This is a genomic window from Methylobacterium platani (assembly GCF_001653715.1).
Classification (GTDB): domain Bacteria; phylum Pseudomonadota; class Alphaproteobacteria; order Rhizobiales; family Beijerinckiaceae; genus Methylobacterium; species Methylobacterium platani.
Genome location: NZ_LWHQ01000013.1, coordinates 55,548 through 166,779 on the forward strand (window position 1 = coordinate 55,548; position 111,232 = coordinate 166,779).

At 70.1% G+C, this 111,232-nt stretch carries 99 protein-coding genes, 4 tRNA genes and 1 pseudogene; 38 read left to right on the forward strand and 66 right to left on the reverse strand.

Features of this window, described 5'->3' with window-relative positions:
• Window positions 1-62: 62 nt before the first annotated feature.
• The 20 genes from A5481_RS06885 to A5481_RS06980 all read right to left on the reverse strand — a co-directional run bounded on the left by A5481_RS06885 (window position 63) and on the right by A5481_RS06980 (window position 19,824).
• Window positions 63-1,736 (reverse strand): ribonuclease J, encoded by a 1,674-nt coding sequence (locus tag A5481_RS06885; RefSeq protein WP_048432008.1) that lies wholly within the window; start codon window positions 1,734-1,736, stop codon window positions 63-65.
• A 200-nt stretch (window positions 1,737-1,936) separates the two neighbouring features.
• Window positions 1,937-2,737 carry a biotin--[acetyl-CoA-carboxylase] ligase gene (locus tag A5481_RS06890; protein ID WP_048431980.1) on the reverse strand — a complete coding sequence of 267 codons (801 nt, stop codon included), beginning with the start codon at window positions 2,735-2,737 and terminating at the stop codon, window positions 1,937-1,939.
• Window positions 2,738-2,741: 4 nt separating this feature from the next.
• Complete coding sequence (gene nuoN, locus A5481_RS06895) at window positions 2,742-4,187, reverse strand: NADH-quinone oxidoreductase subunit NuoN (protein WP_048431981.1); 1,446 nt, start codon at window positions 4,185-4,187, stop codon at window positions 2,742-2,744.
• Between the two features lie 10 nt (window positions 4,188-4,197).
• Window positions 4,198-5,718, reverse strand: coding sequence for an NADH-quinone oxidoreductase subunit M (locus A5481_RS06900; protein WP_048431982.1), 1,521 nt, complete (start codon window positions 5,716-5,718; stop codon window positions 4,198-4,200).
• A 22-nt stretch (window positions 5,719-5,740) separates the two neighbouring features.
• Window positions 5,741-7,876 carry an NADH-quinone oxidoreductase subunit L gene (gene nuoL / locus A5481_RS06905; RefSeq protein WP_048431983.1) on the reverse strand — a complete coding sequence of 712 codons (2,136 nt, stop codon included), beginning with the start codon at window positions 7,874-7,876 and terminating at the stop codon, window positions 5,741-5,743.
• A gap of 83 nt (window positions 7,877-7,959) precedes the next feature.
• A complete protein-coding gene (gene nuoK / locus A5481_RS06910; RefSeq protein ID WP_048425446.1) occupies window positions 7,960-8,265 on the reverse strand; it encodes an NADH-quinone oxidoreductase subunit NuoK in 306 nt (101 codons plus the stop codon).
• 139 nt (window positions 8,266-8,404) lie between these two features.
• Entirely contained in the window at window positions 8,405-9,025 is a 621-nt protein-coding gene (locus A5481_RS06915) for an NADH-quinone oxidoreductase subunit J (RefSeq protein ID WP_048431984.1), read from the reverse strand.
• Between the two features lie 161 nt (window positions 9,026-9,186).
• A complete protein-coding gene (nuoI, locus tag A5481_RS06920) occupies window positions 9,187-9,675 on the reverse strand; it encodes an NADH-quinone oxidoreductase subunit NuoI (RefSeq protein WP_048431985.1) in 489 nt (162 codons plus the stop codon).
• A gap of 24 nt (window positions 9,676-9,699) precedes the next feature.
• Window positions 9,700-10,722, reverse strand: coding sequence for an NADH-quinone oxidoreductase subunit NuoH (gene nuoH / locus A5481_RS06925; RefSeq protein WP_048431986.1), 1,023 nt, complete (start codon window positions 10,720-10,722; stop codon window positions 9,700-9,702).
• Window positions 10,723-10,735: 13 nt separating this feature from the next.
• A complete protein-coding gene (nuoG, locus tag A5481_RS06930; RefSeq protein WP_048431987.1) occupies window positions 10,736-12,817 on the reverse strand; it encodes an NADH-quinone oxidoreductase subunit NuoG in 2,082 nt (693 codons plus the stop codon).
• 99 nt (window positions 12,818-12,916) lie between these two features.
• Window positions 12,917-14,218: an NADH-quinone oxidoreductase subunit NuoF gene (nuoF, locus tag A5481_RS06935; protein WP_048431988.1), complete on the reverse strand. Its 1,302-nt coding sequence runs from the start codon at window positions 14,216-14,218 to the stop codon at window positions 12,917-12,919.
• Window positions 14,219-14,267: 49 nt separating this feature from the next.
• Complete coding sequence (nuoE, locus tag A5481_RS06940; protein WP_048431989.1) at window positions 14,268-15,374, reverse strand: NADH-quinone oxidoreductase subunit NuoE; 1,107 nt, start codon at window positions 15,372-15,374, stop codon at window positions 14,268-14,270.
• 59 nt (window positions 15,375-15,433) lie between these two features.
• Window positions 15,434-16,624, reverse strand: a complete 1,191-nt coding sequence (locus A5481_RS06945) for an NADH-quinone oxidoreductase subunit D (protein WP_048431990.1) — start codon at window positions 16,622-16,624, stop codon at window positions 15,434-15,436.
• Window positions 16,625-16,630: 6 nt separating this feature from the next.
• Complete coding sequence (locus tag A5481_RS06950) at window positions 16,631-17,293, reverse strand: NADH-quinone oxidoreductase subunit C (protein WP_048431991.1); 663 nt, start codon at window positions 17,291-17,293, stop codon at window positions 16,631-16,633.
• A gap of 9 nt (window positions 17,294-17,302) precedes the next feature.
• Entirely contained in the window at window positions 17,303-17,884 is a 582-nt protein-coding gene (locus A5481_RS06955) for a NuoB/complex I 20 kDa subunit family protein (protein WP_048431992.1), read from the reverse strand.
• Between the two features lie 53 nt (window positions 17,885-17,937).
• Window positions 17,938-18,303: an NADH-quinone oxidoreductase subunit A gene (locus tag A5481_RS06960; protein WP_048431993.1), complete on the reverse strand. Its 366-nt coding sequence runs from the start codon at window positions 18,301-18,303 to the stop codon at window positions 17,938-17,940.
• Window positions 18,304-18,629: 326 nt separating this feature from the next.
• The gene (locus A5481_RS06965) at window positions 18,630-19,184 is read right to left on the reverse strand and encodes a CAP domain-containing protein (protein WP_082984904.1); all 555 of its coding nucleotides are present in this window, start codon (window positions 19,182-19,184) and stop codon (window positions 18,630-18,632) included.
• 310 nt (window positions 19,185-19,494) lie between these two features.
• A tRNA-Asp gene (locus A5481_RS06970) sits at window positions 19,495-19,571 on the reverse strand.
• Between the two features lie 54 nt (window positions 19,572-19,625).
• Window positions 19,626-19,702 (reverse strand) — tRNA-Asp (locus A5481_RS06975).
• Window positions 19,703-19,747: 45 nt separating this feature from the next.
• Window positions 19,748-19,824, reverse strand: a tRNA-Asp gene (locus A5481_RS06980).
• 218 nt (window positions 19,825-20,042) lie between these two features.
• Between A5481_RS06980 and A5481_RS06985 the strand changes: the two genes are divergently transcribed.
• Window positions 20,043-20,118: transfer RNA gene (locus A5481_RS06985), tRNA-Val, on the forward strand.
• A gap of 394 nt (window positions 20,119-20,512) precedes the next feature.
• Window positions 20,513-21,529, forward strand: a complete 1,017-nt coding sequence (locus A5481_RS32190; RefSeq protein WP_167350024.1) for a glycosyltransferase family 61 protein — start codon at window positions 20,513-20,515, stop codon at window positions 21,527-21,529.
• A 95-nt stretch (window positions 21,530-21,624) separates the two neighbouring features.
• On the opposite strand, the pseudogene A5481_RS35135 reads toward A5481_RS32190, so the two are convergent.
• A pseudogene (locus A5481_RS35135) lies at window positions 21,625-22,000 on the reverse strand (IS66 family transposase); the annotation flags it as partial.
• Between the two features lie 292 nt (window positions 22,001-22,292).
• A complete protein-coding gene (tpiA, locus tag A5481_RS06995; protein WP_048431995.1) occupies window positions 22,293-23,054 on the reverse strand; it encodes a triose-phosphate isomerase in 762 nt (253 codons plus the stop codon).
• A gap of 182 nt (window positions 23,055-23,236) precedes the next feature.
• Here tpiA and A5481_RS07000 point away from each other — a divergent pair, with 182 nt between their 5' ends.
• The gene (locus tag A5481_RS07000; protein WP_048431996.1) at window positions 23,237-25,141 is read left to right on the forward strand and encodes a peptidylprolyl isomerase; all 1,905 of its coding nucleotides are present in this window, start codon (window positions 23,237-23,239) and stop codon (window positions 25,139-25,141) included.
• Entirely contained in the window at window positions 25,141-26,655 is a 1,515-nt protein-coding gene (gene trpE, locus A5481_RS07005) for an anthranilate synthase component I (protein ID WP_048431997.1), read from the forward strand. The genes A5481_RS07000 and trpE overlap by 1 nt, the downstream gene beginning before the upstream one ends.
• A 174-nt stretch (window positions 26,656-26,829) precedes the next feature.
• Here trpE and A5481_RS07010 read toward each other — a convergent pair whose 3' ends face one another.
• The 4 genes from A5481_RS07010 to A5481_RS07025 all read right to left on the reverse strand — a co-directional run bounded on the left by A5481_RS07010 (window position 26,830) and on the right by A5481_RS07025 (window position 32,690).
• Window positions 26,830-27,033: a hypothetical protein gene (locus A5481_RS07010; RefSeq protein ID WP_048431998.1), complete on the reverse strand. Its 204-nt coding sequence runs from the start codon at window positions 27,031-27,033 to the stop codon at window positions 26,830-26,832.
• Window positions 27,034-27,642: 609 nt separating this feature from the next.
• Window positions 27,643-30,741, reverse strand: a complete 3,099-nt coding sequence (locus A5481_RS07015; RefSeq protein WP_048431999.1) for an efflux RND transporter permease subunit — start codon at window positions 30,739-30,741, stop codon at window positions 27,643-27,645.
• Between the two features lie 45 nt (window positions 30,742-30,786).
• On the reverse strand, window positions 30,787-32,025 hold the full coding sequence (locus tag A5481_RS07020) for an efflux RND transporter periplasmic adaptor subunit (RefSeq protein ID WP_048432000.1): 1,239 nt from the start codon (window positions 32,023-32,025) through the stop codon (window positions 30,787-30,789).
• A complete protein-coding gene (locus tag A5481_RS07025) occupies window positions 32,022-32,690 on the reverse strand; it encodes a TetR/AcrR family transcriptional regulator (RefSeq protein ID WP_048432001.1) in 669 nt (222 codons plus the stop codon). The genes A5481_RS07020 and A5481_RS07025 overlap by 4 nt, the downstream gene beginning before the upstream one ends.
• 138 nt (window positions 32,691-32,828) lie before the next feature.
• On the opposite strand from A5481_RS07025, the gene A5481_RS07030 reads away from it, so the two are divergent.
• On the forward strand, window positions 32,829-33,008 hold the full coding sequence (locus tag A5481_RS07030; protein ID WP_048432002.1) for a hypothetical protein: 180 nt from the start codon (window positions 32,829-32,831) through the stop codon (window positions 33,006-33,008).
• Window positions 33,009-33,127: 119 nt separating this feature from the next.
• On the opposite strand, the gene efeB is transcribed toward A5481_RS07030, so the two are convergent.
• Genes efeB through efeU form a run of 3 tightly spaced genes read right to left on the reverse strand, consistent with a single transcriptional unit; the run spans window position 33,128 to window position 36,402 of the window.
• A complete protein-coding gene (gene efeB, locus A5481_RS07035) occupies window positions 33,128-34,399 on the reverse strand; it encodes an iron uptake transporter deferrochelatase/peroxidase subunit (RefSeq protein WP_048432003.1) in 1,272 nt (423 codons plus the stop codon).
• A 10-nt stretch (window positions 34,400-34,409) separates the two neighbouring features.
• On the reverse strand, window positions 34,410-35,522 hold the full coding sequence (gene efeO, locus A5481_RS07040) for an iron uptake system protein EfeO (RefSeq protein ID WP_048432010.1): 1,113 nt from the start codon (window positions 35,520-35,522) through the stop codon (window positions 34,410-34,412).
• Between the two features lie 40 nt (window positions 35,523-35,562).
• Entirely contained in the window at window positions 35,563-36,402 is an 840-nt protein-coding gene (efeU, locus tag A5481_RS07045; RefSeq protein ID WP_048432004.1) for an iron uptake transporter permease EfeU, read from the reverse strand.
• A 364-nt stretch (window positions 36,403-36,766) separates the two neighbouring features.
• On the opposite strand from efeU, the gene A5481_RS07050 reads away from it, so the two are divergent.
• The 3 genes from A5481_RS07050 to A5481_RS07060 all read left to right on the forward strand — a co-directional run bounded on the left by A5481_RS07050 (window position 36,767) and on the right by A5481_RS07060 (window position 40,056).
• Window positions 36,767-37,420, forward strand: coding sequence for an ABC transporter ATP-binding protein (locus A5481_RS07050; protein ID WP_064503843.1), 654 nt, complete (start codon window positions 36,767-36,769; stop codon window positions 37,418-37,420).
• Window positions 37,421-37,523: 103 nt separating this feature from the next.
• The gene (locus A5481_RS07055) at window positions 37,524-38,765 is read left to right on the forward strand and encodes a KpsE/RkpR family capsule polysaccharide export protein (RefSeq protein ID WP_048433065.1); all 1,242 of its coding nucleotides are present in this window, start codon (window positions 37,524-37,526) and stop codon (window positions 38,763-38,765) included.
• A gap of 64 nt (window positions 38,766-38,829) precedes the next feature.
• Window positions 38,830-40,056: an MFS transporter gene (locus A5481_RS07060; protein WP_048433066.1), complete on the forward strand. Its 1,227-nt coding sequence runs from the start codon at window positions 38,830-38,832 to the stop codon at window positions 40,054-40,056.
• Between the two features lie 25 nt (window positions 40,057-40,081).
• On the opposite strand, the gene A5481_RS07065 is transcribed toward A5481_RS07060, so the two are convergent.
• A complete protein-coding gene (locus A5481_RS07065; RefSeq protein WP_048433067.1) occupies window positions 40,082-41,503 on the reverse strand; it encodes a TAXI family TRAP transporter solute-binding subunit in 1,422 nt (473 codons plus the stop codon).
• A gap of 105 nt (window positions 41,504-41,608) precedes the next feature.
• On the opposite strand from A5481_RS07065, the gene A5481_RS07070 reads away from it, so the two are divergent.
• Together A5481_RS07070 and A5481_RS07075 are read left to right on the forward strand one after the other, a co-directional pair.
• Window positions 41,609-42,121 carry a regulatory protein RecX gene (locus A5481_RS07070; protein WP_082173019.1) on the forward strand — a complete coding sequence of 171 codons (513 nt, stop codon included), beginning with the start codon at window positions 41,609-41,611 and terminating at the stop codon, window positions 42,119-42,121.
• Between the two features lie 99 nt (window positions 42,122-42,220).
• Complete coding sequence (locus tag A5481_RS07075; protein WP_048433076.1) at window positions 42,221-42,646, forward strand: OsmC family protein; 426 nt, start codon at window positions 42,221-42,223, stop codon at window positions 42,644-42,646.
• 41 nt (window positions 42,647-42,687) lie between these two features.
• Here A5481_RS07075 and A5481_RS07080 read toward each other — a convergent pair whose 3' ends face one another.
• Window positions 42,688-43,689 carry a 2-hydroxyacid dehydrogenase gene (locus A5481_RS07080; RefSeq protein ID WP_048433068.1) on the reverse strand — a complete coding sequence of 334 codons (1,002 nt, stop codon included), beginning with the start codon at window positions 43,687-43,689 and terminating at the stop codon, window positions 42,688-42,690.
• Window positions 43,690-43,998: 309 nt separating this feature from the next.
• Between A5481_RS07080 and A5481_RS07085 the strand changes: the two genes are divergently transcribed.
• Window positions 43,999-44,571 (forward strand): SH3 domain-containing protein, encoded by a 573-nt coding sequence (locus tag A5481_RS07085; RefSeq protein WP_048433069.1) that lies wholly within the window; start codon window positions 43,999-44,001, stop codon window positions 44,569-44,571.
• Between the two features lie 64 nt (window positions 44,572-44,635).
• Here A5481_RS07085 and irrA read toward each other — a convergent pair whose 3' ends face one another.
• Complete coding sequence (gene irrA, locus A5481_RS07090) at window positions 44,636-45,136, reverse strand: iron response transcriptional regulator IrrA (RefSeq protein ID WP_048430708.1); 501 nt, start codon at window positions 45,134-45,136, stop codon at window positions 44,636-44,638.
• 247 nt (window positions 45,137-45,383) lie between these two features.
• Here irrA and fabA point away from each other — a divergent pair, with 247 nt between their 5' ends.
• The 3 genes from fabA (at window position 45,384) to fabI (ending at window position 48,350) form a co-directional block, all read left to right on the forward strand.
• Window positions 45,384-45,941: a 3-hydroxyacyl-[acyl-carrier-protein] dehydratase FabA gene (gene fabA / locus A5481_RS07095; protein WP_048433070.1), complete on the forward strand. Its 558-nt coding sequence runs from the start codon at window positions 45,384-45,386 to the stop codon at window positions 45,939-45,941.
• Window positions 45,942-46,116: 175 nt separating this feature from the next.
• A complete protein-coding gene (fabB, locus tag A5481_RS07100; protein ID WP_048433071.1) occupies window positions 46,117-47,343 on the forward strand; it encodes a beta-ketoacyl-ACP synthase I in 1,227 nt (408 codons plus the stop codon).
• Window positions 47,344-47,522: 179 nt separating this feature from the next.
• Window positions 47,523-48,350, forward strand: coding sequence for an enoyl-ACP reductase FabI (gene fabI, locus A5481_RS07105; protein ID WP_048433072.1), 828 nt, complete (start codon window positions 47,523-47,525; stop codon window positions 48,348-48,350).
• 81 nt (window positions 48,351-48,431) lie between these two features.
• Here the strand turns inward: fabI and A5481_RS07110 are convergent, their stop codons facing one another.
• From A5481_RS07110 to A5481_RS07145, 9 genes are all read right to left on the reverse strand, one after another.
• Window positions 48,432-49,388: an MBL fold metallo-hydrolase gene (locus A5481_RS07110; RefSeq protein WP_082173018.1), complete on the reverse strand. Its 957-nt coding sequence runs from the start codon at window positions 49,386-49,388 to the stop codon at window positions 48,432-48,434.
• 130 nt (window positions 49,389-49,518) lie between these two features.
• Window positions 49,519-51,516, reverse strand: a complete 1,998-nt coding sequence (locus A5481_RS07115) for a glycosyltransferase (protein WP_048433073.1) — start codon at window positions 51,514-51,516, stop codon at window positions 49,519-49,521.
• Complete coding sequence (locus A5481_RS07120) at window positions 51,498-52,733, reverse strand: HlyD family secretion protein (RefSeq protein ID WP_048433074.1); 1,236 nt, start codon at window positions 52,731-52,733, stop codon at window positions 51,498-51,500. The genes A5481_RS07115 and A5481_RS07120 overlap by 19 nt, the downstream gene beginning before the upstream one ends.
• 221 nt (window positions 52,734-52,954) lie before the next feature.
• Window positions 52,955-53,182, reverse strand: coding sequence for a hypothetical protein (locus A5481_RS33330; protein ID WP_156311781.1), 228 nt, complete (start codon window positions 53,180-53,182; stop codon window positions 52,955-52,957).
• A 65-nt stretch (window positions 53,183-53,247) separates the two neighbouring features.
• Complete coding sequence (locus A5481_RS07125; protein ID WP_064503844.1) at window positions 53,248-54,297, reverse strand: HD-GYP domain-containing protein; 1,050 nt, start codon at window positions 54,295-54,297, stop codon at window positions 53,248-53,250.
• Window positions 54,298-54,575: 278 nt separating this feature from the next.
• A complete protein-coding gene (locus A5481_RS07130; protein WP_064503851.1) occupies window positions 54,576-55,004 on the reverse strand; it encodes an RrF2 family transcriptional regulator in 429 nt (142 codons plus the stop codon).
• Window positions 55,005-55,105: 101 nt separating this feature from the next.
• Window positions 55,106-55,606, reverse strand: a complete 501-nt coding sequence (gene dut, locus A5481_RS07135; RefSeq protein WP_048437514.1) for a dUTP diphosphatase — start codon at window positions 55,604-55,606, stop codon at window positions 55,106-55,108.
• Between the two features lie 11 nt (window positions 55,607-55,617).
• Window positions 55,618-56,487, reverse strand: a complete 870-nt coding sequence (locus A5481_RS07140; RefSeq protein ID WP_048437515.1) for an aldolase/citrate lyase family protein — start codon at window positions 56,485-56,487, stop codon at window positions 55,618-55,620.
• 55 nt (window positions 56,488-56,542) lie between these two features.
• Window positions 56,543-57,157 (reverse strand): GntR family transcriptional regulator, encoded by a 615-nt coding sequence (locus tag A5481_RS07145; RefSeq protein WP_245239253.1) that lies wholly within the window; start codon window positions 57,155-57,157, stop codon window positions 56,543-56,545.
• A gap of 169 nt (window positions 57,158-57,326) precedes the next feature.
• On the opposite strand from A5481_RS07145, the gene A5481_RS07150 reads away from it, so the two are divergent.
• The 4 genes from A5481_RS07150 (at window position 57,327) to A5481_RS07165 (ending at window position 61,729) form a co-directional block, all read left to right on the forward strand.
• Window positions 57,327-58,661, forward strand: coding sequence for an MFS transporter (locus A5481_RS07150; RefSeq protein WP_048437516.1), 1,335 nt, complete (start codon window positions 57,327-57,329; stop codon window positions 58,659-58,661).
• Between the two features lie 254 nt (window positions 58,662-58,915).
• Entirely contained in the window at window positions 58,916-59,596 is a 681-nt protein-coding gene (locus A5481_RS07155; RefSeq protein WP_048437517.1) for a DUF2848 domain-containing protein, read from the forward strand.
• 7 nt (window positions 59,597-59,603) lie between these two features.
• On the forward strand, window positions 59,604-60,443 hold the full coding sequence (locus A5481_RS07160; RefSeq protein ID WP_048437518.1) for a hypothetical protein: 840 nt from the start codon (window positions 59,604-59,606) through the stop codon (window positions 60,441-60,443).
• A complete protein-coding gene (locus tag A5481_RS07165) occupies window positions 60,440-61,729 on the forward strand; it encodes an amidase (protein ID WP_048437519.1) in 1,290 nt (429 codons plus the stop codon). The genes A5481_RS07160 and A5481_RS07165 overlap by 4 nt, the downstream gene beginning before the upstream one ends.
• A 103-nt stretch (window positions 61,730-61,832) precedes the next feature.
• On the opposite strand, the gene A5481_RS07170 is transcribed toward A5481_RS07165, so the two are convergent.
• Window positions 61,833-62,018, reverse strand: coding sequence for a DUF3606 domain-containing protein (locus tag A5481_RS07170; RefSeq protein ID WP_048437520.1), 186 nt, complete (start codon window positions 62,016-62,018; stop codon window positions 61,833-61,835).
• 200 nt (window positions 62,019-62,218) lie between these two features.
• On the opposite strand from A5481_RS07170, the gene A5481_RS07175 reads away from it, so the two are divergent.
• The 4 genes from A5481_RS07175 (at window position 62,219) to A5481_RS07190 (ending at window position 66,226) form a co-directional block, all read left to right on the forward strand.
• Window positions 62,219-63,322 (forward strand): asparaginase, encoded by a 1,104-nt coding sequence (locus tag A5481_RS07175; protein ID WP_048437521.1) that lies wholly within the window; start codon window positions 62,219-62,221, stop codon window positions 63,320-63,322.
• Window positions 63,323-63,494: 172 nt separating this feature from the next.
• A complete protein-coding gene (locus A5481_RS07180; protein WP_048437522.1) occupies window positions 63,495-64,253 on the forward strand; it encodes an SDR family NAD(P)-dependent oxidoreductase in 759 nt (252 codons plus the stop codon).
• Window positions 64,254-64,265: 12 nt separating this feature from the next.
• The gene (locus A5481_RS07185) at window positions 64,266-65,144 is read left to right on the forward strand and encodes a beta-keto acid cleavage family enzyme (protein ID WP_048437523.1); all 879 of its coding nucleotides are present in this window, start codon (window positions 64,266-64,268) and stop codon (window positions 65,142-65,144) included.
• 293 nt (window positions 65,145-65,437) lie between these two features.
• Window positions 65,438-66,226 carry a lytic murein transglycosylase gene (locus A5481_RS07190; protein WP_048437524.1) on the forward strand — a complete coding sequence of 263 codons (789 nt, stop codon included), beginning with the start codon at window positions 65,438-65,440 and terminating at the stop codon, window positions 66,224-66,226.
• Between the two features lie 72 nt (window positions 66,227-66,298).
• On the opposite strand, the gene A5481_RS07195 is transcribed toward A5481_RS07190, so the two are convergent.
• From A5481_RS07195 to A5481_RS07210, 4 genes are all read right to left on the reverse strand, one after another.
• Window positions 66,299-67,435, reverse strand: a complete 1,137-nt coding sequence (locus A5481_RS07195) for a DUF2778 domain-containing protein (RefSeq protein WP_064503845.1) — start codon at window positions 67,433-67,435, stop codon at window positions 66,299-66,301.
• Between the two features lie 269 nt (window positions 67,436-67,704).
• Window positions 67,705-69,531 (reverse strand): glutamine--fructose-6-phosphate transaminase (isomerizing), encoded by a 1,827-nt coding sequence (gene glmS, locus A5481_RS07200; RefSeq protein ID WP_048436762.1) that lies wholly within the window; start codon window positions 69,529-69,531, stop codon window positions 67,705-67,707.
• 511 nt (window positions 69,532-70,042) lie between these two features.
• Window positions 70,043-71,305 (reverse strand): glycosyltransferase, encoded by a 1,263-nt coding sequence (locus A5481_RS07205; protein ID WP_048436763.1) that lies wholly within the window; start codon window positions 71,303-71,305, stop codon window positions 70,043-70,045.
• Between the two features lie 9 nt (window positions 71,306-71,314).
• Window positions 71,315-72,169, reverse strand: a complete 855-nt coding sequence (locus A5481_RS07210) for a glycosyltransferase family protein (protein WP_156312106.1) — start codon at window positions 72,167-72,169, stop codon at window positions 71,315-71,317.
• Between the two features lie 845 nt (window positions 72,170-73,014).
• Between A5481_RS07210 and A5481_RS32195 the strand changes: the two genes are divergently transcribed.
• On the forward strand, window positions 73,015-73,776 hold the full coding sequence (locus tag A5481_RS32195) for a TylF/MycF/NovP-related O-methyltransferase (RefSeq protein ID WP_082173527.1): 762 nt from the start codon (window positions 73,015-73,017) through the stop codon (window positions 73,774-73,776).
• Between the two features lie 208 nt (window positions 73,777-73,984).
• Here A5481_RS32195 and glmU read toward each other — a convergent pair whose 3' ends face one another.
• Window positions 73,985-75,328, reverse strand: coding sequence for a bifunctional UDP-N-acetylglucosamine diphosphorylase/glucosamine-1-phosphate N-acetyltransferase GlmU (gene glmU / locus A5481_RS07215; RefSeq protein ID WP_064503846.1), 1,344 nt, complete (start codon window positions 75,326-75,328; stop codon window positions 73,985-73,987).
• Window positions 75,329-75,533: 205 nt separating this feature from the next.
• Here glmU and A5481_RS07220 point away from each other — a divergent pair, with 205 nt between their 5' ends.
• Together A5481_RS07220 and mdoH are read left to right on the forward strand one after the other, a co-directional pair.
• The gene (locus tag A5481_RS07220) at window positions 75,534-77,117 is read left to right on the forward strand and encodes an OpgD/OpgG family glucan biosynthesis protein (protein WP_048436682.1); all 1,584 of its coding nucleotides are present in this window, start codon (window positions 75,534-75,536) and stop codon (window positions 77,115-77,117) included.
• On the forward strand, window positions 77,093-79,279 hold the full coding sequence (gene mdoH, locus A5481_RS07225; RefSeq protein ID WP_082173501.1) for a glucans biosynthesis glucosyltransferase MdoH: 2,187 nt from the start codon (window positions 77,093-77,095) through the stop codon (window positions 79,277-79,279). The genes A5481_RS07220 and mdoH overlap by 25 nt, the downstream gene beginning before the upstream one ends.
• Window positions 79,280-79,625: 346 nt before the next feature.
• On the opposite strand, the gene A5481_RS07230 is transcribed toward mdoH, so the two are convergent.
• Window positions 79,626-80,330: a class I SAM-dependent methyltransferase gene (locus A5481_RS07230; RefSeq protein ID WP_048436683.1), complete on the reverse strand. Its 705-nt coding sequence runs from the start codon at window positions 80,328-80,330 to the stop codon at window positions 79,626-79,628.
• A 101-nt stretch (window positions 80,331-80,431) separates the two neighbouring features.
• On the opposite strand from A5481_RS07230, the gene A5481_RS07235 reads away from it, so the two are divergent.
• From A5481_RS07235 to bioB, 3 genes are all read left to right on the forward strand, one after another.
• Complete coding sequence (locus A5481_RS07235) at window positions 80,432-81,079, forward strand: GntR family transcriptional regulator (protein ID WP_048436681.1); 648 nt, start codon at window positions 80,432-80,434, stop codon at window positions 81,077-81,079.
• A gap of 103 nt (window positions 81,080-81,182) precedes the next feature.
• Complete coding sequence (locus tag A5481_RS07240) at window positions 81,183-81,740, forward strand: biotin transporter BioY (RefSeq protein WP_048436680.1); 558 nt, start codon at window positions 81,183-81,185, stop codon at window positions 81,738-81,740.
• Entirely contained in the window at window positions 81,737-82,723 is a 987-nt protein-coding gene (bioB, locus tag A5481_RS07245) for a biotin synthase BioB (RefSeq protein WP_048436679.1), read from the forward strand. Before A5481_RS07240 ends, bioB begins: the two co-directional genes overlap by 4 nt.
• A gap of 267 nt (window positions 82,724-82,990) precedes the next feature.
• Here the strand turns inward: bioB and A5481_RS07250 are convergent, their stop codons facing one another.
• The 6 genes from A5481_RS07250 to A5481_RS07275 form a co-directional block, all read right to left on the reverse strand.
• Window positions 82,991-84,211, reverse strand: coding sequence for a DUF2336 domain-containing protein (locus A5481_RS07250; RefSeq protein WP_064503847.1), 1,221 nt, complete (start codon window positions 84,209-84,211; stop codon window positions 82,991-82,993).
• Window positions 84,212-84,248: 37 nt separating this feature from the next.
• Window positions 84,249-85,250 (reverse strand): transglycosylase SLT domain-containing protein, encoded by a 1,002-nt coding sequence (locus A5481_RS07255; protein WP_064503848.1) that lies wholly within the window; start codon window positions 85,248-85,250, stop codon window positions 84,249-84,251.
• A gap of 111 nt (window positions 85,251-85,361) precedes the next feature.
• On the reverse strand, window positions 85,362-85,697 hold the full coding sequence (locus tag A5481_RS07260) for a type II toxin-antitoxin system RelE/ParE family toxin (RefSeq protein ID WP_048435959.1): 336 nt from the start codon (window positions 85,695-85,697) through the stop codon (window positions 85,362-85,364).
• Window positions 85,690-85,983 carry a ribbon-helix-helix domain-containing protein gene (locus A5481_RS07265; RefSeq protein ID WP_048435960.1) on the reverse strand — a complete coding sequence of 98 codons (294 nt, stop codon included), beginning with the start codon at window positions 85,981-85,983 and terminating at the stop codon, window positions 85,690-85,692. The genes A5481_RS07260 and A5481_RS07265 overlap by 8 nt, the downstream gene beginning before the upstream one ends.
• A 125-nt stretch (window positions 85,984-86,108) precedes the next feature.
• Window positions 86,109-86,735, reverse strand: coding sequence for a flavin reductase family protein (locus A5481_RS07270; RefSeq protein WP_048435961.1), 627 nt, complete (start codon window positions 86,733-86,735; stop codon window positions 86,109-86,111).
• A 98-nt stretch (window positions 86,736-86,833) separates the two neighbouring features.
• Window positions 86,834-87,397 (reverse strand): nitroreductase family protein, encoded by a 564-nt coding sequence (locus A5481_RS07275; RefSeq protein WP_048435962.1) that lies wholly within the window; start codon window positions 87,395-87,397, stop codon window positions 86,834-86,836.
• A 181-nt stretch (window positions 87,398-87,578) separates the two neighbouring features.
• Between A5481_RS07275 and A5481_RS07280 the strand changes: the two genes are divergently transcribed.
• The 5 genes from A5481_RS07280 (at window position 87,579) to A5481_RS07300 (ending at window position 93,835) form a co-directional block, all read left to right on the forward strand.
• Window positions 87,579-90,011, forward strand: a complete 2,433-nt coding sequence (locus A5481_RS07280) for a glycosyltransferase family protein (RefSeq protein WP_048435963.1) — start codon at window positions 87,579-87,581, stop codon at window positions 90,009-90,011.
• Complete coding sequence (locus tag A5481_RS07285; RefSeq protein ID WP_048435964.1) at window positions 89,983-90,987, forward strand: hypothetical protein; 1,005 nt, start codon at window positions 89,983-89,985, stop codon at window positions 90,985-90,987. The genes A5481_RS07280 and A5481_RS07285 overlap by 29 nt, the downstream gene beginning before the upstream one ends.
• A gap of 153 nt (window positions 90,988-91,140) precedes the next feature.
• Window positions 91,141-91,689, forward strand: a complete 549-nt coding sequence (locus A5481_RS07290) for a TadE/TadG family type IV pilus assembly protein (RefSeq protein ID WP_048435965.1) — start codon at window positions 91,141-91,143, stop codon at window positions 91,687-91,689.
• Window positions 91,689-92,405 (forward strand): TadE/TadG family type IV pilus assembly protein, encoded by a 717-nt coding sequence (locus A5481_RS07295; RefSeq protein WP_048435966.1) that lies wholly within the window; start codon window positions 91,689-91,691, stop codon window positions 92,403-92,405. The genes A5481_RS07290 and A5481_RS07295 overlap by 1 nt, the downstream gene beginning before the upstream one ends.
• Complete coding sequence (locus tag A5481_RS07300; protein WP_064503850.1) at window positions 92,399-93,835, forward strand: pilus assembly protein TadG-related protein; 1,437 nt, start codon at window positions 92,399-92,401, stop codon at window positions 93,833-93,835. The genes A5481_RS07295 and A5481_RS07300 overlap by 7 nt, the downstream gene beginning before the upstream one ends.
• Here A5481_RS07300 and A5481_RS07305 read toward each other — a convergent pair.
• Window positions 93,825-94,508 (reverse strand): TetR/AcrR family transcriptional regulator, encoded by a 684-nt coding sequence (locus A5481_RS07305; protein WP_048433210.1) that lies wholly within the window; start codon window positions 94,506-94,508, stop codon window positions 93,825-93,827. The two genes, A5481_RS07300 and A5481_RS07305, sit on opposite strands and share 11 nt — an antisense overlap.
• A gap of 76 nt (window positions 94,509-94,584) precedes the next feature.
• On the opposite strand from A5481_RS07305, the gene A5481_RS07310 reads away from it, so the two are divergent.
• Entirely contained in the window at window positions 94,585-95,715 is a 1,131-nt protein-coding gene (locus A5481_RS07310; protein ID WP_048433211.1) for an HlyD family secretion protein, read from the forward strand.
• Window positions 95,712-97,271 (forward strand): DHA2 family efflux MFS transporter permease subunit, encoded by a 1,560-nt coding sequence (locus A5481_RS07315; protein WP_048433212.1) that lies wholly within the window; start codon window positions 95,712-95,714, stop codon window positions 97,269-97,271. The genes A5481_RS07310 and A5481_RS07315 overlap by 4 nt, the downstream gene beginning before the upstream one ends.
• A 342-nt stretch (window positions 97,272-97,613) precedes the next feature.
• On the opposite strand, the gene thrS is transcribed toward A5481_RS07315, so the two are convergent.
• The 3 genes from thrS to A5481_RS07330 all read right to left on the reverse strand — a co-directional run bounded on the left by thrS (window position 97,614) and on the right by A5481_RS07330 (window position 100,542).
• Entirely contained in the window at window positions 97,614-99,626 is a 2,013-nt protein-coding gene (thrS, locus tag A5481_RS07320; protein ID WP_048433213.1) for a threonine--tRNA ligase, read from the reverse strand.
• A gap of 140 nt (window positions 99,627-99,766) precedes the next feature.
• Window positions 99,767-100,084, reverse strand: a complete 318-nt coding sequence (gene yidD, locus A5481_RS07325; RefSeq protein ID WP_048433214.1) for a membrane protein insertion efficiency factor YidD — start codon at window positions 100,082-100,084, stop codon at window positions 99,767-99,769.
• The gene (locus A5481_RS07330; RefSeq protein ID WP_048433215.1) at window positions 100,081-100,542 is read right to left on the reverse strand and encodes an iron-sulfur cluster assembly scaffold protein; all 462 of its coding nucleotides are present in this window, start codon (window positions 100,540-100,542) and stop codon (window positions 100,081-100,083) included. Before A5481_RS07330 ends, yidD begins: the two co-directional genes overlap by 4 nt.
• Window positions 100,543-100,834: 292 nt before the next feature.
• On the opposite strand from A5481_RS07330, the gene folE reads away from it, so the two are divergent.
• Together folE and hisI are read left to right on the forward strand one after the other, a co-directional pair.
• Window positions 100,835-101,494 carry a GTP cyclohydrolase I FolE gene (gene folE / locus A5481_RS07335; protein WP_048433216.1) on the forward strand — a complete coding sequence of 220 codons (660 nt, stop codon included), beginning with the start codon at window positions 100,835-100,837 and terminating at the stop codon, window positions 101,492-101,494.
• Window positions 101,491-101,913 carry a phosphoribosyl-AMP cyclohydrolase gene (hisI, locus tag A5481_RS07340; RefSeq protein WP_048433217.1) on the forward strand — a complete coding sequence of 141 codons (423 nt, stop codon included), beginning with the start codon at window positions 101,491-101,493 and terminating at the stop codon, window positions 101,911-101,913. Before folE ends, hisI begins: the two co-directional genes overlap by 4 nt.
• A 282-nt stretch (window positions 101,914-102,195) precedes the next feature.
• Here hisI and A5481_RS07345 read toward each other — a convergent pair whose 3' ends face one another.
• The 5 genes from A5481_RS07345 to A5481_RS07365 all read right to left on the reverse strand — a co-directional run bounded on the left by A5481_RS07345 (window position 102,196) and on the right by A5481_RS07365 (window position 106,718).
• Window positions 102,196-102,612: a gamma-glutamylcyclotransferase family protein gene (locus A5481_RS07345; protein ID WP_048433218.1), complete on the reverse strand. Its 417-nt coding sequence runs from the start codon at window positions 102,610-102,612 to the stop codon at window positions 102,196-102,198.
• Between the two features lie 17 nt (window positions 102,613-102,629).
• Complete coding sequence (locus tag A5481_RS07350) at window positions 102,630-104,633, reverse strand: acetyl-CoA carboxylase biotin carboxylase subunit (protein WP_048433219.1); 2,004 nt, start codon at window positions 104,631-104,633, stop codon at window positions 102,630-102,632.
• Window positions 104,634-104,762: 129 nt separating this feature from the next.
• Window positions 104,763-105,212: a hypothetical protein gene (locus A5481_RS07355; protein ID WP_048433220.1), complete on the reverse strand. Its 450-nt coding sequence runs from the start codon at window positions 105,210-105,212 to the stop codon at window positions 104,763-104,765.
• A 265-nt stretch (window positions 105,213-105,477) separates the two neighbouring features.
• The gene (locus tag A5481_RS07360; RefSeq protein ID WP_048433221.1) at window positions 105,478-106,038 is read right to left on the reverse strand and encodes a DUF1993 domain-containing protein; all 561 of its coding nucleotides are present in this window, start codon (window positions 106,036-106,038) and stop codon (window positions 105,478-105,480) included.
• A gap of 80 nt (window positions 106,039-106,118) precedes the next feature.
• On the reverse strand, window positions 106,119-106,718 hold the full coding sequence (locus tag A5481_RS07365) for a L,D-transpeptidase (protein ID WP_048433222.1): 600 nt from the start codon (window positions 106,716-106,718) through the stop codon (window positions 106,119-106,121).
• A gap of 204 nt (window positions 106,719-106,922) precedes the next feature.
• Between A5481_RS07365 and A5481_RS07370 the strand changes: the two genes are divergently transcribed.
• On the forward strand, window positions 106,923-107,852 hold the full coding sequence (locus tag A5481_RS07370) for a histone deacetylase family protein (RefSeq protein ID WP_048433223.1): 930 nt from the start codon (window positions 106,923-106,925) through the stop codon (window positions 107,850-107,852).
• Window positions 107,853-107,960: 108 nt separating this feature from the next.
• On the opposite strand, the gene ribB is transcribed toward A5481_RS07370, so the two are convergent.
• The 3 genes from ribB to A5481_RS07385 form a co-directional block, all read right to left on the reverse strand.
• Complete coding sequence (gene ribB, locus A5481_RS07375) at window positions 107,961-109,262, reverse strand: 3,4-dihydroxy-2-butanone-4-phosphate synthase (RefSeq protein WP_425339729.1); 1,302 nt, start codon at window positions 109,260-109,262, stop codon at window positions 107,961-107,963.
• Between the two features lie 53 nt (window positions 109,263-109,315).
• Entirely contained in the window at window positions 109,316-110,431 is a 1,116-nt protein-coding gene (gene aroC / locus A5481_RS07380) for a chorismate synthase (RefSeq protein ID WP_048433224.1), read from the reverse strand.
• A gap of 238 nt (window positions 110,432-110,669) precedes the next feature.
• Entirely contained in the window at window positions 110,670-111,128 is a 459-nt protein-coding gene (locus A5481_RS07385) for a hypothetical protein (RefSeq protein WP_048437713.1), read from the reverse strand.
• Window positions 111,129-111,232 lie beyond the last annotated feature (104 nt).

The following is a 111,232-nucleotide window of genomic DNA, read 5'->3' on the forward strand; positions in this document are numbered from 1 at the left end:
CCCGCAGAGGGGGGAGGGTTTGGCGCCTCGCTAGGGGACGTCAATGAACGACGCCCCTGCCCTCAGACCTCCACCACCATCACGTGGCAGGCCGGCTTCTTGCCCCACACCTCGTTGACGGCGGAGCGGATCGACCGGTCGACGGCGTTCTCCACCGCCTCGGAATCCCGCCGCTTGACCCGCGACAGGCCGTTGATCGTCCGCTCGACCGCGTCGCCGATCACGTCGATGATGACCTCGCCCTTGCGGCCGTAGCTCGGCAGGCCCATCAGGTCGATCGAGGGCTCGCCCTTGACCTCGCCGTTCTTGTCGAGCGCGATCGCCACCGAGACGATGCCCGTGAAGGCGAGCTTGCGCCGCTCGGGGATGGCGCGGTCGTTCGAATCGACCAGGACGTTGCCGTCCTTGTAGATCCGGCCGCTCTTGACGTGGGTGACGATCTCCGGCTCGCCGGGAGCCAGGCGGATCAGGGTGCCGTTGCGGGCCTTGACCACCTGCTCGACGCCCTGCTTGCGGGCGAAGGTGGCGTGCTCGGCGAGGTGCAGCGCCTCGCCGTGGACCGGCACCGCGATCCTGGGCTTGGTCCAGCGGTACATCGCCGCCATCTCGTCCCGGCGCGGGTGGCCGGAGACGTGGACGAGCTCGGTCCGGTCGGTGATGACCTGGATGCCGGCCTCGATCAGGTCGTTGATGATCGCGCCGACCGCCCGCTCGTTGCCGGGGATCGCCCGCGAGGAGAAGATCACCCGGTCGCCGGGCGTCAGCGAGATCTCGGGATGCTCCTCGCGCGAGACCCGGGCCAAAGCCGCGCGCGCCTCGCCCTGCGAGCCGGTGAGGAGCGCCACCACCTTCTCGCGCGGCAGGTAGCCGTAGGCCTCCGCGCCGCGGATCTCCGGCAGCCCGTCGAGGTAGCCGCATTCGCGGGCGACGTCGATCACCCGGTCCATGGCGCGGCCGACCGCGACGACGTCGCGGCCGCAGGCCTGGGCGGCGAGGCAGACGGCGCGCATGCGCGCGACGTTCGACGCGAAGGTCGTCACCGCCACGCGGTGCGGGGAGTTGCGGATCAGCTCGGCGAGGTGGGCGGCAACCTCCGACTCGCTCGGCGAGCGGCCCTCGCGGGTGACGTTGGTCGAATCGCAGACGAGCGCGAGCACGCCTTCCTCGCCCAGCCGCGTGAAGGTCTCCTCGGAGGTCGAGTTGCCGGCCACCGGCGTGTCGTCGAGCTTCCAGTCGCCGGTATGCAGCACCATGCCCAGCGGGGTGCGGATGGCGAGCGCGTTGGCCTCGGGGATCGAGTGGGCGACAGGCACGTACTCGATCGAGAACGGCCCGAGCTCGAGGCGGCCGTCGGCCGGCACCTCGCGCATGTCGACCTTCGGTGCGCCCGGCTCGCCGAGGCGGCGCGCCTCGATCAGGTTCTTGGTGAAGCGCGTGGCGTAGATCGGCACCTTGAGCTTCGGCCACATCTCGCCGATCGCCCCGATATGGTCCTCGTGGCCGTGGGTGATCAGGATGCCGAGCAGGTTCTCGCGCTGCTCCTCGGCGAAGGTCAGGTCCGGGTACATCAGGTCGACGCCCGGCATGTGCTCCTCGCTGGCGAAGCCCATGCCGAGATCGACCATGATCCACTTGCGAGCTTTCGGCGGCCCGAAGCCGTAGAGACCCGCATTCATGCCGATCTCGCCGACGCCGCCGAGCGGCACGAAGATCAGCTCATCTCCCTTGTTCGACATCATGTCCATCGCTTCACGGACCGCCGTCGCGGTCCCACTCAAGGAACGGCCTCGTCTGCCGTCACGGTCACGGCGCCGTCATGTTCCGTCCGCGGCCCCGAACGACCGCGCGGCGGCGGCGCCTGAGGGCGCCCCGCCGGAAGACTTCGAACGTCTCGGGGAGAGCGTCGTCGCCGCGCGGGCGCCGGACCGCCTTCCCCTCAGGCCGCGCTCGCGGCCGCTCCGAAATGCACCTCGCCGGCGGAGACCGCGACCCGGCCCCCATCCGCCAGCCGGACGACCAGGCGGCCGCCCTCGTCGATCGTCTCGAACGTTCCGGACAGGTCGCGCGCCCCGGTGCGGGCGCGCACCGGCCCGTCCAGGCCCGCCGCCGCGGCGAGCCAGGCGTCGCGGATGCGCGCGAAGCCGCGGCCCTCGTCCCATTGGCGCTCGGCCTCGACCCAGGCCGCGCTGAGAAGGCGAAACAGCCCCGGCGCATCGACGGCGAAACCGGCCTCGGCGAGCGAGGTCGTCGCGTAGGGCAGTCCCTGGGGGGCGCCGGAAACGTTGATGCCGATGCCGACCGCCACGACCGGGCCGCGGCCCGGCAGGGTCTCCAGCTCGAGCAGGATGCCGCAGAGCTTGGCGCCGCCGAGCAGCACGTCGTTCGGCCATTTCAGCCGGAAATCGGGGATCGTCCCGTCGGCGCCCGGACCGCAGGCCCGGCGCAACGCCCGCTCGACCGCGAGGCCGGCGACGAAGCCGAGGGTCGCGACCCGGTCCGGCGCGAGGCCGGCCGGGACCGGCCAGAGCAGGCTCGCGGCGTGATTGCCCGGGATCCAGCTCCAGCCCTTGCCGCGGCGGCCGCGGCCGCCGGTCTGTTCGCGGGCGACGACCCAGAGCGGCCCGGGCTCGCCGGCCCGCGCGCGCTCGAGGGCCTGCGTGCTCGTCGAGCCGAGGCTGTCATGGACCTCGAGACGGTATCCCGCGGCCGTGGCCGCGGGGTCGAGCACGAACGTCATGCGGCTAGAACAGCGACTTGGCGGCGGTTCCGGCGAGGCCGACCAGCGGCGCGGGAACGAGCCAGAACAGCAGCACCACCACGCTCGACAGGCCGAGCACGATGCGAAGCCCGGGGCCCATCGGCTCGTAGGCCTCCGCCGGCTCGTCGAAGTACATCACCTTGACGAGGCGCAGGTAGTAGTAGGCGCCGACCACGCTGGTCACCACGCCGATGACCGCCAGGGTCACGAGGTTCGCCTTGATGGCCGCGGCGAAGACGTAGAACTTGGCGAAGAACCCGGCGAGCGGCGGGATGCCGGCGAGCGAGAACATCATCATGGCGAGCAGGAACGCGACCAGCGGGTGGGTGCGCGACAGGCCCGACAGGTCGTCGATGGTCTCGTACATCTTCCGGCCGCGGCGCAGCGACAGGATCACCGCGAAGGCGCCGAGCGTCATGGCGAGGTAGATCGCCATGTAGATCACCACGCCGCGCACCCCCTCCTGCGTGCCGGCGGCGAGCCCGATGAGCGCGTAGCCGACATTGGCGATCGAGGAATACGCCATCAGGCGCTTGAGGCTGCGCTGGCCGATCGCCGCGAAGGAGCCGAGCGCCATCGAGGCGATCGACACGAACACGATGATCTGCTGCCACTCGGGCGTGATGACCGGGAAGGCGCCGATGAAGACGCGCACGGCCATCGCCATCGCGGCCATCTTGGGAGCGGAGGCGAAGAAGGCGGTGACCGGGGTCGGCGCGCCCTCGTAGACGTCCGGCGTCCACATGTGGAACGGCACGGCGGCGAGCTTGAACGACACGCCGGCGGCGACGAACACCACGCCCAGCACCACGCCGAGGCCCGAGCCCTCGCGGAGCGCGGTGACGATGTGCGGGAACGACACCGTGCCGGTGAAGCCGTAGACCAGCGAGGCGCCGTAGAGCAGCATGCCGGAGGACAGCGCGCCGAGCACGAAGTACTTCAGGCCGGCCTCGGTCGAGCGCAGGTTGTCGCGGTGGAACGACGCGATGACGTAGGCCGCCAGGCTCTGCAGCTCGAGGCCCATGTAGAGCGCGATCAGATCGTTGGCCGAGGCCATGATCATCATGCCGATCGTCGAGAGGACGATCAGGATCGGGTACTCGAACCGGGCGATGCGCTCGCGCTCGAAATGCTCCTTGGCGAGGAGGATCGCGGCGGCCGAGCCGATGAGGGTCAGCGCCTTCATGATCCGGGCGAACCCGTCGACGATGAAGGAGCCGTTGAAGGTGGTGATCTTGGCGCCGAAGGGCTGGCTGACCACCGCGAACAGGGCGAGGATCAGGAGGATCAGGGCCCCGACGCTGACGCCCTCGGTGGAGCGCTCGCCCTTGAAGGCCCCGTAGAGGATCAGCACCAGGACGCCGACCGACAGGATCAGCTCCGGCAGGGCGGGCCCGATGGCGGGCATGACGATCTGAGCGGCGTTCATCGCGAAAAACTCAGTGCGGGACCGGCAGGGCCGCGGCAGCGGTCTGGGTCGTGGAAAGGGCGGCGCGCATGCCTTGCATCAGCGCGTCGGTCGAGGGCGCGAAGACGTCGAGGATCGGGCCGGGATGGACGCCGTAGTAGATCGTCAGCGCCACGAGCGGGGCGAGGATCAGCATCTCCCGGCGGTCGAGGTCGGTGATCGCCTGCAGGCTCGGCTTCTCGAGCTTGCCGTAGACCACGCGGGCGAACAGCCACAGGGCGTAGGCCGCCGACAGGATGATGCCGAAGACCGAGAAGAACGACACCATCGGGTTGGCCCGGAAGGCGCCCAGCATCGCCAGGAACTCGCCGACGAAGCCCGAGGTGCCCGGGAGACCGACATTGGCCATGGTGAACACCATCATGGCCACGGCGTAGAGCGGCATCCGCTTCACCAGGCCGCCATAGGCCGCGATCTCGCGGGTGTGCATCCGGTCGTAGATCACGCCGACGCAGAGGAACAGCGCGCCGGACACGATGCCGTGCGAGATCATCAGGAACAGCGCGCCCTGGATGCCCTGCTCGTTCATCGTGAACAGGCCGAGCGTGACGAAGCCCATATGCGCCACGGAGGAGTAGGCGATCAGCTTCTTGATGTCGGTCTGCACCAGCGCGACCAGCGAGGTGTAGATGATCGCTACCACCGACAGCGTGTAGACCATCGGCGCGAAGTAGTGGGAGGCGTCCGGGAACATCGGCAGCGAGACCCGGATGAAGCCGTAGCCGCCCATCTTCAGCAGGATGCCCGCCAGGATGACCGAGCCGGCGGTCGGCGCTTCGACGTGGGCGTCGGGGAGCCAGGTATGGACCGGCCACATCGGCATCTTCACCGCGAAGGAGGCGAAGAAGGCGAGCCAGAGCCAGATCTGCATGTTCGCCGGGAAGCGCGTCTGCAGCAGGGTCGGGATGTCGGTCGTGCCGGCCTGCCAGTACATCGCCATGATGGCGAGCAGCATCAGCACCGAGCCGAGCAGGGTGTAGAGGAAGAACTTGAACGACGCATAGATCCGGCGCTTGCCGCCCCAGATGCCGATGATCAGGAACATCGGGATCAGGCCGGCTTCGAAGAACAGGTAGAACAGCACCAGGTCGAGGGCGCAGAACACGCCGATCATCGTCGCCTCGAGGACCAGGAACGCGACGAAGTACTCCTTCGCCCGGTGCTCGATCGAGAGCCAGGAGGCGCCGATGCAGAACGGCATCAGGAAGGTGGTGAGCAGCACCAGCGGCATCGAGAAGCCGTCGACGCCGAGCTTGAACCGGATCGTCTCGGTCAGCCAGGCATGGGTCTCGACGAGCTGGAACTGGGCGGTGGTGGTGTCGTAGCGGCCCCAGGCGACCAGGGACAGCAGGAAGGTGGCGAGCGTGGCGATGAGCGCCGCCCAGCGGGCGTTGCGCCGGACCGACTCGTCGTCGCCGCGAAGCGTGAGGATGAACGCGGCGCCGACGAGCGGCAGGATGATGAGGCCGGAGAGGATCCCGAGGCCGAGCATGATTCTCTGTTCTCCGGTCAGATCAGTGGGTGGCCGCGGAGACGCCGGTAATCAGGTACCAGCTCACCAGGGCGGCGACGCCGACCAGCATCACGAAGGCGTAGTGGTAGACGTAGCCGGTCTGGAGACGGACCACGCCGCGGGTGACGTCGACGACCCGGGCGGCGATGCCGTTCGGGCCCATCCCGTCGATGATGCGGCCGTCGCCGACCTTCCACAGGAACTCGCCGAAGCCCTTGGCCGGGCGGACGAACAGCCGGTCGTAGATCTCGTCGAAGTACCACTTGTTGAGCAGGAAGCGGTACAGCAGCGGCTGGTTCTGGGCGAGCTGGTGCGGCAGCCCCGGGCGACGGATGTACATCCAGTAGGCGAGCACGAAGCCGAGCACGAGCATCACGAAGGGCGAGTGCTGCACCCAGGCCGGCGCGTTGTGGATGTCGTGCATGATGTGGTTGTCGGGGCCGTGCGCGAGCGCGCCCTTCCAGAACTCGTCCATGCCCTCGCCGATGAAGCGGTTCTTGAACACCATGCCGGCGAAGATCGCCCCGAGGGCGAGGATCGCCAGCGGGATCGTCATCACCTTCGGGCTCTCGTGCGGGGTGTGGGCGTGGTGATCGTGGTGCTCGATCGCCGAGTGCGAGGCCGGCTCGACGTCGTGGCCCTTGTCGTCGTGGGCGACGCCCTCGTGGTGGCCCGGCGCACCGTCGGCCTCGGCCGAGGCGTGCGCGACCGCGTGGTGGGCGTGCGCGTCGGCGTGATGGTCGTCATGCCCGTGCGCGTCATGGCCGTGCGCGTGGGCGTTCTGCCAGCGGGCCGGCCCCTCGAAGGTCATGAAGAACAGGCGCCAGGAATAGAACGAGGTGAAGAAGGCCGCGATGACGGTCGCCAGGAAGGCCAGCACGTGGCCCGGCCGGGTCGACATGTAGGCCGCCTCGATGATCGCATCCTTCGAGTAGAAGCCCGCGGTGAACGGGAACCCGATCAGCGCGAGGCTGCCGATCGCCATCATGGCGGTGGTGAAGGGGATGTAGCGGCGCAGGCCGCCCATGTTCCGCATGTCCTGCTCGTGGTGCATCGCGTGGATGACCGAGCCGGCACCGAGGAACAGCAGCGCCTTGAAGAAGGCGTGGGTGAAGAGGTGGAACACGCCCGCCGCGTAGGCGCCGACGCCGAGGGCGACGAACATGTAGCCGAGCTGCGAGCAGGTCGAGTAGGCGATGACGCGCTTGATGTCGTTCTGGACGAGGCCGATCGTGGCGGCGAAGAAGGCCGTGATGCCGCCGATCACCGTGACGACGATCAGCGCGTTGGGCGCCGCGTCGAACAGCGGCGACAGCCGGGCGACCATGAACACGCCGGCGGTGACCATCGTGGCGGCGTGGATCAGCGCCGAGACCGGGGTCGGGCCCTCCATCGCGTCCGGCAGCCAGGTGTGCAGCAGGAACTGCGCCGACTTGCCCATCGCGCCCATGAACAGCAGCAGGCAGCAGATGGTCAGCGCGTTCCAGTCGTAGCCGAGCAGGTGGAACGTCGCGTCCTTGAGCTCCGGCACCTTCGGGAAGATGGCGTCGAACGAGACCGCGCCGAACAGCACGAAGCAGAGGAAGATGCCGAGCGAGAAGCCGAAATCGCCGACGCGGTTGACGATGAAGGCCTTCATCGCCGCGGCGTTGGCCGAGGGCTTCTCGTACCAGAAGCCGATCAGCAGGTACGAGGCGAGGCCGACGCCCTCCCAGCCGAAGAACATCTGGACGAGGTTGTCCGACGTCACCAGCATCAGCATCGCGAAGGTGAACAGCGACAGGTAGGCGAAGAACCGCGGCCGGTGCGGGTCCTCGTGCATGTAGCCCATCGAGTAGAGGTGGACGAGCGCCGAGACGCTGTTGACCACGACCAGCATCACCGCGGTGAGCGTGTCGGCCCGGAACGCCCAGTCGACGGTGAGGCCGCCGGCGGTGAACCAGGTCGCGACATGGACCGTGGTGGCGCCGTGGCCGTGGCCGCCGGTCACCTCGAAGAAGGCGACCCAGGACAGCAGCGCCACGAAGACGAGGATGCCGGTGGTCACCGCCTCGCTGGCCCGCGGGCCGATGCGGCGCCCGAACAGGCCGGCGATGAGGAAGCCGATCAGGGGCAGGAAGACGATCGCGTGGTACATGCTCGGGGTCCGGCCTCGCGTGGCTCTTGCCGCTGCGGCACTGGGGTCAGGGAAAGGGCGTGAGGGCTCGTTCGGGAGCCGCCTCAGCCCTTCATCATGTTGACGTCCTCGACGGCGATCGACCCGCGGTTGCGGAAGAACACCACCAGGATGGCGAGGCCGATCGCGGCCTCCGCGGCGGCGACCGTCAGGACGAACAGGGCGAAGACCTGGCCGACGATGTCGCCGAGATGGGTCGAGAACGCCACCAGGTTGATGTTCACCGCGAGCAGGATCAGCTCGACCGACATCAGGATGACGATGATGTTCTTGCGGTTGATGAAGATGCCGAGCACCCCGAGGGTGAACAGGATCGCGGCGACCGTCAGGTAATGGCTCAAACCGATCATCGTGCCTCTCGGCCGCGGGCGGCCGCCTTCGTGTCGCGGGGCGCGGAGGGACCCCGCCGCTCATGTCATCAGCCTCGCGAGGCCTGGGGCCTCGCACGAACTCGTTTCAGGATCGAGGCCGATCGGGCCCCGACGCCGATCAGACCTCGACGCCCTGGCCCGTGGGCACCTGCCGGACCTCGACGGCGCTCGCCTGGGTGCGGGCGTTCTGGATCGCGATGTCCTGGCGCTTGACGCCGGGCCGGTCGCGCAGGGTGAGCACGATCGCGCCGATCATCGCGACGAGCAGGATCAGCCCGGCGACCTGGAAGAAGAAAAAGTAGTTGGTGTAGAGAACGAGACCGAGGGCCTGCGTGTTGGTGATCGTCTCGGTGCCCGGCGAGACCGCGAGCGGCCCGTGCACCAGCCCCGGATCGATCGCCCAGGAGCCGACGACGAGGAGCAGCTCGACCAGGAACACCGCTCCGATCAGGCCGCCGACCGGCAGGTAGTCCTGGAAGCCCTGGCGCAGCTCGGCGAAATCGACGTCGAGCATCATCACGACGAACAGGAACAGCACCGCGACGGCGCCGACATAGACCACGACCAGGAGCATGGCCAGGAACTCCGCCCCCATCAGCACGAACAGCCCGGCGGCGTTCACGAAGGCGAGGATGAGGAAGAGCACCGAGGTGACGGGGTTGCGCGAGGCGATCACCATGAAGCCGGAGGCGACGGTGATCGCGGCGAACAGATAGAAGAAGGCGGCGGCTGCGGTCATGCGCTGAATTCATGCCGCCTGGCGGCGGCCTCCTGCCCGACCCCCGGAGCGTGCCGGCGGCTCGTCTATAGAACCCGCTCCCGCGGCGCACAACCGGGGAGCGGCGAATGTCTCGGTGGTTTTGCACGGGAGGGCACGGGCGCCCTCCCCTCGCATGCAGCCTAGCGGTAGGGGGCGTCGGCCGCGATGTTGCGGGCGATCTCGCGTTCCCAGCGGTCGCCGTTCTCGAGCAGCTTGGCCTTGTCGTAGAGGAGCTCCTCGCGGGTCTCCACCGAGAACTCGAAGTTCGGTCCCTCGACGATGGCGTCCACCGGGCAGGCCTCCTGGCACATGCCGCAATAGATGCACTTCACCATGTCGATGTCGTAGCGCGTCGTACGGCGGGTGCCGTCGTTGCGGCGCGGACCGGCCTCGATGGTGATGGCCTGGGCCGGGCAAACTGCCTCGCACAGCTTGCAGGCGATGCAGCGCTCTTCCCCGTTGGGGTAGCGCCGCAGGGCGTGCTCGCCGCGGAAACGCGGGCCGCGATGGCCCATCTCGAAGGGGTAGTTGATCGTCGCCTTGGGCTTGAAGAAGTAGCGCATCGCCAGGGCGAACCCGGTGACGAACTCCTTCAACAGCAGGCCGCGGGCGACCTGGTCGAGCTTCATGGCTCGTTCTCCGACGGTTGGGTCTCAGGAGACCGGCGCGAGGCCGGTCAGCTTCAGGACGAAGGCAACGACGAAGACCATCACCAGCGAGAGCGGAAGGAACACCTTCCAGCCCAGCCGCATGAGCTGGTCGTAGCGGTAGCGCGGCACCATGGCCTTCACCATGGCGATCATGAAGAACAGGAAGCTGGCCTTCAGCGCGAACCAGATCAGGCCCGGCACCCAGGTGAAGGGTGCGAACGGAATCGGCGAGAGCCAGCCGCCGAGGAACAGGATCGTGCCGAGCGCGCACATCGTGACGATGGCGACGTACTCGCCGAGCATGAACAGCAGGTACGGGGTGGAGGAGTATTCCACCATGTAGCCGGCGACGAGCTCGGATTCGGCCTCCGGCAGGTCGAAGGGCGGGCGGTTCGTCTCGGCGAGCGCCGAGATGAAGAACACCACGAACATCGGGAACAGCCACAGCCAGTACCAGCCGAGGATGCCGAGCGAGGTGTCCTGCGCGCGCACGATCTGCGACAGGTTGAGCGAGCCGGCGCACATCAGCACCGTGACGATCACGAAGCCCAGCGAGACCTCGTAGGACACCATCTGAGCGGCCGAACGGAGCGCACCCAGGAAGGCGTATTTCGAGTTCGAGGCCCAACCGCCCATGATGACGCCGTAGACGCCGAGCGACGAGATCGCGAAGATGTAGATGATGCCGACGTTGATGTCGGCGATCGGCCAGCCTTCGGCGAGCGGGATCACCGCCCAGGCGGCGAGCGCCAGGGTGGCGAAGATCAGCGGCGCCAAGAGGAACAGGCTCTTGTTGGCGCCCGCCGGGATCACCGGCTCCTTCAGCACGAACTTCAGGAGATCGGCGAAGGATTGGAACAGGCCCCAGGGCCCGACCACGTTCGGGCCGCGGCGCAGCTGCACCGCCGCCCAGATCTTGCGGTCGGCGAGCAGCGCGTAGGCGATGAAGACGAGCAGCGCTACCAGCAGCGCCACGCTCTTCAGGGCCACGAGGAGGACGGTGCCCAGCACCTCCCAGACGGTCATCGGTCGGTGCTCCTCATTCCGCCGCTTCGAGGGCCCGCCCGCGGGCGAGACCCGAGCACTCGGCGAGCACCCGCGAGGCGCGGGCGATCGGGTTGGTGAGATAGAAATCGGCCACCGCCGGGCGGAACGGCTCGCGGCCGGGCTCGCCCGGGAGGCCGGCAAGCGTCGTCAGCACGGCCACGCCATCGCCCGGCGCGACCTGGTCGATGCCGGCGAAGTGCGGATGCGCGGTGTAGAGCGCCTTGCGGAGCGCGGTGAGCGAGTCGAACGGCAGGCGCTGACCGAGCACGTCCGAGAGCGCGCGCAGGATCGCCCAGTCCTCGCGGGCGTCGCCCGGCGGGAAGGCAGCGCGGTTGGCGAGCTGAACCCGGCCCTCGAGGTTGACGTAGGTCGCCGACTTCTCGGTATAGGCCGCGCCCGGCAGGATCACGTCGGCGCGGTGGGCGCCCTTGTCGCCGTGGGTGCCCTGGTAAACCACGAAGGCACCCGGGCCGACCTCGACCTCGTCGGCGCCGAGGTTGAACAGCACGTCGAGCGCGCCGGTCTGCACCATCCCGGCGAAGGTGAGACCGCCCTCCCCCGGCACGAAGCCGAGATCGAGAGCGCCGACGCGGGCGGCCGCGTTGTGCAGGATGCCCAGCCCGTTCCAGCCCTCGGCCTTTGCGCCGAGGCCCTGGACGAGCTTGGCGACCGCCGCGAGGAGCGCGGCCCCGTCCGGACGGGCGAGCGCCGCCTGGCCGACGATGACGAGCGGCCGCTCGGCGCCTTTCAGCGCCTCGGCGAAGCTGTGACGGCCGGAGGCCACCTCGGCCAGGGTCTCGGGACCGGCGCCGAGATAGGTGTGGGGATAGGTAAGGTCGGCGTCCTCGCCGATCACCCCGATCTGGATCGGGCTCATCCGCCAGCGCTTGCGGATGCGGGCGTTCAGCAGCGAGGCCTCGGTGCGCGGGTTCGCACCGACGATCAGGATCGCGTCCGCCTGCTCGATGCCGGCGATGCCCGGACCGAAGGTGTAGGCGGCCCGGCCCCAGGCCGGATCGATCGCCGCGCCGTCCTGGCGGCAATCGAGGTTCTGGACCTTCAGCGACGCCATCAGGGTCTTGAGAGCGAAGATCTCCTCGACGCCCGCGAGGTCACCGACGATCGCGCCGACGCGCTTCGGGTCGGCGCCCTTGAGCTTGGCGGCGACAGCCGCGAACGCCTCGGCCCAGGAGGCAGGCCGCAGGCGGCCGTTCTCGCGCAGGTACGGCCGGTCGAGGCGCTGCAGGCGCAGGCCGTCGACGACGTGGCGGGTCTTGTCGGAGATCCACTCCTCGTTGATCGCCTCGTTGACCCGAGGCTCGATCTGCATCACCTCGCGGCCGCGGGTGTCGACGCGGATCGCCGAGCCGACGGCATCCATCACGTCGACGGACTCGGTCTTGTTCAGCTCCCAGGGGCGGACGTTGTAGGATTGCGGCTTGTGGACCAGCGCCCCGACCGGGCACAGGTCTGCGACGTTGCCCTGCAGCTCCGATTCCATCGCCCGCTCGAGGTAGGAGGTGATCTCCATGTCCTCGCCGCGGCCGATGGCGCCGAGATCCGGCACGCCGGCCACTTCCGCCAGGAAGCGGACGCAGCGGGTGCAGTGGATGCAGCGGTTCATCGCGGTCCGCACCAGCGGGCCGATATACTTCTCCTCGACGGCGCGCTTGTTCTCGCCGTAGCGGGTCGAGTCGACGCCGTAGGCCATGGCCTGGTCTTGCAGGTCGCAATGGCCGCCCTGGTCGCAGATCGGGCAATCGAGCGGGTGGTTGATGAGGAGGAACTCCATCACCCCCTCGCGGGCCTTCTTGGTCAGGGCCGACTTGGTCGAGACCGCCGGCGGCTCGCCGTTCGGGCCGGGACGGCAATCGCGCACGGCCCAGGCGCAGGAGGCGACGGGCTTCGGCGCGCCCTTCAGCTCGACCAGGCACATCCGGCAATTGCCGGCGATCGACAGCCGCTCGTGGAAGCAGAAGCGCGGGATCTCGGCGCCCGCGACCTCGCAGGCCTGGAGCAGGGTGTAGTCGGGCGGGACATCGACCTCGATGCCGTCGACGAGGATCTTGGTCATGCGGTCAACTCTCGGGCGAGGTCCGCGGGGCGCGCGTCTCCGCGCGCAGGGCCGGCGAACCGGGAAGGCAGGTCATGACGGGCGAGACGCGGCACTTTCTCACTCCGCCGCCATCGGCACCGGGGTCGGGTGCGGGTTGGCGGTGTAGCGGTCGATGCGCTTCTCGATCTCGGGACGGAAGTGCCGGATCAGGCCCTGGATCGGCCAGGCAGCGGCGTCGCCGAGCGCGCAGATGGTGTGGCCCTCGATCTGCTTCGTCACGTCGAGCAGCATGTCGATCTCGCGCTTCTGCGCCCGGCCCTCGGCCATGCGCAGCATCACGCGCCACATCCAGCCGGTGCCTTCGCGGCACGGGGTGCACTGGCCGCAGGACTCGTGCTTGTAGAAGTACGCGATGCGGGCGATCGTCGCGACCATGTCGGTCGACTTGTCGAACACCATCACGGCGGCGGTGCCGAGGCCCGACTTCAGGTTCTTCAGCGTGTCGAAATCCATCGGCGCGTCGATGATCTCGGCCGCCGGCACCAACGGCACCGAGGAGCCGCCGGGGATTGAGCACAGGAGGTTGTCCCAGCCGCCGCGCATGCCGCCGCAATGCCGGTCGATCAGCTCGCGGAAGGTGATGCCGAGCTCTTCCTCGACGTTGCACGGCTTGTTGACGTGGCCGGAGATGCAGAACAGCTTCGTGCCGGTATTGCCCGGACGGCCGAGGCCCGCGAACCAGGCGCCGCCGCGGCGCAGGATGGTGCCGGCCACCGCGATCGACTCGACGTTGTTCACCGTCGTCGGGCAGCCGTAGAGGCCCATATTGGCCGGGAACGGCGGCTTCAACCGCGGCATCCCCTTCTTGCCTTCCAGGCTCTCGATCAGCGCCGTCTCCTCGCCGCAGATGTAGGCACCGGCGCCGTGATGGACGTAGATGTCGAAGGGGTAGTCGTGGACGTTGCTCTCGCCGACGAGGCGGGCGGCGTAGGCCTCGTCCACCGCGCGCTGGAGCGCGTGCTTCTCGGCGACGTACTCGCCGCGGATGTAGATGTAGCAGGCATGCGCGCCCATGGCGAAGCAGGCCAGCATGCAGCCTTCGATCAGGAGATGCGGATCGTGCCGCATGATCTCCCGGTCCTTGCAGGTGCCCGGCTCGGACTCGTCGGCGTTGACCACCAGGTAGTGCGGCCGGCCGTCCGACTTCTTGGGCATGAAGGACCACTTCAGGCCGGTGGGGAAGCCGGCGCCGCCGCGGCCGCGCAGGCCCGATTTCTTCATCTCCTCGATGATCCAGTCCCGGCCCTGCTGGAGCAGGAATTGGGTGCCGTCCCACGCGCCGCGTTTCTTCGCGGCCTCGAGACCGGGGGAGTGGAGACCATAGAGGTTGGTGAAGATCCGATCCTGATCGGCGAGCATGGCGATCGTCCTACAGGCCTGCTGTGACGGGGAGCATCATGATGACGGCTTACTTCGCCTTCGGGCCGGGCGGGCCCTTGTCGGCCGCCTTGTCCGCCGGGGTGATGCCGACGGGCTTGGCCTGCGATCCGTCAGTCTTTCCCGCGGCGTTCGCCGGCTCGGCGCCGGCCTCCGGCGTGGTGCCCTTGGAACCGGCCACCGGCCGGCCGTCTTCGGGCTTCGAAGGGGTCTCGGTGTAGGAGCGGCCGCTCTGCGGCGTGCCGACGGTCTCAGGCCCGGTCCGGGTCTCGGCGACGGTGGTGCGCTCGGGCGCCGCCTGGCCCTTCTCGGCCGCCGTGTCGACGGCCGGCTTTCCGTCCGCCGCCCGCTGGACCGGGGTGTCGGCGGCCTTGCTCTCGCTCGGCCGGCCGGCATCGGGACGCGCAGCCTTCGGGCTCTCGGCGGCCGAGGCCTCGGTGCGGGCCTTCTCGCCGGTCGTGTCGGCGCCCTGCTCCTTCAGGCCCTCCTCCTCGAAGCGCTTGCGCCAGGCGCCGACGCGGGAGCCGTCGAACAGCGTCTCGTCCTGGAGGGTCGTGACGGCGTCCTTGGGCTCGGAAGAGACGCGGCCGATCTGCGAGCCGGTCTTCACCGGCCGGCCGGCCGCGAGGTCGTCCATCAGCTTGCCGAGGGATTCGGGCGTCAGGTCCTCGAAATAGTCGTGGTTGATCTGCGCCATCGGGGCGTTGCAGCACGCGCCCAGGCACTCGACCTCGAGCCAGGAGAAGTTGCCGTCCGGGCTGACATGGCCCGAGGGCCCGAGCCGCTCGTGCAGGTACTGCTTCAGCTCGCGGGCGCCGCAGACGTCGCAGGGCGCCGTGCCGCAGACCTGGATCCAGTAGCGTCCGACCGGCTCTAGGGCGAACATCGTGTAGAAGGTCGCGACCTCCAGCACCCGGATATGCGGCATGCCGAGCTGGTCGGCCACCGCCTCGATGGCCTTCTGCGGCAGCCAGCCGCCGTTCTGCTCCTGCGCCTTCCACAGCAGCGGGATCACCGCCGAGGCCTGGCGCCCCTCCGGGTACTTGGCGATCTGCCCCTTGGCCCATTCGGCGTTCTCAGGCGTGAACGCGAAGCTCTCGGGCTGCTCGGATACCGGGGCGAGTCTGCGGTTGGCCATATCTCAAACGTCCATGTCTCAAACGTGTCCGACGGGCGCGGGCGCGGGCGTCAGCCCGCTCACCGGTCCACCTCACCGAACACAATGTCGAGCGTGCCGAGGATGCACGACACGTCCGCCAGCATGTGGCCGCGGCACATCCAGTCCATCGCCTGGAGGTGGGCGAAGCCCGGAGCGCGGATCTTGCAGCGATACGGCTTGTTGGTGCCGTCGGCGACGAGGTAGACGCCGAACTCGCCCTTGGGCGCCTCGACCGCGGCGTAGACCTCGCCGGCCGGGACGTGGAAGCCCTCGGTGTAAAGCTTGAAGTGGTGTATGAGCGCCTCCATCGAGCGCTTCATCTCGCGCCGCGGCGGCGGCGCGACCTTGCCGTCCTGCGTCGCGATCGGCCCCTGGCCGGCCGGCTCGCGCAGCTTGGCGATGCACTGCTTCATGATGCGCACCGACTGGCGCATCTCCTCCATGCGGATGACCTGGCGATCGTAGGTGTCGCCGTTCTTCCCCACGGGGATGTCGAACTCCATCTCGGCATAGGCCTCGTAGGGCTGCGACTTGCGCAGGTCCCACGGGATGCCGGAGCCGCGCACCATCACACCCGAGAAGCCCCAGGCCAGGGCCTCTTCGACGGTGACGATGCCGATGTCGACGTTGCGCTGCTTGAAGATGCGGTTGGCCATCACGAGATCGTCGAGATCGTCGACGATCTGCGGGAAGGTCTCGCAGAACGCCTCGATGTCGTCGATCAGGCTCGGCGGCAGGTCCTGGTGGACGCCGCCCGGCCGGAAGTAGTTGGCGTGGAGACGCGCGCCGGACGCGCGCTCGTAGAAGATCATCAGCTTCTCGCGCTCCTCGAAGCCCCAGAGCGGGGGCGTGAGGGCGCCGACATCCATCGCCTGCGTGGTGACGTTGAGGAGGTGCGACAAGAGCCGGCCGATCTCGCAGTAGAGGGTGCGGATCAGCTGGGCGCGGCGCGGCACCGCGATGCCGAGCAGGCGCTCGATGCCGAGGCAGAAGGCGTGCTCCTGGTTCATCGGCGCGACGTAGTCGAGCCGGTCGAAATAGGGCGTCGCCTGGAGGTAGGTCTTGACCTCTATCAGCTTCTCGGTGCCGCGGTGGAGCAGGCCGATATGCGGGTCGACGCGCTCGACCACCTCGCCGTCGAGCTCCAGCACGAGGCGCAGCACGCCGTGCGCCGCCGGGTGCTGCGGGCCGAAATTGATCGAGAAGTTGCGGATGCTGTGCTCGCCCATGTCGGCTCAGCCTTTCGCCGGTGCCTTGTCGGCCTTCTCGTCGCCCGGAAGCACGTAGTCGGTGCCCTCCCAGGGGGACAGGAAGTCGAAGTTGCGGAATTCCTGCGTCAGTCGCACGGGCTCGTAGACCACCCGGGCCTCGTCCTGGTCGTAGCGGACCTCGACGAAGCCGGTGAGCGGGAAGTCCTTGCGGAGGGGATGGCCCTCGAAGCCGTAATCGGTCAGCAGCCGGCGCAGGTCCGGATGGCCCGAGAACAGGATGCCGTAGAGGTCGTAGGTCTCGCGCTCGAACCAGTTCGCCGCCGGGAAGACCGGGATCGCGGTCGGGACGGACGTGCGCTCGTCGGTCTGGACCTTCACGCGGATGCGCCGGTTATGGCGCATCGACAGCAGGTGGTAGACGACGTCGAAGCGCTTCGCCCGCGCCGGATAGTCGGCGCCGCAGATGTCGATGAAGGTCGAGAAAGCGCAGGCCGGATCGTCGCGCAGGTGGGTGAGCACCCGCACGATCTCGGAGCCCTCGACGATCAGGGTCAGCTCGCCGAAGGCGATCGCCCGGTCGGTGATGGCGCTGCCCAGCGTCCCGGCGAGGGCGTCGGAGAGCGCCTGCAGGGCAGCCTCGCCCTGCTCGCTCTGGGTGTGGGCCCGGATGGTGATGCCGTTGCTCATCGTCCCGCCTCAGCGCTCGATCGTGCCGGTGCGGCGGATCTTCTTCTGCAGCAGCAGAACGCCGTAGAGCAGCGCCTCGGCGGTCGGCGGGCAGCCCGGGACGTAGATGTCGACCGGGACCACCCGGTCGCAACCGCGCACCACCGAGTAGGAATAATGGTAGTAGCCGCCGCCGTTGGCGCAGGAGCCCATCGAGATGACGTAGCGCGGCTCCGGCATCTGGTCGTAGACCTTGCGGAGCGCGGGCGCCATCTTGTTGGTGAGGGTGCCGGCGACGATCATCACGTCGGACTGGCGCGGCGAGCCGCGCGGGGCGAAGCCGAACCGCTCGCAATCGTAGCGCGGCATCGACATCTGCATCATCTCGACGGCGCAGCAAGCGAGGCCGAAGGTCATCCACATCAGCGAGCCGGTGCGGGCCCAGGTGATGAGGTCGTCGGCCGTCGTCAACAGGAAGCCGCGATCGGCGAGCTCGTCGCTGATCGTCAGGAAGGTCGGGTCGTTGGCGCCGATCGGCTTGCCGGTCGAGGGATCGAGGATGCCCTTGGGCTGCGGCGCGATCGTCGGGGCGCGGACGGTGGTGAGGGACATGGCGGGGTCCGGTGCTTCTCGTCTCGGGGGCGGCTGCGAGGCGTCTTACGCTTCTAGTCCCATTCGAGGGCGCCCTTGCGCCACTCGTAGACGAAGCCGACGGTCAGCACGCCGAGGAAGACCATCATCGACCAGAAGCCGAACCAGCCGAGGTCCCCGAACGTGATCGCCCACGGGAACAGGAAGGCCACTTCGAGGTCGAAGATGATGAACAGGATGGCGACGAGGTAGAAGCGCACGTCGAACTTCATGCGCGCGTCGTCGAAGGCGTTGAAGCCGCACTCGTAGGCCGAGAGCTTCTCCGGGTCCGGGCTGTTGTAGGCGACCAGGAACGGAGCCACGAGGAGCGCAGCGGCGATGAAGAGGGAGACGCCGATGAAGATCACCAGCGGCAGGTAATCCGACAGGAGGCCGTTCATCGAGCATCCTCAAGGGTTGGCGCGAGGCCTTGGATGAGCGCGGGCCTCGGCACGGACCCGCATCGCGGGCCGCCGGGGCCGTTCTCGGAACGGTTCCAAAGCCCGGAAGGTGCCGCGAGGCTTAAACGAGCGGGTATGACGAAACAAGGGGCGTTCGCACCGCACAAACCGCGAACGTCTGCACGCAAGATAGGGAGTCATGCCCGACGCACAACGCCCCGAAGAGCCCGACGGGCGGGGAGGATCGTCGCAGGCCCCTGCCCTTCCGGGCCGTTTTCGGTGCGCCGGCCGGGTGCCGGCGGCGATGCTGCACCGCAACGAAGACGTCAACCGTCGGAGAGGATCAGGGCCCAGAACCGCTTGTAGCGGCTGCCGGGCGCATCGACCCGGGCGATGCCGACACGCCTGACCTGCGGCATCAGCATGTTGCGGTTGTGCTCGGGCGAGACCTGCCAGCGCTTCAGCACCTCGTCGAAGGTCGTCGAGCCGGCGCTGAGGTTCTCGGCGGCGTAGCGGCCGCCGAAGCCGGCCCGCTTGAGCCGGGCGTCGAAGGTGCCGCCGACCTCGTGCGAGAGCTGGCCGGCCCGGGCATTGGCCCCGGCCTGGTACGAGGCGGCGCGCACCAGCGAGGAATCGATCACCACCGGCCCGAGGCCGTGGCTCGCCCGGTAGCGCGAGATCGCCGCCGCCGCGGCGGCCTCGTCGAGGATGACCGGCGTGGTCGGCAGGTCGGGGGCGGGCAGGATCGCCGAGCCGCTGCAGCCGGCGAGCGCCAGCGCCCCGGCGGAGAGCGCGCCGGTCAGGACGGTCCGCACGAAGCCGCGCCGCGGGACCTCCGCCATGCCGGGGGCGGGAACCGTCGAACGGAACGGATGCGACATCGTCTTCAAGTCCTGGATCGGCGCCGCCGCATGCGGCGCCCTTCGCGCAGGGGGCACCTGTCGGGCGATTGTGGAAATTTTCGGGGCGCGATCCGCAGGGTGTCGCGAAACGGCGCGGCTCGGCGCCGGGCGGTCCGCGACGGGGTCGCGGAGCGGACCCGTCCGACGCGGACATGGTCGGGTCCCGATGCGTCGTCCGGCCGGGCCTGACCGCCGCACGGCACGCTGTCGGCCCTGCGTCAGGGCGGTCGACCAACGATCCTGCGCAGCGTTGCGCGAGAGAAGGACGGTGAGGATGTTGCGGGGCGAGTGGCGCGGGCGACGGGGCTCGAACCCGCGACCTCCGGCGTGACAGGCCGGCACTCTAACCAACTGAGCTACGCCCGCGCGGCGCGCTCGCTTCACCATGCAGCTTCGGCTGCCAATTCCCCGAAGGAGAAGTGGCGCGGACGACGGGGCTCGAACCCGCGACCTCCGGCGTGACAGGCCGGCACTCTAACCGACTGAGCTACGTCCGCACATGGCACGTTGCACTACAGAAACGCCTTTTCCGATGAAGGAAGTGGCGCGGACGACGGGGCTCGAACCCGCGACCTCCGGCGTGACAGGCCGGCACTCTAACCGACTGAGCTACGTCCGCCCGGCGTCTCGCAGTGCTGCGATGGCTGCGGTGTATGGGGCGCCCCCTACCCTGTCAAGCCGCCGGCTCAAGAAAGCCGGGGTGGGGTCGGCGGGGATTCCGGGCGGGGCACCAGCCTCCTCCCCCGGGCCCTCGTCGCGCGTGAGACGCCCTGCCTGCGAAGCCTCGCTGCGCCGTCTTGCACTCGCAGCCGAGGCGCCTTAACGATGCCGACACCCGGGCGGTTAGCTCAGTCGGTAGAGCATCTCGTTTACACCGAGAGGGTCGGCGGTTCGAGCCCGTCACCGCCCACCAAGGATTCGACACCCATCTGCCTGGGCCAACGCTAGATTCCGGCAATCCTGACAGCGCTCAGCGTCGACTGACCACAACACGGTCCTTTCTCCAGTTTTCATTTTAAAACATACTGCTCCCCCACGAGCCGACACATCACTTGCTCGTGGTGTCCGATGGGGGCATGAAAGTGGCGCGGCTCATTTCGCACTTTTTCCGTCGATGCACCTCAAAACTGTAACGATCTCAGTTGTCAGCTAGCTTGAGCTCTCCCTGGGGACGTTCTTCGGCCTCGATGGCCGCCGACGAGACAAGGTATTTTGCGTGCTCTTGTCGACGATCTTGTTGCGCATCGGCAACCGCCTGTGGCACGACTCACCACGATATCGATTCCTGTCGAACATTCGGGAATACCATGATCAAGAATTGTCAAAGCATTCATGGATATACCACATCAGTCGATTATGAACCGAAATTTGAAAATTGCATTGACGTATTGCTGGTGCCGTTGGGTATTGACGGTATATCTTCTGGATTATATTCGCGCGGCAGACATCTTATTACGGCTGCGGGGACATTTCATGGAGTTCCTGCTCTCCATCTTGGCGGCGGTGCAAATTTCTTCAGCAGCATCAATCCTGACGAAATTTCCGATCTTATCGAAGAGCCAATGATTTTTGGAGGTTTTATAGATTCGCACTACGGACATTTTCTCACTTCTTGCCTTAGTAGATATTGGTGGCTATCAAAATTTAGTAAAAATGATAAGAAAATTGCTATTCTCAATCGAGAGGGCGCTCTTCCTCATTTCAACAAAGAGTACGTTCGAGAGTGCTTCGCATCCTTTGGGGTTGGCCCGGAAAGATTTGCCTATTTCGATAAGCCAGTAATTTTCTCGTCTTTAGACGTTCCTGCCGCAAGTTTCGAAGAAAATAATATTTCTTACAGGGCTTTTTCTATTTTTTGCAATGAAATAGGCGATCGCTTGACCAATAATCTTTTTCACACCACATTATCCCCGATATATATGTCGAAATCAAGACTTTTGAAAGGAATAAGTCATATTGTTAATGAAGCCGAATTCGAAAATCGACTTGCGGATCGCGGGATCGAAATATGGCATCCGCAAGATATGCCGTTCAGAGAACAAATTTTGGCGTTTAAGGGCGGCAGGACTGTATGTGGGACAATAAGCTCGGCCATTCATACCGGGATATTTTCACCGATGAATAAGCTAGTAGTTCTAAATGACAGCGATCTCGTCTGGTCGAATCAGATTCTTTTCGACAAGGCTAATAGAAACCATACAAATTATGTGTATTCTGACACAATGAGAAATTTAGGACAAACAGAATTTTTCCATAATAATTTTATCCTTGAAAATCCCAGACAAGAAGCTGATGCATTCGCAGATATCGTGCTGGCTGCGTAGAGTTTCAGCTAGCGATAAACGTAATCACCCAGGGGGTATTTTCGGCGTGCGCGTTTTCCGCCCCCCTCTTTAACTTGGAGGCGGGGTTTTGATCGGGCGGTGATGGTCGCGAGCAGGCTGGAGAAGGGTGTGACCTTGGTCCGGAGGGCGGCGGTGGCAACGATGGCGCGCACGTCCGCCTCGCCCTTGGCCGCCCACATCGCCCGATAGCCGTTGGTCACCTTGCGCTGGACCACGGCCGGTCGCAGGTCGCGCTCGCAGGCGTTGTTGGTGACGTCCGCCCATGAAGGTCAAGAGTTGGTCCCCTGCCCGGCGCATCCGGGCCTGGAGCACCTGGGCCTGGAGCACCTGGGCCTGGAGCACCTGGGCCTGGAGCACCTGGGCCAAATCGCACGGCGCTGGGGCCTTCAGGATGGCGTCGAGGTCCTGCTCCAAGTCGCGCCGCTTGCGCGCCAGGGTCGAGGCCGCCAACCTGGGCGTAAGGGGACGGTCACGCTGGAGACTGAGCCTGCGCCGGAACGAAGAACGCTTGAGTTCTGGGCCGCATCGACGGAGCCGCAGGTGGAGCATGCCGTCGCTGCATGGAGGCATTCCGGAGTCGGAGAGATGCCGCGAGCTGAGGCGCGGTAGCGGGCAGCGAAGGAGCCATGCGATCGGCGTCGCGACGCCGATCGCATGGCTCTCCGGATTTTTCCGCCCGGTGCGTCCGGCCCCCGGCTCCGACATACGGTCCCGGGGACGAACGGGTTGAGGCGGCGATGCCTCAGCGATACGCCGCCGCGATTCCCAAGAAGTCCTCGGCCTTCAGGCTCGCCCCACCGACGAGCGCGCCGTCGACGTTGGCGACGCCCATCAGCTCGGCGGCGTTCGAGGGCTTCACCGAGCCGCCGTAGAGGATGCGCACCTTGCCGCCGTCGGCGCCGAGCCGGCCCTCGAGCTCCTGCCGGATCAGGGCATGGACCTGCGCCACGTCGTCCACCGTCGGGGTCAGCCCGGTACCGATCGCCCAGACCGGCTCGTAGGCGATCACCGTGTCGGCGGACGTGGCGCCGTCGGGCAGCGAGCCGGCGAGCTGGCCGCGCACGACGTCCAGGGTCCGGCCGGCCTCGCGCTCCTCGCGGGTCTCGCCGACGCAGATGATCGCCACGAGACCGGCGCGGCGGGCGGCGAGCGCCTTGGCGCGGATGTCGGCGTCGCTCTCGCGGTGATAGGCCCGGCGCTCGGAATGGCCGACGATGGTGTAGGTCGCGCCCGCATCGGCCAGCATCTCGGCCGAGACGTTGCCGGTATAGGCGCCGCTCGCTTCCGGATGGACGTCCTGGCCGCCGACCTTCACGGCGGAGCCGTTCAGCGCCGCGGCCGTCGCCCCCACCAGGGTCGCGGGCGGGCAGACCAGCACGTCGATGCGCTGCGCCAGCGCCGCGTCGAGGCCGTCGCGCACCGCCTCGGCCACCTTCAGCGAGGCCTGGAGGCCGTTCATCTTCCAGTTTCCCGCCACCAGCGGGCGTGGCCGTTCGGTCGTCATGGTTCTCCCCCGATCTTTCGACAGGCAGTGTCGGACAAGCGTCGCCGGGTAACAGGTCCGCCGCCGGGCGGCAAACCGCCGGGGAGCGCCGCCCTTTGCCTTGCGGCGCTTATGCGGTATCGCGGCCGGAACCGGGCGCCCCCTCGTGGCAGGCGCCCTCACGGGTATGTCTGAGGATCGCGATGCTCCAGGGGTTCCGCGCCGCCAGCCAGAGCTGGCTCGGCAAGATCGTGGTGACGGTGGTGTTCGGCCTCCTGATCGCGGGCCTCGCCATCTTCGGCATCGGCGACATCTTCCGCGGCGGCGGCAGCAACGCGGTCGCGACCGTCGGCAGCACGCAGATCCCGGCCGAGGCCCTGCGCACCGCCTACCAGAACCAGCTGCAGCGCCTGTCGCGCCAGAGCCGCCGGCCGATCACGCCGGACCAGGCCCGGGCGCTGGGCCTCGACCGCCAGGTGCTGGCCCAGCTGATCACCGAGGCCTCCCTCGACCAGAAGACGAAGGACCTCGGCCTGCGCATCCCCGATTCCGCGGTGGTGCGGCTGATCCAGGAGGAGCCGGCCTTCAAGGGCCCGAACGGCGCCTTCGACGTCAACACCTTCCGCGACACGCTGCGCCAGGCCGGCCTGACCGAGCAGGGCTTCGTGCAGGAGCAGCGCGCCGTCGCCGCCCGGCTCCAGCTCGCCGACGCGATCACTGCCGATCTGCCGGTGTCGCTGGCCGCCCGCGAGGCGATCCACCGCTACACCGCCGAGCGCCGCGCGGCCTCGACCATCACCCTGCCGGAGGCGGCGGCTGGCGAGATCCCGGCGCCGACCGACGAGGAGGTCACCACCTTCTACAACGACCGCAAGAGCGCGTTCCGGGCGCCCGAGTCTCGCAGCGTGAACCTGCTCGTCCTCGATCCGGCGACCCTGGCCAAGCCCGACGCCGTGACCGACGCCGAGGCGCGGGCCCGCTACGAATCCGAGAAGACCCGCTTCGGCACGCCGGAGAAGCGCGCGATCCAGCAGATCGTGTTCCCGAACGACGCCGACGCGCAAGCGGCGCTGGCCAGGATCCGCAGCGGCGCCGCCACTTTCGACCAGATCGCGACCGAGCGCGGCCTCGACGCCAAGGCCCTCGACCTCGGCACCTTCACCAAGTCCGAGCTGTTCGACCCGGCGGTCGCCGACGCCGCCTTCGCGGCCGCGCCCGACACCGTGACCGAGCCGGTCAAGGGCCGCTTCGGCACGGTGCTGCTGCGGGTGACCGCGGTGCAGCCGGCGGCGCGCAAGCCGTTCGAGGAGGTGGCCGGCGAGGTCCGCCGCGAGGTCGCCCTCGACAAGGCCCGGGACGGGCTGGAGAAGGTCCACGACGCGATCGAGGACCAGCGCGCCGGCGCCAAGCCGCTGGCCGACATCGCCCGCGACCAGGGCCTGAGCCTCGTCGCCGTGCCGGCGGTGGACGCGCAGGGCCGCGACCCGCAAGGCAAGGCGGTGGACGCGATCCCCGACAAGGACGCGACCCTCGCGGCGATCTTCCGCAGCGACATGGGCGCCGACAACGAGGCGCTGCGCACCCGCTCGGGCGGCTACGTCTGGTACGACGTGACCAAGGTCGACCCGGCCCACGACAAGCCGCTGGCGGAGGTCCGCGACGCGGTGGTGGCGCAGTGGAAGGCCGACGAGGTCTCCCGCCGGCTCGCCGCCAAGGCCCGCGAGGCGGCCGAGCGGCTCGACAAGGGCGAGGCGATCGAGGAGGTCGCGAAGTCCCTCGGCCAGGAGGTCAAGACCGTCTCCGACCTCGCCCGCGGCCGCGGTCGCGACGGTCTCTCCGCCGAGAGCGTCGCCCGCGTCTTCGCCACCCCGGTGAACAAGGCCGGCTTCGCCTCCGGCGAGGGCGTCGCCCGGGTGGTGTTCCGGGTCACCTCCGCGACGGTGCCGGCCTTCGTGCCGTCCGCTCCGGCCGCGGTCGCGGTCGAGGGGCAGTACCGGACGGCGCTCGCCGACGACATCCTGGCCGAGTACATCGCCGACGTGCAGAAGCAGGCCGGCATCTCGGTCAACGAGACGGCGTTCCGCCGGGCGATCGGCGGCGAGTACTGATGCACGTCGCCCCCTCCCCCGAGGCCGCCGCCGCGGCCTATGCCGCGGGCCGGCCGGTCCTCCTGCGCGCCACCCTGGTGGCCGACCTCGAGACGCCGGTCGCCGCCTTCCTCAAGCTGAAGGCCGGCCGCGACGGCGCCGCCTTCCTGCTCGAATCGGTCGAGGGCGGCGCGGTGCGCGGCCGCTACTCGATGATCGGCCTCGATCCCGACCTGATCTGGCGCTGCGCCGCCGGGCGGGCCGAGCGCGCCGCGGCGCCCGACCTCGCCGCCTTCGCGCCCGAGGCGGCCCCGCCCCTCGACAGCCTCCGGGCCTTGATCGCCGAGAGCGCGATCCCCGACGAGCCCGGCCTGCCCCCGATGGCGGCGGGCCTGTTCGGCTATCTCGGCTACGACATGGTCCGCGAGATGGAGCGCCTCGACGCGCCCCATCCCGACCCGATCGGGGTGCCCGACGCGATCCTGGTCCGCCCGACCGTGATGGTGGTGTTCGACGCGGTGCGCGACGAGATCGCGCTCGTGGCGCCGATCCGCCCCGTCGCCGGCTTGTCCGCGCGGGCCGCCTACGAGGCGGCTTTGGCGCGGCTGGAGCGCGCCGCCGACGCGCTGGAAGGCTCGCTGCCGGTCGAGGCGCGGCAGAACCCGGCCGAGATCCGGGCGCCGGCCCAGGTCTCGAACGTCGCCCCCGACGACTTCCTCGGCATGGTCGCCCGGGCCAAGGAGTACATCGCCGCCGGCGACATCTTCCAGGTGGTGCTGTCGCAGCGCTTCGCCGCGCCGTTCACCCTGCCGGCCTTCGCCCTCTACCGCTCGCTGCGCCGGGTCAATCCGGCGCCGTTCCTGTGCTACCTCGATTTCGGGGCGTTCCAGATCGTCTGCTCGTCGCCCGAGATCCTGGTGCGGGTGCGCGACGGCGCGGTGACGATCCGGCCGATCGCCGGCACCCGTCGCCGCGGCGCGACGCCGGAGGAGGACCGGGCGCTCGCCGACGAGCTCCTCGCCGACCCCAAGGAGCGCTCCGAGCACCTGATGCTGCTCGATCTCGGCCGCAACGACGTCGGCCGCGTCGCCGAGATCGGCAGCGTGCGGGTGACGGATTCGTTCTTCCTCGAATTCTACAGCCAGGTCATGCACATCGTGTCGAACGTCGAGGGCCGCCTCGATTCCCGGCACGACGCCCTCTCGGCGCTCGCCGCGGGATTCCCCGCCGGCACGGTCTCGGGCGCCCCGAAGGTGCGGGCGATGCAGATCATCGACGAGCTGGAGCGCGAGAAGCGCGGGCCCTATGGCGGCTGCATCGGCTATTTCGGCGCCGACGGCCAGATGGACACCTGCATCGTGCTGCGCACCGCGATCGTCAAGGACGGGCGCATGCACGTCCAGGCGGGCGCGGGCATCGTGCACGATTCCGATCCGGCCTCCGAGCAGCAGGAATGCGTCAACAAGGCCAAGGCCCTGTTCCGCGCCGCCGAGGAGGCGGTGCGGTTCGCCGCGCAGGCGCGGCGGGGGCAGTAGCCTTCGCCGACGGCGAGCAGGGCGCTACGCGCACGGTCACGCCCATCCTCCCCCTCGTCCCGGGACTCGCGAAGCGAGGACCCGGGACGACGTCGGAGAGGAGCAGGCTTCCTCGGCAAACTACGTGGGCAAACTGCCTGGGCAGGTTCCCTGGAGAGGGCGAACGTCGCCGCCCTACTTCCGGTTGGTGATCAGGCTGTCGACGTTGCGATTGGCCTCGCGGTTCTCTTTCTGCTGCTGCTTGATCTGGTGTTCGGTGTATTTCTGCGACATCTCATCCCGCTTGCCCTGCGGGATGGTGTTCTCGGCGGCAAAGACCGGGGTCATGGACATCAGGCAGGCGGCGCACACGGCGGCGGAGATCAGCGGCTTGATCATGGCGTCTTCCTCTTGGTCAGATGCCTGTCAACCCGTGTGTATTCGGCGCGGTTCCGTTACAATTCGTTCATCATGAGTGCGGGTTGACCGACCCTTTGCTTGCAGGCTGCGGCGCTGCGCGGAAGGGTTGCACGGACCTCGGCCACCGGGCTCACGCAGTGGCATGGCCGGCTTTGCTGCCATCGTCCGTGGGCGGGCGAGTCTTCCGCGGAGGTATCCGCGATCAGCCACACATTTATCACTCTTGATACTAGTCAGATATTATTTTTTAAAAAATTACTATAAATTCTGAAAATAAGATTGATTTCTAATGCTCTTGCCTCATCATGAGAGCTTGTTTGAGCGACTTTCCATCGAAAAATCCACATAAACAGGGATATCGCACACTCGCACCTCATCCTGAAATGCCGACCGGTCGAAGGTCGGCTGACCTCGAAAGAGGCCTCCAGCGGTCGCAGGACTTCTGGAGCGCTTCCCCGAGATCAGTCCATCTCCGTTGAACGGACATCTCCGGAGGAGGTTCTGGGTAGGAGATGTCCGGCTGTTTTCCCGGCCTTGTGGACGACGATCCCGCTCGAACGAGCTCCCGGAATCGCTTGCCCGTCTCGCCTACTCCGCTGCCGCCGGCCGGTGACCGGGATGCGTCTCCGGTTCGTCCACAGCGCCGACGAACCGCCCGAACAGCCGGCCCATCAAACGCGAGAGATCGTCCATCAGCAGGAAGATCGCCGGCACGAAGATCAGCGACAGCAGCGTCGAGACGATCAGGCCCGAGATCACCGCGATCGCCATCGGCGAGCGGAACTCGCCGCCGATGCCGAAGGCCATCGCGCTCGGCACCATGCCGGCGGCCATGGCGATGGTCGTCATCACGATCGGGCGGGCGCGCTTGGCGCCGGCCTGGGTGATGGCGGTGACCCGGTCGACGCCGCGGGCCATCTCCTCGACGGCGAAATCGACCAGCATGATGGCGTTCTTGGTCACCACGCCCATCAGCATCAGGATGCCGATCACCACCGGCATCGAGATCGGCCGGTTGAAGATCAGGAGCCCGAGGATCGCCCCGCCGATCGAGAGCGGCAGCGAGAACAGGATGGTGAGCGGCTGGAAGAACGAGGCGAAGAGCAGGATCAGGACGCCGAGCACCATCATCAGGCCGGCGCCCATCGCCAGGGCGAAGCCCTCGAACACCTCGCCCATCACCTCGGCGTCGCCGGTCTGGCGCAAGCTGATGCCGGGCGGCAGGTTGCGGGCGGTCGGCGTGTTCATCGCGAGCTTGATCTGCTCGCCGAGCGCGTCCGAGCCCTGCATGTTGGCCTCGAGCGCCACGCGCACGGCGCGGTCGTAGCGGTCGATGGCGGTGGGCCCGCGGCCGAGGCTGATATCGGCCACCGCCGAGAGCGGCACCGAGGCGCCGTTCTTCGCCGGCACCTTCAGGCTCTCGAGCGCCGAGAGATCGCCGCGCAAGCTCATCGGCAGCTGCACCCGGATCGGGATCTGCCGGTCGGTGGCGTTGAACTTCGCGAGGTTCTGGCCGATGTCGCCGATCGTGCCGACGCGCACCGTCTCGGCGATGGTGTCGGTCGAGACGCCGAGATCGGCGGCGACGCCGGCCTTCGGGCGGATGCGGACCTCGGTCCGGTCGAGGGGCGCGGTCGACATCACGTTGACGAGGTTCGGCAGGGCCGCGACCTCGCGCTGCATCCGCTCCGCCACGTCGGTGACCTGGGCGGTGTCGCCGCCCGCGACGATGAGGGTGAAGTCGCGCTGGCCGCCCTCGCGCAGGGACCAGTAGCGCACGTCGGCCTCGTCGCGCATCAGGTCCATGATCGCCGCCTCGACGTCGGCCTGCTTGCGGGCGCGGGCGTTCTTCGGCGTCAGGTTGATGGTGAAGGTGGCGAGCCGCACCTCCTTCTTGCCCGGCAGCTGGCGGCCGCCGTCGACAAAGACGGAGCGGACCTCAGGCAGGGTGCGGATGCGCTGGGCGATCCGGTCGGTGACGGCGATCGTGTCGTCGAGCCGCGCGCCCGGGGGCAGCTCCACCACCATCAGGGTGCGGGCGGCGTCCTCCTTGGGCAGGAAGCCCGCCGGCAGCAGGCTCGTCGACAGGATCGACGCGGCGAACAGCGCCAGCCCGACCACCAGCGTCACGTATTTGTGCCGCACCGACCACAGCACGACGCGGTTGTAGACCCGCATCACCGGGCCCTCGTGCTCCTCGTGGTGGCCGTGGTCGCGCAGGAAGTAGGCCGCCATCATCGGGGTGATGAGACGCGCCACCAGCAGCGACATGAAGACGGCGGCCGCGATGGTGAGGCCGAACTGCTTGAAGTACTGCCCGGCGATGCCGCCCATGAACGAGACCGGCGCGAAGATCGCGATCAGGGTCGCGGTGATGGCGATGACCGCGAGCCCGATCTCGTCGGCGCCCTCGATCGCCGCGCGGTAGGGCGATTTCCCCAGCCGCATGTGCCGGACGATGTTCTCGATCTCGACGATCGCGTCGTCGACCAGGATGCCGGTGACGAGGGTGATGGCCAGCAGGCTCACCGCGTTGAGCGAGAAGCCCATCGCGCTCATCGCCCAGAAGGTCGGGAAGACCGAGAGCGGCAGGGCCACCGCGGCGATCAGCGTCGCGCGCCAGTCGCGCAGGAACAGGAACACCACCAGCACGGCGAGCGCGGCGCCCTCGACCAGGCTGTGCATGGCGGATTCGTAGTTGCCTATGGTGTTGGTGACCGAGGAATCGATCCGGTCGAAATGCACGCCCGGATAGGTCTTCCCCAGCTCCTCGATCTTCTTGACCACCACCTCGCTCACCGAGGCGTCGCTGGCGCCGTTCGCCCGCGAGATCGCGAAGGCGACGACCGGCTGGCCGTTGAGGCGGGCGAAGGTGCGCGGCTCCTCGGCGCCGTCGGTCAGGGTCGCGAGGTCGTCGAGCCGCACCTTGCGGCCGCCGGGCAGCACGATCGTGGTCGCCGCCAGCGTGTCGAGGGAGGAGGAGGCGGCGAGGGTCCGGATCGACTGCTCCTGACCGCCGACCTCGGCCCGGCCGCCGGCCATGTCGGCGGAGGTCAGGCGCAATTGCCGGTTCACGTCGGCTGCGGTGATGCCGAGCGCCAGCAGCCGGTCCGGCTTCAGGGTCACCCTGACCTCGCGGGCGACGCCGCCGAGGCGCTCGACGCCGCCGACGCCGCGCAGGCCCTGGATCTGGCGCGCCACCACGTCGTCGACGAACCACGACAGGTCCTCGGGCGTCATCGCGGGGGCGGACGCGCCGTAGACCATGATCGGCAGGCCGGCGATCTCGACCCGGGCGATGATCGGCTCGTCGATCGTCCGCGGCAGGTTCATCCGGACCTTGGCGATCGCGTCCTTGACGTCGTTGACGGCCCGGTCGGTGTTGACCTCCAGGCGGAACTCGATCGTCGTGGCCGAGGTGCCCTCGGTGATCGCCGAGGTGATGTGCTTGACGCCCTTCACCCCCGCCACCGCGTCCTCGACCCACTTCGTCACCTGGGTCTGCAGCTCGCTCGGCGCGGCGCCGGCCTGGGTCACCGTCACCGAGACGATCGGCACGTCGATGTTGGGAAAGCGGGTGATCGGCAGGCTGCGGAAGCTCACGAGGCCGAGCAGCCCGAGCACCAGGAAGAGCACGATCGAGGGGATCGGCTTGCGGATCGCCCAGGCGGAGACGTTCAGGCGCATCGAGGGGACCCGGTCACGAGGGAATCAGAGAAGGCGGGCATCCGGTCAGGGACGCCCGGCCTCGGCGGTCGCGGGCATCGCGGGATAGATCGGCCGGACCCGGTCGCCGTCGCGCAGGAAGCTGCCGGCGCGCGCCACCACCGCCTCGCCGGCCCTGGCCCCGTCGCGGACCTCGATGAAGCCCCCCGCCGACAGGCCGGTGCGGAGGGCGCGAGCCTCGACCCGCTCGCCCGTCACCACCAGCACGGTCGGGCCCGAGGGCCCGTAGACCACCGCGGCCAGCGGCACAGCCACGCCGGTGCGGCGCGCCGCCTCGACGGCGCCGCGGGCGAAGGCGCCGATGCGCAGGCGCGGATCGGCCTCGAGCTTGATCCGGACCTTGCCGAGCCGCGTCGCCCGGTCGACCTCCGGATAGACCACGCGAACGCGGCCGGACACGGAGACCGGCCCGTCGGTGGTGTCGAGGTCGAGGCTCGCCGGGGCGCCGGCGCGCAGGCGCGCGAGGCCAGTCTCCGGCACCTCGCCCTCGAGCTCGATCTCGCCGCGGGCGATCAGCCGGAACAGCGGCTCGGCGGAGGCGCTCGCCGTGGCGCCGACCCGTGCGGTGCGGCGGCTGACGATGCCGCCCTCCGGCGCCCGGATCTCGGTGCGGGCGAGCTTCAGGTCGAGCTCGCTGCGCTGCGCCCGCGCCTGGGCGAGGTCGGCCTGGGCGATGGCGAGCCCGTTGCGGGCGGCCGACAGCCGCCCCTCGGCGCCCTTGGCCGCCGCTTCGCGCTGCTCCAGCACCGCCGCGGTGGCGTTGCCGGTCTTCGCCAGGGATTGCGCGCGCTCCAGCGACAGGCTCGCCTCGACCTGGGCGGCCTCGGCCTGCACGATCGAACTGCGCGCCTGCGCCACCGCGCCGTCCGCGCGGGCGATGGCGGCGGCGTTCTGGGCGAGCTGCGTGTCGATCATCTCGCGCGAGAGCCGCGCCAGCACAGCGCCCTTGGCGACCCGGTCGCCCTCCTCCGCCAGCAGCTCGGTGATGCGGCTCCCCTCGATCTCCGGCGAGACCAGGATCTCGTCGCGCGGCACCAGGGTGCCGGTGACGACGGCGCGCTCGACGATCTCACGCTCGGCCGCCACCGCGACGGTGACGGCGGGCGCCGGGGCGGTGGTGGCCACGGAGCCGTCCGGGGCCGCGGCGTCGGCGGCGCGGGCCGGGGCGGCCGCGAGGGGAGCCAGGGAACCGGTCAGCAGCAGGGACCCGGTCAGGAATCCGGCGAGGCGACGGGGGCGGGTCATCGGGCGGATTCCGGATTGGCGGGTGAGGGTTCGGCCGGAGCCCGGCCCGTCGGGTCGAAGCGGCCGTCGAGGGCCGCGCCGATCAGGGTCAGCATGGCGTCGATCACGGGGCCGGGGGCGAAGTCGGGCGAGAGGGCGCGGCGGATCATGATGCCGTCCGCCATCACCATCGCGAGGCGGGCCAGCGCCTCCGGGTCGGCACCGGGCGCGGGCTGCGATGTGCGCCCCTGAGCCCGGCGATAGAGGCCGGACAGCCGCGCCGCGATCTCGCGCTCGAAGTCCCGGCAGATCGCCGCCATGGCGGGGTTGCGCGTCGCCTCGGCCCACATCTCGAGGCACAGGACCGCCTTCTCGGCCGGCGCCTCGGCGAGGTGGCGGCGGGCGAGGCCCGCGAAGGCCTGCATCAGGTCGGGATGCGCCTCGATGCCGGAGAAATCCTCCGCCACCGCGGCGCGGTCGCGCTCGGCGAGGCCGGCCACGATCGCGTCCTTCGACGGGAAATAGCGGTAGAGGTTGCCCGGGCTCATGCCGGCCTCCGCCGCCACGTCGTGCATCGTGGCGCGGTGGAAGCCGTGGCGGACGAAGCAGGCCTCCGCCGCGTCGAGGATGCGGGTGCGGCGCTCCTCGGCCGAATCGAGGCGGGCGGGGTTCGGGCTGGACGGCACGCGGGACTCGCCTTGAGAATGAACGTTCATTCTCTACACCCAAAGAGCGACTTCCCGCAACGTTCGATCTGCTGCAACCTCAACCGACGGGCGCGCGTTAGATGTCCGGATTAAGGCTTCAGTGGGAGGACGTGTTTCATGGCCATCTTCCAGGTCAGGCAGGCTGCGACGGGCGCCATCCTCTGGACCGGCGGTGCCGAGAACGAACAGCAGGCCCTCGACGCGATGGCACGCGAGGCGGGGTACACCGACTTCTCGGCGCTCCCGGAAGCGGTGCGCGGCTCCGGCACCAAGGTCGACCGGCTCAATCTCGGCTGAGCGGGTACGCTCGCCCGATCGATATCGACGGAAAGCCGGGGCTCGCCCCGGCTTTCTCGCGTCCGGGCCATCGTGGCGGCGGTTGGTTAAGGATCGGTGAACGGGCGCCGCGACGGCCGTCACGCCCCGACCAGCAGGCCCTGCCCCAGGAACCCGCCCGGCGCCGAGACGCCCGGCAGGGCGTAGAAGTACCCGCCGCCGACCGGCTTGATGTATTCCTCGAGCGGCTCGCCGTTGAGGCGGTTCTGCACCGCGACGAACCCGGCATCGAGATCGGCCTGGAAGCAGCAGAACAGCAGGCCCATGTCGAGCTGGCCCGACGGGGTGATCCCGGCCGAGTAGTTGTAGCCGCGCCGCAGGATCAGGCTGGCGGCGCTCTCCGGCGTGCGCGGGTTGGCGAGCCGGATATGGGCGTCCATCGGCGTGCGCGCCCCGGCCGGATCGGAGGCGTAGTCCGGCAGGGCGTGCTCGTCGGTCTGCCCGAGCGGCGCGCCGCTGTCCTTGTGACGCCCGAAGATCCGCTCCTGCTCGCGCAAGGGGGTGCGGTCCCAGCGCTCGACGAAGTTCCGGATGACCCGCACCACCTGGTAGGAGCCGCCCGCCGCCCAAGCCGGCTCCCCGCTGCCCGGCTCCCCGCCGCCCGGCTGCACCCAGACCTGCCGGCGCATCAGCGCCTCGTCGCCGGCATCGAGGTTGGCGGTGCCGTCCTTGAAGCCGAGGAAGTTGCGCACCGTGTCCTGCCCCGGGCGGTTGACCACGTGGGGCGGCAGCATGCCGTCGAGCTTCCAGCGCAGGGAGACGAGCCCCGGGGTGTGGCGGATCACGTCGCGCAGGGCGTGCAGGTTGGTCTCGGCGGTGTTGGCGCAGAATTGCAGCAGCAGGTCGCCGTGGCACAGCTTGGCGTCGAGGGAATCGTTGGGAAAGCGGTCCATCGGCCGCAGGTGCCGGGGCTTTGCGCCCTCGAGGCCGTAGCGGTCGTCGAACAGGCTCGCGCCGACGGCGAGCGTGGCGGTGAGGTTGTCGGGCAGCACCTGCGGCCCGAGGATGCCGGAATCGGCCGGCGGCAGGCGCGGGTCGAGGGGCGGCACCGGGCCGCCGGCGGTCAGGAAGGCGAAGCGGTCGGTCAGGATCCGGAACAGCTTGGCGAGCTCGCCGCGATCCTCGGCCAGGACGTCGAGGGCGACGAACAGGGCGGCGGCGGGCTGGGCCGTGACGATGCCGGCCTGGTGCGGGCCGTGGAATGGCTGCCGGTCGAGGGTGCCGTCGCTGGCGGCCGACGGCGTCGCGTCGGCCGCGCGGGCCGGGTCGACGCCGAGGGCGGCCGCGCCGGTACCGGCGGCGAGCCCACGCAGCAGGCCGCGCCGGGAGGTCGAGAACGGGCAGGAGGTCATGGCCGGCGCCTCAATCCAGGCCGAGCTTGCCGCGCAGGGTCGAGAGGTCCTCGGCCAGCACGGTGATCGGGCCCTTGAGGGCGTTGCGGTCGCGGTCGCTCAGGGCGTCGTAATGGGCAAAGCCCCCGTCCTCGGTCCGGTACTTCGCCAGCAGGGTCTCGACCCGCGAGAAATTCTTCTCGGTGCGAGCGACGAAGTCGGGATCGCGGGCGGCCACCAGGGGGCGCAGCAGGTCGAAGATCTTGCGCGCGCCCTCGACGTTGGCGTGGAAGTCCCACAGGTCGGTGCGGCTGTAGCGGTCCTCCTCGCCGGAGATCTTGGTCGCCGCGACCTCCTCGATCAGGCCGGCCGCGCCCCCGACCATCCGGGCCGGCGGGATGGTGAGGTCGGCGACGCGCCGCTTCAGCTCGGCGGCGTCGGCGACGAGCCGGTCGGCATGGGGGCCGAGCCCCTCGGTGCTGGCGTCGGCCCACAGCCCCTTCTCGAGGCGGTGGAAGCCGATGAAGCCCGGATCGGCCTCCTTCTTCTCGAAGTCGTCGGCGCGGACGTCCATGCTCTTGTCGAGGTCGTTGAACAGCGACGCCACCGGCTCGATGCGCTCGTAGTGGCGGCGCGCCTGCGGGTAGAGGGCCTTGGCCTCGGCGATCCGGCCAGCCTTGACCGCCTCCGCGAAGGCCGTCGTCTGCCTCTGGAACGCCTCGACCTCGGTCATCACGTAGAGCTTGTAGGCGGCGAGCGGGCCGACGAGCGCCATCGGGTCGGGCGCGCCGGCCGCGGCGGTCGTGGCGGCCGTCACCGTCAGCGTGCCCTTCGGGTTGCTGAGCAGCCCGCAGGTCATCGCGTAGGTCCCGGGCTGCAGGGTCGCCGAGAGCGACTGCACGAAGCCCGGGATGATGTTCTCCCGCTCCTCGACGATCATCGTGCCCTGGAGGATCTCCCACTCCAGCACGCGGCGGCTCTTGTTGCTGATCTTGAACACCGACTTGCCGGCCGGGACGGTGAGGGCGGCGGGCTCGCAGCCCTTGTCGGTCACCGTGACGGCGACGGGCTCGGGCGCCTGCGCCAGGGCGGGCGCGGCGGAGGCGAGGAGGACGGCGAGGGCGGCCGGCCGGCAGGCTTTCATCGAGGTCGGGTCCTTGGGCAATATCGGGTCCTTGGAACGGTCAGGCGTGACGCGGCTGCGCGGCGGGGGTCGGCCGGGCGCCGGCCAGGAAGGCCCACAGGGCCGGGACCAGGAAGCCGAGATAGACCAGCACCTCGCCCCAGGCCGGCGCCTCCTGGTACCCGAAGATGCCGGTCAGCAGCGTGCCGAGCACCGTGTCGGCGGGCAGGACGTGGCCGAGGTCGAAGGCGGTGGCCTGGAGGTGGTTCCACAGGCCCGCCTCGTGGAAAGCCTTCAGCGCGCTGGCGAGCAGGCCCGCGGTGACGAACAGGATGAACACGCCGGTCCAGCGGAAGAAGCGGCGCAGGTCGATGCGGACCGCGCCCTTGGCGAGCGCGACGCCGATGACGACGGAGAGCGCGATGCCGAGCACCGCGCCCGCCGGCACGCCCCAGCCTACATCCTGCTGCACCGTGGCGAGGAGGAAGAACACCGATTCGAGCCCCTCGCGGCCGACCGCCAGGAAGGCCATCACGGCGAGCGCGAACCCGCCCTGCGCTCTTCCGGCGCGACCGAGCGCGTGGTCGACGGCGCCGTGCAGCTCGGCGCGGACCGAGCGGGCCGCCCTGCGCATCCAGAACACCATCGTGCACAGCATCCCGGCGGCGAGGAGCGCGATCACGCCCTCGGCCAGCTCCTGCTGCTTCTGCGGGAACTCGGCGCCGACCGCCTGCAGCCCGAGGCCGAGCGCGAGGCATAGCACGGCCGCCAGGACGACGCCGCCCCAGACCGCCGGCATCCAGGCGCGCCGCCCGGTCTGGGCGAGGTAGCCGGCGATGATGCCGACGATCAGCGCCGCCTCGATCCCCTCGCGCAGCATGATCAGGAACGCAATCAGCACGGCCGTCTTTCCGGTAACGATACGGGATGCGCCGGGGTTTAATCGAAACCCGGGCGAAATCAAAGACGACGCGGCGCCGCGTTTCTTCTTTATAATAAGTTGAAACTGATGCCTCATCTTGACGGCGGCCCGGGTACGGGAGGGCCGACGCAGGGAGGCCGGCCGGGGCGAGAGGGGTGGCCCCGGGGGCCCGGCTTCTCAGATTCGCCGCTTTTCCGGCCTAGGCGGAAGGCTGACGGCCGTTGCGGCCGGCCTCGTTAACCGTGCGGATTGCCGGCTCGGCGCATGATCGGACAGGCCTTCCGGGCCCGCCCGTCGCCGCCCGGATGGCGGCCGCACCCCCTTCGAGCGTGCTGTCCCGCCGATGATCCGCCTCGACAACGTCACCAAGATCTACAAGACGGACGGATACCGCCGCACCATCCTCGACCAGGCGTCGCTGACCCTGAAGCCCGGGGTGAGCTACGGCATCCTCGGCATCAACGGTGCCGGCAAGTCGACGACCCTGCGGCTGCTCGCCGGCTGCGAGCTGCCGACCAAGGGCCGGGTGATCCGCACCACCCGGATCTCCTGGCCGCTCGGCTTCGCGGGCGGCTTCCACCCGCTGATGACCGGGCGCGAGAACGTGATCTTCGTCGCCCGCATCCACGGCGAGGATCCGCGCCGGGTCCTGGCCTTCGTGGAGGATTTTGCCGAGCTCGGCGACTACATCAACGTGCCGATCCGCAACTACTCCTCGGGCATGGGCGCGCGGCTCGCCTTCGGCATGAGCATGGCGATCCCCTTCGACTGCTACATCGTCGACGAGATCACCGGCGTCGGCGACGCGCGCTTCGCCAAGCGCTGCGAGGAGGTGTGGAGCAAGCGGCGGGCGAATGCCGACATCATCATGTGCTCGCACTCGATGGACACGATCCGCGACTACGCCCAGCAGGGGATCGTGCTGGCGAACGGGCGCGCGGTGATCTATCCGGACATCAACGACGCGATCGAGGTCTACCAGCGGCTCAACCAGTGAGCGCAGCACCGATCCGCCTCGCCCCCCTCCTCCTGCCTCCCGCCTCCCTGGCCGGCCGGCGCGCCCCGCGCCCCGGTCCCGCCCGCAGCCGGAACCCCCTGTCATGACGATCGACGCCCGCAATCCGGAAGGCAAGGCGCTCAGCCCCGCCGACCGCTCCCGGATGATCGGCGAGGCCCTGCGGCAGGCGGCGCGGGTGTCGCGCTTCTCGAACCCGAACAAGACCACGATCCGGACGATCCGCGCGCAGCGGCGCCGGGACATCGTCACCCCGCTCCTGTGCCTGTTCCTGTTCGTGCTTCCATCCCTGGGGAGCGCCGTGTTCTTCGGCCTCTACCTCTCGGACCGCTACGTGACCGAGGCCCGCTTCGCCCTGCGGCCGGCGATCGGCGGCGCCGAGAAGGCGACGCCGGACTCGCTCGGCACCACGTCGAGCATCCCGGCGCAGATGATCGCCCAGGACTCGATGATCATCGGCGAGTACATCAAGAGCCGCACGATGATCGAGACGCTGGAGCGCAGCCTGCCGCTCCGGCAGATGTTCTCCCGCGACGACATCGACCGCTATTCCCGCTTCAATCCGGAAAAGCCGATCGAGAAGCTCGTGCGCTACTGGGGCGAGCGGGTCCACGTCAGCGTCGAGACGTCGGGCCTGATCGAGGTGGCGGTCAACGCCTTCGACCCCGACGACTCGCTCAAGCTGAACCGGGCGATTCTCGCCGAGAGCGAGCGGCTGGTGAACCAGCTCACCGAGCGGGCCCGCAGCGACGCCCTGGCGGAGAGCGAGCGCGAGATGAAGCGCGCCGAGGCGCGCCTGTCGAAGGTGCAGGTCGCGGTGCGCGACCTGCGCAATCGCGACGGCGTGCTCGACGCCCAGAAGTCCAACGACGCCAACCTGAAGGTGATCGCCGAGATCCGCACCCAGCGGATCGGCCTCGCCGTCAAGCTCAGCCTGCTCCAGCGCGACCTGCGCGACGACAGCCGCAGCATCCAGGACCTGAAGGCGCAGATCGCCCAGCTCGACGAGACCATCGCCCGCATCGAGCGCGAATCCGCCAACCAGGATCCGGAGCAGCGCCGGGTGCTCTCGGCCACGCTCACCAAGTTCGAGGAGCTCGACGCCGAGCGCAAGACCGCCGAGAAGTACTACGCCGCGACGATCGCCGCGCGGGAGCGCTCGCGGATGATCGCCGACCGGCAGATCGAGTTCTTCAGCATGATCGTCGAGCCGGTGCGGGCTGAATCGGCCCAGCAGCCGCGGCGCTTGCTCTACATCGCGATCTCGATCGCCGTCTCGGCCCTGGCCTTCGGCCTCGCGGTGCTCACGCGCAAGCTTCTGACCTGATTCCGGCCCGCCCGGGCACGCTCCCCTCCAGCACCCCGCCGCCAGGGCGGGGCACGGACCGACCATGCTCTCCCCCGCCCCGTCCGGCTGGACGCTCTTCCGCAACCGCGACTTCCGGCTCTTCGGCGGCGCCCGCTTCCTCACCGGCCTCGCCTACCAGATGCAGGCGGTGGCGGTGGGCTGGTTCGTCTACGACCTCACCCGCAGCGCGCTGGCGCTCGGCTTCGTCGGGCTCGCGAGCTTCGCGCCGGCGATGCTCGGGGCGCTGGTCACCGGCCACGTCGCCGACACCTACGACCGGCGCCGGGTCGCCGCCCTCGCCTACGGGCTCCTGGCGCTGGCCGGCTTGGGCCTGATGGGGCTCGCGGCCTCGCATGCCGCGCCGGTCTGGCCGATCTACGCCCTGATGGTGCTGGTCGGCACCGCCCGCGCCTTCGCCAACCCGGCGAGCCAGGCGCTGCTGCCGACCCTGGTGCCGCGCGAGCTCTTCGGCAGCGCGATCGCGCTGAACTCCTCGCTCTGGCAGAGCGCCTCGGTGACCGGCCCGGCCTTCGGCGGCCTGCTCTACGCGCTCGGTCCGGCGGTGGTCTTCGGCCTCGCCGCCGCCTGCTTCGCGCTCGCGGCGCTCAGCATCATCCGCATCCGGCCGCGGCCCGCCGCCGTCACCACCCGTCCGGCGGTCACCTGGTCGACGCTGCTCGCCGGCCTGACCTACATCCGCTCGCAGCCGGTGGTGCTCGGCGCCATCACCCTCGACCTCGTGGCGGTGCTGCTCGGCGGCGCCACCGCGCTCCTGCCGATCTTCGCCCAGGAGGTGCTGTTCGTCGGCCCCCTCGGCCTCGGGCTCCTGCGCAGCATGCCGGCCCTCGGCTCGGTCGCGACCGCGATCCTTCTCGCCCAGCGCCCGCTGACCCGCGGGGTCGGCCCACGGCTCCTGATCGCCGTCGGGGTGTTCGGCCTCGCGACGATCGGATTCGGCCTCTCGACCTCGCTGCCCCTGTCGATGGCCTGCCTGTTCGTCACGGGGGCCGCCGACATGGTGAGCGTCTACGTCCGCCAGAGCCTCGTCCAGGGCGAGACCCCGGACGCGATGCGCGGCCGGGTCGCGGCGGTCAACACCGTGTTCATCGGCGCCTCGAACGAGCTCGGCGAGTTCGAATCCGGCACGCTCGCCGCCTTCATCGGGGCGGTGCCGGCGGTGGTGGTGGGCGGCGTCGCCACGCTCGCCGTGGCGGCCCTGTGGGGCCGGCTGTTCCCGGCCCTCCGGCGGCGGGACCACCTCGTCACCTGAGGCCCGCCGGCGCCCGGACGGCGATTCACGCTCCGCCCGCCGGGTGCAGCGACAGCACCCGCCCGGCCCGCTCCCGCACAGGCGCCCCGTCGCGCCGGCACTCGGCCACCGCCGCCCGGGCGGCGTCCACCGCGAGGATCAGCGCGCTCATCGTGCGGACGTCGGTGTCGTGGGCGCGGGCGTGGCGCACCACGTCGATGACGAGGCCGTCGATCTCGACCGCCAGGGCCTCGAGCGCGGCCGGGTCCTGCGTGCCCCGCGCCTCGATCAGGATCGCCAGCAGCCGGTCGAGGACCGCGTCGATGCGGGCGCGCTGCTCGCGGGCGAATCGCTGGCCGAGCCAGGCCACCGCCGAGCCGAGGCCGCCGCCGAAGAACGCTACCAGGTAGACCCAGTCCTCGTAGCGCTGCAGGAAGGTCTGCTGCTCGCGCTCGTAATAGTCGACCGCGCCGGGATGGATCGGCAGGCGGGCGCTCGTCGCCTCGGCGGCGCTGTCGAAGTCGGGCGCCTTCATCAGGTTGGCGCTCGGCACCATCGCGGCGAGGCGCGAGCGCAGCTCGAACAGGTGCTGCGTCACGCTCGCGGCGGTGTCGCGGCTCAGCGAGGCGCGGGCCATCAGCCGGTAGGAGGCGCCGACGGTCTTCACCTCCTCGTCCGGCCGTTTCGGGCGGCCCCCGAAGGTGCCGGCCGCGATCGTGACGGCCTGCAGCTCGGGCAGGCGCTGCACGATCGCCTCGCCGTCGGGGATGGAGACGATCGTCGCGCCCCGGCCCGGCGAGGCGGCCTCGACCGCCTGCACTACCCGGGCGGCGGACTTGTCGGAGGGGGCGGCGATGACGGCGGCGGCGTCGATCCGGTGCTCGGCGAGCGCCGCCGCGACCTCGGAGGCCTTGAGCGGGATCAGCGCGACGCTGCCGGCGGCCGCCGGCAGCGCGCCGCCCGGATCGGCCGGGGCCGGCGCGGCCCCGGTGGGGGCCGGCGTCAGGGCGTAGTAGGCGAGCAGGCTCGCGACCAGCGGCTGGTCGGCGCCGTGATGGGCGACGAGGCCGAGGCGCTTGCCGGCGAGATCGGAGAAGGCCTGGATGCCCGAATCCGGCGGGGCCGCGACCACCAGGGCCTCGTCGTGCAGGATCGCCAGGGTCAGCCCGTTCTCGGGCAGGCGCACGTCGGGCCGCACCACCGCGAGGTCGACCTTCCCGCTCTGGAGCGCCGCGGCGCTGTCGCGCACGTCGTCGTAAGGAACGACCACGAGGCGTATATCCTCGCGGGCGCGGGCGAGCGCGTCGGCATAGGCCTGGATCAGGTGCGATTCGACGCGGTCCCGCGGGCCGACCGCGACCCGCAGGGTGGTCGGCCGCGACAGGTAGAGCACCGCCCCGGCCAAAGCCGCCAGGGCGAGGGCGGCCAGGAGGAAGAAGGATTCACGCTTGTGCAGAAACGCCGGCATCACCCCTCGCGCGCGCCCGGGACCGACGCCTCCGCCGGGACGGAGGCGATCCGGGACGGCGCCGATGAAGCCGGCCGCGATGGCGGTTTGAGGGCGGCGCGGCCGATCACCCCGGCCTACCTGGAGCGGGCGGCGCTGTACTACCTCGAGCGCTACGGCGCCTCGGCCGAGATGCTGCGCCGGGTGCTCCGGCGCCGGGTCGAGACCCGCTGCCGCCTGCGCGGCGAGACCCCGGAGGACTTCTCCGAGATGGTCGAGGCGGTGATCGCCCGGGCCCTCGGCGCCGGCCTCGTCGACGACGCCGCCTTCGCGGCCGCCAAGGTGCGGTCCTTGCGCCGCCGCGGCGGCTCGGCGCGGGCGATCGGCGCCAAGCTCGCCGCCAAGGGGGTCGACCGCGACACCGTCGGGGCGGCCCTGGCCGGGGAGGAGGAGGGCGGCGAGGACGAGGCCGCCCTCGCCTACGCGAAGCGCCGCCGCCTCGGACCGTTCCGCCAGCCCGCCGCCCGGGCGGCGTCGCGCGAGCGCGACCTCGCCGCGATGGCGCGGGCCGGATTCGCGCTCGCCCTCGCCCGCCGGGTGATCGACGCGGAGACGGAGGACGATCCTTCAGGAGGGTGACCTCGCGACGCCGTGACCTACCTGTGGGCGGGGCGGGCGCCGGCACGGCCCTGCCGCATCCGGAAGGCCGAGCGGGCCTCCGATTCACGGGAGACGAGCATGAACCGCAAGGCGAACGCCGTGTGGCAGGGCACCGGCAAGGACGGCAAGGGGCAGCTGACCACCCAGTCGGGCGTGCTGTCGAGCAATCCCTACGGCTTCAACACCCGGTTCGAGAACGAGCCGGGCACCAACCCGGAGGAGCTGATCGCGGCGGCGCATGCCGGCTGCTTCACCATGGCGCTGGCCTTCCAGCTCCAGGGCGCCGGCTTCACCGCCGACGAGCTGCGCACGGAAGCCGTGGTGAGCCTGGAGAAGGACGGCGACGGCTTCACCATCACCGCCTCGGCCCTCACGCTGACGGCCAGGATCCCGGGCATCGACCAGGCGAAGTTCGACGAGCTCGCCGGCATCGCCGAGAAGAACTGCCCGGTCTCGAAGGTGCTCAACGCCAAGATCAGCCTGAAGGCGACGCTGCAGGGCTGAGAGCCGGCTGCGCCCGGCTTCGGCCGGGCGCAGCCTCCGCCTCACAGCATGCTGGGCAGGATCCGGTCCGGCGGCCGGTGGCCGTCGAGGAAGGTCTTGATGTTGATGATGACCTTCTCGCCCATGTCGACCCGGCTCTCGTGGGTGGCCGAGCCCATGTGGGGCAGCAGCACGACCTTGCCGGCACGCGCGAGCTTGACGAGGCGCGGGCTCACCGCCGGCTCCTGCTCGAACACGTCGAGGCCGGCACCCGCGATGTCGCCGACCTCGATCAGGCGGGCGAGCGCGGTCTCGTCGATCACCTCGCCGCGGGCGGTGTTGACCACCACCGCCTCGGGCTTGAGCAGCTTCAGGCGCCGGGCCGAGAGCAGGTGGTAGGTGGCGGGCGTGTGCGGGCAATTGACCGACACGATGTCGACCCGCGCCAGCATCTGGTCGAGGGATTCCCAGTAGGTCGCCTCGAGGTCGCTCTCGATCCGGGCGCCGACCCGCCGGCGGTTGTGGTAGTGGATCGACAGGCCGAACGCCTTGGCGCGCCGCGCCAGCGCCTGGCCGATGCGGCCCATGCCGACGATGCCGAGGCGCTTGCCGGTGATGCGGCGGCCGAGCATCCAGGTCGGCGACCAGCCGCCCGACCAGGCATCGTCCGGGATGATCCGGGCGCCCTCGGTGACCCGGCGCGCCACCGACAGGATCAGCGCCATCGTCATGTCGGCGGTGTCCTCGGTCAGCACGCCCGGCGTGTTGGTGACCGTGATGCCGCGCTGGAGCGCCACGCCGACGTCGATATGGTCGACGCCGTTGCCGAAATTGGCGATCAGGCGCAGGTTCGGGCCGGCCTGGGCGAGGAGCGAGGCGTCGATCTCGTCCGTCACCGTCGGGACCAGCACGTCGGCTTCCTGCAGGGCCTGCGCCAGGGCGGGCCCGGTGAGCGGCGTGTCCTCGTGGTTGAGGCGCGCGTCGAACAACTCGCGCATCCGCGTCTCCACGACGTCCGGCAGGCGCCGGGTGACCACCACGAGCGGCTTGCGCTTCAACGACATGATCCCTCCCTCGCCCGCGGGCGGCTCGGCTCCTGGCCTGCCCACGCGACACGCGACACGACGCCCACGTCACACGATAGGCGACGCGGCGGCCCGGCGAAAAGCCCCGCCTTGGTGCGGGCCACAGGTGTCGTTACGCCCCGTTAACCATACTCCGGCGATAGGGGCCGGTACGGGACGATCCTGTGGGCCCGCCCTTGCTGCGCGGGGCTCGCCCTCGGGGCCTCTCACCTCGGGGCCTCTCTAGCAGAGGCCGACCGGAAGACAATCCGCACCGCGGTCCCCGGGCCGCCGGATGGGAGACCGACGATGCTGCACCCGCGCCTCCTCGCGACCCTGGCGCTCGCCGCCCTGGCGACGCCGGCGGCCGCCGCCCCGCCGGCCCCCGCCGATCCCGCGGCCGGCGAGATCGGCGTCACCATCGGCCCGGCGACGAAGCTGCCGATCCCGCGCTACGTCAGCCTGAAGACCGACCGGGTGAACCTGCGCGAGGGGCCGTCGAAGGACCACCGCACCCTGTGGGTGTTCCAGCGCGCCGGCCTGCCGGTCGAGATCGTCGCCGAGTACGAGACTTGGCGCCGCATCCGCGATTCGGAGGGTACCGAGGGCTGGGTGCTGCACTCGCTGCTGTCGGGCCGGCGCACCGCCGTGGTGCTCAACCGGGGGGCCGACAAGGGCGCGCCGGTGCCGCTCTACGACCGGGCCGATACGGGCAGCGGCGTGGTGGCCCAGCTCCAGGCCGGCGTCATCGGCAGCGTCAAGGCCTGCGACGGGAGCTGGTGCCGCCTCGTCGTGGCGCTGCCGCAGAAGCGCGGCGACGTCGACGGCTACATGCGCCAGGACCGGCTCTGGGGCGTCTACCCGAACGAGAAGGTGGATTGAAACGACGAGGGCCGCGCCCCCGGTGGGAACGCGGCCCTGTCGAAGCCTCGGGATCCGGACGCGGTCAGGCCCGGCCGGTGCGGCGGCGCAGGCGCACGATCACCTCGACGCCGGCGATCTCCATGCCCTCGGGCGCCTGGGGCAGCGAATCGACGGTGATGCCGCAATCCGGCATGTCGAGCACCTGGCCCTCCTCCTCCAGGAAGAAGTGGTGGTGCTCGCTCGGGTTGGTGTCGAAATAGGCCTTGGAGCCGTCCAGGGCGAGCTGGCGCAGCAGGCCGGCCTCGGTGAACTGGTGCAGGGTGTTGTAGACCGTGGCCAGCGATACCGGGACCTTGGCCCGCATCGCCTCGTCGTACAGCATCTCGGCGGTGAGGTGGCGGTCGCCCTTGCCGAACAGCAGCCAGCCGAGGGAGAGGCGCTGGCGGGTCGGGCGCAGGCCGGCGCGGCGCAGCCGGTCCCGCAGCTCCGAGAGCGGGCAGCCGCGCCGCTGACCGGCGGCGCCGGTCTCGAGGGCCGGGACGCGGGCGCCGAGGACGGCGCGCAGGGGCGACAGATCGTTCATCAGCGGGACTATCGACTCGTTAGACGGCGACAATGTTACCCGTCTTTATAGGCGCCCCACCCCCGCCCCGCAACCCGAACGGGGCCGTTCGGGCGCAGATCAGAAGCGTTACAGACTAGGGCCCACGGCCGGCTTTGAACAGTCCCGGGCCCTGTGTTAACGAGGCGCCACCCCGCCGCATCCCGGCGCCCCGCCGGCTCCTCGCCGGCACGCCGGCGGCACCCCGCACGAGGAATTCGCCCCCGACATGTCCGCCGACCAGACCTCCGCCCCCGACGCCCCGAGCCGGCCCTCGCACTTCTCCTACGAGGACCTGCTGGCCTGCGGCCGCGGCGAGATGTTCGGCGCCGGCAACGCCCAGCTGCCGCTGCCGCCGATGCTGATGTTCGACCGCATCACCTCGATCGGCCGGGACGGCGGCGCCTTCGGCAAGGGCCACGTCGTGGCCGAGCTCGACGTGCGGCCCGACCTCTGGTTCTTCCCCTGCCACTTCCACGGCGATCCCGTGATGCCGGGCTGCCTCGGCCTCGACGCCCTGTGGCAGATGGTCGGCTTCCACCTCGGCTGGCTCGGCTCGCCGGGCCGCGGCCGGGCGCTCGGCGTCGGCGAGGTGAAGTTCAGCGACCAGGTGCTGCCGAGCGTCAAGAAGGTCGTCTACGGCGTCGACCTCAAGCGCGTGCGCCAGGGCCGCCTGGTGCTGGGCATCGCCGACGGCTGGCTCGAGGCCGACGGGCGGCGCATCTACGAGGCGCAGGACCTGCGCGTCGGCCTGTTCCAGGCCGCGACCGCGGCCGCCGGCGGCTGACGCCCGCCGCGAGCCCGGTACGAGCCCGCCGACGCGGGCTCTTGAGGCCCGCCGGGACCCTTTCCCCCGATGGGCGGTTGAGATTACGGCATCGGGCGCCTAGGTGACACCCGCGTGGCGAAGGCGCCCGCGGGCGCCCCTTCCCCTGGCGCCGCTCCGGAGGGTTCCGACGATCATGAGGCGTGTGGCAATCACCGGGATGGGCATCGTCTCGTCCATCGGCAATTCCACCCAGGAGGTGCTGGCGTCCTTGCGCGAGGCGCGCTCGGGCATCTCCCGCGCTGAGGACTTCGCCGCCCACGGCTTCCGCAGCCAGGTCCAGGGCGCCCCGACCCTCGACCCGGAGGAGGTGGTGGACCGGCGCGCGATGCGCTTCCACGGCGGCGGCACCGCCTGGAACCACGTCGCGATGGAGCAGGCGATCCGCGATGCCGGCCTGGAGCAGGCCGAGATCTCGCACGAGCGCACCGGCATCATCATGGGGTCCGGCGGTCCCTCGACCCGTGCCCTCGTCGAGGCCGCCGACATCGCCCGCGCCAAGGGGCCGAAGCGCGTCGGCCCGTTCGCGGTGCCCAAGGCGATGTCCTCGACGGCGTCGGCGACGCTCGCCACCTGGTTCAAGATCCGGGGCGTGAACTACTCGATCTCGTCGGCCTGCGCGACCTCGAACCACTGCATCGGCAACGCCGCCGAGATCATTCAGGGCGGGCGCCAGGACATCATCTTCGCCGGCGGCTGCGAGGAGCTGGACTGGACCCTGTCGGTCCTGTTCGACGCGATGGGGGCGATGTCCTCGAAGTACAACGAGACTCCGTCGCGGGCCTCGCGCGCCTACGATCGGGCCCGCGACGGCTTCGTCATCGCGGGCGGGGCCGGCGTGCTGGTGCTCGAGGAACTGGAGCATGCCCGCGCCCGCGGCGCGCGCATCTACGGCGAGGTCGCGGGCTACGGCGCCACCTCCGACGGCCACGACATGGTGGCTCCCTCCGGCGAGGGCGCGGTGCGCTGCATGCGCCAGGCGATCGCGGGCCTGAAGGGCGCGACGATCGACTACATCAACCCGCACGCCACCTCGACCCCCGTCGGCGACGACAAGGAGATCGAGGCGATCCGCGAGGTGTTCGGCGCCGGCGATTCCTGCCCGCCGATCGCCGCCACCAAGTCGCTGACCGGCCACTCGCTGGGTGCCACCGGCGTGCAGGAGGCGATCTACTCGCTCCTGATGATGAACAACGGCTTCATCTGCGAGAGCGCCCATATCGACGAGCTCGACCCGGCCTTCGCCGACATGCCGATCCTGCGCGCCCGCAAGGACGATGCGAAGCTCGGCCACGTGCTCAGCAACTCCTTCGGCTTCGGCGGCACCAACGCCACCCTGGTGCTCAAGCACGTCGACGCCTGACCCTCCCCTCGCGGCGTGGACAGGAGCCCGCCCGCCGCGTAAAGGCCCGATCCACCGACACGAGAGCATCGCCCGATCACGTCGCGATCGGGCGATGCTCTCGTTTTTGAGGTTGCCGCATTTTCCCTCGACGAACCGGTTTCCACGTCGTCGGGAAATGCCTGAGTGGAGGATCGGGCGTGACGGGTTTGATGGCAGGCAGGCGCGGCCTCGTGATGGGCGTCGCGAACGACCACTCCATCGCCTGGGGCATCGCCCGGGCCCTGGCGGCCCAGGGAGCCGAACTGGCCTTCACCTACCAGGGCGAGGCGCTGGGGCGCCGGGTCGGGCCGCTGGCCAAGACCCTCGGCTCCTCCCTGGTGGTCCCCTGCGACGTCGAGGACCTCGCCTCCGTCGACGCGACCTTCGCGGCCCTCGACGAGGCCTGGCCCGAGGGCTTCGACTTCGTCGTCCACGCCATCGGCTTCTCCGACAAGGCGCAGCTCAAGGGCCGCTACGTCGACGCCACCACCCGGGAGAACTTCTCCCGCACGATGGTGATCTCGTGCTTCTCCTTCACGGAGATCGCCCAGCGGGCGGCCAAGCGCCTGCGCCCCGGGGCTGCGCTGCTGACGCTGACCTATGGCGGCGCGACCCGCGTCATGCCGAACTACAACGTCATGGGCCTCGCCAAGGCGGCGCTCGAGGCCTCGGTGCGCTACCTCGCGGCCGATCTCGGGCCGCAGGGGATCCGGGTCAACGCGCTCTCGGCCGGCCCGGTCCGGACGCTCGCCGGCGCCGGCATCGCCGATGCGCGGCTGATGTACAACCACCAGGCCGCCCACGCCCCCCTGCGCCGCACCGCGACCCTCGACGACATCGGCGGCTCGGCCCTCTACCTGCTCTCGCCGCTCTCGGGCAGCGTCACCGGCGAGGTCCACTTCGTCGATTCGGGCTACAACATCATCTCGATGCCGCGGCCGGACGTGCTGAAGGCGCAGGACGCCGCGGGCGTGACCGACGCCTGAGGCGGCGAACGGGGACCGCAGGCTCCCCGCGACGGGATCGACCGCGCCGGAGCACTCCTCCCGGCGCGGTATCCGACCCGATCAGAGTTCCATCAGGTCGCGGCCGACGACGATCTCGCCCTTGAAGTGCGGCCGCACCGCGTCGAGCCAGACCTCGTCCTTGATGAACGGATAGCCGCCTGGCACGAAATGCGACAGGACCAGCGTCTTGACGCCGGCCTCGGTCGCGACGCGCCCGACCTCCTCGGTGGTGGTGTGGCTGGCGATCAGGTGCTCGCGCAGGGTCTTGGCGTTGGGCTCGGTGGCGATCAGCTTCTCGAGCTCGGGCAGGTACATGACCTCGTGGACGAGGACGTCGGCGCCCTTGGCGAGCGCGATCAGGTTCGGCGAGTAGCGGGTGTCGCCCGAGATCACGATCGAGCGGTCGGGGCAGTCGAAGCGGTACGCGAAGGCCGGCTCGACCGGCGGATGCTGGACCAGGGCCGCCGTCACGGTGACGCGCGCGTCGCGCATCACCGGGCCGGGCCCTGTGATCTCGTGCGGCACGATCAGGTCGGCGAGCGGCGGGCGCCCCTCGTCGGCCATCCGGGTCCTGATGTCGTAGTCGTTGAGGTCGAGGAACTGGCGCGTCATCCGGGCGAGCGGCGGCGGCCCGTAGGTGTCGACCCGGTGGGCGAGGTCGGTCGCCCAGGCGAGCAGGAGCACGTTGCCGTAATCGGCGTTGTGGTCCGAATGCTGGTGGGTGAGGAACACCGAGTCGAGCGAGCCGAGCTTCAGCTTGGCCAGCACCATCTGCCGCCCTGTCCCGTTCCCGGCATCGACCAGGTAGGTGTGCCCGTCGACGACGATCGCCTGGGCCGGCGCCGCCCGGTTCGGCTTCGGCGTCGGGCCGCCGGCCGTCCCGAGCAGGATCAGCCGCGAGCGGCGCGGGGCGGGCGCGGGCGTCTGCGAGGCCGCTCCCGTGACGGCGAGCGCGCCCATCGCCGCGCTGCCGCCGAGGAGCGTCCTGCGGGTCGGAGAAAGCGTGTGGTCGGGCATGGAATCGTCCGCGAATGACCCAACGTCGGGCAAGCCCCCGCTCGTTCAGGAACCGGCGCGTCCCGTCAAGGTGGCGGGACGGTCCTGGCGCGACGATGCCGGGCGTCCTCTCCGGGGAGCGGTCCCCGGATCACGCCGTCGCGCGCGCGGTACGGCCGAACATCCGTGACCACAGCCCGCTCGCGATCGCGGACTTGTCGAGATCGTGGATGTCCTGCGAGTAGGCCCCGGTATAGAGCTTGACGATCATGCGGTCGCGGCACTCGCCGTCGAGGGCGTAGCTGAACCTCATCGCGTAGCGGCGCGAGGCGAGGCGGGAGACCTTCTCGATCGTGCAGCGCAGGTGGGGGAAGCGCTCCATCTCGAGGATGACCGCGTCGCCGGCCTGCGCGGTCGGCGCGGTGTCGAACTCGACGATGCCGCCTTCGAGCGAGAGGCTGGTGACCCGGCCGGCGAGGGCCCCGTCCTCGGACTCGATCCGGGCCGCCTCGTCGGTCGCGAAGCTGTCGAGGAGCGGGCGCGGCTTCTCGAAGCAGATCAGGGCCGCCACCATCAGGACCGCGATGTTGACGACCGCCCAGTAGGCCGAGACGACCGAGAACTCGCCCTCGCCGATCCGCGACCATTCCGGGACGATGTTGACGACGAGGCCGAGGGCGGTGACGGCGATCCAGAACGCGATCGAGAAGAAGGTGTAGGCGTCGAACTCCGATTCCTCGTTGCCGGACCCCTTGGGCGTCACCCGGAACGGCGTGCCGAACGGCTTGACCAGGCTGGAGAGCACGACCGGCAACATGCGGAAGGTGGCGAAGGCGCCGACCGCCGAGGAGACCAGCGGCAGGTAGCGCGTCGGGGTGAGCCAGCCCATCAGGAGGAAGTAGGCGGCCAGCACCGGCAGCTGGTACCAGACGATGTCCTGCGTCCCGGTGAAGTAGAGCGGCGCCGCACCGGTCCAGAGATAGACTGCGGGCACCACCAGGATGACGAAGCGCACCGTGTACTGGACGAGCCAGGACAGCGGCAGGAACATGAACCGCTGGAACAGGGTCAGGCCCGGCCCGCGCAGCGGCCCGTTATGCAGGTAGATCGTCTGGATGCCGCCCCGGCACCAGCGGCCGCGCTGGATGAAGTAGCCCTTCAGGTTCTCGGCCGCGAGGCCCATCGACAGGCGCTCGTTGAGGTAGCGCGTCTTGTAGCCCCGGTTGAGCAGCGCCAGGGTGGTGAGCAGGTCCTCGGTGATCGAATCGTGCGGGAAGCCGCCGATCTCCTCGACCGCCGACCGCCGCGCGATCGAGCACGAGCCGCAGCAGAAGCTGACGTCCCAGGCGTCTCGGCTCGCCGCCATCTCGTCGAAGAACAGGCGCTGCTCGTCCGGCCACACCGTCTCGAGGCTGAGGTTGGACTGGACCGGATCCTTGTTGAAGAAGTGCTGCGGCGTCTGGACGATGCCGATCGTCGGGTCCTCGAAGAACGGCACCGTGCGGCGCAGGAAGCTGCGATAGGGCACGAAGTCGGCGTCGAAGATCGCGATGAACTCTCCCGACGAGACGGTCAGGCCGTTGTTCATGTTGCCGGCCTTGGCGTGCGAATTGTCCGGCCGTGTGACGTGGACGACGCCCTTCGACTCGCAATACTCCTTCAGCCAGGAGCGCCGCTTGTCGTCCAGCACGTAGACCGTGAGCTTGTCGCGCGGGTAGTCGAGGGCCAGCGCACCGACGATGGTGCGCTCGAGGACGTCGATCGGCTCGTTGTAGGTCGGGATGAACACGTCGACCGTCGGCAGATCGGCGGCGCTCCGGGTGAAGAACGTCGCCTCGCGCCGGTCCGCTTCGGCGCTGCGGTCGACGTAGCGGCTCATCGCGACGAGGAACAGCAGGATGTCGGCGAAGGCGCCGAGTTCGACGAGGAAGACGAACCACGTCCAGACGAAGCCGAAGCTCCAGTCGACCGGATGGGCCAGCACCGTCGCGAAGAACCGCCACGTCGTGTAGCGCAGGGCGACCGCGAGCACGAACAGGCAGGTGATCGCCCGCGACCACGTCCTGTCCCTCGGCCAGTTGAGGCTGAAGATGAAGAAGAACGCGACGACGACCAGGGTCGGGGCGAGGCTTACGAGATGCTGAACCATAGGCTCTTCACCCAGTTCAGGAGCTGATGCCGCCGGGTGGCGCGGGCGATCCGGACCTGCACCGAGCGGCCGACCTGGCAGAAATTCGCGAAGTCGCGCTGCATGGCGTTCGGTTCGAGGGCGACGCGGATGCGGGCGCTCTTGCCGCGGCTCTCCGGCAGGACCGCCGCGAGCACCAGCTCCTCCACCGCCGCGCTCGACCCGCGCACCGACAGCACGGTGCCGAGGATGATCTGGCTGCTGCCGAGACGGCGCACCTCGGCCGTCGCGCCGGGCCGGATGTCGTCGTAATCGACCTCGTTGACCAGGATGTCGACGAAGAGGTCGCGGCAATCGAGCAGGCGCGTCAGCTCGTTGCCGACGACGACGTTCGACCCGGCCACCACGTTGTTGCGCCAGATCACGCCGTCGAAGGGAACGCGGACGATCGCCGTCGAGAGCCGGTCGTTGCGCTCGCGCTCGAGGTCCATCTGGTGCTCGAGCTGCTGGATGCGGGCGCGCTCGGCCCGGGCCTGCATCTGCACGTTGGCGAGCTGGATCGCGACCTCGTCCTGGCGTTGCTGCGAGTACGGCACGTCGTTGCGGCCCTCGCCGACGAAGGTGCCCTTGCGCAACGCCTCCAGCTGCCGGGTCAGGCGCTCGAGGTCGGCCTTGGCGATCGCCTGCTCGCTCGCGGCCGCCACCGAGGCGGCCCGGGCCTGCTCGACGGAGCTGCCGGCGACGACGCCGGTCGCACCGAGCGTCGTCTTGCGGACGAGGTCGGCCTGCGCCGAGACCTGCTGGGCCTGCGCCGCCGTGATCCGCTGCTGGCGGATGACGATCTCCTGCTGGATGCCGGTGATGCTGGCCTGCTGATACTCCTTCAGCCGTCCCGCGAGATCGCCCTTGATGGCGGTGAGCGAGGCGATCTGGCCTTCGAGTGCGCGCAACCGCTCGCGGGTCGCGCCGAGATCCGCTTCCAGCTGCGCCTCGGCCGTCCGGGCGATGCGCTCGTTCCTGATCCGGAAGAGCTGCTCGCCCTCGGGGACGGCGGTGCCGACCTTCGGCGGCGTCGCCGAGACGACGCCCTCGATCGGCGCGGCGATCACGGTGAAGCGGGCATTCACCGTCCCGTCGAGGCTGGTATAGCCGGTGACGGCCGGCAAGATCGCCAGGATGGCCGCCCCAAGCAGCAGCACACCGATGAGGATGCGCATCACCCGGCTGTTCCACAGCATTCCTGAAACCCCGATCGTCTCCTTTTGTCGAAAATAACGGGTACGGTGAGGATTGGTTTCAGCCTTCGATACTTAAGAATTTAATTTAATATCATCGTATATTGTAGAAATACGACGAAAATTTCATTTTGACAATGGTCCGTGCTTCACGCAACGTGCGCCTTGCATCGATCAGCAGGATGTTCGTAAAAACTAAGCTGAGAAATCAAGAGCCGATGGCTTCAGTTGCGATATCGAAAAACAATCAGTGATTGCATTTCAAGGCGGGTGACAACGCCGATCCACGCGACCATGCGCCAAGATCGACCCGAACGGCGTGCGGTATCGCCGGGCGCGACGATCTTCGGCCGGGGATGGCGGATGGCGTCCCGCTCCGCGGCGATCTTTGCGACATCTGTGCCGCGTCGCTGCTGATCGGACGGACCGCCGGTCGTCGGCGCGCCTCGCATCGCCGAACCTTGCGGTCGCACCCGCGCCGGTCGTCGGCGCGCCGGCGGGGGCCGGGCCCCTCCCCTCACGCCGCCCGGTCGGCGGGCCTCTCCTCCACCAGGGCGACCACGTCCTCCCAGCGCGACAGGAAGGCGGCGACGCAGTCCGGGTCGAAATGCGAGCCCGACTGCTCCTCGAGGAAGCGGCGCGCCCGCTCCAGCGGCCAGCCGGGCTTGTAGACCCGGGCCGAGATCAGGGCGTCGAACACGTCGGCGACGGCGGTGATGCGGCCGGGCAGCGGGATCTCGGTGCCCTTGAGGCCCTGCGGGTAGCCGGCGCCGTCCCAGCGCTCGTGATGGGTCAGCGCGATCTCGGCGGCGAGCCGCAGCAGGCGCGACGGGCTGTCGTGCAGCATGCGGTAGCCGCGCAGGGCGTGCTGCATCATCTCGCAGCGCTCCGGCTCGGTCAGCGGCCCGGGCTTGCGCAGGATGCTGTCGGCGACGCCGATCTTGCCGATGTCGTGCATGGTGGAGGCGAGCGCGATGTCGTTGCCCTCCTCCTCCGACAGGCCGAGCCCGTCGGCGATGGCGAGCACGCAGCCGGCCACCCGGGTCAGGTGGTCGCCGGCCTGGTCGTCGCGGAACTCGGCCGCCAGCATCAGCCGGCGGATGATCTCGCGCTCGCGCTCCTGGCTCTCGGCGGCCGCGCGCTCGACCTCGCGGGCGAGCGTCCGGGCCTGGCTCTCCACCGCGCCCTGCGCGCGGGCGAGCGCGATCAGGTTGCGGCCGCGCAGGGCGAGGTCCGATTCGTCGAACGGCGCCGCCACCACGTCGGTGGCGCCGGCCTCCAGGGCGCGGCGGCGCATCTCGGCCGGGTCGCCGTCGGCGAGGAGCAGGATCGAGGACCGGGCGAGGTGGGGCCGCAGGCGCAGGGAGCGGATCAGCGCCGTCGCGTCGAGGCCCGGCCCGGATTCGATCAGGACGAGATCCGCCGCGTGCCGCGCGAGGACATCCAGCGCCGCGCCGGCCGTCGGCACGACGAGGACCGGCAGGCCCGCCGCGAACAGCCGCGTCAGCCCGCCGGGATCGGGCCGGGCCGTGACGACCACGACGGCGGGATCGGCTGCATGGGTCATGGTCCCCGGATGTCCTTTCCGAACCGGATGATGGCTCAAACTGCCGCAATTTGATAAAGCATTCTTTAAGCTTCGACACCACCAGGGCACCCTGCCGGTTGTGCTGTGCCCTTGCGTAAATCCTTGGTGCCGAACCGCTTTCCTTGCCCGGACCGACGAATGGCGGAGGAGTGCTTAGAGCGTTGCCCGACGAGGCGGATACCGCTTCGTCGAGAAGAAAACGCGGCAAGATCAAAGACCTGGAGCGCTGCCGGATCGCCGCGCGATCGGGCGGCGCCCTAGATGGTGAAATCGGGGCCGGCCCGGGGGCCGGCGACCGCGGCGGCCTCGGCCCGGCCGCAGAGATCCTCCACCGTGACCGAATCGAGCGCTGCAAGGTAGGCGCCGGCCGCCTCCGCCACCAGGGGCGCGACGACGAGGTCGGCGAGAGTCCCGGAGCCGCCCCCGGACTCACCGCCCCCGGACTCGCCGCCCTCCTCCCGCGCGCCCATCGCCAGCACCGCCCGGGCGATGTCCCCGGCGCTGATGCGGCGGCGCTCGCGGGCGAGCTCGTAGCCGCCATGCGGCCCGCGCAGGCCCTTGAGCAGGCCGTGATGCACCAGCGCCTGCAGCACCGCCTCGAGGTGGCGCGGCGGCAGGGCGTGGCGGACGGCCAGCGCCTTGGCGCTCACCGGCTGGGGCCGCGCGTGGAGCGCGATGTCGACCATCGCGGCGAGCGCCAGCGCGAGGCGCGGCGGCGCCAGCGGCGAGCCCGCGGCCGGCCGGTGCGGGCCGGCGGGATGAGGCGCCGTCGCGTCCAAGCGCGCCCTCAGCCGTGCCCGGTGGAGCCGAAGCCGCCGGCGCCGCGCGCCTCGGCCGCGCCGTCCATCGCGGGAAACGCCTCGACCACCCGCAGCGACGGTCGCACCACCCGGGTGAAGACGAGCTGCGCGATGCGCTCGCCCGGCCGGACCGTGAGGGGGGCGGTGCCCGGCGGGTTGCGGTTCCAGGCCGAGATCATCAGCGGGCCCTCGTAATCGGCGTCGATCACCCCGACGGTGTTGCCGAGCACCAGCCCGTCGCGATGGCCGAGCCCGGAGCGCGGCGCCACCAGGGCGCACCAACCGGGGTCGCGGATCGCCAGGGCGAAGCCGGCCGGGATCAGCACCGCTGGCGCCTGCGGTTCGAGGGTCGCGGGCGCGTCGAGGCAGGCATGGAGGTCGAGCCCTGCTGCCAGCGCCGAGCCCCAGCGCGGAAAGCCCCACCCGGGCAGGCGTGGATCGAGGATCCGCACCGCCACGTCGAGACCGCTCTCGGCGTGGGCTGTCATGGCGGGACTGTTCATACCTTGCCGCCCGGGCGAACGCCCACCGCCTCGGCGAGCGCCACGAGCCGGCGCGCCTCGTCGGCCTCGCGCCGCAGGACCGTGCGGCCGAGATGGGCGAGACCCGCCTGGCCCCGGTTCTCCGGCGCGTCGAAGGCCGCGACCAGGGCGCGGGCCGCGGCCAGCGCGTCCGGATCGGGCGAGAAGGCCGCCTCCGCCCGGCGCGCGCCGGCGGCCGCGGTCACCACCGCCCCGTCGAAGCCGAGGCCGCGGGCGCGGCCGATATCGAGGCGATCGGCGGGATCGAGCAGCACGTCGAGGTCGTGGGCACGGGCGGCGGCGAGCGACGTGGCGAGCCAGGCGAGCAGCGGCCCGGCCTCCGGCGCGCCCGGCGGCAGCCGGCCCTCGCGGGCGAGCGCGCCGGCATCGACGACGAGGCAGGCGAGCCGCGCGTCGACGTCGCGCACCGCGCTCGCCACCGCCTCGGCCGACAGGATGCCGAGCGGCGTGTCGAGGCAGGCCCAGAGCCGCAGGCGCTCGGGGGCATGGAGCCGGCGCAGGCGGCTGCCGATGCCGGCGAGATCCTCCGGCTCCTCGATGCGCGGCACCAGTACCGCGTCGGGCCCGGCCTCCGCCACCGCCGCGAGGTCGGCCTCGCCCCAGGGGGTGTCGAGGCCGTTGACCCGCACCACCAGCTCGGCGGCGGAGAAGCCGCCCGCGCGCAGGGCGGCGGCGAGCAGCGCCCGCCCGCCCTCCTTGTCGGCGGGGGGAAGCGAATCGGCGAGGTCGAGGATCAGGGCGTCGGCGGGCTCGGACCGGGCCGCCGCGAGGGCGGTCGCGGTGGCCGGCACCAGGAGGGCGCTGCGGCGGGGGCGGATGTCGGTCATCGGTCGCGTGACTCCCCGGATGGCGGCGCATCTATGCCCCGGGACAAGCCCGGCGTCACCCCAGCCGCGCGACGAGCGTGCGGGCGAAGGAGTCGATATGGGCGGTCATCGCCGCCGCGGCCGCCGGCGCGTCGTGCCGGCGCAGGGCGTCGAGGATCGCGGCGTGCTCGTCGGCGACCTCGGCGAGATGGTGGCCGGTGGCGAGCGACAGAGCCCAGAACCGCACCGAGCGTCCGTGCAGCCCGGCCAGCACCTCGGCGAGCACCCGGTTGCCGGCGGCCTCGGCGATCAGGGCATGGAAGCGCCGGTCCGAATCGAGGATCGCGTCGAGGTCGTCGGGCTTGGCGGCCAGCACGGCCTCGATCTCCGCCAGCCCCTCCGGCCCGATCCGCGCGGCGGCCAGCGCCGCGCAGGGAGGCTCGGTCAGGCGGCGCACCTCGATCAGGTGGGCGAACTCGTCCATCGAGAGCGGCTGCACCAGCACGCCCTTGCGGGGCAGGATCCGCACCAATCCCTCGTGCATCAGCCGGTGCAGGGCCTGGTTCACCGGCGTGCGGCCCAGTCCCAGCTCGGCGCACAGGCCCGCCTCGTTCAGCGCGTCGCCGGGCTTCAGCCGCAGGGCGACGATGTCGCCCTTGAGGCGCCGGTAGGCGCGCTCGTTCTGCGACACTGTTGGGCACGAACCTGCACGCGCTTTGGCCACCGACACCGCTCCGCTCCACTGCGGCCCCCTTACCACGGGGCACGCTCCGCTTGGAACGGCTTGTGAAATATCACAGGCATGGTACTTGCAGAACCACACGCCGGGCGGCCGGTTCGCGGACCGCAGGAGAAGAGCGATGACGAGGGTGGACGAGTTGAGCGCGCACGCATTGGGCCAGGGCGAACTGGACGAGGGCTACCGCCGGGCGACGCTCCGGCTGATCCCGTTCCTGGTCTTCCTGTTCATCCTGGCGTGGATCGACCGGGTGAACGTCGGGTTCGCCAAGCTGCAGATGCTGTCGGACCTGAAATTCAGCGAGGCGGTCTACGGCTTCGGCGCCGGCATCTTCTTCATCGGCTACTTCCTGTTCGAGGTGCCGAGCAACCTGCTGCTCGAGCGCATCGGCGCCCGCAAGACCCTGGCGCGGATCACCATCCTGTGGGGCCTCGCCTCGATGAGCCTCGCCTTCGTACAGTCGGAATGGGCGTTCTACGCCATCCGCTTCCTGCTCGGGGTGTTCGAGGCCGGGTTCTTCCCGGGCGTCGTGCTGTACCTCACCTACTGGTTCCCGAGCGCGAAGCGCTCGCGCATCAACGGGCTGTTCATGACCTCGTTCGCGATCGCGGGCGTGGTCGGCGGGCCGCTCGCCGGGCTGATCATGGGCACGATGGGCGGCGTCTCGGGGCTGGCCAACTGGCAGTGGCTGTTCATCCTCGAGGGCATCCCGTCGCTGGTCGCGGGCGCCGCGGTCCTGGCCTTCCTGCCCGACCGGCCGAAGGACGCAGGCTGGCTCTCGCCGAAGGTCGCCGCCGCGATGAGCGCGATCGTCGAGGCCGAGGGCCGGGCGGCGGGCAAGGAGGCGAGCTTCAAGGCGGCGCTCCGCGACGGCCGGGTCTGGCTCTGCGCGCTGATCTACTTCTGCATCGTCAGCGGCAACGCCACGATCGCGTTCTGGACGCCCTCGATCATCAAGGAGATCGGCGTGCAGGGGGCGATCGCCATCGGCTTCCTCGCCGCGGTGCCGTTCATCGCCGGCACGATCGCGATGGTGTGGACCGGCGCGCATTCCGACCGCACCGGCGAGCGCCGGCTGCATTGCGCGGTCGCCAGCCTGATCGCGGCGGCGGGTCTCGCCGCTACCGGCGCACTCATCGGCCACGCGGTGCTCGCCTTCCTGGCGCTCACGGTCGCGGCGGTCGGCATCCTGGCGGCGTTCCCGGTCTTCTGGTCGCTGCCGCAGACCTTCCTCGCCGGCACCGCGGCGGCCGGCGCCATCGCGGCGATCAACTCGATCGGCAACCTCGCGGGCTTCGTCGCGCCCTACGTGGTCGGGCTGTCGAACACGCTCACCGGCACGTCGAGCAACGGGCTCTACGTCGTCGCCGGGTTCGAGCTGCTGGCGGGTCTGCTGGTGCTGGGCTTCGCCCGCTGGCGCGAGGGGACCTCGGCCGATCTGGCGCCGGCGGAGTGACGTGGTTTCGGCTCGATCTGGTCGAAGGAAAGTAAAGCGCTTCTCCCCTCTCCCGTGTGGGAGAGGGGCCGGGGGTGAGGGTGCTACGGTTCCGAAGAAGACACGGGCCGTCCCGCTGCCAGCACGACGCTTCGAGCTTGACGCAGAAGCGTGCCACCCTCACCCCTACCCCTCTCCCACACGGGAGAGGGGATCCCGCGCTCTACTGATTTCGGAACAGATAAAACACAAAGATTACATAATAGGATTTCACCATGCTGACCTTCCATCGCGAGGCCGCCGGCCGCCGGGACGTGATCGCGCTCACCCCCGAATCCTTGGTCATCGCCGGCTGGGCCGGGCGGGACGAGGCGGCGATCCGTCACCACATCGACGAACTGGCGGCGATCGGCGTGCCGCCGCCCTCCTCGGTCCCGGTCTATTACCGCGCCGCCGCCGCCACGCTGACGCAAGCGCCCCGCCTCGAGGTGCTCGGGCCGGATTCCTCGGGCGAGGCCGAGCCGGTGATCGTGTCGCTCGCCGACGGGCTGTGGCTCGGGCTCGGCTCCGACCATACCGACCGCAAGGCCGAGACGGTCGGCATCGCGCTCTCCAAGCAGCTCTGCGGCAAGCCGGTCGGCACCGGCCTGTGGCGCCTCGACGAGGTCGCGCCGCACTGGGACGACCTGGTGCTGCGGGCCTACGCCACCATCGCGGGCGAGCGGGTCCTGTACCAGGAGGGGCGCTTGACGGCGCTCCGTACCCCGGGCGATCTCATGGCGCGCCGTCCCGGCGGGCCGGACCTTCCCCCCGGCACGGTGATGTTCGGCGGGACCCTCGGGGCGATCGGCGGCATCCGCCCGGCCGAGCGGTTCGAGATGGAGCTGGAGGACCCGGTGCTGAAGCGCACCCTCACCCACGCCTACGACATCGCCGTGCTGCCCGTGGTCGCCTGAGCCCGCGATGGCAGCCGTGACCGCGCTCGCGGGGATCGGGGACGCCGCCTTCTGGGCGGCGCTCCTCGCCAAGATGCTGGCGAGCGCCGGGATCGTCGTCCTCGCCTCGCTCGCGGTCGAGCGGGTCGGCCCCCTCGTCGGCGCGATGATCGCGACCCTGCCGATCTCGGCGGGGCCGGCCTACACCTTCCTCGCCCTCGACCACGAGGCGGATTTCCTGCGCGAGAGCGCGGTGGCGAGCCTGCCGGCCGTCGCCGCCACCGCCCTGTTCATCGCGGCCTACGCCGCCCTCGCCCGCCGCCGCGGCGTCGCGCTCTCGCTCGGGGGCGCCCTCGGCGTCTGGATCGCCGCGGTCCTCGGCCTGGCCCGGATCGGCGGCGGCCTCGTCGGCGCCGGCCTCCTGGCGGTCGGGGTGATCGTCGGCTGCATCATGGCCTGCCGCCGCTGGCGCACGGGAGGCCACGTGCCCGCACGGCGCAAGCGCGCGAGCGACATCCTGGTCCGGGCCGGCATCGTCATGGCCCTCGTCGTCGCGGTGGTGCTGGCCGGGCGGCTCGCCGGTCCGGGCGCGACCGGGATCCTGGCCCTGGCGCCCGTCGTGATGGTGAGCCTGGCGGTGATCCTGCATCCGCGCATCGGCGGGGCGGCGACCGCCACGGTGCTGACCTTGAGCCTGCCGGGGCTCCTCGGCTTCGTGGCGGCCCTGTCCGCCCTCGCCCTCACGGTCGAACGGTTCGGGCCCGCCCTCGCCCTGCCGCTCGCCCTCCTGATCACCCTCGCGTGGAATGGCGGGATCCTGCTGGCGAACCGCCTCCGTCCCGCACCCATTCCGGAGACCGCCCGATGAGCACCGTCCGCGACGACCTGGAACGCCGCCTCGCCCTGATCGAGGAGCCGGCGAGCCGCCACGTCTTCACCAAGCTCTACCCCGACGCCGCCCGCGCCGCCGCCGACGCGGCCGACGCGCGGCGCAAGGCCGGCCTGTCGCTCGGGGCCCTCGACGGCACCATCGTGTCGATCAAGGACCTGTTCGACGTCCAGGGCGAGGCGACCACCGCCGGCTCGTCGATCCGGCGCCGGGCCGAGGCGGCGCTTCAGGACGCGCCGGTCGTCGCCCGCCTGCGCCGGGCCGGCGCGGTGATCGTGGGCAAGACCAACATGTCCGAGTTCGCCTTCTCGGGCCTCGGCCTCAACCCGCATTGGGGCACGCCCGGCAACGCCGCCGATCCGAGCCGGGTGCCGGGCGGCTCCTCCTCGGGGGCCGGCGTCTCGGCGGCGCTCGGGACCTCCGACATCGCCATCGGCACCGATACCGGCGGCTCGGTCCGCATCCCGGCGGCGCTCAACGGCATCGTCGGCTTCAAGCCGACGGCCCGCCGGGTGCCGCTTGCCGGCGCCTTCCCGCTCTCGCCCTCGCTCGATTCGATCGGCCCGCTCGCCCGCTCGGTCGAGGCCTGCGCGGCCGCCGACGCCGTGATGGCCGGCGAGGAATACCGCCCGCTCGCCGCCGCCCCCTTGCGCGACCTGCGGATCGGCGTGCCCCGCGGCCTGCTGTTCACCGAAACCGATCCGCTGGTGGCCCAGGCCTTCGAGGCCGCGCTCTCGACCCTGAGCGGCGCCGGCGCCCGGATCCACGATGCGTCCTTCGACGACCTCCTCGCCCGCATGGCCGAGGCGACGGCGGCCGGCCCGATCGCCGCGGTCGAGGCCTCGGAGATCCACGCCGACTGGCTCGATGCCGAGGCCGCCGCCTTCGATCCCCGGGTCCATGCCCGGATCACCCGCGGCCGCACCGTGACCGCCGCCGCCTACATCCGGATGATGCGCGAGCGCGCCGTGCTGATCGAGGCGGGCGACGCCCGCCTCACGCCCCTCGACGTGCTGGCGCTCCCGGCGACCGCGGTCCCGGCCCCGAGCATCGCCGCGGTGGCCGAGGACGACGCGGCGTTCGGCCGGCTGAACCTCCTGATGTTGCGCAACACGATGGTGGGGAACCTGTTCGACCTCACCGGCATCTCGCTGCCGATCCCCGGCCAGCCGCAGCCCGTCGGCCTGATGCTGCTCGCCCGCCACGGCCAGGACCGCCGGCTCCTGGAGATCGCCGCGGGGGTCGAGGCGGCGTTGCGGGCGTGACGGTCGATCGGGTCGCCTGCCGGCCCGATCGATCCCGTCTCGACAACGAGAAGCGCCGCGGACCGTTTCCGGCCCGCGGCGTTCGTCACTCACGGTGTGCGTGTCACGCTGCCTGGCGGCCGAGATGCGCCGCCACCGTCGTGACGCGCGAGCCGACCATCTTCACGGCATCCTTCAGCTCGTCGCCGCTGACGCCGAACTGCCCGGCCCAGTAGGCGCGGTCGTCGGGACAATGGATATCGATGTGCTGCGCGAAGCGCGGCTTGAGAATGTCCTGAGGCTCGGACATGATGATTTCCTGAGAACGGGGCTGACCAGTATCCGCTGGCGCGGGACGCTCTGCGTCGCGTGATCAGACAACGCTCGATTCCGCGGAAAGTTGCCGGTCCCGCATCCGGGCCGCTGCGGCATCCGGTGCCCGTCTGGCGGGACACGGCCGGGGCTGGTACCCGGTCGAACCGTCCGATTCCCTCCCTCGAGGACCCGACCATGCGCCGTACCCGCCCCGCCCTCGCGGCCCTGCTGCTCGCGAGCCTGCCGCTCGCCGGCCCGGCCCTCGCCCGCGAGATGCCGACGACCGCGACGACCGCGCCGGCCGCTCCCGCCAAGGCCAACGTGGTGATCCTCGCCACCGGCGGCACCATCGCGGGGGCGGGCGCCGATGCCAGCAACAGCGCCACCTACCAGGCCGCCAAGGTGCCGGTGGACAAGCTGATCGCCGCGGTGCTGTCCCTCGCGGGGCTCGCCAACGTGCGCGGCGAGCAGGTGTTCCAGATCGCCTCGGAGAGCTTCACCAACGCGCAGCTGGTGCAGCTTGCCAAGCGCGTCTCGGCGCTCCTGAAGCAGGACGACGTCGACGGCGTGGTCGTCACCCACGGCACCGACACCCTGGAGGAGACCTCGCTGTTCCTCGACCTCGTGGTGAGGAGCGACAAACCGATCGTGGTCGTCGGCTCGATGCGGCCCTCGACGGCGATCTCGGCCGACGGCGCCCTCAACCTCGCCGACGCGGTCGCCACCGCGGCGAGCCCGGCCTCCCGGGGCAAGGGCGTGCTGGTGACGATGAACGACGAGATCCAGTCCGGCCGCGACGTGACGAAGCGCGTCAACATCAAGCCGAGCGCCTTCACCAGCCAGTGGGGGCCGCTCGGCATGGTGGTCGAGGGCAGGACCTACTGGTTCCGCGCGCCGGTCAAGCGCCACGGCACCTCGTCCGAGTTCGACATCGACGCGATCGACACCCTGCCGGAGGTCGCGATCGTCTACGGCTCGGGCACCATGAACCCGGCCGCCTACACGGCCGCCGTGCAAGGCGGCGCCAAGGCGATCGTGCATGCCGGCACCGGCAACGGCTCGGTGGCGGGCTACGCCGTCGACACCCTCAAGGACCTGCGCGCCAAGGGCACGATCGTCATCCGCTCGTCGCGCGTCGGCGACGGCTTCGTGCTGCGCAACGCCGAGCAGCCCGACGACCAGTACGACTGGGTCGTGGCCCACGACCTCAACCCGCAGAAGGCCAAGATCCTCGCCGCGGTCGCCCTGACCAAGACCAGCGACACCAAGGAGCTGCAGCGGATCTTCTGGGAATACTGAGACGGCCGGCCCCGCCCGCGGGCGGGGCTCCGCCGGACCGGCGATCATCGCATGCCGGGCAGCATCGTCGAGACGCACGGCCGCGCCCCACCGATGCGCACGCCAAGCTGGACAAGCCGGTTCGACCCCGCCACTCTCCCGCGAAACAACATTTCGCAGGGTGGAAACGTCGATGATCAAAGCGGATCTGCATGGGCGCCGGGTGCTCGTCACCGGCGGCGCCTCGGGAATCGGGCTCGCTGCCGTCACGCTGTTCGCCCGGTGCGGCGCCGAGGTGATGCTCAACCACCTCGCCGAGGATGCCCGCGGGCCCGAGGCCGTCGCGCGGCTCGAATCCGAGGGGCTGAAGGTCCGGGCGCTCGCCGGCACGGTCTCGGTGCCCGGCGAGGCGGAGGCCATGGTGGCGCGCGGGATCGACGCGCTCGGCGGCCTCGACATCCTCATCAACAACGCCGGTACCCCGGCCTCGACGGTGCCGATCGCGTTCACCGACCTCGACGCGATGACCGAGGAGTTCTGGCAGACGATCCTGGCGACGAACCTGATCGGCCCCTATCGCTGCGCGCATGCGGCGGCCCCCGCCCTGCGCCATGCGCGGGGCGCCATCGTCAACACCGCCTCGGTCGCCGGGCTCGGGCGGCGCGGCTCCAGCATCGCCTATTCGGCGAGCAAGGCCGGGCTCGTGAACCTCACCCGCAGCCTCGCCCGGGCGCTCGCCCCGGAGGTGCGGGTCAACGCGGTGGCGCCGGGCCTCGTCGAGACGCCCTGGACCCAGACCTGGCCGGCGGAGCGCAAGGCCGAATCGGTGGCGCGCACCCTGCTCGCCCGCATGGCGAAGCCCGAGGACATCGCCGAGGCGATGCTGTTCCTGGCCGCCGGCGCGGCCTACGTCACCGGCGAGACCCTGGTGGTCGACGGCGGCATGCTCTGAAGCGAGGTTCCCATGTCGCGCAAGACCGTCATCACCTGCGCCCTCACCGGCTCGTTCGACACGCCCTCGAAGAACCCGGCGGTGCCGGTGAGCCCGCAGGCCATCGCCCAGTCGGCGCTCGAGGCCGCCGCGGCCGGGGCCGCCGTGGTCCACATCCACGTCCGCGATCCGCGGACGGCCAAGCCCAGCATGGAGCTCGCCCTCTACCGCGAGGTGGTGGAGCGGATCCGCGAGAGGAACGCCGACGTCGTCCTCAACCTCACCACCGGCGCGGGCGGTCGCTACGTCGCCGGCGATCCCGACCCGGCCGTGGCGGGCCCCGGCACCACGCTGGCCTCGCCGGAGGCGCGCACCCGGCACGTGACGGCCCTGAGGCCGGAGATCTGCACCCTCGACGTGGCGACGATGAATTTCGGCGAGCACGCCTTCATGAACACGCCCGCCCATCTGCGGGCGATGGGGGCGATGATCCGCGAGGCCGGGGCGAAGCCCGAGATCGAGGTGTTCGATCTCGGCCAGATCGAGCTCGCCCGCCACCTCCTGGCGGAGGGCCACCTCGACTCGCCGCCTTTGTTCCAGATCTGCCTCGGCATTCCCTGGGGGGCGCCGGCGACGCCCGAGACCCTGCTGCAGATGCGCGACCGCCTGCCCAAGGACGCGGTGTGGTCGGCCTTCGGCATCTCCCGGGCCGAGTTCCCGATGGTGGCGCTCGCCGCCACCGCGGGCGGGAACGTCCGGGTCGGGCTCGAGGACAACCTCTACCTGTCGCGCGGCGAGCTCGCGCCGAGCAACGCCGCCCTGGTCGAGAAGGCCGTGAGCCTGCTCGCCCATCTCGACTGCGCCCCGGCGAGTCCGGCCGAGGCGCGGGCGATCTTCGGGCTCGCGGCCTGACCGATCGGGCTTGAGGGATCGGACCTGCCGGACGACGGGCGTGGCCGCGAGGCCACGCCCGCGGACTTTTCTCCTCTCGCCGGTGCCGGCACCCTACATCCCGCTCGACGATGCCGGCCACGCTCTCACAGGGCGGACCGAGATCGGGCGAGTTGCACTCCCGCCGTAAAGATTCCGCAGACGGCCGGGAGCGTAGCCTCGCCCATCGGGCAGGCATGGATGACCGGTCAACAGGGAGCCGCGGCGGCCCGACGTCTCGAGGCGTGCGGCGCGGCTCCGAGGGAGTGTGTGGGATGACCAGAAGCGGTTACGGGCGGGCCCTGATCGCCGCGGGCCTCGCGGTGGCGGCCGGCGGGGCGCAGGCCGCGCAATGCGGCAACTCGGCCGCCGGGTTCGAGGCCTGGAAGCGGGAATTCGCCGACGAGGCCCGCGGGCGCGCCAGCCCCGCCGCCCTCTCGGCCCTGATGGGGACCTCGTACTCCTCCGCCACCATCGCGGCGGACCGGGGCCAGAAGAGCTTCAGGCTCTCCCTCGATCAGTTCCTGGCCAAGCGCGGCGGGCCGGCGATCATCTCCCGCGGCCGGGCGATGAGGCGCTCGCAAGCCGCCCTGTTCGATTCGATCGAGCAGCGCTACGGCGTGCCGCCGGGGCCACTGCTGGCGATCTGGGGCATGGAGACCGGCTTCGGCGCGGTGAAGGGCAACGTCAACACCCTCTCGGCGGTGGCGACCCTGGCCTATGATTGCCGCCGCTCGGCCTTCTTCACCGACCAGCTCTACGCCGCCCTGACCCTGGTCGACCGCGGCATCCTGACCGCCGGCACCCGCGGCGCGGCGCATGGCGAGGTCGGCCACACCCAGTTCCTGCCGAAGAACGTGCTGAACTACGGCACCGGCGGCAGCCTCGACAACGCCTCGGTTGCGCTGAACTCGACCGCGAACTTCCTCAAGGCCCATGGCTGGCGCGCCGGTGCCGGCTATCAGCCCGGCGAGCCGAACTTCGCGGCGATCCAGGGCTGGAACGCCGCCCCGGTCTACCAGCGCGCGATCGCGCTGATCGGCGCCAAGATCGACGGGGAGTGAGCGACGGGCGAGTGGGCCGCGGCGCGTGATCGGATCCCCGGGAGCACGGCTCCCGGGGGACGACCCGCGGAGTCAGCCCCGCGTCGCGCGGTCGGCCGGACCGCCCCGGCCGATCCGCGGCAGGTCGCTGGCGCCGCTGCCCGGGACCACGACGAGGCGGCGGACCTCGCCGCGCAGGAAGGCCTGCAGGAAGCGGTCGTAGTTGCGGAACGAGACGCAGCCGTTCGAGGCGCCGCTCGGGCCGAGCATGTAGGTATGGGCGAGCAGCCCGACGCGATTGTGGATCGCGCCGCTGCCGCCGACCGGGTTGAGCCGGATGGCGCGCACACCGTGGAACAGCGCCTCGCGCTCGGTGAGGTCGTAGGTGCCGGGCGGGGTGGCGCCGCGCATCTTCAGGTGCACGGCGCGGGGATCGTCCATGTGCGGCCCGAGCCCCGAATGCGCCTCCAGCGTCTCGCCGCTCGGCAGCGTCACGATACGGGCGCTGATGTCGTAGACCGCGATGCCCGGGCTGGCGCTCAGGCGCGGGCGCGGGCTCGGGTCGAGGCCGCCCGGCGCGGCATAGGCCAGGGTCTGCGACGGCGCGCTCGTGCCCCCTCCCCCGAAGATCCGGTCGAACAGCGACGGCTCCTCCGGCAGCGCGGCCTTGAACACGCTCTGGGTCGAAGCCATGGCCTGGACCGGCCGCCGCGGCGCGCGGGTCGCCAGCACGGTCGGCGTCGGGCGCAGCTCCGGCGGGCGCGGCACCGGCAGGGGAATCGCGGCGAGGGGCAGGGAGGCTGCCGGAGCGGCCTCGGAGGGGGCGGGGACGGGCGGCGCCGCCGCGGCGAGGCGCAGCGTCTCGGCCGGGGCCGGGGCCGGGTCGGCGGCGGGCGGCTGGGTGGAGGCGAGGCGCTGCTCGATCTCGGCCGGAATCTCCCGGATGAAACCCGTCGTATCGCGTCCCAGGGTCGGAGCCGGCGCGAGCATCCAGGCGAGCTCCGCCTGGGAGAGGGCGGGGGCAAGCCCGGCCTTCCTGACGGCCGGGACGGACGGTGCGGGCGCCGCGGCCACGGCGACCGACGGAGGGGCGTCCTCCCGCGGCATCAGCCCGGCGGCGGCCCCGATGCCCCCGAGCATGGCGGCAATGCCGAGGAGCCGCCGGTTGCGGCGGCGACGACGGATGGCGGCCGGGGCGAGGCGACCGGACGAATACGCGACGAGGTCCATGCGGCCTGTACTCGATGGCTTGTCCCGCACGGATCCGCCGTCCGGCCGCCCGCGCCTGTGCGACGGGCCGGAGGAGACGGCCGTTTAGGAAAGGATCAACCTTAAGCCCTCGTATTGAGGGGCCTCTTGGTTAATCCCGGCTAAATGACATCGAGCGGATCGGAAGAATTCATGGCACCCTGATGGCGGCCGCCCGACGCGAGAGTGCGCCGCCCCGGACCCGGGACGGCGCACTCTCGCCCGTTGTTGCGGCCGGTGCGGCTCGCCCGTCACTCCACCGTGACGGACTTCGCGAGGTTGCGCGGCTGGTCGACGTCTTTCCCCAGCACCACGGCGGTGTGGTAGGCCAGGAGCTGGATCGGCACCGCGTAGACGATCGGCGCGACGACCGGGTCGAGGTCCGGCATCATCAGGGTGGCGAGCGTGTCGAGGCCGGCGGCGTCGGCGCCCCGCGCATCGCCGATCAGCACGATCTTGCCGCCGCGGGCCGCCACCTCCTGCATGTTCGACACCGTCTTCTCGAAGGTGGCGTCGTGGGGGGCGATCACGACCACCGGCACCGCGTCGTCGATCAGCGCGATCGGCCCGTGCTTCAGCTCGCCGGCGGCGTAGCCCTCGGCGTGGATGTACGAGATCTCCTTGAGCTTCAGCGCGCCTTCCAGCGCCATCGGGTAGGCGGTGCCGCGGCCGAGATAGAGCACGTCCCGGGCCTTGGCGATCTCGCGCGAGAGAACCTCGATCTCGTCCTCGCGCTTCAGCGCCTCGGCCATCAGGCCGGGCACCTTGATCAGCTCGTCGATCAGGCGCTTCTCCTCGGCTTCGCCGAGGGTGCCGCGTGCCCGGCCCGCCGCCAGCGCCAGGCAGAGCAGCACCGTCAGCTGGCAGGAGAACGCCTTGGTCGAGGCGACGCCGATCTCGGGGCCGGCCAGCGTCGGCACCACGGCCGAGGCCTCGCGGGCGATGGTCGAGGTCGGCACGTTGACGACCGCCAGGGTGTGCTGCCCCTGCGCCTTGGCGTAGCGGAGCGAGGCCAGGGTGTCGGCGGTCTCGCCCGATTGCGAGATGACGAGGGTCAGGCCGCCCTTCTCCAGCGGCGGCTCGCGGTAGCGGGTCTCGGAGGCGACGTCGATCTCGACGGGGAGCCGGGCCAGCGTCTCGAACCAGTACTTGGCGACGAGGCCGGCATAATAGGCGGTGCCGCAGGCGGTGATCGAGATCCGGCCGATCTTCGCGAAGTCGAACGGCAGCGCCTCCGGCAGGGCGACGCGGCCGGTGGCGAGGTCGACGTAATGCGCGAAGGTGCGGCCGACGACCTCCGGCTGCTCGTAGATCTCCTTCGCCATGAAGTGGCGGTAGTTGCCCTTGTCGACCAGGAAGGCCTGCGTGGCGATGGTCTGGCGCGGGCGGGCGACGACGTGGCCGGCCGCGTCGCGGATCTCGGCGCCGTCGCGGGTCAGGATGGTCCAGTCGCCCTCGTCGAGATAGGTGATCTGGTTGGTGAAGGGCGCGAGCGCCAGCGCATCCGAGCCGAGATAGGTCTCGCCGTCGCCGAAGCCGATCGCGAGCGGCGCGCCGTGGCGGGCGCCGATGAGGAAATCCTCGCGGCCGGCGAACAGGAAGGCGAGGGCGAAGGCGCCGCGCAGGCGCGGCAGCGCCGCCTCGACGGCCGAGACCGGGCCGAGCCCGGAGCGCATCAGGTGGCTGACGAGCTGGGCCACCACCTCGGTGTCGGTCTCGGTCTCGAAGACGCAACCCTCGGCCGCGAGCTCGGCCTTCAGCTCGCGGAAGTTCTCGATGATGCCGTTATGCACCACCGCCAGCTGCTCGGTGGCGTGCGGATGGGCGTTGGTCTCGTTCGGCCGGCCGTGGGTGGCCCAGCGGGTGTGGCCGATGCCGATGGCGCCGGACAGCGGGTTCTGCAGGAGCTTGATCTGCAGGTTCGACAGCTTGCCCTCGGCGCGCCGCCGCTCCAGCCGCCCCCCCTCCAGCGTAGCGATGCCGGCCGAATCGTAGCCGCGATACTCGAGCCGGCGCAGTGCATCCACGACCTGTCCCGCCACGGCGCTCCGGCCGACGATTCCGACAATTCCGCACATATCACAGGTTCCTCGTTTGCGGTCGCGGCCGTCGTCCGCCGGTTGCGACGTGCGATGCGGCTGCACAACAGCTCGGCACCGCCAGCCACGCTTGCGACGACTGCTCTAGCGGATCGGCGCTTCGATCGCCGAATCAACTTCCGTAACGCATTATGACAACGAGGCGCCAGACCGGTCGACCGGAACGGAGTCGTGTCATTCGCGAAATTCCAATGATTATTCAATCAGGCGAAAATGTGGGCAAACCGATACGGACCAACTTCTGCGAATTTCGCCACTTGAAGGCATAAGCATGAAAGCTTGCTGTTTCTCTCGGAACTTGTGAGTTGCATTCAATTTCTTCTCCAATAAAATTGGATATCCAATGATCTGAGATTACCATGCATCGTCCGGGTCGTCGCAGAGCGAAAAGAAAACGACGATTAGTGGCTGGCCGGCCATGGTTGTCGATGGCCGGCCATTTTTGTACGGTTACCTAGTCCCTTGATGGAAACGTGGATTCTGGTTTTTCTTATTGCATTTCGACTTTCGACTCGTAGATAACGCCGGCCGCATCGATGAATTTGACATCGTAGGTGTCAATGAACGGAACCGTGACATCGTAACCGAACATCTGTTGATCACTGCCGATATGCGCCGCCACATCGAGCCGCGGCAGCAACGTCGCGACGGACATGGCATCCGGTTGCGAGGCCGATCTGAAAATGAGGAAGGAGAGCGGAGTGTTATTGCGGCCAACCGCCCACCCGACGATTCGGGCTTCACCGTTCCGCGAGGAATTGATCGCATCGATCACTACCGTTGCGGGCACGTTTCCAGGCGGTAACTGAGCGACCAATTTGCCGATCATGGTCTCGTAGTTCTTTATACGATTATCGCTCAGTTCAACATCTGCTTGAAGCTGCTGGATCTTCGCAGCCGAATCATGGTTGACGTTGCGATCTTTCGACCATTCGTACAAGTTGCGAATGTCATCGACATTCGTCTCGATGATGAGCGACCGCTTGACGTCGTCGACGTAATTCTGTGCTTGACGCCATTTCGCACGATCGGTCGCCGTGGCGCCGTAGGCAAGAATCGTATTCCCACCATCGACATTGATATAATAGTCACACATCGGCGTTGCCGCGAAGCTGTCATCCGATGGGTACTGCGCTAATATCCTTAGCAGAAAGGCATAATCTTCGTTGCGTGACTGTCCGCTGTCGAAGTAAAAATGCTCTTTATCGATGGCGTTTCGATCGATCACATAGGAGTGTATTGGGTATTGATTTTCAACGAAGAAGGCCAATTTTGGCGCATCACCGAATAGCCGATTCTTCGTCTTCTTGTGCCGTTGCCCACCGGCGACAAAGTAATCGACCCGGTTAGTGCCCCCAAGCGCAATCGCGCATCCGGTCTTCTTGATCTGAGAAATCAAAGTAGAATAGATATTAGCATAGACAGTGTCGTCATAATCTAGGAACGCCAGATAACGACCGGTCGCTGCCGATATACCGTTGTTAATGAGCGTGCTTCTGGCATCCCCGGGCCGATCGAGCGTCACGTTGATGGCCCGGATGGCGGTCAGATAGGACGCATAGCGCTCGATCGTCTGATTGACACGGCGCGTCTCGGCCTCGCCGAAATTTTGCGTCGCGATGATGACCTCGACCTCGTCGTATTGCTGCCCCACCAGGGAAAACAGACATTGGTCGAGGTAATCGATCCTCTTGATGTCGTGGAAGCGAATGATGACCGAGACGAGCTCGTTGTCGAAATGGTTGATGCTCATGATCTTCACTTACCAACGGATGGGGGAGAAGCTGAAAAGACGGCGAAATTCAACGATCTCGTTGATACGCTCGTTCGTGTGCGGGATCTTCTTTCCACGCAGCGGCGGCAACGTGCGAATCTCATCGGCGACACCGAGCCGGACCAGTTCGTCCTCCATGATGCGCTGGAAGCCGTCGCTCTTCCACTTCCAGGCGAGATAGCGACCGGACTTCAGCATTTCGACGCGGACCGATTCCCGATCGCGCTTATCGCTGACATCGTGATAGAACAGGGCGTTGCTCAAAATGACGCAGCGCCCGCCCTCGATACGGAAGCGCCAGGATAGATCCACGTCCTCGCAGTACATTCGGATGTTGTCATCGAAGCCACCGATCTCGATGAATGAACTCGTCTCGGAGCCGAAGCAGGCTCCGGAAGCCCAGGGGGTCTCGCCCGTGAAGCAGTCGTAAACCTTCGGGTGTTCCTCAGGAAATTGATGAAACTCGAACAAGGTCCTGGACGGGTGGTACTTGACGGCGCTCAGAAAATTGTAGATTGCATCGTGATGAAAAAGCCCGTCTGGGTTGCATCCAACGTAGACAGGAATTCTTCGTTCGTTACATTCGCGGATGATTGCGTTGTGACCGGCGCCGAAACCGCAGTTCGAGTCGTCCCCGACAATTTCGATGAAGCGATGCTCAAGGTGTTCGGCCGAGTAGAACGAATCGACGATAGGGCTATAATCCTTACCATCGTTGATTTTCATAAAAAATTTAATATCTTTTAAATCGACATTTTCCTGCTTTAGTACTGAACGGAAGAGTTTATGCAAATCTCCTTCAGAATTTTTATACACAACAACGCCGATCGCGATCTTTGACATGTCTTTTTTCCCGTCCCGTCAGTAATTTGCCATCAACTTATGTTGTAAATCGATGGCTTGTCTCAATCTTTGCCACAAAGGCAAATATTCTACATGAGGTTGTATCCGAAATTTCTTACGATCGGATATCGGCCCGCCTCTAGCACTAAGCTCACGATTTGACAATGGCACTGCCCATGAGAAGTATATGCACGCCCGCTGGGTCAGCCGTCGGCGTGTCCACAATTGTCCGGAGCGGCGGGAACGTCTCACGCACCACCGTTCACCGACAGCGCTCCGCACCGGCATTGTGAAGTCACGTGCGGATCTCGAAGGCTCGAAGGGCGGTTGCTGGTTCGGACTAGCCCGGAAGGCACCGGCAGCGTTCGGGTCCAACACCTTTATCGGCTTCACCCGCTCGGTGTTGTTCATCAGCCGGCCCTCCGGTCGCGAGGCGACCGGACGACACTTCGTCGGTGATGACCGATCCCGGTCCCACGAAAGCCCCTCCCCGATCGTCGCCGGGGCGACGAGTTCGAGCCGACTAATGCGCCCGTGCCGATGACCATGCGAGACGGGTTCACGCCGTCGGGGTTGCAAATGAAGATGCGGACCCGAGATCCTTGCCCGCCCCGGCCTGGCATCACGGGCCAAGTCAACACGGGCCGATTGGTCGACCTCGGCGCCGGCCCTGATCGCCGCGTTGTCAAGCTCGACGACATTGCCGATGCGCGGGTACGGTTCCGGCGTCGTGCCGGGGCCCGTCCCAGGTCCCGAGGCAAACAGGGCTTCCGCCTCATCACCGCATCGGGTAGAATGTTTCTGTACAGGTTTGGTGGAATCTCTACGGTCGGGAATCTGCGGCAATGAAAAACGATTTTATTAATAATGCGCTCGGCCTCAGGAGTCGATATTTAAATCTTCTTGAGGCCGCCTTGACAGGAGTACTAATTCGAGATCGCAATTTTGACCCTTGGTCTGAGACGATTTATGATCGGAACAAAAGAGCGCTTGGAAAGGATTGGCCAGCCCTGGCGCAGACAATGATTGGGATGACTCGCCTGCACAGCTTACGACAAATGTGTGAGACGGTCTTGATCGACGATATACCAGGAGACATGATCGAAACGGGTGTATGGCGTGGCGGTGCCTGCATCATGATGAAAGGTGTGCTGGAAGCTTACGGCGACAAGCAGCGAAAAATCTTTGTTGCAGATAGTTTTCAGGGTTTGCCTATGCCAGATGAGGAAAATTACGAGGCCGATGCGAATGATCAGCACCACACTTTTGAGCAACTAAAGGTATCGCGCAGAGAAGTTGAGGAAAATTTTCAATCCTATCAACTTTTGGACGACAATGTAGTGTTCCTTGAAGGATGGTTCAAGGATACGTTGCCGACAGCCTCGATCGAAAAGTTGGCTATTCTTAGGTTGGATGGTGATATGTATGAAAGCACTATTCAAGCCCTTGACGCCCTATATCACAAAGTATCGCCGGGAGGATTTGTAATCGTTGATGATTATTTCCTAGAGCCATGTGCTAAAGCGATAAGTGACTTCAGAAACAATCATGATATTACGTCTCCAATCCTTCCTATCGATGGGATGGGTGTCTGGTGGCGTGTATAGAATGACTCAAAAAGCTTCGATGAGGCCTTGGCTTTCTTACGCTTCTTGATATTCACCATTGAGCCTTGCCATTGACGTGTGACTGGCAAGGCTTTTGGCGCCTAGTTGGGCTTGTCCCGCACGATTAAACGATACCGTTCGAACGCGCGGGGGTCATCCACCACAAGTCTGCCGAAAAATGGCCGAAAGATCTTGCTTGTGAAAAGTCTCACCGCTTCGTCGGCTTCGCCCATTCCGTCTTGATCACCTGTCGGCCCCGCCCGATCGCGAGGCTGCCCGGCGGCACGTCGTCGGTGACCACCGAGCCGGACCCGACGAAGGCCCCCTCTCCGATCGTCACCGGGGCGACGAGCGCCGAGTTCGAGCCGACGAAGGCGCCGGCACCGATCACCGTGCGGTGCTTGTTCACGCCGTCGTAGTTGCAGGTGATGGTGCCGGCCCCGAGATTGGCGCCCGCCCCGACCTCGGCATCGCCGACATAGGACAGGTGGTTGACCTTGGCCCCGGCCCGGATCGCCGCGTTCTTCACCTCGACGAAGTTGCCGATGCGGGCGCCGTCCTCCAGCACCGCGCCGGGCCGCAGGCGGGCATAGGGGCCGACCTGGACGCCCTCGGCGAGCCGCGCCTGCTCGAGATGCGAGAAGGCGTGGAGCGTGCACCGGTCGCCGACGACGACGCCGGGGCCGAACACCACGTGCGGCTCCACCACCACGTCGCGGCCGAGCACGGTGTCGTGGCTGAGGAACACCGTCTCGGGGGCGATCAGCGTGGCGCCGCCGAGCATCGCGCGCCGGCGCAGGGTCGCCTGCACCGCGGCCTCGGCGGTGGAGAGCTGCACCCGGTCGTTGACGCCCTGCGCCTCGGCCTCGGCCACCGGCACCACCGCGACCCGGTGCCCGTCGGCGACCGCGAGCGCCACGGCGTCTGGCAGGTAGTACTCGCCCGCCGCGTTGGCGTTGCCGATCCGCTCCAGCAGGCCGAGGGCGAGGCGCCCCGACAGCGCCATCAGGCCGGCATTGCACAGGGTGACCCGGCGCTCGGCCTCGTTCGCGTCCTTCTCCTCGCGGATCGCCGTCACGCGGCCGTCCTCGACCAGCACCCGGCCGTAGCCGGCGGGATTGCCGGCCTCGAAGGCCAGGACCGCCACCGCGGCACCCCCGGCGAGCGGCGCGCGCAGGCGCGCATAGGTCTCGGGGCTGATCAGCGGGGTGTCGCCGAACGCCACCACCACGTCGTCGGCGCCCGCCTCCAGGGCGGCGCGGGCCGCCAGCACCGCGTGGGCGGTGCCGAGGCGCTCCCCTTGCGGGAAGGTCTCGGCTCCGGGGAAGCCTGCGACCACCCGGGCGACGTCGTCGCGGCCGGGCTCGACCACCACGGCGAGGCGCTCCGCCCCGGCCTCCGCCACGGCGGCGAGCACGTGGGCGAGCATCGGCCGGCCGGCGATCGGGTGCAGAACCTTCGGCAGCTCGGAGCGCATCCGCGTGCCCTTGCCGGCGGCGAGCACGACGGCGAGGAGGGAGCGGGCTCCGGCGTGGTTCGGGGTCGGGGTCATTCGGCGGCCTTCGGGTTCGGCGGGGCTAGGGGGCGGCGGGGCGGTCCGTCTGCGACCGAGCCTCTAACCGATCTCCCGGTCAGGACAAGCGCCGTCGCTCCGGTCCACGACGTCGCGGGGCGGGCGATTCTTAACCCCCGGTTCAGACCGGATCGTGGTAAACGGCCGGCGCTCCCTCGAATCCGGACCGGTACGACCTCCCTTGATGACGCAATCCCCGACCGCCCCGCCCTCCCGCGGAGCCATCGACCGTCGCGCGGTGCTGGCCCTCGCCGGCGGCCTCGCCGCGACCGGCGCGGCGGGCGCGCAGCCGACGGAGCCGGCGCCCCTGTCGGACGGCCAGCGTTTCGATCCCGGCCAGGTGGTCGATCTCGCCCGCGCCCTGGCGAAGAAGCCCTACGCGGCCCCGGCCGCCGACCTGCCCGAGCCGTTCAACAGCCTGACCTACGAGCAGTATATCGGCGTGCGGGCGCAACCCCAGGCCCTGCTCTGGGCCGGCGAGGGCCGCGGCTTCGTGGTCGAGCCGCTGCATCGGGGCTTCGTGTTCACCACGCCGGTGGCGCTCCACGCTGTCGAGGACGGGCTGGTCCGCCGCATCGCCTACGACCGCAACCGCTTCACCTTCGGCAAGCTGAAGGCCCCGGACGAGGGGCGCGACCTCGGCTTCTCGGGCTTCCGGCTCTACGCGAGCTTCAACGGTGCCCCCCCGGCCGACTGCGCGATCTTCCAGGGCGCCTCGTTCTTCCGCGCGCTCGCCGCCGGCCAGAGCTACGGCGTCACCGCTCGCGCCCTCACGCTGAAGCCGGCGGAGGCGAAGGGCGAGGAATTCCCGCTGTTCCGCGCCTTCTGGCTCGAGCGGCCGGGGCCCGGCACCGGGCAGATCGTGATCCACGCCCTCGTCGATTCCGAATCGGCGACCGCGGCCCTGCGCATGACCCTGCGCCCGGGCGACGCCACCATCGTCGACATCGAGGCGACGCTCTGCCCGCGCACCAGCCTGGAGCATGTCGGCATCGCCGGCATGACCGGCGCCTACCTGTTCGGGCCGACCGACCACCGCAGCGTCGACGATGCCCGGCCGGCCGCCCACGAGGTCGACGGCCTCCAGATCCGCAACGGCTGGGGCGAGGCGATCTGGCGCCCGGTGCAGAATCCCGAGACGCTGCAGATCTCCGCCTTCATGGACCAGGATCCGAAGGGCTTCGGGCTGATCCAGCGCGCCCGCGCCTATGCCGACTACCAGGACGACGTGCAGCGCTGGGAGAAGCGGCCGAGCCTGTGGATCGAGCCGCTCGGCAGCTGGGGCCCGGGCGTGCCGCAGCACGGCTGGGTCGCCGGCGCGGTCCAGCTGATCGAGATCCCGAGCGAGTCCGAGGTCAACGAGAACGTCCTGACCTACTGGCGTCCCAAGGAGCCGGTCGCCAAGGAGACCGCCTTCAGCTACCGCCAGTTCTGGTGCTGGACGGTGCCGGGCGCGCCGCCGCTCGCCGCCTGCACGGGCACCCGGGTCGGCAAGGGCGCGGGTGGCAAGCGCCGGCTGTTCCTCGTCGACTTCACCGGCGAGGCGCCCTTCGCCGAGGGCATCGACCCGGGTGCGCTGCAGATCGCCCTGCACACCGCACCCGGCAGCATCACCCGCCAGCGGATCTACCCGTATCCCGAGCGCAAGACCGTGCGGGCGGTGTTCGAGCTCGACCCGGGCAACGACACCGCCTGCGAACTGCGCCTGGTCGTCAAGGCCGGCGACAAACCCGTCAGTGAGACATGGCTGTACCGGTGGACCCCGTGACCCTCGCCCAAGACCTCGAAACCCACCGGCTCGACACCGGCCGCGGCGACGCGACGCCGCTTGTCGTCGCGCCGGCGGTGCCGCCGGAATCCCGCCTCGCCATGCCGGTGCAGGACCTGCGGCGCTGGTCGGAGGAGCAGGCGCACAGGGTCACGGGCCGCCGGGCGCCGTGGGGGGCGCGCGCCTTCGTGTTCGGCGGCGGCGCCGGGCTCACCGCCTACGGTGCGGTGCAGATGTACGAGGTCGTGTCGGTCGCCGGCTCGACGACCTGGCTGCAATGGCTTCTGCTCGGGCTGTTCACCCTCAATTTCTCGTGGATCGCCCTCGCCTTCACCTCGGGGCTGCTCGGGTTCCTGGCGCTCCTGCGCCGGCGGCGGCCGGACGTCAGGCCCGGCCCGCTCGCGACCCGCACCGCCGTGGTGATGCCGGTCTACAACGAGGCCACCGCCCGCACCTTCGCGGCGGTCGAGGCGATCCGCGACTCGATCGAGGCGACCGGCGAGGGTGACGCCTTCGACTACTGGATCCTGTCGGATTCGACCCAGGCCGATGCCTGGATCGCCGAGGAGCGGGCCTACCTGGCGCTGCGGTCGCGCCTCGGCGACGGCGCCCGCCTCTATTACCGGCACCGCCAGAAGAACCATCACCGCAAGGCCGGCAACATCGCCGACTTCGTCACCCGCTGGGGCGGCCATTACGACCACATGCTGGTCCTCGACGCCGACAGCCTGATGAGCGGCGACTGCGTGGTGACGCTGGCGCGCGCCATGGAGGCGGATCCGGATTCCGGCATCATCCAGTCGCTGCCGCTGATCATCAACCGCAACACCCTGTTCGCCCGGGTGCAGCAATTCGCGGCCCGCATCTACGGACCGGTCATCGCCACCGGCCTCGCGCTGTGGTCGGGCCGCGACGGCAATTACTGGGGCCACAACGCGATCATCCGGACCAAGGCCTTCGCCGACCATTGCGGCCTGCCCGACCTCTCCGGCAAGCCGCCCTTCGGCGGCCACGTGCTCAGCCACGATTTCGTCGAGGCGGCGCTGATCCGGCGGGCCGGCTGGAGCGTGTACATGCTTCCCGAATTGCAGGGCTCCTACGAGGAGAGCCCGCCCTCGCTGATCGACGTCGCGATCCGCGACCGGCGCTGGGCGCAGGGAAACCTGCAGCACAGCCGCATCATCGGCACGGCGGGGCTGAAGCTCGCCTCGCGCCAGCACTTCGCCACCGGCATCGCCGGCTACCTCGCCTCGCCGCTCTGGGCGGCGCAACTGGTCGTCGGTATCGCGCTCGCCCTCCAGACCGCCTACATCCGGCCGGAATACTTCTCCACCGAGTTCCGCCTCTACCCGGTCTGGCCGCGCTTCGACCCCGTCCGCGCGCTCCAGCTCTTCGGGATCACCATGGCGATCCTGCTCGCGCCGAAGCTGTTCGGGCTGATCCTCGGCCTCCTCGACGGCGCGGTGCGGCGGGCGAGCGGCGGCGGCCTGCGGCTGGTGCTCTCGGCCCTGATCGAGACGCTTCTGTCCGCGCTGATCGCCCCGATCGCGATGCTGGTCCAGTCCGGCTCGGTGATCCAGATCCTGCTCCGGCGCGATGCCGGCTGGAACCCGCAGCGGCGCGACGACGGCTCGATCCCGCTGTCGGACATCGTGCGCCGGCACCGCTGGCACACGATCCTCGGCCTCGTCGCCGGCGTCTCGGCCTTCGCCATCGCCACCTCGCTGTTCCTGTGGATGTCGCCGACGATCCTCGGCCTCGTCCTGGCGATCCCGATCTCGTGGGCGAGCGGGCAGCTCTTCCTCGGCCTCGCCCTCAAGCGCGCCGGCCTGCTGATGACCCCCGAGGAACGCGAGCCCCCGGCGATCGCCACCGCCGCGAAGGCGATCGAGGCCCGCAACGCCGCGCTGGCCTACGACGACGCCGACGGCCTGCGGGCGCTCCACGCCGATCCGGATCTCCAGGCCGGCCACCTCGCCTTCCTGCCCCCGGCCGAGCGCCGGCCCCGCGGCGAGCCCCAGCCCGACCACGTCATGGCCCAGGCCAAGGTGGTCGAGGCCGAGACCATCGACGAGGCGGCGGCGTGGCTGAACGCCAAGGAGAAGATGGTGCTGCTGCACGACCGTGCGCTGCTCGACCGCTTGGCGCGGCTGGACGGATGATACGATGCCGAGGCGCGAGGGTATGAGGCCGCTCGCGGCGCTCGGCGTCAACGCCTCGGATCCATGATCTCGAAACCACGGTCCCGACGCCCTCGACGTCACCCCGGGGTTCGGCGAAGCCGGGAACCCGGGGTTCATCGCCGCTGACCCTGGAGCAGGGAGCGGCGAGCCTATCGTAGGACATCCGATCGATTGCTTCGCAACGCGGATTTCGCATCGCATCGTCCTGAACCGTCCGCGGATCTGGATCCCGGGCTCCGCTTTCGCGGCCCCGGGATGACCTTGCGGGCATCGCGCCCGTCGCGAGACCCCGCCCATCCGTCCGAGCCGCGGGGCACCACCGGCCTCACGCCGCCGGCTTCTCCCACTCCATGATGTGGAACCACGGCACCCGCCGATAGCGTGCGACCTTCGCCGGGTCGCCGCCCTGCGGCACCGGCTCGTCGAAGTGGCGCAAGGCCAGTCCCTGCCCGAGCAGCAGGCCCATGTAGAGCGAGAGCGGCCGGTGCCAGTTGTGGACGCGGATGCCGTGCCACTCGGCCCATTCCGCCCGCTCCTCCAGGTAGTCGTCGATCCGGAAGCCGCGGGTTCCGTCGCCATCCGCCGCCCAGCCGCCGGCGGTGGCGAAGCTGGTGAGGTTGGCGATCAGCAGCGTCCCGCCGGGCCTGAGCACCCGGGCCATCTCGGGGATCGCCGCGCGGATGTCGGGGATGTCGATCAGGGTGAGATAGCTGACGACGAGGTCGAAGGCGCGATCCGCGAAGGGCAGCGCCTCGGCACGGCCGGGGAGATAGGTGCCGTCCGGATCGCGGGCCCGGGCCCGGCGCAGCAGCGCATCGGTCGGATCGAGACCGGTCGTCGTGATCCCGAATTCCTGCATCCGGCGGCAGAAGCGGCCCTCGCCGCAGCCGACATCGAGTGCCTGGCGAAAGCCCCGCCCCTCCAGGCGGGCGAGCATCGGGGCGTCGAGGACGCAGGCGCGGCCGAAATCGCCCGCCTCGCCCATGTCGGCGATCCAGGCGGCGGCGGACTCGTCCCAGCCGTTGCTCATCGCGGTCACGCTGATTCCCCTCGCGGCCGGACCTTCGCATGGCGGTGCATGCTCCGCCACGCCGGCGTGACGCGGCGGCGGCGCTGGATTATCGATAATTCATGACGACAGCCAGAGACGAACCGATCGCCGTGCGGATCAGCCGGGCGCTGGCCGAGCGCATCATCGCCGGCGCCCTCGCGGCGGGGTCGCGATTGCGCCAGGACGCCGTGGCCGAGGAGTTCGGCGCCAGCCACGTCCCGGTGCGGGAGGCCTTCCGCCGCCTCGAGGCTCAGGGGCTGGTGGTGAGCGAACCGCGCCGCGGCGTGCGCGTCGCCGGATTCAGCCCCGAGGAGGTGCGCGAGGTGGCGGAGATGCGCGCCGCCCTCGAAGTGCTGGCCCTGCGCCACGCCGCCCCGCATCTCACGCCGGCCATCCTCGACCGGGCCGAGGAGGCGACTCGGGCCGGGGACCGGGCCGGCGACGTGCAGGCCTGGGAGGAGGCCAACCGGAGCTTCCACCGCCTCATCCTCGCGCCCTGCGGCATGCCCCGCCTGCTGAAGACGATCGACGACCTCCACGCCGCGAGCGCCCGGTTCCTGTTCGCCGGCTGGCGCGCCGAATGGGAGGCGCCGACCGATCGCGACCACCGGGCGATCCTCGTCGCCCTGCGGGCCGGCGACGTCGCCGCCGCGGCCGCGATCCTGGCCCGCCACGTTCAGTGGGTCGGGCACCGTCCGGGACCGGGCCCTCTGCGACGCGCGGGCTGATCGGCAAATTATCTATTATTCATGCGATCTGTTGCCATTAAGGTGTCGATGTGGATTTATCGGGGAGTTGAGTCGCCATAATTATCTATGAAATGAGAATCCGATGAACGCTCTCGTCGTCGGCGGCGCGCCCTGGCGCGCGGCCCGCCACCTCGCCGTCGTCCTGGCGGGTGTGCTGCTCGTCACGCTCGCCGCCAAGGTCAGAATCCCGTTCTGGCCGGTACCGATGACCCTGCACACGCTGGCGATCATGGCGCTCGCCCTGTCGCTCGGCCCGCGCCTCGCGGTCGCGACGGTGCTCGGCTACCTGGCGGCGGGCGCCGCGGGCCTGCCGGTCTTCTCCGGCACGCCGGAGCGCGGCATCGGTCTGGCCTACATGGCGGGGCCGACCGGCGGCTACCTCGCGGGCTACCTCGTGGCCGCAGGCCTCGTCGGGACGCTCGCCGCCGGGCGGGGATTGCTCGGCCGCGTCGCCGCGATGCTCGCCGGCCTGACGGCCGTCTACGCCCTCGGCCTTGCCTGGCTCGCCCTCTCCGTGCCGGCCGAGAACCTCGTCGCCCTCGGCCTCGCGCCCTTCCTCCTCGGCGACCTCGTCAAGGTCGGCCTCGTCGCTGCCGGCGCCGCCGCCCTGCCTCGCGCCGGACGGACCGCCGCCCGATGAGCCCGCATCACCCGGACGGGACCCTCCGGCACGACTGGACGCCGTCAGAGATCGAGGCCCTGCACGACACAGCCCTCCTCGACCTCGTCGGACGGGCCAATGCCGTCCACCGGCGCCACCACGACCCGAACCGGATCCGCAAGGCGAGCCTCCTCTCGGTCAAGACCGGCGGCTGCCCGGAGGATTGCGCCTATTGCCCGCAATCGGCGCATCATCGCGAGGTCGACCTGACGCGCGACCGGCTGATGGATCCGGCGAGCGTGCTGGCGCAGGCCGCCCGGGCCAAGGCGGCGGGGGCGGAGCGATTCTGCATGGGAGCGGCCTGGCGCCAGGTGCGGGACGGACCCGAGTTCGATGCCGTCGTGGCGATGGTCGAGGGGGTGCGGGCGCTCGGGATGGAGGCCTGCGTCACCCTCGGCATGCTGAAGGCCCACCAGGCGGCGCGCCTCGCCGAGGCGGGGCTGACGGCCTACAACCACAACCTCGATACCGGCCCCGGCTTCTACGGGCGCATCGTCACCACCCGCCGCTACGAGGACCGGCTCGACACGCTGGCGACGGTGCGGGCGGCCGGCATCGGCCTGTGCTGCGGCGGCATCGTCGGCATGGGAGAATCCGTGGCGGACCGGGCCGCGCTGCTGGCCGTGCTGGCGGGGCTGGCGCCCCACCCCGAGAGCGTGCCGATCAACGCCCTGGTGCCGGTCGAGGGAACGCCGCTCGCCGGACGTCCCCGCCTCGATCCCCTCGACATGGTGCGGATGGTGGCGACGGCGCGCCTCGTCCTGCCGGCCTCGGTGCTGCGCCTGTCGGCCGGCCGCGCGCAGCTCGGGCGGGAGGCGCAGGTCCTGTGCTTCCTCGCGGGAGCGAACTCGGTCTTCTCCGGCGACACCTTGCTGACGACGCCGAATGCCGAGCACGACGACGATGCGGCGCTCTTCGCCGCGCTGGCGCCGAGGAACGGCGCCGCAACCGCACCGGCCTGACGGGCGATCGCAAGATCCCGGCGGTCCGGCACGGTCTGGACCGCCGGATCATCCAGGCGTCGACGCGACGATAGCGGCCGTGTCCGCCTTGCCGGCCGGGCGCGGCGCATCGTAATCTTGCCCGATCATCGATTCGGGAGGCCCTGATGAGCGTCACCGCCCATTTCATCCCGCCGATCTATCCCCAGACCGTGATCGTCTCCCTCGCCGGGTATCTCGCCGCGGCCGTGACGTGCGCGGACCGGCGGGCGGCGCCGCGCTGACGCCTCAGGCGGCGAGCCGCAGCCGGTCCTGGCGATAGCTCTCCATCAGGGCGGCCGGAATCGTATCCAGCACGGCCTCGACGGCGGCCTCGCTCGCGAGCGCGCGGGCGAGCACCCGGGCCTCGTCGCGAGCCGCCTCGGCGTCGAAGCGGTTGAGCAGGGCGACGATGGCGTGGGCCTCCGCGAAGGGCAGGCGCTCGCAGGCGGTGACCGCGCGCTCGATCATCCGCCGCGACAGGCCGGCCCCGGTGCTCTCGCGCCCGCCCGCCTCCTCCTCGTGCCAGGCCGACATCGCCGCCGCGAAGGCGGGTTCGAGGGCGGGCGGCAGGCCGGCCCGGCGGTAGAGCGCCGCCAGGCCGCTGCCGCGCGGATCGTGCAGCAGGCCCGCCACGCGCCCGGCGGCCAGGCCCGTGAGGTCGGTGAGCGCCGCCTCGGTGAAGGCCATCCGGCCCGACAGCATCGCCCGCAGGATCAGCCCGGGGGTGAGCTGGCCGGCCTGCCGCAGGTAGGCGACGAGGCGGCGCAGGTCGGTGCCGTCCTGGCCCTCGGCGAGCCCGAGGGTCGTGCGCTCCCGCGCCTCCCGGGTCACCCGCTCGCTGCGCTCGGGCGAGAGCCAGCCGCAGCCGCTCACGAAGGCCGACAGGGCGCTGGCGAGCCGCGCGGTCACCGCCTGGCGCACGTCGAGCGGCAGGTCGGGCCGGGCGAGCAGCGCCTCGCGCAAGGCGGCGTCGTCGCCGTGGCGCTCGACGATCCGCATCAGGCTGCCGCGGGTGACCTCGGCGCCGGGATTGGCGGCGAGCGCCCGCAGGGCCGCGGGCCCGGCGATCTCGGCCAGCGCCCCGCACAGCATCGGCGAGAGGTGCGGCCGCCCCGCGATGGCGATCCGGCCGGCCTCGTCGCCGACCGCGGCGCAATCGACGAGGTCGGCATCCGACAGGACCGGCGAGCGCGCCAGGACGAGGCCGGCGATCTCCGCCTGGTCCTGGGCGAGCGCCACCACCAGGGTGCGGGGCGCCTCCGCGGCGTTGGCGCAGGCCTCGGCCAGCGCCCGGCGGACCAGCGGCGAGGGATCGTCGAGGAGCGCCGTGATGGCGGTCTTCGCCTCCCAGCGCGCCGCCGGATCGAGATTGGCGTAGAGGTAGGCCCGGGCGAGCGACGAGGCCGCCTCCGCCCGTCTCCCGGCGGATTCGTGCTGGGTCCAGAGCAGGAACTGGCGGATGATCATCGGCGCGGCTCCGTGGCGGGGTCGGGGAGAAGGGGCGTCAGGACTGGATCGGGGCGGGCGCGAGGGCGGCGCGACCGCCGCCGAATTCCCGCGGGCGGGCGGGCGGCAGCGGCACGCCGGCGGCGTCCGGCAAAGCGGCGGGGGCGGCCGGGGCCGGGGTCGGAGCGGGGGTGGCCGAAGCGAGGACCGGCCCCTCGTTCGAGCGCGGGAAGTAGGTCGGCGCGGCGGCGGCACCGCCGCGGCCGCCCCACAGGCGGGCGACGCTGTCGGAGACCGGGCCGCGGCGGGCGTCGTTCTGGAACAGCGAGCGCAGGCCGCCTCCGGCCTCCGGGGCGTAGGCGGTCGGCTCGGCGGCCTGGGCTGTCGCGGTCGCGGCCGGGGCGGCCGGGCTGGTGCCGAGCACGGCATAGAGCTCGGAGGCGCTGCGCGCCCGGCCGCTCCGGTCGTAGAACAGGCCGCGGTTGCCGGACGCCGCCTCGGGCAGGTCGGCGGCGGCGGAGCGCCCGGGCGCGGTCTCGGCGTTGCGGATCAGGGTCAGCGCGCCGCGCACCCCGAGGAGGTGGGCGGCGTAGAGGTCGGCCTTGTTGGGTTCGCGGCCGAGGGCGTCGGAGAGCGCCTCGGCGTTGCGGCGGGTCAGCGCGCCGGCCATCGCGGAGGCCACCTCGGGGTCGCGCCGCAGGTCGAGGATCGCCTGCCGGGCCGCCGGGTCGCTCACCGCGTAGCCGCCGGACGAGCGGGCGGTGATCGCATCGGCGTAGGAGCCGAGGCCGAGCGACGGGCCGTCCTGCTTCATCACCCCGAGCCAGGTCTGCTCGATGAACTGGAACAGGCCGGTGGCCGAGGAGGACCCCGCCTTGGCGCTCGGGTTGAGGCTCGATTCGCGCTGGGCGGTGGAGAGCAGGTAGTCGAAGGCCGCGCCGGTCTTCTCGGCCCCCTGGCGGATCGCGTCGATCACCGGGTTGCCCGAGGCGGCGCGGCCGGCGCCCGAGGCCCCTGTGCTGGCGGTTCCCTGCGAGGGCGTGCTGGTGAACAGGAACATGGCGGCCCGGTGGAGCGGCCTCGCGACGCGCGGGCCGGCTCTCTCATGGGGCCGAGGATGTCGGGTTATGGTAAAGGAAGGTTGAAGCGGGGGCGGGGGCGGTCGTCCCGCTCACCCGTCGGCATCGTCGTCCGGCGCGTGATCGCGGAACAGCGCCTCGAAGTCCTGCCCACCGTAGAAGACGTTGGTGATCAGGACTCGCTCCGGTTCGACCCGATAGGCGATCACCGCGCTGTGCTCGAACGGTACGGTGCGCAGGCCGGGCTCCAGATCGTCCCGTGGCCGCCCGCCATGCGGGGCGTCGCCGATTCGGGTGCACCGGTTCCTGATCCGCCGCACGAAGCCTTTCGCCGTCGTCAGGTTGCGGCTGACCTGCCAGACCACCTCAAAGATGTCGCTCAGATCGGCCAAGGCCTCCGGCTGAAGCTCGACCCGCAGCCTACGCACGACGGGCGCCTTTCTCGGCCTTCTCCGCTTCGGCGAACAGCTCTTCCAGATGGGCGTCGACTTGGTCGAGGGTGAGCGCGGGACGCGGATCGTCCAGCGAACGGCGGATGCGGGCGCGGATGGCGTTCAGGCGCTCGGCCTGCTCCGCGCGCTGGCGCTGCCAGAGGCGGACGGCGTCGCGCAGCACCTCGCTCGTCGAGGCGTACTCGCCCGACGCGACGCTCTCACGCACGGCGCGGAGCTGCTCGGGGGTCATCGTGATGCTGATTGTCTCGGCGCCCGGCATGGCGGACCTCTCCCGCGATCGGCCGGCACGGTAGCATGAAATCCGACCGGGTTCACGGACGAGACCGGTCTCGAGAACGGTCGCGGGCCCCCCGCACCGCTCCCGGCGGCGCGGGGGACCTCCCCTCACCGCTTCGGCACGTCGCCGCCGCCGGCCGGCCGGCGCATCTCGAAGCGGTTCTCGGACTCGACCGTGAAGTAGTCGAAGTAGCCGCCGCGCATGATCGGCCGCATCGCCCCGGTATCGACCCGGCCCTCCGGCGTGATGAAGCGGTCGTCGATGTACATCGACACGACCTGGCCGATCACCATGAAGTAGGCCGCTTCCCCACCGCCGGCCGGGACGAGCGGGATCGTCTGGAGCCACCGGCATTCGAGGGCGGCGGGCGCATCGGCGACGCGCGGCGGTCGCACCTTGCGCGACGGGGCGGTGGCGAGGTGGGCGAAGTCGAACTCGCTCTCGCCGCGCGGCAGCGGCGCCGAGGACTGGTTCATCCCCTCGCGGGTGTCGAAGGTGGCGAGGCTGCAGACGAACTCGCCGCCCTCCTCCGCGAAGGTGAGCGCGTCCTTGCGGCCGAAGGACGAGAACATCACCATCTCGGGATTGTCGCCGATGCCGTTGAAGAACGAGTACGGCGCCAGGTTGAGCGCACCGGAGGCGCTGAGCGCGCTGACCCAGCCGATCGGGCGCGGCGCCACCAGGGCCTTGAACGGGTTGTGCGGCAGGGTGCGGGTCTCGGCGTCGTAATGCATCGGCGGCCCCGGGATGCTCTGGGATCGGCGGTCCGTCGGCGCGGACCGTTCGCCGCCAGTTAGAGCATTCCCGGGGCCCGGCGCCACCCTGCTCGCGCTCAGTAGCGCGTGACGATCTCGGAGAGCGTCGGCCGCGGCCGGTCCGGGGGCGTCTCGCCGGCCCGGCCGACATGGATGAAGCCCGCCAGGCGCTCGGCCGGGTCGAGGCCGAGCGCGTCGAGCACCCGGCGGTCGTAGGCCATCCACTCGGTGAGCCAGGCGGTGCGGAAGCCGAGCGCGTTGGCGGCGACGATGAGGTTCATCGCGACGGCACCCGCCGAGAGCACCTGCTCCCAGTCCGGGATCTTCACGTGCGGGCCGGCCCGCGACACCACGGCGATCACCAGGGGCGCCTGGGCGAGGCGCCCGGCCTCGAGGGCGAGGCGCCTGTCGTCGGCCTCCGGGTGGTCGGCCCGGTAGGTCTCGGCCACCACCCGGCCGATGCGCGCCTGGCCCTCGCCCTCGATCACGACGAAGCGCCAGGGCGCGAGCTTGCCGTGGTCCGGGACCCGGGCGGCGACGGACAGGATCGCGTCCAGCTCCTCTGCGGAAGGGCCGGGGCCGGCGAGCTGGGCCGGCGGCACGGAGCGGCGGCTGCGGAGGAGGTCGAGGGTTGCGTTCATCTCGGCTTCAGTGGCTTGAGCTATCACGAGCGGGGCAGGATGACGGGCCGCCATCGCGACGGGCTGCCATCCTGGCGCCCCGTTGTCCCCTTTAAGCACCTTTCCGCCCCGGACGGCCACGGCCGGGCGCGACGACAAGCCCTGCGCCGGGAGAGCCGGTGCCGAGGACGCCGACCGCACCATGACGCGCTCCCAGAGCCCCCTCACCCATTCGTCCGTCCATCCCTGGGCGCCCCGGGACTTCTGGCTGGCGCTCGCCGCCGTGCTGCTGTTCTGGGCCGCCGCCGCGGCGGTCTGGCCGCTCACCGGCGCGGTGGTGCCGTGGGATTCCAAGAACCACTTCTACCCGATGCTGCGCTACCTCGGCGCCGCCATGGCCAACGGCGAATTGCCCCTCTGGAACCCCTACCACTTCGCCGGCCATCCCTCGGTCGCGGATCCGCAATCGCTGCTCTTCACCCCGACCATGCTGTTCTTCGCGTGGCTCGATCCGTCGCCGTCGATGGAGCTGTTCGACGCGGTGGTGTTCGCCCACCTGATCCCCGGCGCGGTCGCGACGCTGCTGCTGTTCCGCCGCCGCGGCTGGCACCCGGTCGGGGCGGTCGCGGCCGCGATGGTGTTCGTGCTCGGCGGCTCGGCCTCGGCACGGCTGCAGCATACCGGCATGATCATCTCGTACGGCTTCGTGCCGCTGGCCTGGTGGCTGCTGGAGGAGGCGCTGGCGCGCCGTTCCTACGCCTGCGGCTTCGCCTTCGCGGTGGTCGCCGCCGTGATGACGGTCGGGCGCGACCAGGTGGCGTTCCTGTGCGGGCTGAGCCTGATCGGCGTGGCCGTCCACGCGGTCCTGACCGCGCCGGCGCCCCTCGCCTACCTGCGCGCCCGGATCGGCGTGCTCGCCGTGATGGCGCTCGTCGGGGGAGCGCTGCTCGCCGTGCCCTCGCTCCTGACCATGCAGTTCCTGATGACCTCGACGCGGCCGTCCTTCGGCTACGGCGCGGCGATCATGGGCTCGCTGCCGCCCTCGAGCTTCGCCACCGCGCTCTTCGCCGACGTGTTCGGCTCGCTGCGCTGGACCTACGATTACTGGGGTCCGGACTGGCAGTCGATGGACGGCAACACCTGGACCGACCGGGCGGTGAACTACCTCTTCGCCGGGACCCTGCCGGCAATCCTGATCCTGTGGCACGGCATCGCCGGCGGGCGCCTCGGCGCCCGGGAGATCCGCTACCCGGTCGTCGTGCTCGCCGCCGCCACGCTCTACGCGCTCGGGCGCTACACCCCGCTCTTCGCGCCGGTCTTCGACCACATGCCGGGCGTCGACCTCTACCGCCGGCCGGCCGACGCGACCTTCGTCATCAATATCGGGCTCGCGCTCACCGGGGGCTACCTCGTCCACCGCTACGTCACCGAGGGCGCGCCGCGTCTCGCAGCGGCCTCCCGCCTCGTCGCGTCGGTCCTCCTGCCGGTCCTGGCGCTCGCGATCGTCGGCGGCATCCTGGTCGCGTCCTACCGCTACGCCGCCCGGGGCCACCACCTCGCCGATGCCGCGCGCGACGGCCTGATCGGCACCGGGATCGCGCTCCTCGCGGCGGTCGTGATGCTGCGCGCCGGCCCGCGCCGGCGGGCGCTCGCCGCCTCGTGCCTCGTCGCGCTGCTCGGCGCCGAGCTCGTCTGGCGCAACGCCGGATCCTCGCTCAACGCCGAGCCGGCCGGCCGCTACGCGGTGTTCCAGCAGCTGCCGCCGGAGCAGCTCCAGGGGCTGACGCTGCTCAAGGCCGAGCTCGACGCCCGCCACGCCAAGGGCGAGCACCCGCGGGTCGAGATCCTGGGCCTCGGCGGCGCCTGGCAGAACGCCTCGATGGTGCTCGGGCTCGAGGACACGATCGGCTACAACCCCCTGCGGCTCGCCGATTACGAGCGCGCCGTCGGCCCCGGCGAGAACGCCGCCGACCCGAACCTGCGCCAGTTCCCCGGGCTGTTCCGCGGCTACCGCTCGCGGCTCGCCAGCCTGCTCGGCCTCGAATACCTCGTCCTCGACCGGCCGGCCGAGCGCCTGCCGCGGCACTTCCCGCAGCTGACCGGGGCCAAGCTCCTCTACGGCTCGGGCCAGATGTGGATCTACCGGCTCGACCCGGCCAAGCCCCGGGCCTACCTGGCGACCCGCCTGGTGCCGGTCGATTCCGAGAGCGTGCTCGACCAGGACGAGCTGCCCGACTTCGAGGGCAACGACACCGCGCTCGTCGACAAGGACAGCGTGCCGAAGATCAGGGGCGAGTTCGGCCTCAAGGACCCGGCCGCGCCGGTGACCGCCGCCAAGGGCACGGCGACGATCCTCGCCTACCGCCGCAATGTCGTCACCGTGGAGGTCGAGAGCGACCGCGACAGCGTGCTGGTGCTGCACGACATCTTCTATCCGGGCTGGCAGGCCCGGGTCGACGGTGCCCGCCGCCCGATCCTGCGCACCAACCTGCTCTTCCGCGGGGTCGAGGTGCCGGCGGGCAAGCACGTGGTCGAGTTCCGGTTCCGCCCGCTCTCGGTCGGCAACCTGATGGCGGCGGCGAGCGAACTCCTGACGAGGGACGGCGATGAGGCGGGCGAGACGGCTGTTCGGTGAAGCCCTGGCGCTGGTCGCCGTGCTGGGCGGTCCCGCCCTGGCCCAGTCCCCGGGCCAGGGGCCGAGCCAAGGGCTTGGCCAAGTGCCAGCCCAACGGCCGACCCAAGTGCCGACCCAAGTGCCGGTGCTTCCCCCCGGCGTCGCCCCGCCGGGGGGCGCCGTTCCGGGCGTCGCGCCCCAGGGCGTGACCCAGGGCCCTCCCCCGGCCCCGGCCCCGGCGGATGCGAGCCTGTCCCTGCGGGCGGTGCTGACGAGCGAGGCCAAGCCCCTGCGCGGCGGCCTGACCTGGCGGATCTACGAGGACCGGCCGGAAGGCGGCAAGCCGGTGGTGCTCGCCCGCTCCGAGGAGGCGCAGCCGACCTTCCGGCTGCCGCCCGGAAGCTACCTCGCCAACGTCACCTACGGCTTCGTCAGCACGTCGAAGCGCGTGACCCTGAATTCCGGGGCGGCGAGCGACCAGCTCACCGTCAATGCCGGGGCCCTGCGCCTCGCCGGCGCGGTCGGAGAGGCGAAAATCCCGGGGGGCCAGCTCGCCTTCGCGGTCTTCGTGCCGATCGGCAACAACCCGGAGGGGCGGCTGGTGCGCGACGGCGTGAAGGCCGGCGAGGTCGTGCGCCTGCCCGAGGGCACCTACCACGTCGTCTCGACCTGGGGCGATTCGAACGCGATCCAGCGCGCCGACCTGAAGGTCGAGAACGGCCGCCTCACCGACGCGACCCTGAACCACCGGGCCGCGACCGTGACCCTGAAGCTCGTCGCCAGCCCCGGCACCGAGGCCTTCGCCGGCACCGCCTTCAGCGTGCTGACGCCGGGCGGCGACACCATCCGCGAGGCGATCGGCGCCTTCCCGCAGGTGACCCTGGCCGAGGGCGAGTACCAGCTCATCGCCCGTCACGACGGCAAGGTCTACACCCAGGACTTCAAGGTCGAGAGCGGCGTCGACCGCGACATCGAGGCGATCGCCAAGGACCCGTGACGTGCAGGATCGCGGCGCCATAGGCCTTATTGCCTAGACGTAATGTAGGTTAGCGAATGGTTATGCTGTTCTATTGAAGGCATCACTGCGGCATGACCGAGCGTGCGTGAATCGCTTACCGAGTTTTTAACCTGCCGACGCTAGGTTGGCGGCATGCGATGCGTGCCAGACCTCATTCGCGACGAGAAGGGATCGACCACCGTCGAGTTCGCCCTGGTCGGCCTGCTGTTCATCGTGGCGCTGCTGTTCACGATGATCGTCGCCCAGATTCTGTATTTCGGCCAGAAGCTGGATTTCGCCACCGAAGCCGCGTCGCGGCAGGTGATCGTCGGCACCGCCCAGAAGCAGAATCCGCCGCCGACCCTGGCGAACTTCACCCAGGTCCTGTGCGGCAACATTCCGGCGGCGATGTCGTGCAGCGACCTCGTCGTCAACCTGTACGTCGTGCCGAAGGCGGCAAGCCCGGGATACTACGCCTACGTCAAGACGGACCGGAGCGGTCTGACGGTGCCGCCGCTGACCCCGGGGAGCGGCCAATTCACCCTCGGCGGCCAAGGCGACTACCAGTACCTCCAGGTCATCTATCCGGTCACCATCCTGCCGTCGTTCATGACCGGCTGGCTCGATGCCTCGGCGACATACAAGGGCAAGGCGGCCTACCTGGTGATGTCCACCGCCGCCTTCCGGGTCGAGCAGTACTGATGGGCACCCGCCTCGGATTCCCGATCCGGCGCTTCCGGTCGTCCGAGGACGGCATCGCCGCGGTCGAGGTCGCGCTGATCCTGCCGGTGCTGATGACGATCATGCTCGGGGGCATCCAGATCGTCGCCTACATCAACGCGGTGCGCAAGGTCGAGCTGGTTGTCCAGTCGATCAGCCAGATGGTGTCGCAGACCAAGCCGCCGGACGGCTCGACCACCGCGACCGTCAACGCGACCGACCTGCATTTCAGCTTCGACGCGGCGCTGGTGCTGTTTCCCTACCTGATGGGCGAGGCCAAGCGGCAGGGCAAGGCGTGGTCGCAGGTCATCACGATCAACTACGCCAGCATCCGCTTCACCCAGACGGCGACGACCTGCACCGACACGACCGACCAGAGCGCCTGCTACCGCGCCGACGTGGTCTGGACCAGCACCGGCACCGCCCAGCCGGCGGCCGGTCCAGCCTACCGGCCGTGCGGTACGCCGCAGATCGCGGGGTCCAACACGGCGCCGCCGCTCCGGACGACACTGCCGCGCTCGCTGTTCTCGCCTGCTGCGGTGGTGGTGATCGACGTGGTGTTCACCTTCAGGCCGACTTTCGGGGCCAGCTACCTGCCCTCGCTCACGATCGCCCGCTCGGCCTACGTCCAGCCGCGCTACGCCACGCTCGTCGACTACGACACCACCAACAACGACGGAATCGCCTCGAAATGCTGACCTGCGCATCCCGCTTCGCCGCGGCCGCGGCGTCCCTGTTCCGCTCCCGCGGCGGCGGCATCAACGTGCTGTTCGGGCTCAGCCTGATCCCGATCGTCGGCATGATCGGCCTCGGGGTCGATTACGGCATGGCCGTCACCGACCGCTCGCGGCTCGACCGGGCGGCGGATGCGGCGGCGATGGCGGCCATCGTCACCGCCAAGGCCTACATCGCGGCGAACTCGTCGCAGAGCAACGTGATGACGGCGGCGGCGACGGCGGGTCGGAACCAGGCCGTCAACACCTTCAACGTCAATTCCGGCAGCGTGCCGCTCGCCACCGTGACGCTGCAGACGCCGGACGTGACGATTTCCGGTCAGACGATCAAGGCCGTCATCACCTACACGGCGACGATCCAGAACAGCTTCTCGAAGCTCTTCATGGTGCCGACTTCGACGGTCGGCAACACGGTCCAGGCCTCGGTCGACCTGCCGACCTATCTCGACTTCTACCTGATGGTCGACGTCTCCGGCTCGATGGGCCTACCGACGACCGCGAACGGCATGACGCAGCTCGCCGCCGTCAACAACGACATGTATTCCGACTACCAGCAGGGATGCCAGTTCGCCTGCCACTTCCCCGGCTACGTCGGCTGGACCAAGGCGGCGGGCAAGATCCAGCTGCGGTCGGACGCGGTGAACAACGCCGTCTGCTCGCTGCTGCAGCGGGCGAGCTTCCCGACCGTGCCGAACCAGTACCGGATCGGCCTCTACCCGTTCATCAACCAACTGGCGACGCTCGCCACCCTCACCAGCGACGTCAACGCGCTGAAGACCGCCGCCCAGTGCTCGCTGACCTGGCCGCTCGCCTTCACCAACCTCCTCGATACCGGCGCGACGCAGCTCTACAGCCCCGGGGACCCGACCACCGGCACCGGTGCCGGCGGTACCCATTTCGAAACCGCCTTCCCGCAGATGAAGGGGATCGTCGGCCAGAACGGCTTCGGCGACGGATCGACCGCCACCAGCCGCAAGCCGTTCGTGTTCCTCGTCACCGACGGGATGCAGAACGGGCAGCACTTCTTCACCTCGAGCAACGGCAAGTACGCCTATCCGGGCAACCCGTCGAAGTTTTCCGGCTATGCCGACGCATGGTGGGACGGCTCGCAGCCGTCGCAGATCGATTCCAAGAACTGCGACGCCATGAAGGCCGCCGGCGCGACGATCTCGATCCTCTACATCCCCTACAACCAGATCAGCTTCACCGATAAGGGCGGCGGCATCGCCTGGGAGAACAACCGGGTCAACGGCTTCAGCCCGACGCTGGCGACGCCGCTCCAGGCCTGCGCCTCGCCGGGCTACTTCAAGACCGCCAACTCCCCGGACGACATCACCGCCGCCCTGAAGGCGATGTTCGACCAGGCGCTCCGGGTCGCCCGCCTCACCCAGTAGGCGGGCGCACACCCGCGAGGAACAACGCCACGGCGGCCCGGCGGCGCCTTTCCTGCGCCTCCGGGTCGACCGCGATGCCGTAGAGCGCCTGGCGCGAGGCCTTGCCGAGGATCAGGTTGAGGAAGAGGTCGGCGGCGACCTCCGGATCGTCGGCCGCGATCTGCCCTTGCGCCGCCAGCACCTCCAGCAGGTGGGCGACCGCCCGCACGCCGCGCAGCCAGCCTTCCTCATAGGCGAGGCGCGCGAGCTCGGGGAAATGCAGCGCCTGGGCGACGATGCAGCGGTTGAGCGCCGCCGCCCCCGGCGCCTGCACCCGGGCGAGCAGGGTCCGGCTCAGCGCGTCGAGCACCGCGGCGGCCTCCCGGGTCGCGCCCTCCACCGCCTGGGCCTCGGCCGCGGCCGAGAGCGGCGCCAGCCAGTCCCGGATCCGCTCCTCCAGCACCGCCGCGAACAGCGCGCGCTTGTCGCGATAGCGGGCGTAGAGCGTCGGCTTGCTCACCCCCGCTCCTTGCGCGACCGCGTCGATCGAGGTCGCGTCGAAGCCGTGCGCCATGAACAGCTCGGTCGCGACCGCCACGATCCGCGCGTCGCGCTTCACCGCCTCCTCGCGGGTCGGGCGCCCGCCGCTGCGACGCCCCGCGTCCCCCGCATCGGCGGGCACCGCCTGGCTCATGGGTCGTCTCCTTGCTCGGCCGTGCCGTCCGGCATATCACAACGATACCGTATCGTTTCGTTGTCGGCCAGCCGCCATGCAGCAATCCCCCGCCTCCACCCCGGCGCCCCCCAAGCGGCGCAAGGGCCGGCTGATCCTCGGCCTCGTCCTGCTCGCGGCCCTGGGGAGCGGCGGCTCCTACGGCTGGCACTGGTGGACGACCGGGCGCTTCCTCGAGACGACCGAGGACGCCTATCTCCAGGCCGACAAGGTCACGGTCGCCCCCCGCATCGCCGGCACCATCGCCTCGGTGCTGGTCGGCGACAACCAGCCGGTCAAGGCCGGCACGGTGCTGGCCCGCCTCGACGACCGCGAGTACCGGGTGGCCCTGAAGCAGGCCGAGGCCGAGGCCGGGAAGGCCCGGGCCCAGATCCTCGGCACGGCGGCGGCGATCACCCAGGCCCAGGCACAGGTGGAATCGGCGAAGGCCGAGATCGAGAACACCGAGGCCGGGCTCGATTTCGCCACCAAGGAATACGACCGCTACAGGAACCTGCTCCAGACCGGCTCCGGCACGGTGCAGCGCCAGCAGCAGGCCGATTCGGACCTGCGCCAGAAGCGGGCGGCGCGCGACAAGGCGGTCGCCTCGCTCGAAGCCTCGAAGAAGCAGGTCGAGAGCCTGCGGGCGCTGGAGGCGAGCGCCCGCGCCACCCTGGAGGGCGCGCAGGCCAAGGTCGAGCAGGCCCGGCTCAACCTCAGCTACGCGACCGTCACCGCGCCGATCGACGGCACGGTCGGCGACCGCTCGCTGCGGGTCGGGCAGTTCGTGTCGGCCGGTACCGGGCTCCTCACGGTGGTGCCGATGGGCCGCGACATCTACCTGGTGGCGAACTTCAAGGAGACCCAGACCGGCCGCATGATCGAGGGCCAGCCGGTCACCTTCACGGTCGACGCGCTCGGCGAGCACGAGTTCGGCGGCCGGATCGAGAGCTTCTCCCCCGGCACCGGCGCGCAATTCGCCCTGCTGCCGCCGGAGAACGCCACCGGCAACTTCACCAAGGTGGTGCAGCGGGTGCCGGTGCGGATCGCGCTCGACGCCGACGATCCGCTGCTGTCCCGCCTGCGTCCCGGCCTCTCGGTCGAGGCCACCGTCCACACCCACGGCACGGTCGAGCCCGGCGCGCGCCGCCCGGCCGCAGCCCTGGTCAGCGAGGCGCTGCCGCGATGAGCGTTCCCGAGGGGAAGGCCAGCGGTCGCGACTGGCTCGCGGTGTTCGGGGCGATCCTCGGCGCCTTCACGGCGATCCTCGACATCCAGATCACCAACGCCTCGCTCGCCGACATCCAGGGCGCGCTCGGCGCCTCGACCGAGGAAGGAAGCTGGATCTCGACCGCCTACCTGATGGCCGAGATCATCGTGATCCCGCTCACCGGCTGGCTGTCCTCGGTGATCGGCCTGCGCCGCTACCTCGCGGTCAACACGATCCTGTTCACCGGCTTCTCGCTCGCCTGCGCCCTGTCGACGAACTTGAGCCAGATGATCCTGTTCCGGGCCGGCCAGGGCTTCACCGGCGGGGTATTGATCCCGACGGCCATCGTCATCGTGCGCACCCGCCTGCCGAAGAGCCAGCAACCGGTCGGCATCGCGCTGTTCGGGCTCACCGCGACCTTCGCGCCGGCGATCGGCCCGACGGTCGGCGGCTGGCTCACCGACAACCTGTCCTGGCACTACATCTTCTACCTGAACCTGATCTTCGGCCCGCTCGCCGCCGCGATCCAGCTCGGCGCCTTCGAATCGGTGCCGGCGCGCTGGGGCGAGTTGCTCAAGGGCGACTGGATCGGCATCGGCCTGATGGCGACCGGCCTGCCGGCCCTGACCTTCGTGCTCGAGGAAGGCCAGCGCAAGGACTGGTTCGGCTCGCCCCTCATCGTCAAGGCGAGCCTGCTGGCGGTTCTCGGCATCTCCGGCTTCATCCTGCGCGAGCTCACCGCCGAGCGGCCCTTCATCAACCTCCGGGTTCTGGCCAACCGCTCGGTCGGCGGCGCCTGCGTGCTGATGACGGTGCTAGGCGCGGTCTCGTTCGGCTCGATCTACATCATCCCGGTCTATTGCGCCCAGATCCAGGGCTACAACGCCCAGCAGATCGGCTACGTGGTGATGTGGTCGGGCCTGCCGCAGCTGATCCTGTTCCCGATGATGCCGCTGATCATGCGGGCGGTCGACGCGCGGCTGCTGGTCATCACCGGCACGCTGTTTTTCATCGCGAGCTGCTGGATCAATGTCGGGCTGACCCACGACGTCGGCGCCGACCAGCTGATCCTGCCGCAGCTGATGCGCGCCATCGGCCAGCCGCTCTTCACCATCCCACTGTCGCAGCTCTCGACCGCCGGTCTCGCCCCGCGCGACACCGCGGATGCCTCGGCGCTCTCCAACATGATGCGCAACCTCGGCGGCTCGATCGGCATCGCCATGCTGTCGACGATGATCGAGCGGCGCGAGCACATGCATTTCTCGGTGCTGGCCGAGGCGATCACCGTCAACGCCGCCCGGACGCAGACCCGGCTCGTGACGCTGGCGGCCGGCCTGCACGGCCACATCGCCGATCCGATCGCCGCCAAGGCGGCGGCGGTCGGGATGCTGGCGAGCCAAGTCCGGCGCGAGGCCTACGTGATGGCCTATGCCGACGGATTCTGGCTCGTCGGGGTGAGCCTGGTGCTCAGCCTCGCCGTGGTGGCGGTGCTGAAGAAGCCGCCGAAGGTGTCGGGGCCGGTCGAGGCGCATTGAGGCCAGTCACTTACACGCGCCGGCCGATGCGCGGGAACCCTCCCCCCTCTGCGGCAGGGCCGTCCCGGGAAAATGTATGGCGCGCCTCCCCTCTCCCGTGTGGGAGAGGGGTCGGGGGTGAGGGTGACACGCTTCCGTGTAAAGCTGTGACCGTCGTGCTGACAGCGGGACTGTCAGCGTCTTCTGCGGAACCGCAGCACCCTCACCCCTACCCCTCTCCCACACCTTGCAGCGATACCGGGCAAGCCCGGCATCGCCTGGAGAGGGGATCCCGCGCTTGTTTCTGTAGGGGATTTTCCCCGGACAGCCCTGCGCAGAAGGGGGGAGGGTTCGGCCGGCGCGCTACGGCACCGGCGTTTCCCCGTGCTGCCCGTCGAGGGTCACGCCCTCGCTCGGCACGCTGTCGGCCACGGCCTCCGCTCGGCGCAGATCCGGGAAGGTCGCCTCGGCGACCAGCTCGGCCAGGGCCTGATCGAGCGGCAGGGTGCGGCTCTGCGGGCTGCCGAGGCGGCGGATCGAGACGGTGCGCTCCTCGCCCTCCTTGCGGCCGACGACCAGCATCACCGGCACCTTGGCGTGGGAATGCTCGCGGACCTTGTAGTTGATCTTCTCGTTGCGAAGATCGGCCTCGGCGCGCAGGCCGGCCGCGTCCGCCGCCTTCAACACCTCGCGGGCATACGGGTCGGCCTCGCCGGTGATCGTCGCCACCACGACCTGGAGCGGCGCCAGCCAGAGCGGGAAATGGCCGGCGAAATGCTCGATCAGGATGCCGGTGAAACGCTCCATCGAGCCGCAGATCGCCCGGTGGACCATCACCGGGGTCTTCTTCTGCCCGTCGGCGTCGACGAAGAACGCGCCGAACCGCTCCGGCAGGTTGAAGTCGACCTGCGTGGTGCCGCATTGCCAGTCGCGGCCGATGGCGTCGCGCAGCACGTACTCGAATTTCGGGCCGTAGAAGGCGCCCTCGCCGGGGTTGATCGCGGTCTTGATCCGGCCAGCCGATTGCTCCTCGATCTGGGCGAGCACCCGGGTCATCACCTCCTCGGCGTGGTCCCAGAGCGCATCCGACCCGACCCGCTTCTCCGGCCGCGTCGAGAGCTTCACCACGATCTCGTCGAAGCCGAAATCGGCATACGTCGAGAGGATCAGGTCGTTGATCTTCAGGCACTCGGCGGCGAGCTGGTCCTCGGTGCAGAAGACGTGAGCGTCGTCCTGCGTGAAGGCGCGCACCCGCATCAGGCCGTGCAGCGCGCCCGACGGCTCGTAGCGCGAGACCGAGCCGAACTCGGCCAGCCGCAGCGGCAGGTCGCGGTACGACTTAAGCCCGTGCTTGAAGATCTGGACGTGGCCGGGGCAGTTCATCGGCTTGATCGCGAAGACGCGGTCGTCCTCGGTCTTCGTGACGAACATGTTCTCCCGGTACCAGTCCCAGTGGCCGGAGGTCTCCCACAGCGCCTTGTCGAGGATCTGCGGCGCGTTCACCTCGGCGTAGTCGCCCTTCAGGCGCCGGCGCATGTAGGCGATGAGCGACTGGAACAGGGTCCAGCCCTTCGGGTGCCAGAACACCACGCCCGGCCCCTCCTCCTGGAAGTGGAAGAGGTCCATCTCGCGGCCGAGCTTGCGGTGGTCGCGGCGCTCGGCCTCGGCGAGGCGGTTCAGGTAGGCATCGAGATCGGCCTGATTCGCCCAGGCGGTGGCGTAGATCCGGCTCAGCATCGGCTTCGTCGAATCGCCGCGCCAATAGGCGCCCGCCACCTTCATCAGCTTGAAGGCGCTGCCGATCTTGCCCGTCGAGGTCATGTGCGGGCCGCGGCAGAGGTCGAACCACTCGCCCTGGCGGTAGATCCGCAGGTCCTCGCCCGGCGGGATCGCGTCGACCAGTTCGACCTTGAACGTCTCGCCCTTCTCCTGGAAGACCTTGCGCACGTCGTCGCGGGCCCAGACCTCCTTGGTGAAGGGGGCGTCGCGGGCGATGATCTCGCGCATCCGCGCCTCGATCGCCGGGAAGTCGTCCGGCGAAAACGGGGTCTCGCGGTGGAAGTCGTAGTAGAAGCCGTTCTCGATCACCGGGCCGATCGTGACCTGGGTCTCCGGCCACAGCGACTGCACGGCCTCGGCCAGGACGTGGGCGCAGTCGTGCCGGATCAGCTCCAGCGCCCGCGGGTCGGTGCGGTCGAGGAACTCGATGCGGGCATCCGCCGCGATCGTGTCGCCGAGGTCGCAAACGGTACCGTCGACGGCCATCGCCACGGTGCGCTTGGCCAGCGACTTGGCGATGCCCTCGACGACGGTGCGGCCGGTCACGGCGCCGTCGAAGGACCGCGTGGCGCCATCGGGAAATGTCAGGATCGGCATGGGTCTCGAAAAGCTCCTCGGGGCTCACTCCTGCGCACGGTGCAGGTAAGCCGGGTGGTGGACGTCGATCCGGCGGGCCTTCGGGCCGCGCACCGGACGGCGTCGTCATAGCAGCCGCGAGGCGAAATGACAGGGGGCCTTCAGCCCTCGACGCTCTCGCAGAGCGGCGGCGGCGCGTTGACGCCGCGCCAGCGGGCATAGGCCCAGGGCCGGTGCCAGGCGGCACCGGCGGGTGGGGCGTCGGGCACGAGGTCGATGCCGTGGGTGCCGAACGGGCCGCAGCGGCAGATGCGGGCGAACCCCATCCAGCCGCCGGCCCAGAGGCCGTGGCGCTGGATCGCCTCGTCGGTATAGGCCGAGCAGGAGGGCCAGTGCCGGCACTGGCGCCCGACGAGGCCCGACAGGGTCAGCTGGTAGCCGCGGATCGCGAGATGCGCCGCGCGGCGGGTCGGGCTCACGCCGGGACCGCCTCGGATCTCGCGGCGCCTTGCCGGGCGGAGACTTGGTCGAGGGCGTCGACCACGGCGTCGAAGGTCAGGAGGGTCGAGGCGTGGCGCGCCTTGAAGTCCCGCACCGGCTCGAGCACCGCGAAATCGGCGAACTTGCCCTCCGGCGCCGGTCCGTTCTCCTTCAGCATCCGCCGCACGGTCTCGCGCAGGGTCCGCAGCTCCTCGGCGCTGGCGCCGACCACGTGGCGGGCCATCAGCGAGGACGCGGCCTGGCCGAGCGCGCAGGCCTTCACGTCGTGGGCGAAGTCGGTGACCGTGCCGCCCGCGGTGACGAGGTCGACCGTCACGGTCGAGCCGCACAGCTTCGAGTGCTTGGACGCGCTCGCCTGCGGGCTCGGCAGCCGGCCGAGACGGGGGATGTCCGCCGCGAGAGCGAGGATGCGGGCATTGTAGATGTCGTCGAGCATGGCATTCGTACTTTGGACGAGAGGGGCCGCGGGACGGACGAATCGGGCTTGACCGGACGGGTCGGACTTCGGTTTGTCGAAGGTGGGCTTTTCGGACTTGACGTGACGTTGGGACGGGCGAGGGTGCGCGGTAACCTGCTGCGCGCCCGGCGCATTGCGTGCCCGGGCCGAATTCCCGATATAGGCAGCATTGCCCGGCAGTGCGAGGCGCGGCCGGATCGGGGCTCGTCTCCGGTCCCGGCATGGCGGACCGCGGAGAGCCCGGATCTCGGGCCCGGAGCTTGGAGGCGTGATGGACGCGGTGTTGAAGTCCTTGTCGGTGCGGGCCCCGGAGGCGGCCGACAAGCGCAGCGACGCCCCCCGGCCGGAGCGCGTCACCGAGCGGCCGACCCGCCAGGAGGCCGAAGCGGCGGTGCGCACCCTGCTGCGCTGGGCCGGCGACGATCCGGAGCGCGAGGGCCTGCTCGAGACGCCGCAGCGGGTGGTGAAGGCCTACGAGCAGATCTTCGGCGGCTACCGCCAGGACGCCGACGCCATCCTCGACCGGGTGTTCGAGGAGGTCGAGGGCTATTCCGACATCGTGCTGGTGCGCGACATCCCGTTCCACTCCCATTGCGAGCACCACATGGTGCCGTTCATGGGCCATGCCCACATCGCCTACTATCCGCGCCGCGGCGTCGTCGGCCTCTCCAAGCTCGCCCGGGTGGTCGATGCCTTCGCCCGCCGTCTCCAGACTCAGGAGACGATGACCGCCCAGATCGCCGACACGATCGATTCGGTGCTGCATCCCCGCGGCGTCGCCGTGATGGTGGAGGCCGAGCACCTGTGCATGGCGATGCGCGGGGTGCAGAAATCCGGCGTCTCGACCATCACCACCCAGTTCACCGGCGTGTTCAAGCAGGACCCGACCGAGCAGGTCCGCTTCCTCACCCTGGTGCGCGACCGGCGATGACCGCGCCCCTCCCCTTCCCGGCCCCCGGCGACAAGCGCGCGCTGGAAGAGGGCGAGACCTTCACGCCGCGCTTCGGGTCCGACGGCCTCATCACCGCGATCGCGGTCGATGCCGATACGGGCGCGGTGCTGATGCTCGCCCACATGAACGCCGAATCGCTGGCGCGCACGCTCACGACCGGCGAGGTCTGGTACTGGTCGCGCTCGCGGGCTGAACTCTGGCACAAGGGTGCGACGAGCGGGCAGATCCAGACGCTCGTCGAGATGCGGGTCGATTGCGACCAGGACGCGCTGCTGCTGCGGGTGCGCGTCGGCGGCGACGGCGGCTGCTGCCATACCGGGCGGCGGGACTGTTTCTATCGCGGGGTCGCGTACGACGCCGAGAGCGGGGCGGTGACGCTGGTTCCTCGCGCCTCGTAGAGCGCAACGGCCCAACCCTCCCCCTCTGTGCAGGGCTGTCCGGGGAAAATGGATGGCGCGCCTCCCCTCTCCCGTGTGGGAGAGGGGTCGGGGGTGAGGGTGACACGATTCCGTGTGACGCACTGAGCGTGGTGCGGGTAGCGGGACGGTCAGAACCTGACTCAGAACCGTGTCACCCTCACCCCTACCCCTCTCCCACACGGGAGAGGGGATCCCGCGCTTTGATTTCAAACGTGGATTTTCCCCGGACAGCCCTGCGCAGAGGGGGGAGGGATCGGGCGTTCAGCGCTTCAGCGCCGCCAAGCCTTTTAAGTACATCTCCGGCAACCCGTTCTCCCGCCCGGCGGCGATCACGCCTTCCAGGTAGCCTGGCCGCGGCACGCCGCCGTTGCCGCGCCCGAGATAGACCAGCGCCCGCCGCACCCCGCCCTCGGTCGAGACCGGCTGCTGCGCCTTGACGTAGAGCCCGCTCGCCACGCCCTCGTAGCGGTCCAGCGCCGGCACGTCGCTCAAGGCGAGGTCCCACAGCACGCCCCACACCGTCCCGGTGGGGACGCGCTCCACCGAGGCGTAGCCCTCGCGCATGATGACGAGGCGGTGGCGGTTGAGCCGGCCGAGGCCGATGACCCGCGAGGCGGGGCAGCGCCGGGCCATGGCGGCCCGGTCCATGTTGGAGCCGTAGGCGAAGTAGAGCGGCACGAGAGAACCCGGGAGCCTCAGGCGAATTCGAGGATCACCGCGTCGACCGCCAGGCTGTCGCCCTCCTTGGCCTGGATGGTCTGAACCGTGCCGTCGCGCTCGGCGCGCAGAACGTTCTCCATCTTCATCGCCTCGACGATCGCCAGCGGCTCGCCCGCCTTCACCTCCTGGCCGGGGGTGACCATGATGCTCTTGACGAGGCCCGGCATCGGGCAGAGCAGCTGCTTGCCCGAGCCGGCGACCTCCTTGACCGGCATCAAGGCGGCCAGCTCCGCCTCGCGCTTCGTGAACACCCGGGCCTCGGCGGCGGCACCGGCATGCTGCAGGAACACGCCGTTGAGGAGGGAGCGGACCTGGATCGCCGCCGGCTCGCCGTCGATCAGGCCGGTCCAGACCGGCTCGCCGGGCAGCCAGTCGCTGTCGACCTGCCACTCGGTTCCGTCCGCGAACGCGACCGAGACCCCGTCGTTGGTGGTCTCGACGATCGCCTCGAAGCGCTCCTCGCCGAGCATCACCACCCGCTCCTGCTCGAAGCGCAACTGGTAGGGCTCGCGCATCTGGCCCGAGATGCCGCGCTTGCGCTCGTTGAGCAGGTGGTCGATCGCCGCCGCCGCCGCCGCCATCCGGCGCGCCACCTCGCCGGCGGGCTTCGGCGCCTCGAACCCGTTCGGGAATTCCTCGGCGATGAACCCGGTCGAGAGCCGGCCCTCCTGCCAGCGCGGATGGTGCATCAGCGCCGAGAGGAACGGGATGTTGTGGCGGATGCCGTCGATCGCGAAGGCGTCGAGGGCCTGGGCCTGGGACGAGATCGCCTCGGTGCGGGTCGGCGCCCAGGTCACGAGCTTGGCGATCATCGGGTCGTAGTGGATCGCGATCTCGCTCCCCTCCTCGACGCCGGTGTCGTTGCGCACGATCGCCTCGCCGAACTCGCCCTCCTCCGGCGGCCGGTAGGTGGTGAGCCGGCCGATCGAGGGCAGGAAATTGCGGGTCGGGTCCTCGGCGTAGACGCGGCTCTCGACCGCCCAGCCGTTCAGCCTCACGTCCTCTTGCGCGATCGGCAGCGTCTCGCCGGCCGCGACCCGGATCATCAGCTCGACGAGGTCGAGGCCGGTGATCATCTCGGTCACCGGGTGCTCGACCTGGAGCCGGGTGTTCATCTCGAGGAAGTAGAACGACTTGTCCTGGCCGGCGACGAACTCGACGGTGCCGGCCGAATCGTAGTTCACGGCTTTCGCCAGCGCCACGGCCTGCTCGCCCATCTTGCGGCGCGTCGCCTCGTCGAGGAGCGGCGACGGGGCCTCCTCGATGACCTTCTGGTTGCGGCGCTGGATCGAGCACTCGCGCTCGCCGAGATAGACGACGTTGCCGTGCTTGTCGCCGATGACCTGGATCTCGATGTGGCGCGGATCGGTGATGAATTTTTCCACGAAGACCCGGTCGTCGCCGAAGGACGAGGCGGCCTCCGAGCGGGCGCGGGCGAAGCCCTCCGCGACCTCGCCGGCCGAGTGCGCGATGCGCATGCCCTTGCCGCCGCCGCCGGCCGAGGCCTTGATCATCACCGGATAGCCGATCTCGTCGGCGATGGTGACGGCGTGCTCCGGGCTCTCGATCACGCCGAGGAAGCCCGGCACGGTCGAGACCTGGGCCGCGGAGGCCGCCTTCTTCGACTCGATCTTGTCGCCCATGGCGGCGATGGCGCCCGGGTTCGGGCCGATGAACACGATGCCGGCGGCCTGGAGCGCCTTCGGGAAGGCCTCGCGCTCGGACAGGAAGCCGTAGCCGGGATGGACGGCCTGGGCGCCGGTCTGCCGGCAGGCCTCCACGATCTTGTCGATGACGAGGTAGGACTGGGCCGCGGCGGCGGGGCCGATATGCACCGCCTCGTCGGCCATGGCGACGTGGAGCGCGTCGCGGTCGGCGTCGGAATAGACCGCCACCGTCTTGATCCCCATCCGGCGCGCCGTCTTGATGATGCGGCAGGCGATCTCGCCGCGGTTGGCGATCAGGATCTTGTCGAACATCGGAGCGCGCACTCGAGCCTTGAGGGGGGAGCCGGGCCGGGGTGTGTCACACCCAAGCTCATCCCCGTTAAAGCATGGCGCGCGCGACGCAAAGCCGGCTGTTCTCAGCCAAACGGGCGAAGCCCGCCCTCACGCGGCAACCGCGTAGGCCAGGATCTCCTCGACCGCCTCCTCGGCGCCGGCCCGGGCGCGGTTGGCCCTGAGGGCGAAGCTGATCAGCACCGGGTCGTTGGTCTCGGCCGCGCGCACCACCTCGACGGCGATGCGGGCGCCGGTCGCGGTCGGGCCGCGGCCGCAGGCCAGCGAGGCGGACAGCCAGTGGGCGGTGTCGGCGTCGATATGGCCGGTCGGGCGCTCGCCCCACACGGCGAAATCGACGGTCGCGGCGACCAGCCACTCGCCGAAGGCCGGATCGGCTTCGGGAATCGCCCGGTCGAGGCCGAACAGCATGTCGGCCTCCTCGCGGTCGGTGAGCCCGTCGGGCAGCACCGCGCGGTTGAGCTCGCGCACGTCCTCCAGGCTGATGGCGCCGGCGGCGATGATACGGTTGCAGAAGTGTTGCAGCGAGGTGGTGATCATCGGTCTGTGCCTCCCCGGCTTTTGCTGTGCCGGTGCTTGTCCCTGTGTGAGGAGGACTATGCGGGAGCAGAGAGCCCTGACAGGTTAACGGCGGGATCTGAATCCTTGTTCAGGTTAAAGCCTGGCAACGGGACGGCGTTGCCAAAGGGTTGCGAGCCGCGGTCGCGATGACCGGTCCCGAGGTGCGACATCCGCCGCGGATGCGGCCTGCACCGAGCGTCGACGCGGGCGTGCTGCCGCTGCGGGACGACCTCCTGTCGGACGATCAGGTCCGAGGGGGCGAACCCGTCCTGAGATACCCGAACATGTGCGGGACGTAGTCGGCTTTGCCGAGCGGGATTCCCTGGTGACGGAGGATCGCGTAGGCGGTCACGAGGTGGAAGGAGAATTGCGGCAGCGCCCAGTCGCGGGCGTAGCTCTCTCCGGTCATGTCGAAGGTCAGGCCGGGCAGCTCGATCGTGACCGGCGCGGCCGCCCCGGCATCGAGCGCGTGCGGTTCGAGGCCGTCGAGCCGGGCCAGGGCCTCGGCGATGCAGGCTTGCGCCTCCGCGAGGGAGCCCGGTCGCCCGCCCGCCTCCCGGCCCGCGCGCGCCAGGTCGTCGAGGGCCTGCGGCAGGGGCTCGCCGCGGAGCCGGTAGGTCGCCTCCCGGGCCTGCAGGCAGGCGAAGCGGACCTGCGACGACAGCGGGAGCATGTCCGGCGCGAGCCGCCGGGACATCAGATCGTCCGCCTCCGCGCCGTGATGCGCGCGCGCCTTGTCGAGCCACCCGGAGAGGGCCCGCAGCATCTGCGCGTAAGCGGGGACGAGTTGCTGCGTCAGGGACATCGATGCTCCTCGGGACAGCTGCGGCTGTCCCGAGACTGCCCCGACGACATGACGCCCGGAATACGACCGGTGGCGCCGGCCTACCGCACGATCACCGTCGCGTCCGCCCCGACCCGGTTGTACAGGTCGACCACGTCGATGTTGCGCATCCGGATGCAGCCCGAGGACGCCGCCTGGCCGATCCGCTCCGGCTCGTTGGTGCCGTGGATGCGGTAGAGCGTGTCCTTGCCGGTGCCGTCGGCGAGGTAGAGGGCGCGGGCGCCGAGCGGGTTGGCTGGCCCGCCCTGCATCGCGTGGACGTGGGGCCAGCGCTTGATCATCTCGGCCGGCGGGTGCCAGTCGGGCCAGGCGGCCTTGCGGAAGATCCGGGCCGTGCCGTTCCAGCCATAGGCCTCGTCGCCGACGGTGACGCCGTAGCGGATCGCCTTGCGGTCGGGCAGGACGTAGTAGAGCTGGCGCTCCTTCGTCTCGACCACGATGGTGCCGGGGGCCTCGCCCGTCGGGTCCTCGATCATGTAGCGGGCGAAGCGCCGGTCGACCTCCGGCTCCGGCACCATCGCCATCCACTCCTTGTCCTTGGCCGACAATTCGGGATCGGGCGTGGCGCGGTACATGCAGCCCGGCAGCGCCAGGACGGCCCCCGTCAGGGCGAGGGCGAGGGCGAGGCGGGGGCGGCGCATCGGGGAGGAACCTTGCTCGGGCGGCGGGCGGACCCGCGAATCAGTCGTCGTCCGAGCCTAAAGCGTGGCCGTGGGGGCGCGAAGCGGCGAGCGGCGCCTCTGTGCACGATGCCCGGCCTGTGTTGCGTCCGGGCCATGGCCCTGCCACGGTGGGGGTCGGGGACGGGCCCGACGGGCCCGACGGGAACGCTTGAAGCGGGCACGATGACGACGCTGTATCTCTGCCATCCGGCCTCCCTCGACCACGACACGCCGCCGGGCCATCCCGAGCGGGCCGACCGCATCCGGGTGATCGAGCGGGCGCTGGAGGACGAGCGCTTCGCCGCCCTGGTGCGCGAGCAGGCGCCGCTGGCCGACCTCGCGGTCGCGGGCCTCGCCCATCCGGAGAACTACGTCGCGGCGATCGCCGCCGCCGCCCCGGACGAGGGGCTGGTCGGCATCGATTCCGATACGGTGATGTCGCCGGGCTCCCTCGAAGCCGCGCTCCGGGCCCTGGGCGCCGCCGTCCGGGCGGTCGACGAGGTGATGGAGGGCCGCGTCGCCAACGCCTTTGCGGCGATGCGCCCGCCCGGCCACCACGCCGAGCGCGAGCGCGCCATGGGCTTCTGCCTGTTCAACACCGCGGCGGTCGCGGCGCGACACGCGCGCAAGGCCCACGGCGCCGCCCGGGTGGCGCTCGTCGACTGGGACGTCCATCACGGCAACGGCTCGCAGGACATCTTCTGGGACGATCCGAACGTGATGTACGCCTCGACCCACCAGATGCCGCTCTTTCCCGGCACCGGGGCGGCGTCCGAGCGCGGCGAGCACGACACCATCGTCAACGTGCCGCTGCATGCCGGCGACGACGGCGACACGTTCCGCGAGGCCTTCGCGCACGGCGTGCTGCCGCGGCTCGAGGCGTTCCGGCCCGACCTGATCGTGATCTCGGCCGGGTTCGACGCGCATTGGCGCGATCCGCTGGCCAACCTGAAGCTCACCGAGGCCGATTTCGCCTGGGCGACCCGGGAGCTGATGGGCATCGCCGACCGCCGCTGCGGCGGCCGGGTGGTGTCGCTGCTCGAGGGCGGCTACGACCTGATCGGGCTGTCGAAGTCGGTCGCCGCCCATGTCGAGACGCTGATGGGACGATAGAGCGCTCTCCGACCGGGCAGAGACCGGCTCGTCGGAGACAACGGACCGGAATCAGCGACATGGAGCGGCGTCCGATCGCGCGTGATCGGGCGCCGCTCCAGCGTCCCCCTACCCCTCCAGCGGCTCGTCGCCGACCATCTCGATGCCGAAGCCCGACAGGCCGACATAGGACCGGGCCGCGCTCGAGATGTTGCGGATCGACACCACGCCGAGGTCGCGCAGGATCTGGGCGCCGAGGCCGACCTCGCGCCACTGGCGCACGCGGGCCGCCTCGGCTCCGTCCTCGCCGGCGGTGTCGGGCAGTTGCGACAGCGGCACCCCGGCGGTGCCGTCGCGCAGGTAGACCAGCACGCCGCGGCCTTCCTGGGCGAAGCGGCGCATCACCGCCTCGATGGTGCGGCCGCCCTCGATCACGTCCGCCACCACGTTCGAGCGGTGCAGCCGCACCAGCACGTCGCGACCCTCGCCGATGCGGCCGTGCACGAAGGCGAATTGCTGCATCGGCTCGAACGGCGTGGTGTAGGCGTAGCCGGTCATCTCGCCCCACTCGGTCTTGACCGGGAAGGTGCCGACCCGCTCGACCAGCTTCTCGCGCGCCTGGCGGTACGAGATCAGCTCGGCGACCGAGATCTGCTTGAGGCCATGCTTCTCGGCGAAGGCCGTGATCTGCGGCCCCTTCATCACGGTGCCGTCGTCGTTGGCGAGCTCGCAGATCACGCCGACCGGCGGGAGCTTGGCGAGCCGGCACAGGTCCACCGCCGCCTCGGTATGGCCGGAGCGCATCAGCACGCCGCCGTCCTTGGCGATCAGTGGGAAGACGTGGCCCGGGCGCACGAAGTCGGTGGCGCCCATGTTGCCGTTGGCGAGCGCCCGCACGGTGTTGCAGCGCTGCTCGGCCGAGATGCCGGTGGTCAGCCCGTGCTTGACGTCGACCGTGACCGTGAAGGCGGTGCCGAGCGGCGCGTCGTTCGAGGCCACCATCGGCTCGAGGCGCAGGCGCCTGGCCTCCGCGACGGTGATCGGCGCGCACACGATGCCGCAGGTGTTGCGGATGATGAACGCCATCTTCTCCGGCGTGCAGAGCGAGGCGGCGACGACGAGGTCGCCCTCGTTCTCGCGGTCGTCGTCGTCGGTGACGACCACGATCTCGCCGCGGGCGAAGGCGTCGAGGGCCTCGATGATCGATGCGTGGGTCACGGGCATCTCCTGTCCCGGGACCGCAAGTCCCAGAAAATCGTTGGGGGTGACGGCGCCGCCGGTCACCCGCGCCACGGCGGTCGCCGTCTCCCGCGAGAGCCAGGGCTCGGGGTTGTTGCACAACCCCGTCACCGCCGCCGGCGAGAGCCCGCAGCGCCGCGCGAAGTCGAGGCGGGTCACGCCCTGCTGTCGGAGCCAGTCGCCGAGTTTCACGCTCCCGTCATAGCCCGGCGACGAATTCAGTCAAACTGAAACGGTGCGGTCGTTCACTTCGGCTGAAAACCACCCCCCTCGCCGACCTGGGCACGGTGGCGCAGAAAGTGATCGGCAAGGACGCAGGCCATCATCGCCTCGCCCACCGGCACGGCGCGAATGCCGACGCAGGGATCGTGGCGGCCCTTGGTCATGACGTCGACCGGCCGGTTGTCGCGGCTGACGCTCGCCCGCGGGGTCAGGATCGACGAGGTCGGCTTGACGGCAAAGCGGCAGACCAGCGGCTGGCCGGTCGAGATGCCGCCGAGCACCCCGCCCGCATGGTTGGCGAGGAAGATCGGGCGGCCGTCGTTGCCGGGCCGCATCTCGTCGGCATTCTCCTCGCCGCGTAAGGAGGCGGCCGCGAAGCCGTCGCCGATCTCGACGCCCTTGACGGCGTTGATCGACATCATGGCGGCGGCGAGGTCCGCGTCGAGCTTTCCGTAGACGGGAGCGCCGAGGCCGACGGGTACGCCCTCGGCCACCACCTCGATCACCGCGCCGACCGAGGAGCCCGCCTTGCGGATGCCGTCGAGATACTCCGCCCATTGCGCGGCGGCGACCGCGTCCGGGCAGAAGAACGGGTTGGCGTTCACCGCGTCCCAGTCGAAGCGGGCGCGGTCGATCGCGTGCGGGCCGATCTGCACCAGGGCGCCGCGGATCGTCACGCCGGGCAGCACCTTGCGGGCGATCGCGCCGGCCGCCACCCGGGCGGCGGTCTCGCGGGCCGAGGAGCGGCCGCCGCCGCGATAGTCGCGGATGCCGTACTTGGCGTCGTAGGCGTAGTCGGCGTGGCCGGGCCGGTAGCTGTCGCGGATCTCCGAGTAATCCTTCGAGCGCTGATCGACGTTCTCGATCATCAGGGCGATCGGCGTGCCGGTGGTGAGCGCCCGCCCGCCGGTCCGGTCGTCGGAGAAGGTCCCCGAGAGGATGCGGACCTGGTCCGGCTCCTGGCGCTGGGTGGTGAAGCGCGACTGGCCCGGCCGGCGGCGGTCGAGCTCGGCCTGGATCTCGGCCGCGTCGAGCGGGATCAGCGGCGGGCAGCCGTCGACGACGCAGCCGAGGGCCGGGCCGTGGCTCTCGCCGAAGGTGGTGACGCGGAAGAGATGGCCGAAGCTGTTGTGGGACATGGGCGCTGGGAGGGCACGGCCGCTGAAAGAGAGAACGCCGCCGCTCTAGAGCATTTCGCGCCGGACGGGAAATGCTGTCGCAGGACCCCTCCCGCAAGCGCCTGCATCCGCGAGCCGGCCCCGCCGGTGCCGGCGCCCCGCGGCGAGATCGGGCGCCGACGGCGAAAACCCGGCATCGAGGCGTCGATGCCGGGGCGGGATCGTCCGGACGTCGTGGGCCGTCGCGCGGCCCGCCGCCTCAGCGGCGCTGGAACAGCGGCTGGGCCAGGGCCTCGGCCCGGGCCATCCACAGGTCGCGCTCGGCGCGCAGCTCCTCGGCCTTGTCGACCTCCTGCTGCACGTGGGAGCGCAGGGCCCGCAGCTCGTCGGCCAGCAGCACCTGCAGCTCGTCGTAGCGCGCGTTCTCCTGGCGCAGCCGGGCCTTCAGCATCATGTTCTCGGCCATCAGCGCGGCGAGGTCGTCGTCCTCGGCGCGGGGGGCGGGCGGCTCGGGCTCGGGCTCGGGCAGCGGCTCGCTGCGCTCGGCATGGGCGACGATGCGCGGCTCCCAGGCGGCCTGCGCGTCCGGACGGCGCGGCGCCGCGCGGGCCTGGTCGGCGGCGTCGATCCGCGACAGGGTCGCGAGCCAGTCCTGCAGCGGGCCCGAAGGCTGCCGCGCCGCGGCGGTGGTCTGCGTCTTCAAGGCGGGGTCGGACACGCCGCGTCTCCTGCGAATCTTGACCCCGAGTTAACCCGTCACGTGGTTAAGAACCGGTAAACATCGCCCCCGCCCGGCCGTGCGGGCAGGGCCATTCAAAGAAA

Coding starts and splice junctions, on each gene's coding strand:
- A5481_RS06885 (WP_048432008.1), bottom strand. CDS start 1,736: ATGTCGAACAAGGGAGATGAGCTGATCTTCGTGCCGCTCGGCGGCGTC.
- A5481_RS06890 (WP_048431980.1), bottom strand. CDS start 2,737: ATGACGTTCGTGCTCGACCCCGCGGCCACGGCCGCGGGATACCGTCTC.
- nuoN (WP_048431981.1), bottom strand. CDS start 4,187: ATGAACGCCGCTCAGATCGTCATGCCCGCCATCGGGCCCGCCCTGCCG.
- A5481_RS06900 (WP_048431982.1), bottom strand. CDS start 5,718: ATGCTCGGCCTCGGGATCCTCTCCGGCCTCATCATCCTGCCGCTCGTC.
- nuoL (WP_048431983.1), bottom strand. CDS start 7,876: ATGTACCACGCGATCGTCTTCCTGCCCCTGATCGGCTTCCTCATCGCC.
- nuoK (WP_048425446.1), bottom strand. CDS start 8,265: ATGATCGGTTTGAGCCATTACCTGACGGTCGCCGCGATCCTGTTCACC.
- A5481_RS06915 (WP_048431984.1), bottom strand. CDS start 9,025: ATGACCGCAGCCGCCGCCTTCTTCTATCTGTTCGCCGCGATCACCGTC.
- nuoI (WP_048431985.1), bottom strand. CDS start 9,675: ATGAAGCTCGACCAGGTCGCCCGCGGCCTGCTGTTGAAGGAGTTCGTC.
- nuoH (WP_048431986.1), bottom strand. CDS start 10,722: ATGACCGTCTGGGAGGTGCTGGGCACCGTCCTCCTCGTGGCCCTGAAG.
- nuoG (WP_048431987.1), bottom strand. CDS start 12,817: ATGACCAAGATCCTCGTCGACGGCATCGAGGTCGATGTCCCGCCCGAC.
- nuoF (WP_048431988.1), bottom strand. CDS start 14,218: ATGCTCGCCGATCAGGATCGGATCTTCACCAACCTCTATGGTCTCCAC.
- nuoE (WP_048431989.1), bottom strand. CDS start 15,374: ATGGCCAACCGCAGACTCGCCCCGGTATCCGAGCAGCCCGAGAGCTTC.
- A5481_RS06945 (WP_048431990.1), bottom strand. CDS start 16,624: ATGGGCGAGCACAGCATCCGCAACTTCTCGATCAATTTCGGCCCGCAG.
- A5481_RS06950 (WP_048431991.1), bottom strand. CDS start 17,293: ATGAGCAACGGCATCACCATCCGGGCCCACACCCAGAGCGAGCAGGGC.
- A5481_RS06955 (WP_048431992.1), bottom strand. CDS start 17,884: ATGTCCCTCACCACCGTCCGCGCCCCGACGATCGCGCCGCAGCCCAAG.
- A5481_RS06960 (WP_048431993.1), bottom strand. CDS start 18,303: ATGAACGGCCTCCTGTCGGATTACCTGCCGCTGGTGATCTTCATCGGC.
- A5481_RS06965 (WP_082984904.1), bottom strand. CDS start 19,184: ATGTCGCATCCGTTCCGTTCGACGGTTCCCGCCCCCGGCATGGCGGAG.
- A5481_RS32190 (WP_167350024.1), top strand. CDS start 20,513: ATGATCAAGAATTGTCAAAGCATTCATGGATATACCACATCAGTCGAT.
- tpiA (WP_048431995.1), bottom strand. CDS start 23,054: ATGACGACCGAACGGCCACGCCCGCTGGTGGCGGGAAACTGGAAGATG.
- A5481_RS07000 (WP_048431996.1), top strand. CDS start 23,237: ATGCTCCAGGGGTTCCGCGCCGCCAGCCAGAGCTGGCTCGGCAAGATC.
- trpE (WP_048431997.1), top strand. CDS start 25,141: ATGCACGTCGCCCCCTCCCCCGAGGCCGCCGCCGCGGCCTATGCCGCG.
- A5481_RS07010 (WP_048431998.1), bottom strand. CDS start 27,033: ATGATCAAGCCGCTGATCTCCGCCGCCGTGTGCGCCGCCTGCCTGATG.
- A5481_RS07015 (WP_048431999.1), bottom strand. CDS start 30,741: ATGCGCCTGAACGTCTCCGCCTGGGCGATCCGCAAGCCGATCCCCTCG.
- A5481_RS07020 (WP_048432000.1), bottom strand. CDS start 32,025: ATGACCCGCCCCCGTCGCCTCGCCGGATTCCTGACCGGGTCCCTGCTG.
- A5481_RS07030 (WP_048432002.1), top strand. CDS start 32,829: ATGGCCATCTTCCAGGTCAGGCAGGCTGCGACGGGCGCCATCCTCTGG.
- efeB (WP_048432003.1), bottom strand. CDS start 34,399: ATGACCTCCTGCCCGTTCTCGACCTCCCGGCGCGGCCTGCTGCGTGGG.
- efeO (WP_048432010.1), bottom strand. CDS start 35,522: ATGAAAGCCTGCCGGCCGGCCGCCCTCGCCGTCCTCCTCGCCTCCGCC.
- A5481_RS07050 (WP_064503843.1), top strand. CDS start 36,767: ATGATCCGCCTCGACAACGTCACCAAGATCTACAAGACGGACGGATAC.
- A5481_RS07055 (WP_048433065.1), top strand. CDS start 37,524: ATGACGATCGACGCCCGCAATCCGGAAGGCAAGGCGCTCAGCCCCGCC.
- A5481_RS07060 (WP_048433066.1), top strand. CDS start 38,830: ATGCTCTCCCCCGCCCCGTCCGGCTGGACGCTCTTCCGCAACCGCGAC.
- A5481_RS07065 (WP_048433067.1), bottom strand. CDS start 41,503: ATGCCGGCGTTTCTGCACAAGCGTGAATCCTTCTTCCTCCTGGCCGCC.
- A5481_RS07075 (WP_048433076.1), top strand. CDS start 42,221: ATGAACCGCAAGGCGAACGCCGTGTGGCAGGGCACCGGCAAGGACGGC.
- A5481_RS07080 (WP_048433068.1), bottom strand. CDS start 43,689: ATGTCGTTGAAGCGCAAGCCGCTCGTGGTGGTCACCCGGCGCCTGCCG.
- A5481_RS07085 (WP_048433069.1), top strand. CDS start 43,999: ATGCTGCACCCGCGCCTCCTCGCGACCCTGGCGCTCGCCGCCCTGGCG.
- irrA (WP_048430708.1), bottom strand. CDS start 45,136: ATGAACGATCTGTCGCCCCTGCGCGCCGTCCTCGGCGCCCGCGTCCCG.
- fabA (WP_048433070.1), top strand. CDS start 45,384: ATGTCCGCCGACCAGACCTCCGCCCCCGACGCCCCGAGCCGGCCCTCG.
- fabB (WP_048433071.1), top strand. CDS start 46,117: ATGAGGCGTGTGGCAATCACCGGGATGGGCATCGTCTCGTCCATCGGC.
- A5481_RS07110 (WP_082173018.1), bottom strand. CDS start 49,388: ATGCCCGACCACACGCTTTCTCCGACCCGCAGGACGCTCCTCGGCGGC.
- A5481_RS07115 (WP_048433073.1), bottom strand. CDS start 51,516: ATGGTTCAGCATCTCGTAAGCCTCGCCCCGACCCTGGTCGTCGTCGCG.
- A5481_RS07120 (WP_048433074.1), bottom strand. CDS start 52,733: ATGCTGTGGAACAGCCGGGTGATGCGCATCCTCATCGGTGTGCTGCTG.
- A5481_RS33330 (WP_156311781.1), bottom strand. CDS start 53,182: ATGCGAGGCGCGCCGACGACCGGCGGTCCGTCCGATCAGCAGCGACGC.
- A5481_RS07125 (WP_064503844.1), bottom strand. CDS start 54,297: ATGACCCATGCAGCCGATCCCGCCGTCGTGGTCGTCACGGCCCGGCCC.
- A5481_RS07130 (WP_064503851.1), bottom strand. CDS start 55,004: ATGGTCGACATCGCGCTCCACGCGCGGCCCCAGCCGGTGAGCGCCAAG.
- dut (WP_048437514.1), bottom strand. CDS start 55,606: ATGACAGCCCACGCCGAGAGCGGTCTCGACGTGGCGGTGCGGATCCTC.
- A5481_RS07140 (WP_048437515.1), bottom strand. CDS start 56,487: ATGACCGACATCCGCCCCCGCCGCAGCGCCCTCCTGGTGCCGGCCACC.
- A5481_RS07150 (WP_048437516.1), top strand. CDS start 57,327: ATGACGAGGGTGGACGAGTTGAGCGCGCACGCATTGGGCCAGGGCGAA.
- A5481_RS07155 (WP_048437517.1), top strand. CDS start 58,916: ATGCTGACCTTCCATCGCGAGGCCGCCGGCCGCCGGGACGTGATCGCG.
- A5481_RS07160 (WP_048437518.1), top strand. CDS start 59,604: ATGGCAGCCGTGACCGCGCTCGCGGGGATCGGGGACGCCGCCTTCTGG.
- A5481_RS07165 (WP_048437519.1), top strand. CDS start 60,440: ATGAGCACCGTCCGCGACGACCTGGAACGCCGCCTCGCCCTGATCGAG.
- A5481_RS07170 (WP_048437520.1), bottom strand. CDS start 62,018: ATGTCCGAGCCTCAGGACATTCTCAAGCCGCGCTTCGCGCAGCACATC.
- A5481_RS07175 (WP_048437521.1), top strand. CDS start 62,219: ATGCGCCGTACCCGCCCCGCCCTCGCGGCCCTGCTGCTCGCGAGCCTG.
- A5481_RS07180 (WP_048437522.1), top strand. CDS start 63,495: ATGATCAAAGCGGATCTGCATGGGCGCCGGGTGCTCGTCACCGGCGGC.
- A5481_RS07185 (WP_048437523.1), top strand. CDS start 64,266: ATGTCGCGCAAGACCGTCATCACCTGCGCCCTCACCGGCTCGTTCGAC.
- A5481_RS07190 (WP_048437524.1), top strand. CDS start 65,438: ATGACCAGAAGCGGTTACGGGCGGGCCCTGATCGCCGCGGGCCTCGCG.
- A5481_RS07195 (WP_064503845.1), bottom strand. CDS start 67,435: ATGGACCTCGTCGCGTATTCGTCCGGTCGCCTCGCCCCGGCCGCCATC.
- glmS (WP_048436762.1), bottom strand. CDS start 69,531: ATGTGCGGAATTGTCGGAATCGTCGGCCGGAGCGCCGTGGCGGGACAG.
- A5481_RS07205 (WP_048436763.1), bottom strand. CDS start 71,305: ATGAGCATCAACCATTTCGACAACGAGCTCGTCTCGGTCATCATTCGC.
- A5481_RS07210 (WP_156312106.1), bottom strand. CDS start 72,169: ATGTCAAAGATCGCGATCGGCGTTGTTGTGTATAAAAATTCTGAAGGA.
- A5481_RS32195 (WP_082173527.1), top strand. CDS start 73,015: ATGAAAAACGATTTTATTAATAATGCGCTCGGCCTCAGGAGTCGATAT.
- glmU (WP_064503846.1), bottom strand. CDS start 75,328: ATGACCCCGACCCCGAACCACGCCGGAGCCCGCTCCCTCCTCGCCGTC.
- A5481_RS07220 (WP_048436682.1), top strand. CDS start 75,534: ATGACGCAATCCCCGACCGCCCCGCCCTCCCGCGGAGCCATCGACCGT.
- mdoH (WP_082173501.1), top strand. CDS start 77,093: ATGGCTGTACCGGTGGACCCCGTGACCCTCGCCCAAGACCTCGAAACC.
- A5481_RS07230 (WP_048436683.1), bottom strand. CDS start 80,330: ATGAGCAACGGCTGGGACGAGTCCGCCGCCGCCTGGATCGCCGACATG.
- A5481_RS07235 (WP_048436681.1), top strand. CDS start 80,432: ATGACGACAGCCAGAGACGAACCGATCGCCGTGCGGATCAGCCGGGCG.
- A5481_RS07240 (WP_048436680.1), top strand. CDS start 81,183: ATGAACGCTCTCGTCGTCGGCGGCGCGCCCTGGCGCGCGGCCCGCCAC.
- bioB (WP_048436679.1), top strand. CDS start 81,737: ATGAGCCCGCATCACCCGGACGGGACCCTCCGGCACGACTGGACGCCG.
- A5481_RS07250 (WP_064503847.1), bottom strand. CDS start 84,211: ATGATCATCCGCCAGTTCCTGCTCTGGACCCAGCACGAATCCGCCGGG.
- A5481_RS07255 (WP_064503848.1), bottom strand. CDS start 85,250: ATGTTCCTGTTCACCAGCACGCCCTCGCAGGGAACCGCCAGCACAGGG.
- A5481_RS07265 (WP_048435960.1), bottom strand. CDS start 85,983: ATGCCGGGCGCCGAGACAATCAGCATCACGATGACCCCCGAGCAGCTC.
- A5481_RS07270 (WP_048435961.1), bottom strand. CDS start 86,735: ATGCATTACGACGCCGAGACCCGCACCCTGCCGCACAACCCGTTCAAG.
- A5481_RS07275 (WP_048435962.1), bottom strand. CDS start 87,397: ATGAACGCAACCCTCGACCTCCTCCGCAGCCGCCGCTCCGTGCCGCCG.
- A5481_RS07280 (WP_048435963.1), top strand. CDS start 87,579: ATGACGCGCTCCCAGAGCCCCCTCACCCATTCGTCCGTCCATCCCTGG.
- A5481_RS07285 (WP_048435964.1), top strand. CDS start 89,983: ATGAGGCGGGCGAGACGGCTGTTCGGTGAAGCCCTGGCGCTGGTCGCC.
- A5481_RS07290 (WP_048435965.1), top strand. CDS start 91,141: ATGCGATGCGTGCCAGACCTCATTCGCGACGAGAAGGGATCGACCACC.
- A5481_RS07295 (WP_048435966.1), top strand. CDS start 91,689: ATGGGCACCCGCCTCGGATTCCCGATCCGGCGCTTCCGGTCGTCCGAG.
- A5481_RS07300 (WP_064503850.1), top strand. CDS start 92,399: ATGCTGACCTGCGCATCCCGCTTCGCCGCGGCCGCGGCGTCCCTGTTC.
- A5481_RS07305 (WP_048433210.1), bottom strand. CDS start 94,508: ATGAGCCAGGCGGTGCCCGCCGATGCGGGGGACGCGGGGCGTCGCAGC.
- A5481_RS07310 (WP_048433211.1), top strand. CDS start 94,585: ATGCAGCAATCCCCCGCCTCCACCCCGGCGCCCCCCAAGCGGCGCAAG.
- A5481_RS07315 (WP_048433212.1), top strand. CDS start 95,712: ATGAGCGTTCCCGAGGGGAAGGCCAGCGGTCGCGACTGGCTCGCGGTG.
- thrS (WP_048433213.1), bottom strand. CDS start 99,626: ATGCCGATCCTGACATTTCCCGATGGCGCCACGCGGTCCTTCGACGGC.
- A5481_RS07330 (WP_048433215.1), bottom strand. CDS start 100,542: ATGCTCGACGACATCTACAATGCCCGCATCCTCGCTCTCGCGGCGGAC.
- folE (WP_048433216.1), top strand. CDS start 100,835: ATGGACGCGGTGTTGAAGTCCTTGTCGGTGCGGGCCCCGGAGGCGGCC.
- hisI (WP_048433217.1), top strand. CDS start 101,491: ATGACCGCGCCCCTCCCCTTCCCGGCCCCCGGCGACAAGCGCGCGCTG.
- A5481_RS07350 (WP_048433219.1), bottom strand. CDS start 104,633: ATGTTCGACAAGATCCTGATCGCCAACCGCGGCGAGATCGCCTGCCGC.
- A5481_RS07355 (WP_048433220.1), bottom strand. CDS start 105,212: ATGATCACCACCTCGCTGCAACACTTCTGCAACCGTATCATCGCCGCC.
- A5481_RS07360 (WP_048433221.1), bottom strand. CDS start 106,038: ATGTCCCTGACGCAGCAACTCGTCCCCGCTTACGCGCAGATGCTGCGG.
- A5481_RS07365 (WP_048433222.1), bottom strand. CDS start 106,718: ATGCGCCGCCCCCGCCTCGCCCTCGCCCTCGCCCTGACGGGGGCCGTC.
- A5481_RS07370 (WP_048433223.1), top strand. CDS start 106,923: ATGACGACGCTGTATCTCTGCCATCCGGCCTCCCTCGACCACGACACG.
- aroC (WP_048433224.1), bottom strand. CDS start 110,431: ATGTCCCACAACAGCTTCGGCCATCTCTTCCGCGTCACCACCTTCGGC.